The organism is Frateuria sp. GZRe14, from assembly GCF_051900395.1.
Taxonomy (GTDB): domain Bacteria; phylum Pseudomonadota; class Gammaproteobacteria; order Xanthomonadales; family Rhodanobacteraceae; genus Frateuria_A; species Frateuria_A edaphi.
Window position 1 is genome coordinate 111,473 of record NZ_JBHZGJ010000002.1, and the last position, 86,028, is coordinate 197,500.

86 protein-coding genes, 2 tRNA genes, 2 rRNA genes and 1 pseudogene (2 of these 91 only partly in view) are annotated in these 86,028 nt (G+C 66.3%); 32 read left to right on the forward strand and 59 right to left on the reverse strand.

Annotation, left to right across the window (positions count from 1 at the left end):
• The 5 genes from ACFWZ1_RS14700 to ACFWZ1_RS14720 all read left to right on the forward strand — a co-directional run.
• Nucleotides 1-634 carry the 3' portion of a ferredoxin--NADP reductase gene (locus tag ACFWZ1_RS14700; RefSeq protein WP_231321595.1) on the forward strand. The gene continues 143 nt to the left of window position 1, outside the view, so only the last 634 of its 777 coding nucleotides appear in the window; its start codon lies beyond the left edge, outside the window; its stop codon occupies nt 632-634.
• Between the two features lie 169 nt (nt 635-803).
• Nucleotides 804-1,946, forward strand: a complete 1,143-nt coding sequence (locus ACFWZ1_RS14705) for a DUF3182 family protein (RefSeq protein WP_439666988.1) — start codon at nt 804-806, stop codon at nt 1,944-1,946.
• Entirely contained in the window at nt 1,933-2,706 is a 774-nt protein-coding gene (locus ACFWZ1_RS14710) for an alpha/beta hydrolase family protein (RefSeq protein WP_439666989.1), read from the forward strand. The genes ACFWZ1_RS14705 and ACFWZ1_RS14710 overlap by 14 nt, the downstream gene beginning before the upstream one ends.
• Nucleotides 2,707-2,816: 110 nt before the next feature.
• Nucleotides 2,817-3,296, forward strand: a complete 480-nt coding sequence (locus tag ACFWZ1_RS14715; protein ID WP_231321604.1) for a DUF456 domain-containing protein — start codon at nt 2,817-2,819, stop codon at nt 3,294-3,296.
• A gap of 68 nt (nt 3,297-3,364) precedes the next feature.
• Nucleotides 3,365-5,140: a DUF885 domain-containing protein gene (locus tag ACFWZ1_RS14720; protein ID WP_439666990.1), complete on the forward strand. Its 1,776-nt coding sequence runs from the start codon at nt 3,365-3,367 to the stop codon at nt 5,138-5,140.
• A 543-nt stretch (nt 5,141-5,683) separates the two neighbouring features.
• Here ACFWZ1_RS14720 and trhA read toward each other — a convergent pair.
• Together trhA and ACFWZ1_RS14730 are read right to left on the reverse strand one after the other, a co-directional pair.
• Nucleotides 5,684-6,349, reverse strand: coding sequence for a PAQR family membrane homeostasis protein TrhA (trhA, locus tag ACFWZ1_RS14725; RefSeq protein WP_439666991.1), 666 nt, complete (start codon nt 6,347-6,349; stop codon nt 5,684-5,686).
• A gap of 101 nt (nt 6,350-6,450) precedes the next feature.
• A complete protein-coding gene (locus tag ACFWZ1_RS14730; RefSeq protein ID WP_231326054.1) occupies nt 6,451-6,885 on the reverse strand; it encodes a hypothetical protein in 435 nt (144 codons plus the stop codon).
• Between the two features lie 190 nt (nt 6,886-7,075).
• On the opposite strand from ACFWZ1_RS14730, the gene ACFWZ1_RS14735 reads away from it, so the two are divergent.
• From ACFWZ1_RS14735 to ACFWZ1_RS14745, 3 genes are all read left to right on the forward strand, one after another.
• Nucleotides 7,076-7,735: an energy transducer TonB gene (locus ACFWZ1_RS14735; RefSeq protein WP_439666992.1), complete on the forward strand. Its 660-nt coding sequence runs from the start codon at nt 7,076-7,078 to the stop codon at nt 7,733-7,735.
• A gap of 89 nt (nt 7,736-7,824) precedes the next feature.
• Complete coding sequence (locus ACFWZ1_RS14740) at nt 7,825-8,394, forward strand: cysteine dioxygenase (RefSeq protein WP_439666993.1); 570 nt, start codon at nt 7,825-7,827, stop codon at nt 8,392-8,394.
• 23 nt (nt 8,395-8,417) lie between these two features.
• The gene (locus ACFWZ1_RS14745) at nt 8,418-9,821 is read left to right on the forward strand and encodes an FAD/NAD(P)-binding protein (protein ID WP_439666994.1); all 1,404 of its coding nucleotides are present in this window, start codon (nt 8,418-8,420) and stop codon (nt 9,819-9,821) included.
• 68 nt (nt 9,822-9,889) lie between these two features.
• Here ACFWZ1_RS14745 and ACFWZ1_RS14750 read toward each other — a convergent pair whose 3' ends face one another.
• A complete protein-coding gene (locus tag ACFWZ1_RS14750; RefSeq protein ID WP_439666995.1) occupies nt 9,890-10,258 on the reverse strand; it encodes a hypothetical protein in 369 nt (122 codons plus the stop codon).
• Nucleotides 10,259-10,338: 80 nt separating this feature from the next.
• On the opposite strand from ACFWZ1_RS14750, the gene pncA reads away from it, so the two are divergent.
• A complete protein-coding gene (pncA, locus tag ACFWZ1_RS14755; protein ID WP_439666996.1) occupies nt 10,339-10,971 on the forward strand; it encodes a bifunctional nicotinamidase/pyrazinamidase in 633 nt (210 codons plus the stop codon).
• A 30-nt stretch (nt 10,972-11,001) separates the two neighbouring features.
• On the opposite strand, the gene ACFWZ1_RS14760 is transcribed toward pncA, so the two are convergent.
• The gene (locus ACFWZ1_RS14760; RefSeq protein WP_439666997.1) at nt 11,002-11,190 is read right to left on the reverse strand and encodes a CPXCG motif-containing cysteine-rich protein; all 189 of its coding nucleotides are present in this window, start codon (nt 11,188-11,190) and stop codon (nt 11,002-11,004) included.
• Between the two features lie 77 nt (nt 11,191-11,267).
• Between ACFWZ1_RS14760 and ACFWZ1_RS14765 the strand changes: the two genes are divergently transcribed.
• On the forward strand, nt 11,268-11,531 hold the full coding sequence (locus ACFWZ1_RS14765) for a hypothetical protein (protein WP_231321619.1): 264 nt from the start codon (nt 11,268-11,270) through the stop codon (nt 11,529-11,531).
• A gap of 17 nt (nt 11,532-11,548) precedes the next feature.
• On the opposite strand, the gene ACFWZ1_RS14770 is transcribed toward ACFWZ1_RS14765, so the two are convergent.
• The 8 genes from ACFWZ1_RS14770 to ACFWZ1_RS14805 all read right to left on the reverse strand — a co-directional run bounded on the left by ACFWZ1_RS14770 (nt 11,549) and on the right by ACFWZ1_RS14805 (nt 16,718).
• Nucleotides 11,549-12,010 carry a PIN domain-containing protein gene (locus tag ACFWZ1_RS14770; RefSeq protein ID WP_439666998.1) on the reverse strand — a complete coding sequence of 154 codons (462 nt, stop codon included), beginning with the start codon at nt 12,008-12,010 and terminating at the stop codon, nt 11,549-11,551.
• 10 nt (nt 12,011-12,020) lie between these two features.
• Nucleotides 12,021-12,752 (reverse strand): HAD family hydrolase, encoded by a 732-nt coding sequence (locus ACFWZ1_RS14775; RefSeq protein WP_439666999.1) that lies wholly within the window; start codon nt 12,750-12,752, stop codon nt 12,021-12,023.
• An 83-nt stretch (nt 12,753-12,835) separates the two neighbouring features.
• Nucleotides 12,836-12,991 (reverse strand): DUF3309 family protein, encoded by a 156-nt coding sequence (locus tag ACFWZ1_RS14780; protein ID WP_275045640.1) that lies wholly within the window; start codon nt 12,989-12,991, stop codon nt 12,836-12,838.
• Nucleotides 12,992-13,323: 332 nt separating this feature from the next.
• Nucleotides 13,324-13,698, reverse strand: coding sequence for a YciI family protein (locus ACFWZ1_RS14785; RefSeq protein ID WP_231321626.1), 375 nt, complete (start codon nt 13,696-13,698; stop codon nt 13,324-13,326).
• Between the two features lie 61 nt (nt 13,699-13,759).
• The gene (locus ACFWZ1_RS14790; RefSeq protein ID WP_231321627.1) at nt 13,760-14,314 is read right to left on the reverse strand and encodes a hypothetical protein; all 555 of its coding nucleotides are present in this window, start codon (nt 14,312-14,314) and stop codon (nt 13,760-13,762) included.
• A gap of 114 nt (nt 14,315-14,428) precedes the next feature.
• Nucleotides 14,429-14,620: a KGG domain-containing protein gene (locus ACFWZ1_RS14795; RefSeq protein ID WP_231321628.1), complete on the reverse strand. Its 192-nt coding sequence runs from the start codon at nt 14,618-14,620 to the stop codon at nt 14,429-14,431.
• A gap of 659 nt (nt 14,621-15,279) precedes the next feature.
• Nucleotides 15,280-15,894, reverse strand: a complete 615-nt coding sequence (locus ACFWZ1_RS14800; protein WP_231321629.1) for an OmpA family protein — start codon at nt 15,892-15,894, stop codon at nt 15,280-15,282.
• 281 nt (nt 15,895-16,175) lie between these two features.
• Nucleotides 16,176-16,718: a hypothetical protein gene (locus ACFWZ1_RS14805; RefSeq protein WP_439667000.1), complete on the reverse strand. Its 543-nt coding sequence runs from the start codon at nt 16,716-16,718 to the stop codon at nt 16,176-16,178.
• Nucleotides 16,719-16,916: 198 nt separating this feature from the next.
• Here ACFWZ1_RS14805 and ACFWZ1_RS14810 point away from each other — a divergent pair, with 198 nt between their 5' ends.
• Entirely contained in the window at nt 16,917-17,126 is a 210-nt protein-coding gene (locus ACFWZ1_RS14810) for a hypothetical protein (RefSeq protein ID WP_231321631.1), read from the forward strand.
• Between the two features lie 28 nt (nt 17,127-17,154).
• Here the strand turns inward: ACFWZ1_RS14810 and ACFWZ1_RS14815 are convergent, their stop codons facing one another.
• The gene (locus ACFWZ1_RS14815; RefSeq protein ID WP_231321632.1) at nt 17,155-17,376 is read right to left on the reverse strand and encodes a hypothetical protein; all 222 of its coding nucleotides are present in this window, start codon (nt 17,374-17,376) and stop codon (nt 17,155-17,157) included.
• 254 nt (nt 17,377-17,630) lie between these two features.
• Here ACFWZ1_RS14815 and ACFWZ1_RS14820 point away from each other — a divergent pair, with 254 nt between their 5' ends.
• Nucleotides 17,631-19,985: a PAS domain S-box protein gene (locus ACFWZ1_RS14820; protein WP_439667001.1), complete on the forward strand. Its 2,355-nt coding sequence runs from the start codon at nt 17,631-17,633 to the stop codon at nt 19,983-19,985.
• Between the two features lie 36 nt (nt 19,986-20,021).
• Here the strand turns inward: ACFWZ1_RS14820 and ACFWZ1_RS14825 are convergent, their stop codons facing one another.
• The 7 genes from ACFWZ1_RS14825 to ACFWZ1_RS14855 all read right to left on the reverse strand — a co-directional run bounded on the left by ACFWZ1_RS14825 (nt 20,022) and on the right by ACFWZ1_RS14855 (nt 22,908).
• Nucleotides 20,022-20,543, reverse strand: coding sequence for a GNAT family N-acetyltransferase (locus ACFWZ1_RS14825; RefSeq protein ID WP_439667002.1), 522 nt, complete (start codon nt 20,541-20,543; stop codon nt 20,022-20,024).
• A complete protein-coding gene (locus ACFWZ1_RS14830) occupies nt 20,540-20,740 on the reverse strand; it encodes a hypothetical protein (protein ID WP_439667003.1) in 201 nt (66 codons plus the stop codon). The genes ACFWZ1_RS14825 and ACFWZ1_RS14830 overlap by 4 nt, the downstream gene beginning before the upstream one ends.
• Nucleotides 20,737-21,150, reverse strand: a complete 414-nt coding sequence (locus tag ACFWZ1_RS14835) for a hypothetical protein (protein ID WP_439667004.1) — start codon at nt 21,148-21,150, stop codon at nt 20,737-20,739. Before ACFWZ1_RS14835 ends, ACFWZ1_RS14830 begins: the two co-directional genes overlap by 4 nt.
• 80 nt (nt 21,151-21,230) lie before the next feature.
• Nucleotides 21,231-21,440, reverse strand: coding sequence for a hypothetical protein (locus ACFWZ1_RS14840; protein ID WP_231321642.1), 210 nt, complete (start codon nt 21,438-21,440; stop codon nt 21,231-21,233).
• A 78-nt stretch (nt 21,441-21,518) separates the two neighbouring features.
• Nucleotides 21,519-21,788 (reverse strand): hypothetical protein, encoded by a 270-nt coding sequence (locus tag ACFWZ1_RS14845; protein WP_439667005.1) that lies wholly within the window; start codon nt 21,786-21,788, stop codon nt 21,519-21,521.
• Between the two features lie 127 nt (nt 21,789-21,915).
• Nucleotides 21,916-22,353, reverse strand: coding sequence for a GNAT family N-acetyltransferase (locus ACFWZ1_RS14850; protein ID WP_231321646.1), 438 nt, complete (start codon nt 22,351-22,353; stop codon nt 21,916-21,918).
• 87 nt (nt 22,354-22,440) lie between these two features.
• The gene (locus ACFWZ1_RS14855; RefSeq protein WP_439667006.1) at nt 22,441-22,908 is read right to left on the reverse strand and encodes a DUF1203 domain-containing protein; all 468 of its coding nucleotides are present in this window, start codon (nt 22,906-22,908) and stop codon (nt 22,441-22,443) included.
• Between the two features lie 163 nt (nt 22,909-23,071).
• On the opposite strand from ACFWZ1_RS14855, the gene ACFWZ1_RS14860 reads away from it, so the two are divergent.
• Nucleotides 23,072-23,260, forward strand: a complete 189-nt coding sequence (locus ACFWZ1_RS14860) for a hypothetical protein (protein ID WP_231321651.1) — start codon at nt 23,072-23,074, stop codon at nt 23,258-23,260.
• Between the two features lie 128 nt (nt 23,261-23,388).
• On the forward strand, nt 23,389-24,264 hold the full coding sequence (gene bla, locus ACFWZ1_RS14865) for a class A beta-lactamase (RefSeq protein WP_439667007.1): 876 nt from the start codon (nt 23,389-23,391) through the stop codon (nt 24,262-24,264).
• A gap of 106 nt (nt 24,265-24,370) precedes the next feature.
• Here the strand turns inward: bla and ACFWZ1_RS14870 are convergent, their stop codons facing one another.
• Both ACFWZ1_RS14870 and ACFWZ1_RS14875 read right to left on the reverse strand, forming a co-directional pair.
• On the reverse strand, nt 24,371-24,784 hold the full coding sequence (locus ACFWZ1_RS14870) for a hypothetical protein (RefSeq protein ID WP_439667008.1): 414 nt from the start codon (nt 24,782-24,784) through the stop codon (nt 24,371-24,373).
• Between the two features lie 21 nt (nt 24,785-24,805).
• Complete coding sequence (locus ACFWZ1_RS14875) at nt 24,806-25,726, reverse strand: M14 family metallopeptidase (RefSeq protein WP_439667009.1); 921 nt, start codon at nt 25,724-25,726, stop codon at nt 24,806-24,808.
• A gap of 268 nt (nt 25,727-25,994) precedes the next feature.
• On the opposite strand from ACFWZ1_RS14875, the pseudogene ACFWZ1_RS14880 reads away from it, so the two are divergent.
• A pseudogene (locus tag ACFWZ1_RS14880) lies at nt 25,995-26,150 on the forward strand (HupB); the annotation flags it as partial.
• 77 nt (nt 26,151-26,227) lie between these two features.
• Here the strand turns inward: ACFWZ1_RS14880 and ACFWZ1_RS14885 are convergent.
• The gene (locus ACFWZ1_RS14885; RefSeq protein WP_439667010.1) at nt 26,228-26,821 is read right to left on the reverse strand and encodes an OmpH family outer membrane protein; all 594 of its coding nucleotides are present in this window, start codon (nt 26,819-26,821) and stop codon (nt 26,228-26,230) included.
• A 334-nt stretch (nt 26,822-27,155) separates the two neighbouring features.
• Between ACFWZ1_RS14885 and ACFWZ1_RS14890 the strand changes: the two genes are divergently transcribed.
• Both ACFWZ1_RS14890 and ACFWZ1_RS14895 read left to right on the forward strand, forming a co-directional pair.
• Entirely contained in the window at nt 27,156-28,022 is an 867-nt protein-coding gene (locus tag ACFWZ1_RS14890) for a class I SAM-dependent methyltransferase (RefSeq protein ID WP_439667011.1), read from the forward strand.
• A gap of 165 nt (nt 28,023-28,187) precedes the next feature.
• Complete coding sequence (locus tag ACFWZ1_RS14895) at nt 28,188-29,084, forward strand: hypothetical protein (protein WP_439667012.1); 897 nt, start codon at nt 28,188-28,190, stop codon at nt 29,082-29,084.
• 79 nt (nt 29,085-29,163) lie between these two features.
• Here ACFWZ1_RS14895 and ACFWZ1_RS14900 read toward each other — a convergent pair whose 3' ends face one another.
• The 4 genes from ACFWZ1_RS14900 to ACFWZ1_RS14915 all read right to left on the reverse strand — a co-directional run bounded on the left by ACFWZ1_RS14900 (nt 29,164) and on the right by ACFWZ1_RS14915 (nt 31,707).
• A complete protein-coding gene (locus ACFWZ1_RS14900) occupies nt 29,164-29,586 on the reverse strand; it encodes a DUF3465 domain-containing protein (protein ID WP_231321661.1) in 423 nt (140 codons plus the stop codon).
• 59 nt (nt 29,587-29,645) lie between these two features.
• Nucleotides 29,646-30,164 (reverse strand): PH domain-containing protein, encoded by a 519-nt coding sequence (locus ACFWZ1_RS14905; protein ID WP_439667013.1) that lies wholly within the window; start codon nt 30,162-30,164, stop codon nt 29,646-29,648.
• A gap of 171 nt (nt 30,165-30,335) precedes the next feature.
• Complete coding sequence (locus tag ACFWZ1_RS14910) at nt 30,336-30,836, reverse strand: hypothetical protein (protein ID WP_439667014.1); 501 nt, start codon at nt 30,834-30,836, stop codon at nt 30,336-30,338.
• Between the two features lie 55 nt (nt 30,837-30,891).
• Nucleotides 30,892-31,707, reverse strand: a complete 816-nt coding sequence (locus tag ACFWZ1_RS14915) for a hypothetical protein (RefSeq protein WP_439667015.1) — start codon at nt 31,705-31,707, stop codon at nt 30,892-30,894.
• 155 nt (nt 31,708-31,862) lie between these two features.
• Here ACFWZ1_RS14915 and ACFWZ1_RS14920 point away from each other — a divergent pair, with 155 nt between their 5' ends.
• Nucleotides 31,863-32,111, forward strand: a complete 249-nt coding sequence (locus tag ACFWZ1_RS14920; RefSeq protein ID WP_231321668.1) for a hypothetical protein — start codon at nt 31,863-31,865, stop codon at nt 32,109-32,111.
• A gap of 88 nt (nt 32,112-32,199) precedes the next feature.
• Here ACFWZ1_RS14920 and ACFWZ1_RS14925 read toward each other — a convergent pair whose 3' ends face one another.
• Together ACFWZ1_RS14925 and ACFWZ1_RS14930 are read right to left on the reverse strand one after the other, a co-directional pair.
• A complete protein-coding gene (locus ACFWZ1_RS14925; RefSeq protein WP_439667016.1) occupies nt 32,200-33,453 on the reverse strand; it encodes an MFS transporter in 1,254 nt (417 codons plus the stop codon).
• A gap of 158 nt (nt 33,454-33,611) precedes the next feature.
• Nucleotides 33,612-34,154: a DinB family protein gene (locus tag ACFWZ1_RS14930; RefSeq protein WP_439667017.1), complete on the reverse strand. Its 543-nt coding sequence runs from the start codon at nt 34,152-34,154 to the stop codon at nt 33,612-33,614.
• Between the two features lie 195 nt (nt 34,155-34,349).
• Between ACFWZ1_RS14930 and ACFWZ1_RS14935 the strand changes: the two genes are divergently transcribed.
• From ACFWZ1_RS14935 to ACFWZ1_RS14945, 3 genes are all read left to right on the forward strand, one after another.
• On the forward strand, nt 34,350-35,711 hold the full coding sequence (locus ACFWZ1_RS14935) for a glycoside hydrolase family 2 (protein WP_439667018.1): 1,362 nt from the start codon (nt 34,350-34,352) through the stop codon (nt 35,709-35,711).
• A 147-nt stretch (nt 35,712-35,858) separates the two neighbouring features.
• Nucleotides 35,859-36,053, forward strand: a complete 195-nt coding sequence (locus ACFWZ1_RS14940; RefSeq protein WP_231321674.1) for a hypothetical protein — start codon at nt 35,859-35,861, stop codon at nt 36,051-36,053.
• A 408-nt stretch (nt 36,054-36,461) separates the two neighbouring features.
• Nucleotides 36,462-37,379: an NADP-dependent oxidoreductase gene (locus ACFWZ1_RS14945; RefSeq protein ID WP_439667019.1), complete on the forward strand. Its 918-nt coding sequence runs from the start codon at nt 36,462-36,464 to the stop codon at nt 37,377-37,379.
• Between the two features lie 70 nt (nt 37,380-37,449).
• Here ACFWZ1_RS14945 and ACFWZ1_RS14950 read toward each other — a convergent pair whose 3' ends face one another.
• Both ACFWZ1_RS14950 and ACFWZ1_RS14955 read right to left on the reverse strand, forming a co-directional pair.
• Nucleotides 37,450-37,665: a CPBP family glutamic-type intramembrane protease gene (locus tag ACFWZ1_RS14950; RefSeq protein WP_439667020.1), complete on the reverse strand. Its 216-nt coding sequence runs from the start codon at nt 37,663-37,665 to the stop codon at nt 37,450-37,452.
• Nucleotides 37,638-38,066 (reverse strand): hypothetical protein, encoded by a 429-nt coding sequence (locus ACFWZ1_RS14955; RefSeq protein WP_439667021.1) that lies wholly within the window; start codon nt 38,064-38,066, stop codon nt 37,638-37,640. The genes ACFWZ1_RS14950 and ACFWZ1_RS14955 overlap by 28 nt, the downstream gene beginning before the upstream one ends.
• A 764-nt stretch (nt 38,067-38,830) precedes the next feature.
• On the opposite strand from ACFWZ1_RS14955, the gene ACFWZ1_RS14960 reads away from it, so the two are divergent.
• Complete coding sequence (locus ACFWZ1_RS14960) at nt 38,831-40,615, forward strand: peptide-N4-asparagine amidase (RefSeq protein WP_439667022.1); 1,785 nt, start codon at nt 38,831-38,833, stop codon at nt 40,613-40,615.
• 81 nt (nt 40,616-40,696) lie between these two features.
• Here ACFWZ1_RS14960 and ACFWZ1_RS14965 read toward each other — a convergent pair whose 3' ends face one another.
• From ACFWZ1_RS14965 to ACFWZ1_RS14980, 4 genes are all read right to left on the reverse strand, one after another.
• A complete protein-coding gene (locus tag ACFWZ1_RS14965) occupies nt 40,697-40,900 on the reverse strand; it encodes a hypothetical protein (RefSeq protein ID WP_439667023.1) in 204 nt (67 codons plus the stop codon).
• Between the two features lie 169 nt (nt 40,901-41,069).
• A complete protein-coding gene (locus ACFWZ1_RS14970) occupies nt 41,070-41,453 on the reverse strand; it encodes a VOC family protein (RefSeq protein ID WP_439667024.1) in 384 nt (127 codons plus the stop codon).
• A gap of 169 nt (nt 41,454-41,622) precedes the next feature.
• Complete coding sequence (locus ACFWZ1_RS14975; protein ID WP_439667025.1) at nt 41,623-42,516, reverse strand: acyltransferase; 894 nt, start codon at nt 42,514-42,516, stop codon at nt 41,623-41,625.
• Between the two features lie 181 nt (nt 42,517-42,697).
• Nucleotides 42,698-43,351 carry a glutathione S-transferase family protein gene (locus ACFWZ1_RS14980; RefSeq protein ID WP_439667026.1) on the reverse strand — a complete coding sequence of 218 codons (654 nt, stop codon included), beginning with the start codon at nt 43,349-43,351 and terminating at the stop codon, nt 42,698-42,700.
• A gap of 111 nt (nt 43,352-43,462) precedes the next feature.
• On the opposite strand from ACFWZ1_RS14980, the gene ACFWZ1_RS14985 reads away from it, so the two are divergent.
• Entirely contained in the window at nt 43,463-44,050 is a 588-nt protein-coding gene (locus tag ACFWZ1_RS14985; protein ID WP_439667027.1) for a TetR/AcrR family transcriptional regulator, read from the forward strand.
• A gap of 615 nt (nt 44,051-44,665) precedes the next feature.
• Here the strand turns inward: ACFWZ1_RS14985 and ACFWZ1_RS14990 are convergent.
• The 8 genes from ACFWZ1_RS14990 to ACFWZ1_RS15025 all read right to left on the reverse strand — a co-directional run bounded on the left by ACFWZ1_RS14990 (nt 44,666) and on the right by ACFWZ1_RS15025 (nt 52,978).
• Nucleotides 44,666-45,319, reverse strand: coding sequence for a hypothetical protein (locus ACFWZ1_RS14990; protein WP_439667028.1), 654 nt, complete (start codon nt 45,317-45,319; stop codon nt 44,666-44,668).
• Between the two features lie 1,039 nt (nt 45,320-46,358).
• Entirely contained in the window at nt 46,359-46,682 is a 324-nt protein-coding gene (locus ACFWZ1_RS14995) for a hypothetical protein (RefSeq protein WP_439667029.1), read from the reverse strand.
• Between the two features lie 107 nt (nt 46,683-46,789).
• Nucleotides 46,790-47,359: a Swt1 family HEPN domain-containing protein gene (locus tag ACFWZ1_RS15000; protein WP_439667030.1), complete on the reverse strand. Its 570-nt coding sequence runs from the start codon at nt 47,357-47,359 to the stop codon at nt 46,790-46,792.
• Entirely contained in the window at nt 47,356-47,997 is a 642-nt protein-coding gene (locus tag ACFWZ1_RS15005; protein ID WP_439667031.1) for a DUF5343 domain-containing protein, read from the reverse strand. The genes ACFWZ1_RS15000 and ACFWZ1_RS15005 overlap by 4 nt, the downstream gene beginning before the upstream one ends.
• A 156-nt stretch (nt 47,998-48,153) precedes the next feature.
• Complete coding sequence (locus tag ACFWZ1_RS15010; RefSeq protein ID WP_439667032.1) at nt 48,154-49,116, reverse strand: hypothetical protein; 963 nt, start codon at nt 49,114-49,116, stop codon at nt 48,154-48,156.
• Nucleotides 49,117-49,206: 90 nt separating this feature from the next.
• Entirely contained in the window at nt 49,207-49,941 is a 735-nt protein-coding gene (locus ACFWZ1_RS15015; RefSeq protein ID WP_439667033.1) for a TSCPD domain-containing protein, read from the reverse strand.
• A 255-nt stretch (nt 49,942-50,196) separates the two neighbouring features.
• A complete protein-coding gene (locus ACFWZ1_RS15020) occupies nt 50,197-50,781 on the reverse strand; it encodes a histone H1-like repetitive region-containing protein (RefSeq protein ID WP_439667034.1) in 585 nt (194 codons plus the stop codon).
• 46 nt (nt 50,782-50,827) lie between these two features.
• Nucleotides 50,828-52,978 (reverse strand): adenosylcobalamin-dependent ribonucleoside-diphosphate reductase, encoded by a 2,151-nt coding sequence (locus tag ACFWZ1_RS15025; protein WP_439667035.1) that lies wholly within the window; start codon nt 52,976-52,978, stop codon nt 50,828-50,830.
• A gap of 376 nt (nt 52,979-53,354) precedes the next feature.
• Here ACFWZ1_RS15025 and ACFWZ1_RS15030 point away from each other — a divergent pair, with 376 nt between their 5' ends.
• From ACFWZ1_RS15030 to ACFWZ1_RS15065, 8 genes are all read left to right on the forward strand, one after another.
• Nucleotides 53,355-54,731 carry a DegQ family serine endoprotease gene (locus ACFWZ1_RS15030; protein ID WP_439667036.1) on the forward strand — a complete coding sequence of 459 codons (1,377 nt, stop codon included), beginning with the start codon at nt 53,355-53,357 and terminating at the stop codon, nt 54,729-54,731.
• A 207-nt stretch (nt 54,732-54,938) separates the two neighbouring features.
• Entirely contained in the window at nt 54,939-56,237 is a 1,299-nt protein-coding gene (locus tag ACFWZ1_RS15035) for a LysM peptidoglycan-binding domain-containing protein (protein WP_439667037.1), read from the forward strand.
• A gap of 14 nt (nt 56,238-56,251) precedes the next feature.
• Nucleotides 56,252-56,977, forward strand: a complete 726-nt coding sequence (locus ACFWZ1_RS15040; RefSeq protein WP_439667038.1) for an HAD family hydrolase — start codon at nt 56,252-56,254, stop codon at nt 56,975-56,977.
• A gap of 200 nt (nt 56,978-57,177) precedes the next feature.
• Nucleotides 57,178-58,572 carry a leucyl aminopeptidase family protein gene (locus ACFWZ1_RS15045; protein ID WP_439667039.1) on the forward strand — a complete coding sequence of 465 codons (1,395 nt, stop codon included), beginning with the start codon at nt 57,178-57,180 and terminating at the stop codon, nt 58,570-58,572.
• 133 nt (nt 58,573-58,705) lie between these two features.
• Complete coding sequence (locus ACFWZ1_RS15050; protein WP_439667040.1) at nt 58,706-60,031, forward strand: aspartyl/asparaginyl beta-hydroxylase domain-containing protein; 1,326 nt, start codon at nt 58,706-58,708, stop codon at nt 60,029-60,031.
• A 240-nt stretch (nt 60,032-60,271) separates the two neighbouring features.
• Complete coding sequence (locus ACFWZ1_RS15055; protein WP_439667041.1) at nt 60,272-63,088, forward strand: TonB-dependent receptor domain-containing protein; 2,817 nt, start codon at nt 60,272-60,274, stop codon at nt 63,086-63,088.
• A gap of 103 nt (nt 63,089-63,191) precedes the next feature.
• Complete coding sequence (locus ACFWZ1_RS15060; protein ID WP_439667042.1) at nt 63,192-65,033, forward strand: sulfotransferase; 1,842 nt, start codon at nt 63,192-63,194, stop codon at nt 65,031-65,033.
• 84 nt (nt 65,034-65,117) lie between these two features.
• Complete coding sequence (locus ACFWZ1_RS15065; protein ID WP_439667043.1) at nt 65,118-66,872, forward strand: M1 family metallopeptidase; 1,755 nt, start codon at nt 65,118-65,120, stop codon at nt 66,870-66,872.
• Between the two features lie 305 nt (nt 66,873-67,177).
• On the opposite strand, the gene ACFWZ1_RS15070 is transcribed toward ACFWZ1_RS15065, so the two are convergent.
• From ACFWZ1_RS15070 to ACFWZ1_RS15125, 12 genes are all read right to left on the reverse strand, one after another.
• On the reverse strand, nt 67,178-69,415 hold the full coding sequence (locus ACFWZ1_RS15070; RefSeq protein ID WP_231321703.1) for a carboxy terminal-processing peptidase: 2,238 nt from the start codon (nt 69,413-69,415) through the stop codon (nt 67,178-67,180).
• Between the two features lie 7 nt (nt 69,416-69,422).
• Complete coding sequence (gene lipA / locus ACFWZ1_RS15075; protein WP_231321704.1) at nt 69,423-70,415, reverse strand: lipoyl synthase; 993 nt, start codon at nt 70,413-70,415, stop codon at nt 69,423-69,425.
• Between the two features lie 10 nt (nt 70,416-70,425).
• Nucleotides 70,426-71,103 carry a lipoyl(octanoyl) transferase LipB gene (lipB, locus tag ACFWZ1_RS15080; RefSeq protein WP_425600797.1) on the reverse strand — a complete coding sequence of 226 codons (678 nt, stop codon included), beginning with the start codon at nt 71,101-71,103 and terminating at the stop codon, nt 70,426-70,428.
• Between the two features lie 190 nt (nt 71,104-71,293).
• The gene (locus ACFWZ1_RS15085) at nt 71,294-71,584 is read right to left on the reverse strand and encodes a YbeD family protein (RefSeq protein WP_439667044.1); all 291 of its coding nucleotides are present in this window, start codon (nt 71,582-71,584) and stop codon (nt 71,294-71,296) included.
• The gene (locus tag ACFWZ1_RS15090) at nt 71,584-72,840 is read right to left on the reverse strand and encodes a D-alanyl-D-alanine carboxypeptidase family protein (protein ID WP_231321706.1); all 1,257 of its coding nucleotides are present in this window, start codon (nt 72,838-72,840) and stop codon (nt 71,584-71,586) included. The genes ACFWZ1_RS15085 and ACFWZ1_RS15090 overlap by 1 nt, the downstream gene beginning before the upstream one ends.
• 62 nt (nt 72,841-72,902) lie before the next feature.
• Complete coding sequence (locus tag ACFWZ1_RS15095) at nt 72,903-73,814, reverse strand: septal ring lytic transglycosylase RlpA family protein (protein WP_439667045.1); 912 nt, start codon at nt 73,812-73,814, stop codon at nt 72,903-72,905.
• Nucleotides 73,811-74,815 carry a lytic murein transglycosylase B gene (mltB, locus tag ACFWZ1_RS15100; RefSeq protein WP_439667046.1) on the reverse strand — a complete coding sequence of 335 codons (1,005 nt, stop codon included), beginning with the start codon at nt 74,813-74,815 and terminating at the stop codon, nt 73,811-73,813. The genes ACFWZ1_RS15095 and mltB overlap by 4 nt, the downstream gene beginning before the upstream one ends.
• 91 nt (nt 74,816-74,906) lie before the next feature.
• A complete protein-coding gene (rodA, locus tag ACFWZ1_RS15105) occupies nt 74,907-76,022 on the reverse strand; it encodes a rod shape-determining protein RodA (protein ID WP_231321712.1) in 1,116 nt (371 codons plus the stop codon).
• Nucleotides 76,019-77,965, reverse strand: coding sequence for a penicillin-binding protein 2 (gene mrdA / locus ACFWZ1_RS15110; protein ID WP_439667047.1), 1,947 nt, complete (start codon nt 77,963-77,965; stop codon nt 76,019-76,021). The genes rodA and mrdA overlap by 4 nt, the downstream gene beginning before the upstream one ends.
• A 1-nt stretch (nt 77,966) precedes the next feature.
• Nucleotides 77,967-78,452 (reverse strand): rod shape-determining protein MreD, encoded by a 486-nt coding sequence (mreD, locus tag ACFWZ1_RS15115; protein ID WP_231321716.1) that lies wholly within the window; start codon nt 78,450-78,452, stop codon nt 77,967-77,969.
• Entirely contained in the window at nt 78,449-79,390 is a 942-nt protein-coding gene (gene mreC, locus ACFWZ1_RS15120) for a rod shape-determining protein MreC (RefSeq protein ID WP_231321717.1), read from the reverse strand. The genes mreD and mreC overlap by 4 nt, the downstream gene beginning before the upstream one ends.
• A 209-nt stretch (nt 79,391-79,599) precedes the next feature.
• On the reverse strand, nt 79,600-80,646 hold the full coding sequence (locus ACFWZ1_RS15125) for a rod shape-determining protein (protein ID WP_091340706.1): 1,047 nt from the start codon (nt 80,644-80,646) through the stop codon (nt 79,600-79,602).
• Nucleotides 80,647-80,889: 243 nt separating this feature from the next.
• Here ACFWZ1_RS15125 and ACFWZ1_RS15130 point away from each other — a divergent pair, with 243 nt between their 5' ends.
• Nucleotides 80,890-81,822, forward strand: coding sequence for a carbohydrate kinase family protein (locus ACFWZ1_RS15130; protein ID WP_231321718.1), 933 nt, complete (start codon nt 80,890-80,892; stop codon nt 81,820-81,822).
• A 776-nt stretch (nt 81,823-82,598) separates the two neighbouring features.
• Here ACFWZ1_RS15130 and rrf read toward each other — a convergent pair.
• The 4 genes from rrf to ACFWZ1_RS15150 form a co-directional block, all read right to left on the reverse strand.
• Nucleotides 82,599-82,712 (reverse strand): 5S ribosomal RNA (gene rrf, locus ACFWZ1_RS15135).
• 114 nt (nt 82,713-82,826) lie between these two features.
• Nucleotides 82,827-85,705: ribosomal RNA gene (locus ACFWZ1_RS15140) — 23S ribosomal RNA — on the reverse strand.
• Between the two features lie 225 nt (nt 85,706-85,930).
• Nucleotides 85,931-86,006, reverse strand: a tRNA-Ala gene (locus ACFWZ1_RS15145).
• Nucleotides 86,007-86,020: 14 nt separating this feature from the next.
• Nucleotides 86,021-86,028 (reverse strand) — tRNA-Ile (locus ACFWZ1_RS15150); it runs 69 nt beyond the window's last position.

Genomic DNA, 86,028 nt, shown 5'->3' on the forward strand with positions numbered 1-86,028 from the left:
GCTGATGCGCGCCTACTCCATCGCCAGCGCGAGCTGGGAGGAGCACCTGGAGTTCTTCTCGATCAAGGTGCCCAACGGACCGCTGACCTCGCGCCTGCAGCACTTGAAGCCCGGCGACCCGCTGGTGGTCAGCCGCAAGTCCACCGGAACGCTGGTGCTCGATGACCTCAAGCCCGGCCGGAACCTGTACCTGCTCGGCACCGGCACGGGGCTGGCGCCGTTCATGAGCATCATCCGGGACCCGGCCACCTACGAGCGCTACGAGAAGATCGTGCTGGCCCATGGCGTGCGCCACATCAGCGACCTGGCCTATGCCGACTACCTGGAGCGCGAGCTGCCGCAGCACGAATACCTGGGCGAGCTGGCGCGCGAGAAGCTGATCTATTACCCCACCGTCACCCGCGAGCCGTTCCGCAACCGCGGACGCATCACCGACGCCATCGTCGACGGCGTGATGAGCCAGGCGACGGGCCTGCCGCCGCTCAGCCCGGACACCGACCGCGTGATGCTGTGCGGCAGCCCGGCGATGCTCGATGACCTGTGCGCGCTGCTGGACGGGCGCGGCTTCCAGGCGTCGCCGCGCACACGGGAGCCGGGCGATTACGTGATCGAGCGGGCGTTCGTCGAAAAGTAGGCCCTGCAAGGCCGTCCCATCCCCGCTTCGGGCACCGGGTGCCGCCCGACCGCGAGGTGCAGGCGAGCGGACGGAGCCAACTCGCCGGCAGCTTCAACAGGCTATCCACACCGGCACCACTAGCCTCCTGACGATTCGGCGCGATCCGCGCCGTCGTGCGGAGACTCCGGTGGCATCCATCACCCCGCCCCCCATGCAGGCAGGCCAGGCTCGCGGCAGCGTGGTCCTGGGCGTCGGGCGCGATGCCGCGCATTCCAGTCACGAGGCCGCCGCGCACGCGGCCATCGCACAGCAGTTGGCCGATCTGCTCGGATATGACTTCGCCGGCGCGTACGTCCCGGGCCAGCGCTATCCCGGTCCACTGTATTTCGTGCCGGGCGACGTGCTGACCGCGCTGGATGCGGCCGAAGCCTGCGGCATCCGCAGCGCCGCCGACCTGTTCGGCGGCGTGGTGCCCGACCGGGTCGTCGCCTCCAAGGCCATTACCCATCCGCTCGTCGATGCGCCCACGCGCGTACCGGAAGGCTGGTCGAGCGCCTTTGCCGAGCGCGTCCGCTCGGTGGTCCTGCCGGGCTACAGCGCCTACACGCCGGCCGACGCGCGCCGCGCGGGACGCGCGCTGTTGCACCTGGGCCCCGTGCGCATCAAGCCCGCGCATGGCAACGCCGGTCGCGGACAGCGCGTGGTCAGCGACATCAGCGAACTGGATGCGGTCGTGGCCGACTTCGATGAGGAGGCGCTGGCCCTCGATGGCATGGTGCTGGAGGCCGACCTTGTCGACCTGACCACCTGGAGCGTGGGCCAGGTGCGCGTGGACCATCACACCATCGCCTACTACGGCACGCAGTGGCTGACCCACGACAACGCGGGCGAGGTGGCCTACGGCGGCTCCAGCCTGCGCGTGCACCGTGGCGGCTTCGACGCGCTGCTGCGCGAATCGCTGCCACCGCCCGTGCGCGCGGCAGCCGCCCAGGCGCAGCTTTACGACGAGGCCGCGCGGCAATGTTTTCCGCGGATGTTCGCCTCGCGCCGCAACTACGACGTTGTGCAGGGCAAGGATCATCGCGGCCAGCCGCACGCCGGCGTGCTCGAATCGTCCTGGCGCATCGGCGGCGCCAGCGGCGCGGAGGCCGCCGCGCTGCTGCGCTTCCACGACGAACCCGGCCGCCGCTGGCTCGGCGTGCGCTCGGAGGAACGCTACGGCACCGATGCCACGCCGCCACCCGGTGCCAGCGTGCTGTTCCACGGCGCCGATCCGGTCGTCGGCCCACTGCTCAAGTTCACGCTGGTGGAGGACGATGACGACGCGTAGCGAAAACACCGACATCGCCGTCGACGGCGCGCGCATCGCCGGCACCGTGCTTGCCCCCGGCTCGACCATCCCCGGCGTGCTGTTCGTGCATGGCTGGGGCGGCTGCCAGGAACGCGACCTGGGCCGCGCGCAGCAGATCGCCGCACTGGGCTGCATCTGCCTGACCTTCGACATGCGCGGCCACGTGCGCACCGAGGCCCTGCGCCAGACCGTCACCCGCGAACAGAACCTCGCCGACGTGGTGGCCGCTTACGATCATCTGCGCCTGCAGCCACACGTCGACCCGGATTCGATCCTGGTGGTCGGCGCCAGCTACGGCGGTTATCTCGCGTCGATCCTCACGTCGCTGCGTCCGGTGAAATGGCTCGCGCTGCGCGTGCCGGCGCTTTACGAGGACCAGGACTGGGACGAACCCAAACGCTCGCTGCCGCGCAAGGAGCTGCACGCCTACCGTAGCCGCGTGCTGGAACCGGACGACAACCGCGCGCTGCGCGCCTGCAGCGATTTCCGCGGCGACGTGCTGATCGTCGAATCGGGCCACGACCACCTGGTGCCGCATCCGGCGATCGTGAGCTACCGCAACGCCTTCCGCCATTCCCACTCGGTCACCTACCGGATCATCGACGAGGCCGACCACGCGCTTTCCAGCCCCGACTGCCAGCGCGCCTACTCCTCGATGCTGCTCGGCTGGACCACCGAGATGGTCTTCGGCGCCCGCGCCGGCGGTGCCCCCGGCCTGGCCCCGCCACGGCCCTCGTAGGATGGGCTCGGGCTAAGTCGCATCGAAGCCGGTGGCCAACCTGCGACCCGGCGCTTGTCCACGCGGGCGAACGCCTGCACATTGGGTGCGATCACCCGGGGAACCTGCCGATGGAAATCGCGCTGTACCTGCTCGCCGCGTTGCTTATCGTCGGCGGCCTCGCCGGCACGGTGCTGCCGATCCTGCCGGGCATCCCGATGATCTTCGGCGGCATCTGGCTGGTCGCCGCGGTCGATGGCTACCGGCACCTGGGCCTGGCCTGGCTGCTGGTGATCGGCGCGCTCGGCGCGCTCGGCGTACTGGTGGACTTCGTCGCCGGGGCGATGGGCGCCAAGCGCGTGGGCGCCAGCCCGCGCGCACTGTGGGGCGCCACGATCGGCACCGTGGTGGGCATGTTCCTGGGCATTCCCGGGCTGATCCTGGGTCCCTTCGTGGGCGCGCTGCTGGGTGAACTCTCCGCCGGCACCAGCGTGCTGCGCTCGGCCCACGTCGGCGCCGGCACGTGGATCGGGCTGCTCGCCGGCACCCTGGTCAAGCTGGTGATCTCGTTCCTGATGGTTGGCCTTTTCGGCCTCGCCATGCTGATCTAGACCTCCGGCACAGGCATAGTCCAAACGCGCCCGCGTACGCTGCGCCGGCCATCCAAGGAGGAACACCCATGCGCAAGACCCTCGCCCTCGCCCTGGTTGCCACGCTGGCCACCGCCGGATCGCTGCACGCGCAGACCGCGCCCGCCTCGTGGGTCGAACGCAGCAACGCCGACGCCAAGGTGCTGCTGGACGCCATCGCACGCTTCAGCCCCGAATTCGCCACTCAGGTGGGCGTGCCCGGCTACGACACCAAGGTCGCCGATCTGAAGCCCGGCATCGACGAGCGCTCGCGCGCCGCACTGGTCGAGGCCAAGGGCAAGCTGGAAAAGATGCTCGCCACGGAAAAGGACTCCAACGTGCGCGAGGACCTCAAGATCATGATCGAGGCGACCGCGCAGCAGATCGAAGGCATCGACCTCAACCACAAATACCTACTGCCCTATACCGACATCGGCTCGCTGATCTTCAGCGGCGAATTCGTGCTGCTGAAGGACGACGTCGACGCCAAGCGCCGCCCGTCCGCGCTCCAGCGCCTGGAGTGCTACGTCGGCAAGGCACCCGGTTGTACGCCGGTCACCCAGGAAGCGAAGGCGTTGATGGCGGCGCGCCTCGGCGACAAGGCGCTGCTGGGCCCGTACAAGGGCGAAGTGGAGCAGAAGCTCGCCAACACGCCGCGCTACGTCGAGGGCATCCGCAAGCTGTTCGCCAAGTACAAGCTCGACACGCCCGAAGGCAAGGCCGCGCTGGACACGCTCGATGCGCAGTTGAAGGACTACGACGCCTGGGTGCGCAGCACCGTGCTGCCGCGCGCGCGCACCGACTTCCGCCTGCCCGAACCGCTGTACGCCTACAACCTCAAACAGGTCGGCATCGACATCCCGCCCGAGCAGCTGATGAAGCAGGCCGAGCTCGAATTCATGGAACTGCGCGGCATGATGCAGGCGATGGCGCCGGTGGTGGCCAAGGCCGAAGGCATCGACGCGACCGACTACCGCGACGTGCTCAAGGCGCTGAAGAAGCAGCAGCTCACCCGCGACCAGGTCGAGCCCTGGTACCACCAGGTGCTCGGCCACATCGAGGACACCATCCGCGACAAGAACATCGTCACGCTGCCCAAGCGTGCGATGCAGATGCGCGTGGCGTCCGAAGCCGAGGCGGCGCAGACGCCCGCGCCGCACATGGACCCTCCGCCGTTCCTCAACAACCACGGCGAGCGCGGCACCTTCGTGCTGACCATGGGCAACCCCGGCAACGGCAAGGACAACAGCCAGGCCTACGACGACTTCACCTTCAAGGCCGCCGCCTGGACCCTGACCGCGCACGAAGGCCGCCCCGGCCACGAACTGCAGTTCGCGGCCATGGTCGAGCGCGGCGTCTCGCTGGCGCGCAGCCTGTTCGCCTTCAACAGCGTCAACGTGGAAGGCTGGGCGCTCTATGCCGAATCGGAAATGCTTTCGTATGAGCCGCCGGCCGGGCAGTTCGCCGCGCTGCAGGCCCGCCTGATGCGCGCCGCCCGCGCCTACCTCGATCCGATGCTCAACCTGGGCCTGATCACCCGCGAGCGCGCGCACGACGTACTGACCCACGACGTCGGCCTGTCCGAAGCGATGGCACGCCAGGAACTGGATCGCTACACCTTCAACAGCCCCGGCCAGGCCACCGCCTACTTCTACGGCTACCTGCGGCTGCAGCAGCTGCGGCTTGAAACCGAGCTGGCGCTGGGCGACAAGTTCGACCGCAAGGCCTTCAACGACTTCGTGATCGGCCAGGGCCTGTTGCCGCCGGCGCAGCTGGCCGAGGCGGTGAAGACCCAGTTCGTTCCGCAGCAGAAGCAGATGAAGTAACTGCACGCCTGATCGCCCACCCTTGCATCGCGGAGGTGGGCGATCAGGACACCGGCAGAAGCAAGCTCCGAAAGCTCTGCTCGCAGAATTAGGGCGAGGCAGAATTAGGGCGAGTCCGTTCCCACGCCCGAACCCTCTCCCCGGAGGAGAGAGGGAGCAGCGTGCGAAGCACCGCCCGACCGAAAGGCACACGCAGCCCAGTGTGTGCCGCGACGCACACCACTCGCGCTCCTCTCCCCTCAGGTCCCGAGCGCCCGCGGTACAGCGGCGGCAGCTCCTCCAAGAGCGTGAGACTGACCAAGCAAAGCGAAGCGCCACCTAGCTCTTATCCCTCACCGGGCTCGGCAGGCCATTTCTTTTGGCTCCTTTCTTTGGGCCAGCAAAGAAAAGTGACTCGAGCGCCGGCAGGCGATCAAAAGCCCGCCGCAGGCGAGCCAAGTCGCGGGGAACCCCGCAGGACATCAAGCAAGGCTGCGCTCACGCGAACAGTCCCGCGAGGCCCGGCCCTCACCCGGAAGGGGAGAGTGAGCTGAAACCTGGCGCTCAGTCAGAAATGACATAGAGCAGCACGGCCAGATAATGCAGCACGCTGCCAGCCAGCACGAAGCCGTGCCACACCGCGTGGTGGAATGGCACCCGCTTGCACAGATAGAACGGCACACCCAGCGTGTAGGTCGCCCCGCCCGCGATCAGCAGGATCAGCCCACCCGGCGCCAGATGCGTGCGCAACGGCTCGAACGCCACCAGCGCCACCCAACCCATTGCCACATAGATCGACACCGCCAGCCAGCGAGTCCGGATCCGCCGCAACAGCCCCAGCTCCAGCGCACTGCCGGCCAACGCCAGGGCCCAGATCGTGCCGAACAATCCCCAGCCCCACGCCCCCGGCAACACGATCAGCGTAAAGGGCGTATAGGTACCGGCGATCAGCAGGAAGATCGCGATGTGATCCAGCGTGCGCAGTACCCGCCGCGGCAATTCGCCGGGAATCGCGTGGTACAGGGTCGAGGCGGTGTACAGCAGGATCAGCGTGCTGCCGAACACCGCGCTGGCAACCACCGCCCTTGCGTCGCCACGCAGCGCGGCGAACGCCACCAGTGTCGCCAGTCCGCCGATGCTGAGCAGGATGCCGATGCCATGGATCAGCGTGCTGGCCAGTTCATCGCCGAAACGGTAGCGCGGCGTGCTGGCGACGGAAGGCGCGGGCATGGCAGGGCTCCAGGATGGAAAGGCCAGGCGACCACCCTACCATACCCACGCGTACTGTTTCTTGCGACGGACGTCTGGACGTCCCTTTCGTCGAGCCGGGTCTACTGCTCGATGATGAACGCCCCGAACGCCACGCCAAGGTTCCAGCCCTCGCCCTTGCCGCTCAGCGCCAGGCCCACGTTGCCCTTGGTCAGCGCCTGCGCGCCGGCCGACTTGACCGCGCCGGCGTGCGCCTCGGCGTTGGCGTAGTGGCCGAGCACCTCGTGGATGTCGTAGACGCCGGTGAACTTGCCGATGCCGTTGTCGATATGGGTCTTGCCGAAGGTGAGCCCGCCGCCCTTGGCGCTCAGCTTCACGTGCATGGTCTGGCCGTTGCTGCAGCGGATCGTGCCGCTGCCCTTGGCGGTCTTGTAGAAGACCGACCAGCCCGACAGCGAAAAGGTCATCTTGCAGGAGATCTCGCCCGCGTGCGCCGGAGCCGGCGCCAGCGCCAGTCCGCCCACCAGCAGCGCCAGCGCGCCCAGTTGTTTCCACATGGTCATGATTGCCTCCCGTTCGGCCCCCGCGGCCGCGCCGGGCGATTGTGCGGCAAGACCACGGCGCCGGGAATGCTTGCGCCCGGGCGATCGGCGGGCCTAGGCTGGAACCGCGCCGGCACGATTCCCTCTGCCCCGGTCCCTCTACACGAGGCAGCGTGCCTGCGCCACAAGCACAGGAGGATCGCCCATGTCGTCCGCAGTCCTGGCTTCATCCCGCACCCACGCCCATCCCGACCTGGTCCGCATCACCGCGCTGAGCGCGGCGATGGCCATCAACCTTACCGTGTTCATCGCCGCCACCCGGCCGTTACCGCCGCTGGCCCTGCCCCGCCTGGACGCGCCGGCGCTGAGCGCGCGCTTCGTCCCGCCCAAGCCAAAGCCGGTCGAAACGCCGCCGCTGCCGGCCGTGACGCCGGTGACGCGGCACGCGCCGGTGCACATCACTGCGCCCGTCGCCACCACGCTGCACATCAGCGACGAAGGGACCGTGGCGGCGCCACCGATCCGCATCCCCACGATCGCGCCACCGGCGATCAACGCGACGCCGGCCACCGTGCCGGGCGAGCCGGTCGAGGCCAGCCTCGCCTACCGCAGCGCGCCACTGGTCTTCCCGCCGCAGGCGATCCACCAGCACATGCACGGCACCGTGCTGCTGCGCGTGCTGGTGGACGAAGAGGGCAAGCCAGTCGATGTGATCGTGGAGCAGAGCAGCGGCTACAGGTTGCTCGATCGCAGTGCGCGTGAGCAGGTGCTCGCGGGTTGGCGCTTCCAGCCCGCCAGCGTGGACGGCCATGCGGTGCGCGCCTGGGCGCGGGTGCCGGTGAGTTTCGAGCTGCGCAAGCTGTAAAAAGCCGCCCAGCTTCGCGCACCCAGATGTTACGACTGCTTAACGGCGCCCATGATCCACTGGGCGCCGTTCTTCGTACGGTCCCATGCATGGCAAACCACAGGCAAAGTTTGAAGGCGCTGCGTCATATCGCGCTGACGCACTGCCGAGGGGAGCACCCCGACCTGGCCGCCCTCGCCCGCGAGCTAGGCAGCGCGGTCCGCGTCCACGCCGACGGCCTGGATGAACTCGCCGCCCGTGCCCGCATCACCGGCGCACCACGCATCCGGCCGCTGCGCACCGGCACCCAGCACGTCCAGTTGCTGCTGATCGCGTGGCCGGCAAACCATGTCTCCGCGCTGCACGATCATGGTGCGCGCTGGGGGCTGGAAATTCCCCTGCACGGGGCGCTGGAAATCGAAGCCTGGCGTCGCCAGAACGACGGCGGCGATCCGCTGGCACACGGGCGCCATTGGCTCGGCCCGGGCGACGCGTTGTGGTTCGACGCCGACCAGTCGCGCCTGCACCGCTGCCGCAACCTTTCCGGTCGCGAGGCCGCGCTGAGCCTTCACCTGTTCGGCGGCGCTCCCGGCGCCGGCCTGGCCTATGCCCCGCCCCCCTCCACCCGGCAGCGGATGCCTCCCACGCGGCCGGCCATCGCCGGCTCGCTGCCGGGCTGACCGCCGGCCACCGGAGAGTCGCCATGTTCCGACGGGTCGCCATCATCGGCGGCGGTGCTTCGGCCGTCGCGCTGCTTAGCGAGCTGGTCGACCGGGCCAGTGGGCCGCTGCACCTGGACTGGTACACCGGCGGCGCGACGCATCCCGGGCGCGGCATCGCCTACGGGACGGCCTCGACGCGCCACTTGCTCAATGTGCGTGCGGCCACGATGGGGATGTTCTCGCGCCGGCCGCGCGGCTTCCTGGATTTCGCCCAGCGCCTCGATCCGCAGGTGGCCGGTACCGATTTCCTGCCACGGCGCCTGTATGGCGACTACCTCGAAGACGAGGTGGCACACGTGCTTGCGCAGTCGCGCAGCCGCGGCGTGGATGTGCGCGTGGTGCCGTTCGCGGCCGATGCGCTGGTGCCCGAGATCGACGGCGTCACGGTGATCCAGGGCGAGCGCGCCAGTCGCGCGGACGCGGCGGTGCTGGCCATCGGCGCATTGCCGGTGCGACCGCTCGAGGGCGTCGACGCCGCACTGGTGGCCGAGGGCCGCTACGTCATCGATCCCTGGGCGTTGCTGGCACAGGCCGGGTCCGATCCGGCGCCACGCGAAGTCGCACTGGTCGGTCTCGGGCTGACCGCCGTGGACGTACTGCTGGAACTGGCCGATCGCTGGCCCCATGCGCACTTCACCGCCATCTCCCGCCACGGACGCCTGCCCGCCGCGCACCTGCCCGTATCGACGGTGCCGGACGACGATGGCGGCGCGCTGCTCGATGCCATGCACGAGGCGCCCGAGGTCCGTCGCTGGCTTCGCCTGTTGCGCGAGGCGATCGCCGCCAGCGACGACTGGCGCGTGGTGATCGACGGCCTGCGTCCCTCCACGCCCGGATTGTGGGACGCGCTGCCGATGCCGGAACGCGCACGGTTCCTCCGCCATGCCCGCTGGGCCTGGGAACGCGCGCGCCACCGCATGCCGCCGCAGGTCGAGCGGCAGGTACTGGCGCTCGAACGCGAAGGGCGGCTGCGACGGGTGAGCGGTCGCGTTACCGGCGCCGAGGCGTTCGAGGGGCGCGTGGAACTGCATGCATGGCACGCCGGTGCGCGCACGCCGGTACTCGCAGACATCGCGATCCAGACCGTGGGCCTGGACACCGACCTGCGCAACACGGTCCACCCGCTGATCCGGCAGATGGTCACCAACGGCCACGTCACTCCCGATCCGCTGGGCCTCGGTTGCCAGGCGACGCCGGATGGTCGCCTGTGCCGCGAAGGGACACCGTGGCCGCGCCTGTTCGGCATCGGCAGCCTGTTGCGCAGTGCACGCTGGGAATCGATCGCGATGCCTGAAATCCGGCTGCAGGCGCGGATGCTGGCCTCGCAGATGCTGGAGCCGGACGCTGCGCCGGCACGTCGGCGGCTCGCTTCGCAGCCTGGTTGAAGGCATCGGGCGGGCTTCAGCCCACCCTGTCCCGTCGCGACAGGCGGTGGGCTCACGTCCACCCTACGTCACTTGCGTCGCGTCACCCATTCGCTGGCCATCCAGGCGAGCCCGACGCCGATCGCCACGCCGGCCAGTTCGCACAGCACGCGCGTGCCCAGGCCATCCGGATCGTGCACCTCGGCCAGCTTCACGCGCAGCAGCTGCACGGACTGCAGGCGCGCGTAGTTGAAATAGAAGAGGTCGGCCAGGTCGCCGCTTGCGGCGAGCGCGACGCCGAGCACATAGGCCCATGCCATCTGCGCGCCATGGCTCCAGGCCTGGCGCGTGCGCCAGCGGAACAGCAGGAAAAGCAGTGCGCCGGCCACCGCCGCGATCAGGCCCGCCTGCAGGCCGCCGGTCCAGCCATAGCCCATCCAGGATTGGTCGTAGTGCATCGCCGTCCGCCGTTGGTGAAGCGGCATTATGCAGGGTGCTTTCGCGCCGCCGCATGGGGGCGACCCACTACACTGCCCCGATGACGCAACCGCCTTGCCCGCACGACACTGCACTGATCCTCGTCGACGTCCAGCCGGACTTCATGCCCGGCGGCCCGCTGGCCTGCCACGAGGGCGACGCGATCATGCCGGGCGTCGATGCCCTGCTTCGCGCCCGCCGCTACCGCCATGTCGTCGCCACGCAGGATTGGCACCCGCGCGAGCATGTTTCCTTTGCCGCCAACCATCCGGGTCGGGCGCCGTTCGCGCAGATCACGTTGCACGGCCAGCCGCAGACGCTGTGGCCGACGCACTGTGTGGCGGGCACGGCCGGCGCCGCGCTGCACCCGGCGATCGACTGGACGCCACTGGATCTCGTCGTGCGCAAGGGCACCGACGCCGGGGTCGACTCCTACAGCGCCTTCCGCGAGAACCATGGCCCCGGCGGCGCGCGCCCGCCGACGGGACTGGCCGGCTGGCTGCGCGAGCGCGGCGTGACCGAGGTGCACGTGTGCGGACTGGCGCGCGACGTGTGCGTGCTGTGGACGGTGCAGGATGCGCTGGCGCTGGGCTTTCGCGCCCACATGCTGTGGGAGCTGACGCGGCCGGTGACGCCCGCCAGCGACGAGGACACCCGCGCCGCGCTGGCCGGGCTCCTCTTGCCTGAGGGTTGAAGGTTCGACCGCGTGCCTGCGGTGACCGGATCAGGCCTCGTTCTCGCCCGATACCGTCGCGCGGGGTTCGCCCTCGTCGTCCGCGCTGACGTGCACGCTGATTGGCCGGCAGCACACTTGGCAGTCCTCGATGTAGTGCTGGTCGCCGGCCGAGGCGTCGAGCACGAGTTCGATCGGCTCGCCGCAGTACGGGCACTGGACGGTCTGGGATGTCAGCATGCTCCTCTCCTCGCTCGATGCGCGCCGAAGGCTGGCGGGCCGCGGGATATACTGCCGCTCCGCTTCCAGTGACCGCCATGGCAGAACGCCACTTCGACCGCTATTTAGTCCGCTCCGGCGCCAGCGCCGAAGGCTCGCGCTACACCGCCTGGCTGGCCGTGTCGCCCACGGACAAGCACGGCTTTCCGGTGTACTACGCCATCTGCGAAAACCGCAGTTTCCGTGAACAGGCCAAGGCCGAGCAGGCGGCGGCCGATGCGCTGGCCGCCATGCTGGCACTGGAAGAAGACGGCACGCCGGTGTTCCCCGAAAACTACACGGGTTTCGCGGACAGCCCCTGAACAGGCGCGTCCGCGCGCTATACGGCGGACGCTGGGGCCTCCGGATACGACGCCCGCCACGCCTGCGGCGTCACGATGGCAAAGCCATGCTCGCGCAGGCAGCGGCGGTTCCATGCCAGCAGCGCACGATCACGGCTGAGCAGCCAGCGCGCGCCGGCGCATGCCGCCAGCTCGAGGAATTTCTGGTCGTCCGGGTCGGCGCAACGCGGCAACCGCACCGTGGCCATCCGGGCTTCGGGCAGCCGCCGCACCAGCGCGTCGAAGGCGGCGATCGCATGAGCCCGTACGGCCTCCTCCAGCGCCAACTGCGGATAGCCCAGCACCATCCGCCATTCGTCTTCGCAGGCCGCCACGGTCACCGCTTCGATGGCACCGCCTTGCAGCGCCGCGGCCAGGCCCGCGCAACGCGGATCGGCGAACACGAACAGGTCCAGGCAGACGTTGGTGTCCAGCACCACGCGCGGCGGCGAGCCAGCCATCGCGGCCGACTCAGGAGGCCGTCAGCGAGGCGGCCGCGCGCTCGGCGAGCCGCGCCACCGCGGCGGGAATGCCGGCGGTGTCCTCCACCGTGACGAAGCGCTCTTCCTCGCCGCTCAGGCCCGTCTCCAGTTCGTGCGCCCAGGTCACGTGGTAGGGCATGTGCACGCCCCAGCCGCCCAGTGCCAGCACCGGCTCGATGTCCGAGCGCAGCGAATTGCCGACCATCGCGAACTGCGCCGGCGCCAGGTCGAATTCGCCCAGCACGCGACGGTAGGTGCGCTCGTTCTTTTCCGAAACGATCTCGATGCGCCGGAACAGGTCCGACAAGCCTGATTCGGCGACCTTCTTTTCCTGGTGGAACAGGTCGCCCTTGGTGATCAGCACGATCGCGTGCCGCGCGGCCACCGCTTCGACCGCCTCGCGGATGCCGGGCAGCAGTTCCACCGGATGCTCGAGCACCGCCTTGCCCAGCTGCACGATGCGGTGGATGTCGCGCGCCTCGATGCGCGCCCCGGTGAGGGCGATGGCGGTTTCCACCATCGAGAGCGTCATGCCCTTGGCGCCGTAGCCGAACAGCTTGAGGTTGCCCCGCTCGGTGGCCAGCATGCTCACCTGCACCTGGCTGTCGGTGACGTCGATGTAGCGGGCGAGGATGGCCTGGAATTCGGCGCCGGCTGCCTGGTAGTAGCCCTCGCTGTGCCAGAGGGTGTCGTCGCCGTCGAATCCGATCAGTTCCAGCATGGGTGTGCGCCGTGGTGGGAGCTGCCCATTCTCCCACGCACGGCACGCACGTGGCCGCCCCGGATGGCGGCCACCTCAGGACGTCAGTGGAAGACGCCCAGCAGCCAAAGCACGATCACGATCACGATGATCAGGCCCAGGCCACCGCTGGGGCCGTAGCCCCAGGAGCGCGAGTAACCCCAGGTCGGCAGGCCGAGCAGCGCGAGGATCACCAGGATGACCAGGATGGTAACCAGCATTGAATTACTCCTTGCCGTTGAGAGTGCTTGCATCGTGCGCGCCACACCCGTCTAGGGGGTGTGAGGCGGCCGAGCGGAAAACGTGCAGGCGCCAGGCAGGCACACTGCCGCTCCGGCAAAGGTTCGGGAAGGGTGAAGCACGCGCCAACGGCGGATGATCCGGCTCGGGCAAACCGCGTCCGAATCCCTGAGACAGCGACCGCCTATCGTGCCTCGGCCGTCGCGGTCCCTCCGCCGCCGGCGTCCGATCTGCTTGGCAGTGGCTCGGTTCTTCAGGCCGCGCCCAGTGCAGGGCGCGGCCTTTTTTTAGGTGGCCATTTCAGGCGATCGTTTCATGCGCCCACGCGCTCGCGCACCGCGTCCATGTCGCGCACCGGGCGTACCTCGATCGCGCCGATGCGCGCCCACGGGAAGGCCTGTGCGATACGCATCGCGTCATCCAGGTCCTCGGCCTCGATCAGGTTGAAGCCGGCCAGGTATTCCTTGGTTTCGGCGAACGGCCCGTCGAACACGGTGGTGCGTTGCTGGCGCACGCGGAACGAGCGGGCGCTCGAGGGCGGCTCCAACTGCTGCGAATCGAGCACGCAGCCATCGGCGCGCAATTCGTCGGCATGCGCCAGGCAGCCGCGCATGAGCGAATCGAACTCGCCCTCGGGCAAGGCCTGCAGCAGGGCGTCGTCGACGTACACCATCATCAGGAACTTCATGGACGTTTTCCGGCGAGGTGGGGGCGGCCGATTATGGCCGGCCCCGGCATCCGATGCAGCCTCAGTGCAGGCGCGCCACCACCTGCTTGCCCAGCGCCAGCACCGCGGGGTGCAACGATGCGGGGTCGCGCTCGTCCACGCGCAGGTTGATTTGCCCCTGATAGGCGCCCACGCGCAGCTTGAGCCCGGCGGCACCTTCGGCGTCGGAAAGGAAGGCCTCGTCGCCAAGCCCCGGCACCGGGGTGACAGCCATGCCGCGATCGGTGAAGTCCTGGCGATGCGCGGCCAGTGCCTGTTTCGCCTGGTCAGGCGATGCCATGCGGGTGAAATCGATCAGCAGCTTGGTGCGGTAGTCGCCCGGCTTCGGCTGGTGCAGGTACGAACACATGCCGCCGGCGCCGGGCGTCTGCTCGGTGACGGTGTCGGCGCCATTGGCCTGCAGGATGCCTGCCACGTCGGCCACCGGCATCAAGCTGCACAGGTCCAGCGGCTGGTCGGCTGCTGCGGGGGCAGCGGCGGTTGGCGCGCCGGCGGACGTGTCGGCTGCCTGGTCGTGCGACGAACAACCGGCCAGCAGCAGGCCGCCCAGCACCAGCGCCACGTGGAATCGCTTCATCGGATGTCCTCCCAGATGCCGCACATCGCGGCGGGCCGATCATAGACGGGCAAACGCCGGACAAGCGAAGGGCGGCCCGATGGCCGCCCTTCGCATTTACATGGACTGATGGGGTCAGTCGTTCTTGTGGCTCTGCTGGCCCGCCTTGACGTGTTGTTCGTGCGAGCCGCCGCTGCTCTGCTGGCCAGCGCGCACGTGCTCCTCGTGCGTGGCGTGATCGCCGCCACCGGCCCTGCCACCCTTGCTGGCAATGGAACGCTGCTTTTCTTCGTCCATCGATGCGAAACCGCGCTTGTCATCACTCATGCGTTTCTCCTGTCGTCTGGAAGGAAAGTCCGCTCATCCGGCGGACCCTTTCCACCCTAGCGATCGGGCCATAAAGAAGCCCTTAGCCTCGGGTCAACGGGCTCCTCGACAGCCTTCCGTTCACGCTGGTCGCCCGGCGCATGTACAAACACCGCATCCTTCTGTCTCGCCGGCAACCACCCACGCCAGCGCCCGTATGCGGGCCACTTCCCAAGCCAGAGCAGACTCCCTCGATGCCGCGATCCGTCCGCGACCCGGATAGATCGGTGTATGAATGGACGTCTATACGTCCGTTATAAGGACCGTAGCCGCCGAATGGCGATCGCCTGTCCGAATGACACCATGACACGTCCCGTTCCGCCGCGCGGTTCGCGGGAACATGGCCGGCGGAACTGCTGAAAATCCATCGCTCACGGCGAGGGCCCGGCCGTACCTGTACGCGATGGGGTAGATCGAGCGGATCGCGATGCCTGGCCTCGCCAGCCTCGGAATTCATGCGTCCACGGCAGGAGCTTCCTGAGTCGGACTCGCAACAGCCGGCGTCGAAGGCGCTGCCCCCCCCCGGCACCCGCCGAATGAGCGAATGGCGGGCCGGAGCCCACCATTCGCTGGAAAGACACGTGTGACCCGACGCTCGGCCCGAGCGCCGGTCCGGCTGATCAGCCGGTCGTGCCGGAGGACATCGACTGGTCGCCGCTCGACTGCCCGGCAAAATCCACCACCAGCGTCACGCGACGGTTGGAGGCGCCTTCCTCGCGCGTCTTGCCGCGCTCGACCTGGCGATCGCTCGCCTCGCCGTAGCTGACCGCACGCAGGTGATCGGCGGACAGCCCGTTCTGCGCCAGGTAGTCGCGCACCGCTTGGGCCCGACGCTCGCCGAGGCGACGGTTGTAGCTGGACGAGCCGGCCGGGTCGGCGAAACCCTCCACCGTGATCACGGCATCGGGATAGTGCTGGCTGACGACCTTGGCGAAGTCGTCCAGCAGCGGCTTGTCCTCGTCACGCAGGGTGGCATCGTTGAAGGCGAAGTGCGCCGCGGTATCCAGTCTCACGCGGCCGGCCATCTGCGAGATCTGTGCGTCGTACTTGGCGAAGCGCTGCTGCATTTCCTGGGTCAGCGAATCGAGCTGCTGCTGCTGCTTCTGATCGTTGGCGCGCAGTTCGGCGATCGCGGCATCGTAATCGGCCTTCTTCACGTAGTTCGTGCAACCGCCGAGCGCGATCGCGGTGACGACCAGCGATCCCGCGGCCCACCGGAATGTCGAATTGACCATGTGCGCCTTCTCCTTCGTGAGCGAGCCCTTGGCGGGTGCCTGCCCTTCGGACAGCCACCCACCGTGTCGGCCCAGAAGCTCGGACCGTAGCACTGCCGGTCGCGCGCTACCTTGACGTTGCCTGACTCGGACGGCCAGGCGTACGCCACTGCTTGTAGGCGGATGTGTTTCGTTCATTGTCGTGCAAGACATGCATGCGCCTCGACGACATGAACGTCGGTCCGGCTGGCGCGAAACCTCATACCCCCCTTCCCTCGAAGGGGAGGAGAAAAGTGCCGGGCTCAGATCTGCGGGTCGCGTTGCGCGTCGTTGCCACTCTGGCCGCCCTGGATCACGCCCTCGTCGGCTTCCTGCCCAGGCATGCGGGGCGGTGCCATGCGCGCCGGGCCGCCCGGTGAGCCGGCGGTGCCGCCGCGGTTGGGCGAATCCGCGCCGGTGGTCCGTTCGGCCGGATCACGCGGTGCGCCGTGCACACGGGTGTCCTGCTGCGCGCCCAGGTCGGCGGCAGCCCCGGGGTTGCGCGAAGCCGGCACGCCGGTGCTGTCGCTGGAGACATGCCCGCCGTCGTCGCCGCTGAAGCCCTGCTCGACGCTGCCCTTGCGCGCCGGACCGCCCTCGTCCAGCGACAGGCCCGGCGGATCCACGCGCGGCAGGCCGCCGGGCAGCCCGGCGGCGGCATCGAAGTCCTCGCGCGCCGCCTGGGCGACCTTGTGGCTGATGCCCCCCTGGCTCTGCGTGTTCGAACCGGCGGTCTTGCCCCCGGCCCCGGCATCCATCGGGCCGCCCATCGGTTCGCGGCCGCGATCGTCGCGTTGGTTGCTCATAGCTTTTTCCCTTGGCTGTGCGTACCGGAAAGTCTGGTCCGACGGCCGTAAGCGCAGCGTCGAAGCGCGCCAGCGGGCTCATCGCCACGGCCGTAGCCTTCGCATTACAGGCATCTAACAAGGTTCGGTGCACATTCAGCATTCCAGGCAGCGATCAAAGCGCCGCCAAGGCCCGGTTCGACGGTTCAGGATGCGCATATGAGCACGCATGCACAGCTTCCCCATCCATCCCTGTGGCCCACCAACCGGTGGCGCCAGCTGGCGCTGCGTATCGGCCGCCAGCTGGGCCTGATCGCCGATCAGGCACCCGCGCTCCCGCCCACCCGTCGGCAGCAACTGCTCGCGGCGCAGGACCGCCGACGCGCCGAGCAGCGCCGTGCGGCCCAATTGGCACGCGGCCACCGCTGATCCCGGACGGAACCGCCCTCGTCAACTCTCAGGGTCCGCAAACCCAGTAATAAAAGTCCTGCGCGATGACCTTCTCGCCGGCCTCCTGCGCGTACCCGTAACGTGCGTGTTCACCGCGCGCCACGATCTGCCGGGCAAAGGCATCGGCCAGGCGCCGGGTCGGATCGCGGCCGAGCAGGAACGCACGGAAACCGTCGTAACGGGCCCGCTCGGTCCTCGCGTCGGACTGGATGATGTGATCGGCATCCACCGGGGCTGACTCCTTGCCGGAAAGACATGCCGGCGCACGTACCACCGCTCGCCTGGCACCGCCAGCCTACGTTCGTCCGGGTGAAGCTGCCGCGCGCGATCGGTCGTCGGCGCCTGCATCGAACTGACGCGCGCCACCACCGCCGACGGAACCTACACGTTCCTTTGCCCCGCGCAGTCAGACGCTGGGGTCGCTTGCGCATTCCCGTGTCCGCGCGAGCGACGCCCGACACGCCCTGGGACCGCCTCCGAGCCATGTCCCCTCACCGCGATGCCACCGACGAGCACGGCCGCCCCCAACGGGAGGCCCGCCTCGAACAGGAGAACGCGCGCTTGCGTGCGGCGCTCGAGCGTGCCGGCGTGGATGTCGACGCAGCGCTGGGCGAGGCCGATGTCGCGCGCCAAGCGACCCGGCAGGCGCATGACGACGCAGCCACCGCCGCCCAGGATCACCAACGAGCGATGGAACGGGGCCGTGAAAGGCTGGCCGATGCGGAGGCCCTCAATGCCGACCTGCGCCGAAGCAATGCCGCGCTGGCGGCCAGCCAGGCCGCCCTGAGCCGGAGCCGGGAACGGTTCCACGGCCTGTTCGCCATGAATACGCTCGGGGTGATGATCTGGGGAGCGGACCTGACCCTTGCCGAAGTGAACGACGGTTTCCTGGCGATGACCGGATTCACCCGCGAGGAAGCGATCGGCCTGTCCTGGCAGGCGCTGACGCCGCAGGAGTTCCACGCGGTCTCGCTCCGCGCCATCGAGCAGCTTAAGGCCACCGGGGAATGCACTCCCTACGAGAAGCAGTACCTGCGCAAGGACGGTTCGCGGTGGTGGGGCCGTTTTGCCGCGCGCAGGGTCGGCGAGGTGACGCTGGGCGTGGTGCTGGATGTCAGCGACCGTCGCGACGCACAGGAGGCCCTGCGCGAGAGCGAGGAGCAGCTGCGCCTGATCGTGGAGAGCGCCCGCGATTACGCCATCCTCGCGACGGATCCGGAAGGCATCATCACGCGCTGGCTACCCGGCGCGACCGCCGTGTTCGGCTGGTCCGCCGAGGAAGTCATCGGACGGTCCGCAACCTTCATCTTCACTCCCGAGGATCGCGCCTCGGGCCGCCCCGTCAGGGAAATGGCGACCGCGCGCGAACACGGTGTGGCGCCGGACGTGCGCTGGCATCTGCGGCGCGACGGCTCGCGGGTGTTCATCGAGGGCCACATGATGGCGCTGCGCGGGCCGGGCGGCGAACTGCGCGGCTACCTGAAGATCGGCCAGGACATCACCGAACGCTGGATGGCCGAGGAACAGCTGCGCGAGAGCGAGAGCGCGCTGCGCCACCTCAACGAAACCCTGGAAGCCCAGGTCGACGCGCGCACCGCCGAACTGCGTCAGGCCGTGGAAGCACTGCATGCCGAGGCGGTCGACCGCATGCAGATCGAAGAGGCGCTGCGCCAGGCGCAGAAGATGGAAGCGGTCGGCCAGCTCACCGGTGGCCTGGCGCACGATTTCAACAACCTGCTGACCGGCATCGTCGGCAGCCTCGATCTGCTGCACCGGCGCACGGCGCAGGGACGCTACAACGACCTGGACCGCTACATCGCCGCCGCCCGCGGCGCCGCGGACCGCGCGTCGGCGCTGACCCACCGCCTGCTGGCGTTCTCCCGGCGCCAGACGCTCGATCCGCGCCCGACCGACCTCAACGCCCTCGTGCACGGCATGGTCGAGTTGCTCCGGCGCACCATCGGTCCGCACATCAGCTTGGAGGTCGAACGCGCGGAGGACCTGTGGACCACGCTGTGCGATCCCAACCAGCTGGAAAACGCGCTGCTCAACCTGTGCATCAACGCCCGCGATGCCATGCCCGGCGGCGGGCGCCTGGTCATCGATACCGGCAACACGCGCCTAGACGCCGCGGCCGCCAAGGGGCTGGACATGGTGCCGGGCGCGTACGTCGCGCTGCGCGTGACCGATAGCGGAACAGGCATGCCGCCGGAGGTGATCGCGCGCGCCTTCGACCCGTTCTACACCACCAAGCCGCAGGGCCAGGGCACCGGACTGGGGCTGTCTATGGTGTACGGCTTCGCGCGCCAGAGCGGCGGCCAGGTGCGCATCGAGTCCACGCCCGGGCGCGGCAGCGTGGTGACGATCTACCTGCCCCGCCACAAGGGCCAGCCCGCGACCGACGCCGGCATCACCGACCTGGCGAGCACGCCCCAGGCCTGCGCCAACGAGGCCGTACTGGTGGTCGACGATGAGCCGACGGTTCGCATGCTGGTGGGCGAGGTGCTGCGCGAGCTCGGCTACACCGCGATCGAAGCGGGCGACGCGGCCTCGGCGTTGCGGGTGTTGCAGTCGCAGGCGCGCGTGGACCTGCTGGTCACGGATATCGGTCTGCCCGGCGGTATCGGCGGGCGGCAGCTGGCCGACACGGCAAGGGCGTCGCGCCCCACGTTGCGCGTGCTGTTCATCACCGGCTATGCCGAACACACCGCGCTCGGCTCCCTGCAGCCCGGCATGCAGGTGATGGTCAAGCCGTTCGCCATGGATGCGCTGGCCGCGCGCATCCGCGACATGCTCGGTGGCGCGCCGCCCCAGGGCGCTCCTCCCACGGCGCGCTGAAGCCTCTCGCGACGATGGGCCGCAGGGGGACGGGCGTCACCGCAACACGAGGCTGAAGCCAAACACCGGCAACTCGCCCTGCATGAAATCCAGTTCCGGCGCTCGCTCGAAGCCCAGCCGCTCGTACATGCCCCAGGCGACCTGCATGGCGCGGGTGGTATGCAACACCACGCGTGCATGGCCGCGCTCGCGTGCGCGCTGGATGCAGGCCTCGGTCAGCGCCCGCCCCACGCCCAGGCCGCGCGCCGCCGGCGCCACGCCCAGCAGGCGGATGCCCGAGGCGTCGGGGAGCGTGCCGGCGCTGCCGCCCGAGCCGTAGTGCGCCATGTCGCCGAAATAGACCACGCCGCCGAGCAGCCGGTCGTCGGCGTCCAGCGCCACCAGCAACTGCGCCCGTGGCTTGCGGGTGAACTCGCCGATGTTCGCCAGCAGGGCGTAGTAGCGCGGCTGTTCGTCGGGACCGGGAAAACCCTCAAGCCGCGCGTACACGTCCACCAGCAGGCGCCCCAGCGCATCGAATTCCCCGGGGCGCGCCTCGCGGATGCGCACGCCGGTCATTGGTCGCTCGAACGCACCCGCGCGAGACCCGCCGGCGTCAATTCCAGTACCGGTGCGCCTTCGCAAACGTGCTCGGGCCGGCGCACCAGCCCGGCCAGCGTGAGCCGCGCCACGGCCGATTCCGGCACGGTGGCGCCCTGCCCTTCGGCCACGCGGGCGAGGTGGGCCAGGTCCTCCAGGTCGAGCTTGTCGGTCATCGTCGGCGTCCTTCGGTCGCGTTCCCGGGCCTGCGCGCAAACGGCCACCAACCCGTGCCCCAGCGGGCATAGCGATCGGCCGCCCGCTCGAACCGATTGTGCACGCTGACGCCCCCGCACAGCAGGTACAGCGGCAGGAACAGCGGGCCCAGCACCATGTACTGGTACACGTGCGCGCGCTCGTGGTCGGCCAGCGACACGCGCGGTTCGACCGCGTGCCCGGCGCGATGCGCGTAGGTCGGGCAGGCCACGTCCAGGCTGTCGCCCGTGTGCAGGATGACGTTGCCCAGGGTCAGCGCGCCGCCGGACGTCCACGGCATCCGCACGAACACCAGCGCGAGTTCGCGTGGGCGCCATCGCACGCGCGCGCCCGCCATCAGGCCGATACCGCCGGCAAGCAGTCCGAGCAACGTGTTGGGCGAGGCCCACAGGCCGCCCAGCGCAAGGCCGAGGACGCCGGCCAGGCGCGGTTGATGGCGTGCGTGCGCCCTCAGCAGGACCCCACCAGTTCGTGCGCGAACGAACTGGCCGCCGCCATCGCCTGGTCCTCGTCGCGGAAGTGTTCGCCGGGCACCACGCGCATGGTGCCGTCCGGGAGACGCACGGTGACGCTCAGCAGGCCGTCGGCCTGCTCGTTGAGGATCGCCACGAAATGCTTGCCGCTGTCCTCGAAGGTGCGCTCATGGTGGGTGTGCTGCATGGAAAGCTCCTCGTGGTGGAATGGTTCCATCTTGCGGGCGGCCATCGCCAACGCAAGCAGGCACGGCCGCAGCCGCAACTAGACCTGCAACGGGCCGGGCGGGAAAGGAAGCGGGATCAACGCGGTATCGCCCTGCTTGCGCTTGGCCGCCGCGATGCCTGCCTGGCAACCGGCTTCGGCCGCCTCGAACAGGTCCGCGTACGGGGCGCCGTTCCGCACGGTGTCGGTACGGATCAACGGCAGGCCGGGCTGGGCCCGCAACAGGGCGAACTGGCCGACAAAGCCCGGCCCGTCGGCGGGCACGATCCACGAACCCACCACCACGATGTTCCCGACGAGGTATGCCATGCATCCGCTCCTCCGCCTCGGCGTGCCCATGGTGGGCTCGCGCCACATCACGCCAGCATGAAAATCATGCGGACAAGGCGGTGAAGTGTGACCTCCTGCTCACGGCAGGCGCCGATCGCGCAGGCGTTCAGGCAGGCGACGGCAACAGGGAGGTGCGGAACTGGAAGCACTCGATGCCCAGTCCCTCGCGGAAGTAGAACCGGTGCGCCTGCTCACGCACCACCCGGGAGATCAGTTGCAACTCGCTGCAACCTTGTGCGCGCCCGGTTTCCTTGAGCCAGTCCAGCAGCCGCGCGCCGTAGCCGCGCGAACGCACGCGCGCGTCGGTGACGAAGTCGTCCACGTACAGCAGGCGGCCGCAGTAGAGCATGTGCATGATGCGGTATCCGGCCACCGCGCGGACCTCTCCCTCGTCCACCAGACAGGCCAGGCGGAATCCGTCGGACTGCATCAGCTCGCGTATCCGCCGAACATACGCGGCGCGTTCGAGCGATGGCCTGAGCTGCACCATCACGTCGAAGGTACTGGCGATCCCGGCATCGGTTTCGACCTGTTCGATGATCACGGACGTCTCCGGAAGATGTGCGCGGCCAATGTAGCGATTTCCATGGCAGGCGGTTACCCGGCTCATCCGTCGGCGCCGTCAGCGCCCTCAGGCGCGGTCGATGCGCGCCGCGTAGCAGCCCCGCATGGCGTAGTGCGCGTGCAGGTAGTCCACGCCCGGCCGGGCGAACAGGCGCCCGATCGCCGCGTCCATGTCGGAGCCGTCGACCAGTTCGGCCTCGACCATCATGTGGCTGGCGTCGAACGCGCGCAGCGAGATCGTGCGGATGCGGATGACGTCCGGGATGTGGTCGACGGCGTCGTAGGCGGCGTCGGCACCCTCGCGCACGAAGATGGCATGGCTGGCGCGGAACGGCGTGTCGGCAGGTTGGTGGGTGTAGTTCAGCAGCAACGCCGTCTCGCCGGGCTCGAGGTCGCGCAGCTCGATGCGGTCGGGGAAGCCGGGCGCGTGGTCGACCACGTAACGGCGTGCGCCGGCGGCGGCCAGCGCCGCTTCGTCCAGGCCGAACAGGTGGCGGAAGGGTTCGGGCGAAAGCCCGCGGATACGGAAGGCCATGACGAACTCCAACGGAGTGGGATCGCGCAAGGCTAGGTCGTGCGCTGCCACCGGGCACTCCGGTTCTTGCGCAGGCCGCCCGCCGCCGCAGCTCGACGCCGCGCTCACGCGCACTTTCGCGCGTGGGCCGAGAATGGCTGCAAATCATCGATGGGAGCAGCGCATGAACACGTCCAATCCCGGCAAGGGCGACGAGGCGGACCGCAAGCAGCGTGCCGGCGCCGATCCCGGCAAGGCGATCCCCAAACGCCCGGCGGACACGACCGCCAGCGGCGATGCCACGAACGACACCGGCGAGGACAACCAGCGCCAGAAGGGCGAGCGGCCCGCGGACGATTACGTGCGCCGCTGAGCCCGACGCATCGTTGCCGGGCGACGAGACCCCGGCGCCCGATGCCCGCCAATTGCCCGCGCCCCAGCCGCTGGCAGGCTCAAGGATCCCCCAGGATCGCGTCTTCGTTCCTGCCGAAGGCGACCCACATGAAACGCCGCGACTTCATCAAGGGGAGCCTGCTGGGCGCCCTGCTCCCGGCCGCACTGGCCCAGGCGCGGCCGGACGCAGCCGCCGCGCCCGACGCGGCCGCCCGCCTCGCCGCGCTGCAAAGGAGCCACGGTGGGCGCCTGGGCGTGGCCATCCTCGACACGGGCAGCGGCCGGCGCGCGGACTGCCGCGGCGACGAGCGGTTCCTGATGTGCAGCACTTTCAAGGTGCTGGCCGTGGCTGCGCTCCTCGCGCGGGTCGACCGCGGCGATGAGCGGCTGGACCGGCGCATCGTGTTCGGTCCGAACGTATTGCTCGACTATGCGCCGGTCACCCGGCTGCATACCGGCGCTCCGGGCATGACGGTCGAGGCGCTGTGCGCGGCGACGCTCACCCTCAGCGACAACACGGCCGCCAACCTGCTGCTCGACGCGCTCGGCGGGCCGCAGGCGGTCACCGCCTTCGTGCGCGGACTGGGCGACACCGTGACCCGGCTGGACCGCACCGAGCCGGAACTCAACGTCACCCGTCCCGGCGACCTGCGCGACACCAGCACGCCGCGCGCGATGCTCGACACCCTGCGGCACCTCCTGCTGGGCGAGGCGCTGGGCGCCGCGTCCCGGGCGCGGCTGCTCGGCTGGATGCGCGGCTGCCTGACCGGCACCGACAAAGTGCGTGCCGGCCTGCCCGCCGGCTGGAGCGCGGGCGACAAGACCGGCAGCGGCGCGCAGGGCGAAACCAACGACATCGCCATCCTGTTTCCGCCGGATCGCCCGCCGCTGCTGGTCACCGCCTATTACGCCGCGCCCGCCATCGACGCGCGCCAGCGCGGTGCGGTGCTTGCCGAGGTGGGACGGATCGCCGCCGCGCTCTAGCGGGCGATGCTCTCCCGCACGTGGTCGCTTCGACTCCGGCGCTTTGCGCCTACGCTCGTCGCGAACGGATGGGAGATGCAACCTGGAGTTGGCGCGCGCTGGCGCGTCAGCGTCCGATGTATGCTGTGCGGCGAAAGCGCAACGCGGACCAGTCCTGATCGATGGCGACCTGGCGCACGCTGTCGAAGCCCAGGGAGCGGATGACGTCCCATCCGCTGTCGCGATTGAACTCGCACTGGTAACGCCGGGATGCCGCTTTCGGATAGGCGAACCACAGCACGGCATCGCCCTCGGCCTTGGCCGCCAGCACCCGCGACATCGCGTCCAGCTCGCGCTGTGTCGTCACGAAGGCCAGCGCGAACGCCACGCTTGCCGTGCCGGCCGGGTCGCGCAGCACGCTGACGCCTTCGAGCGCCTGCAACTCCGGCTCGAAACTGGCCGGCGCGTCGACGACCAGGATCGCGGCCTGGCCTTTCAGGTTGAGCTTGGCGAAGACGGGCGGCACGGTCGGATCTTTCATCCCCAGCCAGCGCGATCGCGGTTACGCGTGCGCGAGCGCGAATTCGATCGCCGCGCGGACGGCGGCTACCTGCGCCTCATTGCACTGCTCCGCGGTCGCCTTCGGGCTGTCCGGATAGACCTCGGTGGTGGTCTTGTAAGGCGCATCGGTGATGCCGGCGCACAACCCCAGCTGCCTGAGCGGGTAGCGGATGACCCCCGGCGCTACCACGGGCGAACCGATGATCTCGCCGTTCGCGTCGGCCGGCGCAATGTGCGTCACCTTGGCCACGGCCGCGATCACCGCCTGCTGGAACGCCGGCTGCGGGTTCACGCTGTCGTCGACCAGGTAGAAGCCATCGGGGATCTCGCCGGGTTCGAAGGCTTCGCCGTCGCGCGCGGCGAGCGCGGGGCGGAACTCCGACTCGTCCGTATCGGTGGTCTCGTGCAGGTCCACGTGCACCCGGACGCGATCGCGCAGCGGCGCTACCAGGCGCATGAGCGCGGCCGATTCCTGAGCCGGGCTGTCCTCGCGGAAAGAACGGTTCGGGTCGATCGCGTGCGCGTTCCAGCGGTGGATCCGCTCGTAGGCCCACGGGCTGACGCACGGCGCGATGAGCAGGTTGACCTTGCCCTCGTAACTGGCCGCGTGCTGCTCCGCAAAGCGCAACGCACCGTGCACGCCGCTGGTTTCGTAGCCGTGCACGCCGCCGGTCACCAGCACGCAGGGAAGATCGTCGCGCCAGTTGCGGTTGCGGATCGCGAACAACGGGTAGCTGTCGGGCGGATAGTCCAGGCTGCCGTACTGTTCGACGTCCAGCCGCGAACGCAGGCGATCGATCACGGCCAGCACCTCGGTCTCGTAGCTGCGCTGGCGGGCCTGGCGCGACAACCACGCGGCCACTTCCGCCGGTCCCCAGGGAACACCGGGCGTGCCGATCGGGTAGGGGGCCTGGTTCGTCATCGCGTCGCTCGCTCTGCCATCGGGAGGGAAGCGAAACACTCTAACACCGCGTGCGCACTCCACCGACCGCGCCCGGCCCCCGATGGCTTGGCCATTCCAGGCTCCTGCGCTGGCAACGGCAGAGCCCACCGGTGGGCTTCAGCCACGGGCATATGGCGGCTGTGCCGGCGTGCGATGCCGGTCTTTACGTGACCGTGGTTGACTGGCGACCTCGCGTTAACCGCGCAACCGCTAGCGTCGAAGCCCAGCCAGCCACGGGAGCCATGCCATGTCCAAGGGCGACAAGTCCTCCTACACCGACAAGCAGAAGCGCGAAGCGCACCACATCGAGCAGAGCGAAAAGAAGGAAGGCAAGTCCAAGGAGACTGCCGAGCGCATCGCCTGGGCAACGGTGAACAAACAGGACGGCGGCGGCAAGAAGTCCTGACCGCCGCGTAGAAAATGAACCTACTGCCGCGGGCCCGTCCGGACCGGACGAGCCCTGCGGTCGCAGCCGGGCGCTTACTTGCCGGCGTTGGCGGGCAGCGGCTCCAGGTTGAAGCTGATCGTGGTGATCTTGCGATCCAGGCCCTGCACCACGCCCGGGGTCAGGTCGTTGGTCATGTTGCCGCCCAGCACCGAGTCACGATCCAGCAGCAGTCCGCAGTTGTGGCTCTTGTAGACGTCGGCGACGATCGGTTCGGCCTCCTGGCCGATGCGCTGCATGGCCTTGGAGCGGGTCAGCTGGATGCGCTGGTCGAGTTCGCCTGCCTGGCCACGGAACGTCTGCACGCGCTGCTGCAGCGCCTCGCCCTGCTGCTTGCGGTCCGCATCGCTCAGCGACTGGGCCTTCTGCTGGAAGCTCTTCAGGTCGGTATCGAGCGGCTTGCGCTGATTTTCCAGTTGGGTCCGCGCCTGCTCCGCCAATTGCCCCAGCCGCTGGCTCGCCGCCTGGCCTACCTTGGACTGCGCGAAGACCGCCTCACGCGAGAGCATGCACACCCCCGCGACGGCGTTGCCGCCCAGGTCCGCGGCATGCGCGGAGGATACGGGAAGGGTCGAAAGGCCGGCCACGGCGACCAGCGAGGCGGCAAGGAACGAACGGGAAAGGTTCATGTCGGGCAGTCCGGTGTTTGGGTAATGGTCCGTGGACCCCGCGGGCACACGGCAGTTCCCCAGCATAGCGGAGCCGCGTTCGGCCCCGACATCGGAAAAACCGGTAGCCCGCGGCGGGTGCACCCTGCTGTTCAGCGGGGCGAGCCGGGTGCCCGCCGCGACCAACGGCCGGGGCGCGCGGGGCGAGCAGGTAACCGGTGGAAGCAGTGAGCGTCCCTTGCCTGCCTTCTTCCGGGTAGGCATGCCGTCGCAGCGTTCGCCTCTTGACCTCAAGTTGACTTGAATTGGCACAGTGGGCCACCGCCTCTTGCAGGCCAGCACCGGGACACGACCCATGCACATCGCACCGCAGCAGCCGGAGGGTGGACAGTCGGCACTCTGGAACGGGCCGGCCGGCCGCGCCTGGGTGGCCATGCAGGAGGTTCTCGACCGGATGTTCGAGCCGTTCGCGCAGGTCCTTCTGGAAGCCGCCGCGCGTGAACCGGTGCGACAGGTGCTCGACGTTGGCTGCGGCGCGGGTGGTACGACGCTGGCGCTGGCCGACTCCCTGGGATCACGCGGAGACTGCCTTGGCATCGACGTCTCCGAACCCTTGGTCGCCCTGGCCCGCGCGCGGGTCCGCGACGCCGGGGCGCCAGTCCGTTTCATCTGCGCCGACGCCCAGACCCATGCGTTCGCACCGGAGCGCTTCGATCTGGTCGTCTCGCGCTTTGGCGTCATGTTCTTCGGCGACCCGGTCGGTGCCTTCTCGAACCTGCGCCGCGCGGCGCGCGACGGCGCGGCCCTGCGCTTCGTCGCTTGGCGCAGCCCCTTGGAGAACCCCTTCATGACCGCCGCCGAACGCGCCGTGGCACAGCTGCTTCCGCCATCGGCCGCGCCTGCGCCAAACGCGCCCGGCCAGTTCGCTTTCGCGGACGGCGCGCGGGTGCATGCGATCCTGGCGCAGAGCGGCTGGATCGATGTCGAAATCCGCCGCCTCGATCGCGATTGCACTTTCGCCGAACGGGACCTTCTCCCCTATCTCACGCAGATGGGTCCGCTCGGTCGCGCCCTGCCCGGGCTGGAGGCATCCACGCGGGCGCGCGTCATCGAGGCAGCCCGCGCCGCGGTCGAGCCGTACGTGCACGGGCCCGACGTGCGCTTTACCGCCGCCTGCTGGCAGGTCGACGCACGCGCATCTTCCGTTCGCAAGCACACCTGACGGGTCCTGCTCCATCCGCGCGTCAGGAACCCGGGCCGCGTCAGCGCCACCGTTTGGGTCGAAGCGATGCCGGCCGGTTGCTCCCCGACACCCGGCTTTCTTGCGGATGTCGCAGCCCACTATGCTCGCGTTGCACGGCGCGGGGGCGCCGACAAGGGGATCATCATGGCGACTCGTTCCAAGGGACCGGGAGCCGGCTTTGGCTGGCTGACGCGGGGCATCGATGTGGCACGCCGCCACCCGCGGCCGCTGTTGGGTGGTGCCGGCCTGCTGCTGGTGGCCTGCCTGCTGCCTTCGCTGGCCACGCTGCCGTTCCAGTTTCATGCCATGCAGCCCGGCGCGCAGCCCAACCCGGTCGTGTTCGGCGGCCTGATGTTGTTCTCGATGCTGCTGGGCCTGCTGGTGGTGCCGCTCTATGCCGGATACCTGCAGGTGATCGATGCCGCCGAGCGCGGGCAGCGGCCCCGCGCGCGCGACATCTTCAAACCCTACGCGCAAGGCCAGGCGCCGCGGCTGATCGGCTATGCACTGGTACTGATGGTGGTCTTCGTTGCGCTGTTTGCGCTGGTGCTGCTGGCGGCGGGCGGTGGCCTCGTGGGCTGGTACATGCAGGCGATAGCCGCACAGGCCAATCACCTGCCACCGCCGGGCTTGCCGGCCGGCTTCATGAGCACTTTCGCGCTGCTCATGGTGCTCTGGCTGTTCCTGATGGGTTTCTACGCGATCAGCCTTGGCCAGGTCTCGCTGGGCAACCGCAGCGTGCTCGGCTCGATCGGCGACGGGGTGACGGGCGCGCTCAAGAACGTGCTGCCGCTGCTGGTGTTCGCGTTGAGCCTGACGCTGGTCTGGATCGTGGCGACGATCGCCCTCGTGCTGCTGGTGCTTGTGGTGGGGTTGCTCGCCAAGCTTGTCGGCATGTGGCTGGTGTTCGTCCTGGCCATTCCGCTCTACATCCTGATGGTGCTGGCGATGTACGCGGTCATGTTCGGCGTGATGTATCACCTCTGGCGCGACGTCTGCGGCGACGATGCCGCCGCCGGGCTGGCGCCGGCAGCCATCTGACGAAGCGATCGCGCATGCAGCAGGAAGGCGGCCCTTGGCCGCCTTCTTTTTTTGTGACTCCCGGACGACGCTGCGGCGTTTACTGGAACGTCTGGCCCGCGTGCCTGAGCCATCCCGCCACGTGGCGGCCCGACGGATCGCGATGCGTCCAGTGCACCACGCCGCCCTTGGGATTGGACTGGTACTCGCCGTAGTACTCGACCGTGTCGCCCACTTCCAGGCCGGTCACGCGAGGCGCCAGGTCGATGTTGTGCGCAACCAGCAGGGTCTGGCCCGAAGGCAACCGCAGGATGAAACGCTGGTGCCGGCTACCGTCCTCGTCGTCGGGAAGGATCCGCGTGACGGTGCCGCTCCCGCGCACCTGCGTGTCGTCGGCGACAACGCCCTGCTGGCCCTCGGCCGATGGTGCGACGGTGACCGCCCGGTCCGTTCCGCCGTCGAAACGCTGGTAGCCCGCGACTGCGACCACCACCAGCGCCAGCACGCCCAACAGCTTCCTCATCGATGCCGCCCCTTTCGTTGCTTCCATCGTCCGGGCGATCGCCAGCCCGGGACCCCGCGCTACATCTGTTCCATCGGCAACACGCGCCGGCGGGTGCGCTCGCGCAGCGAACATTCGCGCAACGTGTCGGCCATGGCTTCCAGGCCCGCGATGCCATAGAGATCGACCACGGGCATCTCCGGGTCGGAGGAGTGCAGCTGCACCCTGCAAAGCCCGACAAGGCGCATGCCGAGCGGCTTGATGACGTCGAAATGGTCCACGCGGAACAGCTCCACGTTGTCCTGCGCCTTGGAGAGCAGCCCGCGCTCGACCCGCACCCGCTGGGTGGTGATGGTGAAAGTCAGGCTGAGGCTGCGCACCCAGTAGAACAACAGGGCGATGCCGAGCGTGCAGACCGCCACGACGTACTGCCCGAAGGTGTAGATCACCCTGGGGTGGCCGCTGAACAATGTCTGCTCCTCGCTGGCCTCGTGTGCCGCGACGTAGGCATCCAGATCCGTGCCGCAATAGCGGCATTTGCGCGCCGCCGCCTGGATCAGCTCGGCACACGCCGGGCAGCGCTTCAGTTCTTCGCTCATGAGCCAGTTTCCCGTTGGACCGTCGCGGTCGCCGGGGCGATGTTAGCGCTGATCACGCGTGGAGCGACGCGCCGGAGAAAAGTCCGGCGCGCGTCTGGCCGGTCGGTCCCGCCGGGATCGGAGTCCATGGGATTCCGTCCCGGCGGGATCGTGCTGCCATCGGTTCGCGCGTTATTGCGCCAGGTAGGCGCGCACCCGCGGTTCGTTGAGGAGCTTCATCACGCTCTCGGCAATGCAGCCGTTGAGGTCCTGCGCAAGGAGGCCGCTGGTGTGGGGCACCGTCATCGTCACCACTTCGCCGTTGCCCAGACGCGCCTCGAAGCTCAGGTGGCTGTTCCAGTGGAAGCCCGCGTATTTGCTGAGCAGCGAATTGACCTTCAGCTCGATGGACTTGGCGGAACCGTCGGCGGGAATCGAGGCCTTCGCGATTTCCTTGGTCGTCTGCTGCACCATGACCTCGGTGATCGAGTGCAGGTCCGAGCTCAGCTTGGAACCGCTGTACGAATAGACGATCACCGGCCCGGTCCGCGACTGGGCATTGGTCACGTGGACCTCGCCATGCACGGGCATGGGAGCAATAAGGCCATCGCGCAGCGGGTATTCCGTGGGCGTGAACTTCACGGTGCCGCAGCCGGACAGGAGCAGGACGGCCAAAAGCAACAGGTAACGCATGGTTTTCCCCCAGTTTGATGTGAGCTTGCGGTGCTATGCCCGCTTGGCGTTCTGCCTAGCGGCTGGCGAGGGTCGCGTCTTCCACCGGCAGCGAATACACGGTGCTCCACTGCGGCTGGCCGGTGGCGAAGCCGATCCGGCCGGCGCCCGCGTCGAAGCCGTAGCCGTTGAGCGGGATCTCGGTGCGTGGCGTCACGAACGACGAGCGCAGCACCTTCTTCTGCATGGGATGGAAGGTACCGGCGACGTCGGTGGCGAACGTCGTCGCCGTCCACGCAAAGCCTTCGCGGACATCGGCCGACAGGCGTTCCACCTGCGACGGCTCGAGCCCCTTGGCCAGCTGCTCGGTGGTGTAGACGTCCGGCGCCTCGTACACGTACTTGCGCGACCACGCCCTGCTGCCCTGCTTGCCCTGCACATGCAGCAGCGCGGCAAAGCGCACATGCGTCTCGTCGACCTTCTCCACCAGCAGCATCGGCGAAACCACGGGCGCGCCCGCGCCGCCATCGAAGGGCAGGCCCTGGATGCCGGATGCGGCATCGGCAAACAGGCGATTGGCGTCGACCGGGAGCTTGCCCTGCAACGCGGTCACATCATGCGCGGTCTGCTTCTTGATGGCCGCGACGTTCGCCGCCACGCCCAAGGGACCGAGCAACAGGCCGACCGCTACACCACCACCGCCCTGGTTCTGCATGTAGAGGATCGTGTGGCCGGCATCGAGGAAGCCGTGCATGTGATCCAGTTCCACCGGATAGGGCCCCTTCGCGAACGCGTGTCCCATACCCAATCCCTGTGCCGGCTGGTAGGGCTGCAACGTCACGCAGCCGGCCAGCGTGGCGAGGCAAAGCCCCACCCCCATCTTCTTCAACATCTCCTGCCCCCTGTCAAAATCCGTTTGTCTGCGGCGCTTCCGTTGCGGAAGCACCGTCGTGCATCGTGCCGCCGCCGATCGTTCTACGCAACGCCTTCACGCCGATACGGTGCAACCTGAGCTGCCCTGGTCCTTGCGTCCTTACGCTGCCCGTCATGCTCCAACTCAACCCGCCATTGCCGCTGGACACGCCCAAGGGCGAAGGTCTTGCCCACATCCTGATCGACTACGGTCCCGAGTCCGACCTTTACTGGACGGTATTCATCAACGCCACCGGCGAGATCTGGACGTTCGCCAACCGGGACGTACGCGCCAGCAAGAACATCACGCTGGGCCGCACCCATCCGCAATCGCCCAAAGGGGAACCGCGCGCCACGGTGCCCGTGCGCCCGATCGCGGGATGACTCAAGCGGAACGCGGGATGTTCGCAGTCGCCCGGCCTGCACGGGCGTCGACCGCGTTACCACGGTGCTCCGCCGACCCGCCGCGAACTCACGGGGGTGGCGAACCCGTCGTCGCCTGTTCCGGGCGATCTTCACCGGTATGGAGCTCAAGCGCACTGGCGCCCGTGTTCACCATCGGCACGAAGTTGTCGTCCGGGGTCACTTCGCGCTTGCGGTGGACGAAGCGGTGGAACGCATAAGCGGCCAGCGTTCCATCGAGGATGGCGAACCAGACGAACAGCAGCTTCGGCCCGAGGAGGCTCATGAGCGAACCGGCCAGCAAGGGCCCGAGCGCCGAGCCGATCCCGTTGACCAGCAGCACCGTGCTGGACGCCGTCAGCAGCTCGTCGCGGTGGACGTAATCGACCAGGTGCGCCACGGCGATCGGATACAAGGTGAGGCTCATGCCGCCGAAGGCGAAGATCACGACCATCGCCGCCACGCCCCCGGGGTTGGACAGCAACAGGTTGGTCAGCGCCGCCAGAGCGGCCACCGCGCTGATCAGCGAGAGCGCCAGGCGTCGATCGATGCGATCGGAAAAGCGGCCCAGCGGCCATTGCAGCACCACGCCGCCGGCAATGCCCACGCTCACGTAGGTGCCGATGCCCGCGGGGGCCAAACCACGGGCCGCGGCGTACACCGGCAACAAGCCCCAGAACGCGCCCAGCGCAAGGCCGGACAGCAGCGCGCTGACCAGCGCGGTAGGCGCCAACCGGAACAGGTGCCCGATCCGCACCCGGGGCACCGAGCGGATGTGCGGCTGCGGCTGGCGGCTCGTCACCACCGGCAGGCTGGCCGCGCAGAACAGGATCGCCACCACGCAGAACAGCACGAACCCGTCACCCTGGATGCGCAGGAGCTGCTGCGCGGCGGCGCTCGCGCCCAGGTTCACCATCATGTAGATGGCGAACACCGAGCTGCGGTGCGCCGGATCGGCCGACACGTTCAACCAGCTCTCGATGATCGCGTACAGGCCCACCAGCAGCAGCCCCTGCAGCACGCGAAGCACCACCCACACGCCGTACGCCGGATCGAGCGCCTGCACCAGCACCACCAGCGTCACCAGCGCCGTGCAGAACGCGAAGGTGCGGATGTGACCGATGCGATGGGTAAGCCGCGGCACGGTGTAGGTGCCGACCAGGAATCCGGAGTAATAGGCCGACGTGAGCACGCCGATCATCGCCACCGAAAAGCCGAGCGTCCGTCCCTCCAGCGCGATATGCGAATGAAGCAGGCCGACGCCCATCAGCAGGAATACGGTGCTCAACAGCAGCGGCGTGGAGGTGCGAAGGCTGGTCAGCATGGATGGGCGGCGAGGCGGGCGAAAAGGCATCCTACCGCTCCAGCCTGCCGCGCTCCGTGACGGGCCGCGACGCACGCCGGCCAGCAGTGATCACCGCCACCGCTCGAGGCTGCGGACGCTGCGCGGCATATGCATGGCGCAGCCTCCGGGGATCCAGCTCAGGCCGCGGACCAGTCCGGGATCAGCACCGACAGGTCGGTGACTCCGACATCGACGCCACGCTGGCTGAAGAGCGTGGTCACCTGTCCACGGTGGTGCGTCTGGTGATTGAAGACATGGCGCAGCACCAGCCCGGCTTCCCGCGTGAAGGACTCGCCCGCGCTGTTCACGTAGCGCATCGGCCTTGCATATGTGGTCTCGGTGGCCTCGTGGGTGAACGCGACAAGCACGCCGTCCATCGCCTCGCGGTCCAAGCGCAGCCGCGCAAAGTCGGGAAAGGTGATGCCGCGGACCAGTGCCGGCAAGGGTGCATGCCGGAGCGGCTCCAGCGACACCAGCTCCGGAAAGTTCGCGGCAAAGCGGCCCAACCAGTGCGTGTCGGCCGCCAGGATGTGGTCGAGCGTGGCAAGGATCGAACCGAAGAACGCACCGCGGTCGGCCTGCAGTTCCGCCTCGTCCAGGGACGATGCAGCCGTGTACAGCCGCTCGTTCATCCACTGGTTGTAGCGGGCCATCAGCTGGAAATCGCGTGCAAGTGACATGGGGAACCTGTTCCCGGGCCTGGGGCCCGGAGCAAAGGCATCGACCTTACCCGGGCGCACGGGTTGGCACAAAGCAACTTCGGTCCAGGGCACCGGCACGGACGCGGCTGGCACGGCCTCGGTTGAACACCGGCCAACGTCTACTGCAATCTCGCCCATGTTTGCGTGCTTCCACCACTCCGACGGGATCCCTGGATGACGAGCAACGGATTTTCCCCGGCCCCGCCACGGGTCGATGCCACGCAGCGCAAGCGGGTCATCGCCATTCTCGTGGCGACGCTGGTGACATGGATCGCCGTCATCGCCGACCTGAAAACCGGCGGCCGCCCCGATCCCGGGCCGCTGCGCGCCGCCTCCACCCTGCTCGACGGCCCGTGGCGGTTCCATACCGGCGATGACCTGCGCTGGGCCGCCGCCGACACGGACGACAGCGGCTGGAAGACGATCGACCTGACTGCCCTGCTGGGCAGCCACGACGGCGACGTGGGTCTGCCCGATTACGTGGGCGGGTGGATGGCGCACGGCCATCCCGGCTACCACGGCTATGCCTGGTATCGGCGGGAGGTAACGGTGCCCGCCGACGCGACGGGGTGGGAGATCCTCGGGCCGACCCTGGTCGAGGATGGCTACGAGCTGTACTGGAACGGCCGGCTGCTCGGCGGCTCGGGGCGGCTCGGGCCGGACCCGCGTCTGGTCGGCACGCGGCCGCTGCGGTTCGCCCTTCCTGCCGACGCCGCAGGCAGCCGGGGCGTGCTCGCCATCCGCGCCTACATGCGCCCCGACTCCGGCGCCAGCGCGGACGGCGGCGGCATGCATACGCCGCCCCTACTGGCGCCAAGACCGGTGGCGGATGCGCTGCACCGCGCGCAATGGCGGCGGACCGTCGCCGGTTACATCGTCGATGCGGTCGAGCCGGCCGCCATGCTGGCGGTGATCGGCCTGGCGCTTGCGTACGGGCGCCGCAGTGGCCGCAAGGGTTTCCTCGTCTTTGCCTGCCTTGCACTGGCGCTCACCGCAGTCAGGCGGCTCGACAATGCCATCGTCTCCTGGACCGACCTGCAGGACCTGGACACCTATGCGTGGCTGGCGTCGGTCATGTGGGTACCGACGATCGCCGTCTGGGTGCTGGCCTGGAACCGTTGGTGCCTGCGGCCGTGGCGCAGCATCGATGGCGTGGCGATCGTGCTGGCGGTGGCCGGGATCATCGGCGCGCTCACCCATTCGGCGGGCTGGACGAGCGTGTGCCGACTTGGCTCACTCGCGCTGTTCGTCGTGATCGGCGCGCGCATCGTTCGCACCGGTCCGATGCGCGCCCTCGCGGCCCTCACGCTGGCATCGGTCGTGGCCGCACAATTCGGCGCGGAGCTGCTCGATACGATCGGCGTGCCGGGCATCTGGTTCCCGTTCGGCATCGGCGTGTCGCGGACGCAGTACATCTATGCGATCGCCGTTCCGCTGCTGGCCGTCCTGGTCGCGCGGACCGTGCTTCCCCGCGAAACACGATGCCCGGCCGCGCGGCAGGAAGGGCAAATCGTCACGCCCGGTGCCGGTCCGTGAAACGCGCTCCAGCTCCGTTTCCGTCACTCCCCTGCCGGCATGGAATACACGGGGCAGTCGGATCGGACGCACTGACCCTGTTGTGCTTGCTGCCCTTCGCGGACCGCGCGCACCATGGCGCACCGAACCTGCATGGGGCGATGGCACATGAGCACCCATAGATGCGACCGGTACACCGAGCGCGGGCCCTACATCGCCTGGCTCTGCAAGATCGACGACGGCGAGTACACGATCACCGTGCAGATTGCAGAACGTCCACCGGAGAGCGCCGACGAATTCTTCGCGACCGAGGAGCAGGCCCTTCAGGCGGCCGACGTGCTCGCTCACCGGCTGCAGCAGTAGGCAGGCCTGGCGCGTTACGGCTTCTTCCGCCAGGCGACGACGCGCCTGGCTTTTCAAACCTCGCGAGTCGAACGGACCCGTCAGCTGCCGTCCGGTTTCCAACGCCCAGTGCTGCTTCCATTCGTTCCGGCGATTCCACGGATAGTCCATCGCCGCGATCGAAACGGCTTCGACGTAGGCGACCACTTCCTGGGTCGGCAGCGCCTTGCAGCGGAAGTGCAGGCGGGCGCTGTGCTTGCGGACGTCCAGGTTGTGGCTGTGCCGGCAGTGCTGCGCCAAGCGTTGCCGCAAAGTGGACTTTCCAAAGTGCAGCATCCTGACCCCCGCTTTCGGCACGGGACCATGTTCATCGGCACCGGGCAGGAGGGGCACCCACGCTGTCCCCGCCATTGCGCAGGAGAGAACCCGATGAAAGCCATCATCGTGACCGATCCGGCGGCCGGAAAGGCCGGAATGACACTGTCCGAGCGGCCCGAGCCCACGGCAGCCATCAACGACGTCATCGTTCGCATCCATGCGTCGGGATGGGTCGGAACCGAGCTGGAGTGGCCCTCGACCTGGACCGATCGCCGCGGCCGTGACCGAACGCCGTCGATCCCCGGCCACGAGCTGGCCGGCGTGGTGACCGCGCTCGGCTACGGCACGACAGGGCTATCGGTGGGACAACGGGTGCTTGGTCTGGCGGACTGGTACCGCGACGGAACCCTCACCGACTATGTGGCGATCGAGGCCCGCAACCTTGCGCCGATGCCTGACGATGTCGACTTCACGGCGGCGGCGAGCCTGCCGATCTCGGGACTGACCGCATGGCAAGGATTGTTCCAGCACGGACGCCTTGAGGCGGGCCAGCGCGTTCTCGCGCACGGTGCGGCGGGAGCCGTCGGCACGATGGTGACGCAACTCGCGCGCGAAGCCGGCGCCCACGTCATCGGCAGCGGGCGCGCCGCCGACCGCCAGAAGGCGCTCGACTTCGGCGCGCACGAGTTTGTCGATCTGGACAACGACACGCTGGAAGACATCGGTGCCGTCGATCTGGTGTTCGACGTCATCGGTGGTGACATCGGCAAGCGCTCCGCAGGCCTGGTTCGCGCTGGTGGAACGCTGGTGTCCGCTGTCGGCCCGGTCGAAGTCCCGGCCATTGATGGCAAGGCGATCGACTTCGTCGTCGAGGCCGATCGCGCCCAGTTGGATCAGATCGTCCAGCGAGTGCGCGATGGACGACTGAGGACAAACATCGGCAGCAACGCGACCCTCGACGATGCCATCGCCGCGTTCAATTCGACCAGGCGGAGCAACGGGAAGACGGTCATCCACGTTCTTCCGTGAGGACACGAAAAACAGCAGTCAGAGTCGGCGATGAAAGTGCATCCTGACCCCCTTTTTTGAACAGGCATGCCTAGCTCAGATAACCAAGGCGGAGCAGCGTGAACGCGCTCATGTCGGCGCAGGCGTGGAAGCTGATCACGTACCATAGGTTGGCCGGCCAACGGGAGCGCACCCCGCCGGCGAATAGCGCGAACACCAGCGCGTTGGCCACTCCGAAAGCTCCCAGTTGCGCGTGATAAGCGGCGAACGCCAGCACCGTCAGTGTGAGCGCCAGCCCGGATCGCACCCTCCCGGCCGGCAGCCACCGCTGAGCGACCCGTGCACGAAGCCACGAAAAACCAGTTCTTCATAGAAGCCGCCGATCACCCAGGCCAGGGCCAGAGCGATCAAATAGCCGGAGAAGTGCTCGCGCACGAAGGCGAAGTCGGACAGGTCCGGCCGCTCGCCCAGCAGGAGCGCGAGCATGGGGCCGATCACGCTGACATTGACCGCGGCATAGAGCACGCCAAGACACCCGCCCACGGGCAGCGCGCGCACGCCCAGCCCGCGCCAGCGGAAACCCGTATCGGCCCACCGCAGCCCCTGGCCGTGCAGCATCACCGTGCACAAGCCGAGCCCGAACAACGGATAAAGCACCATCGGCACACCCAGATGCGGCGCGACGAGCACGCCGAGCGTGCCGAGCACAACAAGGCTCGTGCTGAGCGAACGGACGGACGATCTGATTGGGACCTCGCGCATGATCGCCGGCGCTCCGCCTTCTCGCCTCAAGTGAACCTGAACCCGTTCGTCTCAGAACCTCACCCTGTTTGATGAGAGGCCGTAACCGGTCTTTCGTAAGGGGTTCTGACCCCGCTACATCTCAGACTCCGTTACCTCATCGAGGCGGCGATTGCCGCGTATTGTCAGAAGTCACTTTTTCATCGCTGCTGCATTTGAACCAAATACGCCTCTCCATCTTGCAAAAAGCTGGGTTTTGGTCCTCTTCATGGACTATCGCGTATTTCCCGCCACATGCCTCGTACATCTTTTTGTAAGCATCCTCTCGGCGCGCGTCGCGAACGCTTTTGGCGCCGGCGTTGCAATAGCTGATCTCCCCGGTGCTGAGAGTCTCGTTAATTGGCGCATAGAGGCTCGTGGAGGGGCCGTGCATGTTCACATTGCTTGCGGAACAACCAGACATTGCGGCAGATAGACAAATTAGGTAGAGCTTCTTCACATTTTCCCCTTCAGGTACATCAGTAGCTATCGCTGGAATTAACGCGGGGCGCGGTACGGGCGCCCGCCTGGACGAGTTTGCCACGCCAACGGAGTCCTCTTCACTTCTGGACGCTCGAGAAAAGCCTGATCCCGTTTTCCGCATGAGTGCGCTAAGCAGACTCAACTACCGATGCGCGATCGTCACAAATCCCCGCGCACGATCGCGCGCGCAGGGGGATCGGGAGATTCTCATGAAGCACACCAAGATCGCCGGCGGCTTCAGCTTGGCCGCCCTGTTCCTGCCTTTTGCGCCGGTAACCGCTTCTCCGCAGACGACAGATCCGGTGCCTGTCGCAAGCGTGGACCCCGTAGTGCCGGCAGCAGCAGGAATCCCTTGCGTGGCTGTGCTGTTCCGCGACCAGGAGCTGTTCCCCAGCACTACCACCGGTCCCGGCTTGAATTTCGCGTACACGCCGCCATCCGGGTGCAGCGGTCCTTGGGCAAAGGTGATTCTGAAGCTTGATCTGTCGGCCGACCGGCACGTCGATACGGAAGCAGCAACGCTACTTCTGGCTGGCAGACCCGTCTTCCAGGGAGGGATGCCCGACTTTCCAGACAGCGCCAGCTGGCATGCCGAGCGAGATCTTACCGATCTCTCCTCTTTTCTGTCGAAACAGCACACGGGCCAGCTGCGTGCTGTACTTCGTGAAGATACTTGGTCCGGAGGCACCCCTTTAATCGGCACGGCGCGCTTGTTTTTCTATCGCAGTTCTCGCACGACTCCCTCACCGCGCGCCGCTGACGCCATTTACCACATCGTGTCAGATCAATCGGCTGGACTCTTGCTCCCGCACAACATCGTGCGCGCTTATCTGGACGTTTATAACGCTGCGCCTTGGTGGTTTACCTGCGTCCCCAATACAGACGCCGCCAGGTGGCCACTAAGGACCGACGCTTCCCCCGGGGACGATCGCAGCTACTCAATGCAGCCGGTAGCACAAGGCTGCACCGGCACCAGTTTTGACGAAGTCCAAGTGAGCGTGGACGGAACGCCTGCGGGCGTTGCACCGTACTTCCCCATGGTTTCTGCCGATTTCAACCCATTCTTCAAAAATACCGTCAACCTACCAGCACCACCCCTTTTAACCCTTAGCGTAACGCCATATAGAGTTGACCTCACCCCCTTCGCGGCTGTCCTAAATGAGGCGGGTGCGCACACCATCTCTTTGAATGGAGGCATGCCTGTGGATGCGCAGCTCCTCCTCTATCAGGATAAGCGTTCGGTTCGCGTTAGCGGTGCTGTGACTTTGAACACCCTGGCAAGCAACAGCATCGCGCCTGTAGTGACGGATACCTTGACAGCCGCGAACGATGTGGTCCAAGGAGACATTACAACTGCCCTTGATCGCCGTTTCGAAATCAAGGGATACGTAAATACATCGCGCGGCAGGATTCACACGGATCTGACACAGGACAGCCATTTCCGGAACGTCCAAAACATGAGGCTCGATGGCATCATATGGCCCTACGTGCGCTTGTATAGCCAGCACGTCACACTGGAGAGTACGACACGGCAGCGCAGCCGACGGACGGTGAATGGATCGGTCCTCAGCGACGACGAACACGTTACCAACTATCCGTTGACGTGGAACTACGACATGAACGCCAAAGCCGCGCCTGGCGAATTTGGCGATCTAATCATGTATCCCACGGAGGGTCAGGTAAGCGTCGATCAAAGGCGGGCGGAAGACTCGACGCAAATCCGCCCAGGTCTGCGGTACGAGAGCCATCTGGCCGATCAATTCACTGGCGTACACGCGCGCGACCTGGATGCCGGCACCGACGATGCTTGGCAGTCGACTGTGGAGCGCCGTTTTTGGGACAATCAAGGAAGTTGCCGTTATGCCTTCCTGGCCACGTCCGGCGGTCACCTAGTTTCCACCGTGCAAGGATCTGGCTGTCCCAACCAGGTAAACACAGTCCGCTGGTTTGCACACCCAGACGGCTCTCCCGACAGCCTAGGATGGGCGCATTGAGCCTTGCTGCAGACCCCATAACGTCGAGGCCCGAACGCGCCAGAAGGGGACCAAGTAGGGAACGGACGGGGTTATCTCGCTTTAATTCTCTCCGCCCCCTTTATTGCCGGAGAAGTGTGCCGTGAAAAGGTGCTCTGACCCCGCTAGCTCGTTGAAACCCGTATCGGCCCACGGCAGCCCCTGGCCGTGCAGCATCACCGTGCACAAGCCGAGCCCGAACAACGGATAAAGCACCATCGGCACACCCAGGTGCGGCGCGACGAGCACGCCGAGCGTGCCGAGCACAACAAGGCTCGTGCTGAGCGAACGGACGGACGATCTGATTGGGACCTCGCGCATGATCGCCGGCGCTCCGCCTTCTCGCCTCAAGTGGACCTGAACCCGTTCGTCTCAGAGCCCCGCTCCGTTTGATGAAAGGCTCTGACCCCGGTCGTTCCGCCTGAGTCGGACAAGCCTAATCCCACCGATTGGCGTTCTTCGGGTAGCCAGGCCGCTGGACCCGGACCACGCAGAAGCGTTGCCCGGTAGGGGCCTGCATGACTACCCAGCGTTCGAGACGCTGCACCACCATGGCTCCCAGCTTCTCCAGACGGGCGACCGCGGCAGGGATGTCATCTGTCTCGATGTCCAGGTGCACGCGGCTCTCGTGCTCCACGCGCTGGCTCTGGACGATAGGTTCGTCAGGCGGGGTTTCAAGCATGCGGTAGTTGCCGCGTGTGCCGGGATGCGACGGGTCAGTGGGGCGACCGAGCGCAGCCGCCCAGAATGCCGCCGCGTCGTCCACGTCGTCCGTCTTGCAGTCGATCAGCACTGCGCAGAGTCGAGAGTAATGCGCCATGGTTTGATTGCCTCCGTCCCGATAGCTGGCCGTTCCCGCCTGATGGGTGAAACTGACCCCGTTAGTTGCAAATCGAATAAAGGGCTCTGACCCCGTTAGTTACGTCAGTTATATCTACCGATGGATTCAGGCAGGCCTGCTAGGTCGCTTGGACGATCGTGTCAATGAGTCAACCCGACCCCGTTTGCTGCTGGATGTCCGCATCCTTCTGCTCCCACAACGCGTTGATCCATGCCTGGAAGCGCTCGCGGAAGGCCGGGTCGTTCTCGTAGTCGCCGCGCAGGGCGGGCTCGATGGAACGCTGGCGCACCTGCACGCGGATGTCGCGGATGCGGCCGGCGATCAAATCCATCATCGATCCGACGCCACCCGAATAGACGATGGTGACGTCCAGGATGGCGTGCAGGCCCTCGCCCATCGCGTCGAGCACAAAGGCGACGCCGCCGGCGCGGGGGCGCAGCAGATGGCGGTACGGAGATCCTTGCGCCTCGTGCTTGGCGCGGGTGAAGCGCGTCCCCTCGACGAAATTCATCACCGAGACCGGCATGTGGCGGAATTTCTCGCAGGCGCGGCGGGTGGTCTCGCGATCCTTGCCGGCCAGCCCGGGGTGCTTCGCCAATTGCTCGCGCGAGTGGCGCTTCATGAAGGGGAAATCCAGCGCCCACCACGCCGGCCCCAGCAGCGGCACCCAGATCAGCTGGCTCTTGAGGAAGAAGCGCAGGAATGGAATGCGGCGGTTGAAGACCTTCTGCAGCACGGGGATGTCCACCCAGCTCTGGTGGTTGCACAGCACCAGATAGTTGCCGTCCGGGCGCAGCCCTTCCAGCCCCTCGATCTGCCAGCGGGTGTGCGTGAACAGATCGAACAGGGCGCCGTTGACCCCGATCCAACTCTCCGCGATCACCACCAGCGCGCGCGACAGCGCCGCGCGCGCGCCCCGCCACGGCAGCACGAGCTTGACCAACGTCAGCGCGAACAGCACCAGCACATGCGCCACGGTGCTGGCGGCAAGCAACAGCAGGGCAAGCGGGACGCGCAACAGCGCAGGTAGCGAGGCGAGCATGAGCGAGGCCGTCGTGGGGCGCTGTAGCGTAACGCGAGGGCGGCGAGGATCGCTCGACCAAAGTCGGGCGGCCGCGGGGCAGCACCCCGGCGGCGCAACGCGAGCAACAGGAAGCAGGGATCGGCGTCGACTTTGAAAAGTGCCCTCCGATCCCTGATCCGCCAGACCCTGTTTCAGGCGTTCAGGCGTTCGCCAGTGCCGGCATCTGCGACGCGTCCGCCTTCGTCGGCCATGGCTCGGCCCAGGCCGGAATCGCCATCAGCCGATCGAGCCAGCGTGTGATGTTCGGATAGGCGTCGAACGGCATCTCTGCCTGGCGCCAATCGCACGCCATGGACGCCAGCTGGAAGTCGGCAATGGTGAGCCGGCCGCATGCCACGAAATCGCGGGAAGCGAGATGACCCTCCAGCACAGGCGCGACCTTGTGCAAGCCCGGCACCGCGGCGGCCAGTTCCGCCCGGTCCGGCTCGCCGATATGGAAAGACGGCTTGATCACGTGCTCGAAATAGAACGGTCCTACCGCGCGCGACCAGTGGTTGTCGTTCCAGGACAGCCAACGCAGTATCTCGATCTGATCGGCCGGCTGCTGCACGGGCCACATGTCCGAGCCGACCTTGGCGCACAGGTAGGCCATGATCGCCGAGGACTCCCATAGCGTGACCTCGCCGTCGACCATGGTCGGCGCTTTGCCGTTGGGATTGAGGGCCAGGTACGACGGCGCCTTCAGGCCGCCCGCCCCAAGGTCGACCTCGATGCAGTCGGCCTCGATGCCCAGATGCTTCGCCAACGCCAGCACGCGACGTGGCGCCTGGGCCCTGATCCAGTAGATCTTCATGCTGTTGCCTCCGGTGGGTGGTTACCGGTGGCCCAGATTACGCATCCGCACAATATGTTAAAGAACATATTTTGCAGTCGCGCTATACCTCGCTGCCGGAGGTTCCACACCATGTCTTACCGCCCCGAACATGCCGTGCAGACACGCGCACGCGTCATCGAGTCCGCGCGCCGCCTGTTCAATCGCCATGGGTTCGAGCAGGTCACCATCGACCAGATCATGGCCGACGCCGGGCTGACGCGCGGCGCGTTCTACCATCACTTCCGGAGCAAGAGCGAACTGTATGCCGCGGCCGTGGCGAGTTTCGCCACCTGCAATCCATTCGCCATCCGGACAGCCGATGACGCGGACAAGCTGCGCGACCCGCGCGCGCTAGCCCGCATGCTGGTGGAGCTCTACCTGAGCGACGAAACGCTGGCGAATATCGACCTGCACTGCCCCCTCTATGCCCTGCCCTCGGACGTGGCGCGCGCGGGGCTGGAGCCGCAGGAGGCCTATACGAGCCTCATCCGGGGCATGGGACACATCTACCGGACCGCGCTCAGGGGCGTTCGCGACGCGCCCCGGCGCGCCGAGGCGATGGTCGCCCTGTGCGTGGGCGGGATGGTGCTGGCACGCACCACCAACGACCCCGAGCTACGCCGGTCGCTTCGCGCCTCGGCACGGCATCAGGCGCTGGCGTTGTTGAGGGTGGAATAGACGCCCGACCGGGCTTTTGAGCGCGCGGCGCCAGCCAACGATGATCATGCAAAAAAAAGAAGCCAAGTCCACTTATGGGCCCATTAATGAACCTGACCCCTTTTTTATATTAATGAACCTGACCCCTTTTTTATATTGGCTTCGATAAGGGACTCTGAACCAGTTAGCTCCTGGGAAAGTGCACTCTTAAAGTGCACTCTGACCCCTGTTTTTGCTTTTAGCGATAATCTTCAGAGCCTCATTAAGCTGGTAGAGCACCCTGGCATGGCGCCTATTCAGCCTCTGGTGCCGTCCCTCCCACTTCTTAGCCTCCTCAAGCTCTTGGAGCAGGATTGCGGCTTTGGCCTTCGCTTCGTCTAGCGCTCGCACGGTCTTCGTGTATCGACCTAGCAGCGACTGGTATGCCTTAACGGTAACTAAGGTATCCGCCATAGTTTGAACGCCCAAGAATAAAATCGCGAACGCGTTTGTTTGAAAGAAGGCCTCGGCTTAATCCGAAAACTAAACAAACGTGTCAGGTTCATTTATGAAAATACAGAAAATGAACCTGACCCCCTTTTCGAAAAACAGGGAGCAGAGCCGGCTCAAAAAAGTGCCCTCTAACCCCTGTTTCCGCTAGCGGATGGCGACGCACCATTGCCGATGAAGCGCGCCATACCGGTCCAGCAACTGACACTCGGTGCTGCGATCACTCATCCATCTGTGTAGATGTTCGGCTTCGACATCGACCTTGAAAACAAGGTCACCACGCGCGGTCCATTCGATCGACCCGGGCGCGCCGCGCAACTGATGCAACAACTCGGGCGCCACCGACCCGTCTGCGCGGCGGATCACCCGGTAGATCGCGCCGGCGCTTTGCCCCATATGAGCCAAGCCAGTGAACACGACCATGCCGAAGGGCATTGGCACGATTCCCTGCACATTGTGTTTCAGCAGCGGGTGGATGGTCCCTTTGGCATCACGGAAAACAAGCTCGCCGCCCCACTCACCCCGGTCGGAACCGAGCAACTGCCCGCCCCAAGCATCCACTACATGATCCGGCGCGACCTCCTCCGTGACCACATGCAGACCCGATTCGCCCAAACCTGAAACCTTCGCGGGGTAACGGAACATCGAAGACGCCCCTCGCGACGATCGTTCCCCCTGCTTAGAAAGCGGGGGAACGGCCGGCCCGGCGACATGCACGACGACACCGGTGCCCAGCACCCACGCAGTACCGACGCAGAGTGCCGCCAACAGTGCCACTCCAACGAACAGGTAGGTCCTCATGCGCCCTCCCTGGATGCTTTCACCAACAAAAGGGGTCAACAAAAGGGGGCAGGTTCATTTCTGAGGCCCATTAAATGAACCTGCCCCCTTTTTCTGTCCCCTTTTATTGCCTGCTCTTTTTCCGCGCCTTGCATCCCGTTCGCGCCTTGCACATCGCCGCGCCCGATCACGCCGCAGTTGGTCGCGCACCACATAAATTGAAGCAATCGCCAAAACCGCAGCGCCCAACAGATTCTCCTGCCAAGGCCTGGGCCATCGTCCGTAAAGCAATGCTAGCAAACTCACTTGCCCCTCCCAAATCAGCAGGAGCCAGGCTAAGCGAACCTGACCCTATTCTTTCCTTAACTGCGACCACCTTAAATGTAGCCACGGGCGACCGTGAAAGTCCCCTTGAGTTGCCGATGAGATCAGCCCCCGTTTGCCCAAGGCAGGTGGGCGGATTTAATTCCCTCCGTCCCCTTGGTTGTGTCCGTCCCCTTATGGGGCGTCAGCCCTTTGCCACGCGGAGAGGCGCTCACCGTCCCTTTATTGGCCGACATTTTCGTCGCCCAGAAAATGAACCTGACCCCTTTTTTTGCACTTGCCCCCCAAAATCAGCAGGAGCCAGGTTAAGCGAACCTGACCCTATTCTTTCCTTAACTGCGACCACCTTAAATGTAGCCACGGGCGAACGTGAAAGTCCCCCTGAGTTGCCGATGAGATCAGCCGCCGTTTGCCCAAGGCAGGTGGGCGGATTTAATTCCCTCCGTCCCCTTGATTGCGTCCGCCCCTTTATAGGGCGCCAGCCCTCTGCCACGCGGAGGGGCGCTCACCGCCCCTTTATTGGCCGACATTTTCGAGGCCCAGAAAATGAACCTGCCCCCTTTTTCTTCGTTGACCGACGTTTTCGAGGCCCAGAAAATGAACCTGACCCCTTTTTGCAGATGCGTGGCCTGGAGACTTCAACGTCTCGTTGCAGTGACACCGGCGGGTTTTCCGGCGCGAAGAACGCTGACTTCTTCGAGAACAGGAACGGGTCAAAGCGAATAAGGGGGCCCGCTCAGGGGGCGACCTGTCCTCCCGCAGTGGCTTCTGCTTCGGCAAAGGCTTCATCCATCGTCAGCCCAGGTCGGATCACGGTAAAGCCATTGTGGCCGCCATCGATCATGCAATGGTGACGGACCTCGCTCGGATCAAGGCCTAGCTTCAGCGCGATGGCCGAGTACACGTACTGGTGGAACGGCGACTGATTCAACTTCCCCTGCTCGTTGACGTATTGCTCGACTTGCTGAATGAGCCTGTTTATCTCGGCCGCCTTGCGGCGCAGATTCTCTTTACCGCCCCTATAGCGCTCGCGAGGAAAGTGCACCGGGTACGAGAGCAAGCACGCCTCCTGATTCAAAATAAATGGATCAAAAAGAAAAGGGGCAGGTGATTTATGGGAACACAGTAAATGATCCCACCCCCTTTTCCCTATAGACCTCTTTTCCCTTAAGGTGCAACCATACGAAACCAGTCTCGCATCACTTGTTTGATGCGCCCAAGCTCCTCGTCAGGAATCGGGGTCATGTGAGCTACTGCGTTCCGCAGGTGCGTTAGGACACGCGCCTGCTGTATTAAGCTCTTGTCGCGCACCACATCAACAAAACTCGGCTTCCAGCACGCATCAATTACACGCAGTAATTGGGGATAGGTCATCAGCGATGACTTATCTCGAGTGCCTAACGCCATCCACGTCTTTGTGTCCTCCGCAGCCTCCAACGCCTCGACCTCTGCGCGGACGTCCGTAGGGAGCTTTTCCCACCATTGGACGGCCGGGTCTTGCGACAAAACATCGATAATGATGTCTCTCAGGTATCGTTCAAACACGAAGAAAAGCTTGAATGCCTCTGCCGCCTGGAGCGCGCTGTGCACCGTGTCTGGCACCACCTCTGAAAGGTCGAATGACTCCGAGATTAGAAGTGAGTGCGAAGGAACCAGATCGATCCGCCGAGATAGAACCCTGTCAGCGCCCTGACCAAGCATCAAAAAGAGCGCTAGCCTCGAATCGTCTAAGCTCACGACAACGATTTCCGAAGCGCATTGAAGATGTTGAGGTACGTCTCTTCTGTTGCGTTGGACGGTAAATGGACCTGGATGTTGTAGTGGAACTCGGGTCTTAGACCCGCACGAACACGGGATGCGCGCTCGCCCTCCCCCGTATCGTCCGCCACCCCCTGGGGTCTGGCGCCCACTTCCCCGGCATCACGCTCTCCGGAGCGGGCCTCCGGCCCGAAATTAGTGACACCAGCGATCTCGACAAGCGTTCGAAAGGTACCAGCAGTTCTGCGAGTAACTTCCTCGTCAGTCCCGGCCACCTGTGCAATAAGTCCCTTTAGTTCATCACCCGATAACTTATGAGCGTTCTCGTTAGCTGAGAAAAGCGGACCAAACGCTCGGCTAATCCCTTGTGCAAGAGTCGTCCCTGCGCGCTGCGGGTTCTTTAGGAGTGCGTAATCCGCGGTTGGTTTTCCTGAGGGATCAATGAGACCAAGCGCCTTCAGGAGAGGAATAAGGGGACGGTCACCACCACTTTTAAGGCCCAGCGTTTCAGCCAGATATGCTTGGGTGAAAGTATCCGGGACCCTAGCAGAGGCCACTTTTTCAAAAAGTGTCTTTATTTTCCCGTAGTTAGGGACATAAGGAAGCGCTGAAGGCATAGACCGATCTCCTGGGTGACGAAACTGCCGACGCTTATGCATGCTTCCGGGTTAACTCTTGAGCGCGAAAGATGCCGTGGACTGAGACTAAATGAGAGGCATATTTTTTTAATTGCGGCGTACCCCCACCGCCGCTTTCGATAACAGTGCACGCTTTTATTGATCGACCTCATCTCTACCGATCATTATCGACCTTGGCGCGTAAACTTCACAAAAAGTCTCCGCGCCAAATTTTATGGCGAGGGCCGCGGCGCTGGCTGCTAACATAGTGATCGCGATATTCGATGAGTTAAAGCAAGCAACGATAGCGGCAGAGATATATCTCTTGTCGTAGACAACAGAAAGACCATTGCTCCACGCCTGATAGATCTCGCTATCCTTGGAGCAAAGAGCTCTCCAAGCGACCCTCTTTAGAGCAGCGGAAGTTTTCCTGCCAAGCTCTTCGTTTTTATCTTCCCTTATAGGAGGTGGAAGAAATTTGCGCTCGGGAGCCGGCAATCGAAGCACATAACTCTGGTGTATCTCTTCTAGATAAGCACGAGCCCGCATAGGTACTGCCTTACCCAGCTCTTCGTAGATCTTGTCCTCGCTCGCTTCACGAACCAAGGTTACGGCTTTATTGTCTACGACGTCCAAGTCTAACGGACGCGCACATTCGTTTCTTAACCCCGCCAAGATTGCCTCGTCTTGAAAGCGTGCCAGGAGCCTTGCGTGGAATTGGCGGCGCCTCCGCTCCGATCTTATATTTCTAACATTGTCCACGGCCTCAGCGAGGAACGGGCGAGCAAGCTCCAAGTTGCCTTCTCGTAAATGGCATATCGCTAATAGAGCTGCAGCTTCTAGATGCACTCTGGTTTTATTGGAGGTTTTATCAAAGACTCCCTTAAAACCCTTCTTTGCAAAATCTACTTCACCCGCCTCTAGTGCGGCTTCGAATAACCAATTTTTTGCTTGCAACAACCGTGTTTCATGACCCGTGGCGCGTAATAGCTTTTGTATTTCTAGCGTCACTTCCTTGGCTTTAGTTACATTCGCCTGAGCCACGCAAGCCCTCAGGCTCGGCTCCAACACAGCCAACCGCTGCTTCTGTACCTGGCTGAGGTTTGCAGAATCCTTCATGTCCGTTCCTAAAAAACAAAAGGGCAGCATCTCTGCCGCCCTGATTGCTCATTTATTCAACGAAGCCGAGATAGTGAATTTCCTGATTTCTCACCCGCACTTCGAATACCCACAATTCAAACAAGTCTGGCACCCATCCATCAGTACCAGCGCCTGCGTATTGCACTTGGCGCATAAGGTCGCTCCCGGCGGAAACCCGCTGGCATTGCTCTCGGTGTTGGAAGCCACCTCAGCCGCCTTCTTCCCCGCCGAAGCCGCCTCGTAAGCAGCCCGCTTCTCGGCAATCAGCTTCTTCTGCGCCTCATCCATCTCCGGATCATGGATGAGCCCGATGTTCTTCATGTGCTGCTCGATCACCGCGCCGATCTCGGCCACGATGCTCGGCATGTAGACGCCGCCGGCCTTGAAGTACCCACCACGCGGATCGAACACCGCCTTCAGCTCCTCGACGATGAACGTCACGTCGCCGCCCTTGCGGAACACGGCGGAGAGGATGCGGGTGAGCGCCACGATCCACTGAAAGTGGTCCATGTTCTTCGAGTTGATGAAGATCTCGAAGGGGCGGCGCTGTTCGTGCGGGGTGCCCTGGTTGAGCACGATGTCATTGATGGTCACGTACAGCGCGTGCTCGAACAGCGGCGACTTGATCTTGAAGGTGGAGCCGACGAGCGACTCGGGGCGCTCGACGCTCTCGTGCATCTGGATGATTTCGGCCTGGCGCGGCTCGGCGGCCTTCTTCTCGGGCGCGGCGGCGATCGGGGCGGCCTTGTCTTCGGGCTTGACGACCTGGTAGCCCTTGATCTTCTTTTCGATCTTGATCGTCATGGGTGTTTTCTCTTTCTCTGGCGGGCCGTCGACGGGCGGCCGGTGGTTGGACGATGCGTTTAAGCTCGCAGAAGGGGGAATCCATCTGGGGCGGCCCTTCTAAGGGCAGGAGCAAATGGATTTCCGCTTGTGCGGGAAGGCAGCACGCGCGGTGGTGGCTTTGGGTTCTCGCTCCCTGGCGGGAGGGCGGTGCGCGCGGCGCAGGTGGTGCGGAAGACTCCGGCCCGGGCGAACCCGGGCCGGGGTCGGTACGGCTTACTTGCGGCGGGCAGCCTTCTTCGGCGCCGCCTTCTTGCTGGCAGTGGACCGCTTGACCGTCGACTTGGCGACGGCCTTCTTGCTGGCGGACTTCTTCCCTGCCGCCTTCTTGGGAGCGGCCTTCTTCATGGCCGTCTTCTTGCTGCTGACCTTCTTGGCCGGCGACTTCCTGGCGACCGCTTTCTTCGAAGCGCCCTTCTTGGCAGCGGCCTTCTTCGGGGCTGCCTTCTTGGCAGCAGCCTTCTTCGGCGCGGCCTTCTTGGCGGCAGCCTTCTTCGGAGCCGTCTTCTTGGCGGCGGCCTTCTTCGGTGCAGCCTTCTTGGCGGCAGCCTTCTTCGGAGCCGCCTTCTTGGCCGCGGCCTTCTTCGGCGCAGCGTTCTTGGCAGCCGCCTTCTTCGGAGCCGCCTTCTTGGCCGCAGCCTTCTTCGGAGCCGCCTTCTTGGCCGACGACTTCTTCGGCGCAGCCTTCTTCGCCGGTGCCGGCGTCTGCGGAGCCGGGGCGCCCATCGGCGCAGCGGCCGGCGTGTCGCCCGTGGACGGCATGGAACTGTTCTGCGCTTGGTTCTCGGTATCGATGGACATCTGGTCTTCCCCTCCGACTTAGGTTTTTGTGTGAGACCTGCGTTGGCTAGAACTTGCCGTAATAGCCTTCCTTCAGGGCATCGAACAGGTTGGCGGCGGTGTGCATTTCGCCGTCATATTCCACCTGCTCATTTCCCTTCAGTTCGATAACGCTACCGTCTTCCAATTCAAAGCGGTAGAGGGTGTTCGCAAGGTCCGTCTCCTTGACCAGCACGCCCTGGAAGGCGGCGGGGTTGAAGCGGAAGGTGGTGCACCCCTTCAGGCCCTGCTTGTAGGCGTAGAAGTAGATGTCCTTGAAGTCTTCGTAGGGGTAGTCGGTGGGGACGTTGGCGGTCTTGGAAATGGACGAGTCGATCCACTTCTGCGAGGCGGCCTGGATGTCCACGTGTTCCTTCGGGCTGATGTCGTCGGCAGCCACGAAGTACTCTGGCAGCTTGTTGGCCGCCTCGTCGGTGAACGGCAGCGCGTTCGCGTTGATGAGGGCGCGGTAGGCGAGCAGCTCGTAGCTGTAGACCTCGACCTTTTCCTTGGACTTCTTGCCCTCGCGGATCACGTTGCGCGAGTAGTGGTGGGCGAAGCTCGGCTCGATGCCGTTGGAGGCGTTGTTGGCCAGCGACAGCGAGATGGTGCCGGTCGGCGCGATCGAGCTGTGGTGGGTGAAGCGCGCGCCGGTCTCGGCCAGTTGCTCGACCAGGTTCGGCGCGACGGTGGCGATGCGCTGCATGTAGCGGCTGTACTTGGCGTGCAGCACGCGGCCAGGGATGGTGTCGCCGATCTTGTAGCCGTCCTTCACCATTTCCGGGCGCTTGCGCAGCATGTCGCCGGTGACGGTGTAGTCCTTCGCGAGCACCGGGGCCGGGCCTTTTTCCTTGGCCAGGTCCAGCGCGACTTCCCAGCCGGCCACGGCCATCTCGCGGGAGACGTCCTCGGTGAAGCCGACCGCCGCTTCGGAGCCGTAGCGCATCTTGAGCATGGTCAGGGTCGAGCCCAGGCCGAGGAAGCCCATGCCGTGGCGGCGCTTGCTCATGATCTCGTTGCGCTGCTGCTCCAGCGGCAGGCCGTTGATCTCCACCACGTTGTCGAGCATGCGGGTGAACACCTTGACCACTTCGCGGTATTCGTCCCAGTCGAAGCGGGCCTTCGGGCCGAACGGGTCGCGCACGAAGGTGGTCAGGTTGATCGAGCCGAGCAGGCAGGAGCCGTACGGCGGCAGCGGCTGCTCGCCGCAGGGGTTGGTGGCGCGGATGTGCTCGCACCACCAGTTGTTGTTCATCTCGTTGACCTTGTCGATCAGGATGAACCCGGGCTCGGCGTAGTCGTACGTCGAGACCATGATCATGTCCCACAGGTGCCGAGCGCGGATGGTGCCGTAGATCTTGCAGGCGACCAGGCCGTCCTCGCGGTCGACGTAGTTCTCGTGGGTGGGCCACTCGCGCCAGACGACCTTGGTCGGGTCGGCAAGGTCGATCTCGTCCTGCTCCTTGACGTGCACCGGGAACACCAGCGGCCAGTCCTGGTCGTGCTCGACCGCCTGCATGAAGCCGTCGGTGATCAGCAGGGAAAGGTTGAACTGGCGCAGCCGGCCGTCCTCGCGCTTGGCGCGGATGAATTCCTTGGCATCGGGATGGGAGATGTCGAACGTACCCATCTGCGCGCCGCGGCGGCCGCCCGCCGACGACACGGTGAAACACATCTTGTCGTAGATATCCATGAACGACAGCGGGCCGGAGGTGTAGGCGCCGGCGCCGGAGACATACGCGCCGCGCGGGCGCAGCGTGGAGAACTCGTAGCCGATGCCGCAGCCGGCCTTCAGCGTCAGGCCCGCCTCGTGGACCTTCTCCAGGATGTCGTCCATCGAGTCGCGGATGGTGCCCGACACGGTGCAGTTGATCGTGGAGGTCGCCGGCTTGTGCTCAAGGGCACCGGCGTTGGAGGTGATGCGGCCGGCCGGGATCGCACCGCGGCGCAGCGCCCACAGGAAGCGCTCGAACCAGTGCGCGCGCAGTTCGTCGGTCGCTTCCACGTCGGACAGGGCGCGCGCGACGCGCTGCCAGGTCTCGTCGATGGTTCCGTCCACCGGCTCGCCCGCCTTGGTGCGCAGGCGGTACTTCTTGTCCCAGATGTCGTAGGAGGCCGGCTGCAGCGGGATGGCCGTGGCATCACGGTTGGCGGCGAGTGGTGCACGCATCGTGCTCATCGGATTGTCTGACTCCCGGCCTTGCGACCCATCTGTTGTTTTGACCAACGCCGCCGCGGCGCCGCCGGTTCCCAAAGCGGCCTGGCGAGGCGGAGCGGGCGCGTTTTCCTTGAATATCCGGCCTTGCGGCGTCCTCCCCCGAGGTTGCCGCATCGACACAGCACTTGGGTGGGAGCCCGAACGACTCACACAAGATGTTGTGGTGCGACCGGGCATGAACGGTATCTCTGGCCTGCGTAGGCGTCAACAGAAATTTCTGTCAGGCACGGCCTGCATTGGCTGGCGCCCGATCCGCCGCGCGTCGTCGTCACCGTGGAACCCGGAGGCCCGGTTTACAGTCGCAGGTTGGGTCCGTTTTCAAGTCAAGGAGAACCGCATGACCGCCCGTCGCCCCTCGCCCGCGAGCGCCCTCATCCTGTGCAGCGCGCTGCTGCTTGGCTGGCCCCTCGCCAGCCGCGCCGCGCTGCCTGCGAGCGTCGCAGGCCAGCCGATGCCCTCGCTGGCGCCGATGCTTCAGAAGGTGACGCCGGCGGTGGTGAACATCTCCACCAGGACGCGGGTGGCGGTGCGCGATCCGTACTTCGACGATCCGATCTTCCGCCAGTTCTTCGGCCTGCCCTCCTCGCCGCGCGAGCGGGTGGAGCAGAGCCTGGGTTCGGGTGTGATCGTGGATGCCGCCAAGGGCTATGTCCTGACCAACAACCACGTGGTCGGGGGCGCGGACGACATCACCGTGACGCTGCAGGATGGGCGCACCTTCAAGGGCAAGCTGATCGGCACCGATCCGGATACCGACGTGGCGGTGGTGCAGATTCCGGCCAAGGGACTGAAGGCGCTGCCGGTGGCGGACTCGTCGAACCTGCGCGTGGGCGATTTCGTGGTGGCGGTGGGCGATCCGTTCGGGCTGGGGCAGACGGTCACCTCGGGCATCGTCTCGGCGCTGGGCCGCTCGGGGCTCGGTGGCGCGGGCTACCAGAACTTCATCCAGACCGATGCCTCGATCAACCCCGGCAATTCGGGCGGCGCGCTGGTCAATTTGAACGGCGAGCTGGTCGGGATCAACACGATGATCCTGTCACCGTCGGGCGGTAACGTGGGCATCGGTTTCGCCATCCCCAGCGACCTCACCACGCAGGTGATGCGGCAGTTGATCGCGCACGGCAAGGTGGTGCGCGGGAGCCTGGGCGTGCAGACGCAGGACATCACCCCGCGCATCGCCAAGTTGCTGAACCTGTCGACCGACCAGGGCGTGGTGGTGACCCGCGTCGCGCCCGACTCGGCCGCGTCGCATGCGGGACTCGCGCCGGGCGACGTGCTGCAGGCGATCGACGGCAAGCCGCTGCACGACAGCGACGAACTGCACAACGCCGAAGGCCTGTTGCCGCTGGGCAGCCAGGTCACGCTTAAGCTCACGCGCAACGGCGAGGCCCGCCAGGTGCAGGCCACGCTGACGCCGGAGAAGCTCGCCACCGTCGACGGCGCCACGCTCGATCAGCGGCTGGCCGGGGTGCGTTTCAGCGAGCTGTCGATGGCGCAGCGCGGCCAGGGCGTCGCCGGCGTGGCGGTCACGTCGGTGCAGGGCGGCAGCCGTGCCGACCGCCTCGGATTGGACGAGGGCGACATCGTGATCGGCGTGAACAACCGGCGTGTCACGAGCCTGCGCGAACTGAGCGGGTTGGTGGCGATGCAGCCGCGGCAGCTGGTGCTGGTGGTGGAGAACGATGAGGGCGTGCGATACGTGCCCATGGATTGAGGGCAGCGCCGATCGAGCTCCCTCTCTCCGGCGGGGAGAGAGAGCTGAGCGTTCGCGCCCCTACTCCGCCTTTGCTTAACGCCAACCTGTGACCGTGCTTGATGTTTGGCGACCGGACCGATGAAATACCGGACTCCCATCACTGCGCGCGTGCCATCTACACGGCACGCTCACGCCACTCATCGAAGCCGTAGGTCGTCCGAAGTCATGCCCGTCCGTTCCGTTCGCCTGTCCGTCGCCGCCCTGCTGGGCGCCTGCCTCACCACGGTCGCACTCGCCGCCGGGCCCACCCTGACCCTGCGCGGCGACGTGGCCACCACGCGAGGGCTGGTGCAGGACCTGGCCTCCGCCTGGAGCCGGAGCGGTCACGGCAAGGTCGACGTGCAGCCGTTCAATACCGCCTCGGGCCTGGATGCGCTGCGCAGCGGCAGCGCCGACATCGCCGGCAGCGCGCGCGACGGCAACGGCAGCGCGCAGGAGTCCGGGCTGGTGTTCACGCCGGTGGCGTGGGACGGGCTGGTGATGATCACCCACCCGAGCAACCCGGTCAGCAACCTCAGCCTCAAGCAGTTGCACGATATCTATTACGGCAAGATCACCAACTGGAGCGACGTCGGTGGCCGCAGCGCACCGATGAACGTGTACGCGGTGGCGAGCCCCGGCGACGGCGTCGAGTTCAGCCTGCGCAAGCTGCTGTTCGGCCGCGGCAACCAGCCGGTCGCGGCGCCGCGCCTGTACGTCAACACGGCCAAGCTCGAGGAAGCGGTGGCGCTCGATCCGAAGGCGATCGGCGTGACCACGCTTTCGCGCGTGGCCGGCAACGGCAAGGTGAAGATGATCCGCATCGACGGCACCGCGCCCAGCGCCGCCACCGTCGCCAGCGGCCGCTACGAGCTCTACTCGCCGCTCTACCTGGTGACCAACCCGTCCAGCCCGCACGCGGCCGAGGCCAAGGCCTTCGTCGACTTCGCTACCTCCAGCCAGGCCACCGCCGCCCTGCGCGGGCACAACACCGTGCCTTACGCCGCCGGCAGCGCGCTGGCCGCGGCCGATGCCTCGCGCCGCGCGCAGATCCTCGCCGCGGTGGGCGCGCATGCCGTGGTGCAGCCGACGCCGAGCGCCGCGCCGCCGGTCGCCGCGCCGGGCGCCACGTACGCTTCGCGCGCCGCCATCGCGCCGACCTCCGAGCGCACCGCCGAGGCCAAGCGCGCGCTGGAGGAACGCCGCGCCAAGGCCGCCGAAAAGGCCAGCCTGAAGGGCGTGCACGGCGAGGCGACCACCGTCGATGCCGCCGCCGCGCGCGGCCCCGCCTTCGCCAAGGTCTCCGCCAGCGCCACGGTCAAGTCCACCGTCGCCAAGCCGCGCACCTACAAGGTCACCAAGGGCGACACGCTGTCCTCGATCGCCCGCTCGCACTCGGTCGACGTATCCGACCTGCGCGCCTGGAACCACCTGAAGGGCAACGAGCTGAAGGCCGGCCAGGTGTTGCGCCTCGGCGAGCGCTGAGCGCGGGTGCGCGCATGCGCATCCTCGCGCTGACGCTGGACCTGGACGACACCCTGTGGCCGGTGCTGCCGGCCCTGGAGTGCGCCGACCGCGAGCTTGACGCCTACCTGCGCACGCACCATCCGGAAGTCGCCACCCGCTGGCCGATTCCCGCGATGCGCCGGCTGCGCGCGCAGGTCGCCGCCGAGCGGCTGGACCTGGCGCACGACTTCACCACGCAGCGCCACCTGACCATGCAGCGCGCCTTCGAAGCCTGCGGGTTGGCCCAGGCGCCGATCGAGGCGTTGTGGGAGGTCTACTACGCCGCACGCAACCGCGTGGAGCTCTATACGGACGCCCTGCCGGCGCTCGAGCGGATCACCGCGAGCTGGCCGGTGGCGAGCCTGACCAACGGCAACGCGGACCTGGAACGGATCGGCATCCACGCGCATTTCCATTGCCAGGTCTGCGCGCGCGACACCGGCGTGGGCAAGCCGGACGTGCGGATTTTCCGGGTGGCGGCCGAGCGGCTCGGCGTGGCGCCGGAGCACATCCTGCACGTAGGCGACGACGCCGACCTGGATATGCGCGGCGCGCGCGAGGCGGGCCTGCGCACGGCGTGGATCAACCGCGAGCGGCTGCCGTGGCCGGACGGGCTGGGCGAACCACCGGACCTGGACCTGCCCGACATGGGTGCGCTGGCGGATTGGCTGGAGCGCAGCCAGGGGCTGGCAGGCGGCTCCGGTTCGCAAACCTTGTAGGAGCAGCGAAGGCGGCACACGCATCGGTTCCGCCCCTTGTAGCACCCGTGCGCGACCGGGGAGATGGCGGTTGCGCACAAGTGCGCTCCTACAGGGATCTGCTTCGCCCGCGTTATCGGGCGCGTAGCTGGTGGCGGTTTGGCATCTCCCACGCATCGGCGCATCATGGTCGACTCGCCGCAGCCATGAGGCACGAAGCCATGCCGGAGCGCTCCACGTCCGCCCTGACCGAACGCAAGGCCGGCAAGGCCCAGGGCGTCGCCATCGAGACCATCGACAGCGCGCGCTACAAGAACACCTTGAAGCGCCTGGACGCCACTCAGCGCCGCTGGCTGGAACAGACCGGCTTCGAACCCAGGCCAGGACGCTTCGCCCTGTTGCCCGATGCCAGCGGCAAGCTCGCCCGCGTGCTGGTGGCGGTCGATCCGTCCGAGCCGCTGGCCGCACTGGCCGGACTGCCGTATGCGCTGCCGGCCGGCACCTATCATCTGGCCGAGGCCGGCGCGCTTGCCGACACGCACCACGCAGCGCTGGGCTGGGCGCTGGGCGCCTACCGTTTCGAGCGCTATCGCAAGGGCGGGCGCGTGCCGGCCACGTTGGCCGTGCCCGCCGCGGAGCTTGCCACGCTGGCGCCACTCATCGAAGCCACCGCGCGCGTGCGCGACCTGGTCAACACGCCGACCGAGGACATGGGCCCGGAGCAACTGGCCGATGCCGTGAAGCAGGTGGCCAAGGCGCACAAGGCCAAGATCCGCGATTGGGTCGGCGATGAACTGCTCAAGGCCAACTTCCCCACCATCCACGCCGTCGGGCGCGCCAGCCATCGCGCGCCGCGGCTGGTCGAGTTGAGTTGGGGCAAGGCGTCCGATCCGAAGCTGGTGATCGTCGGCAAGGGCGTGTGCTTCGATACCGGCGGGCTGGACATCAAGCCGTCCGATGGCATGCGCAACATGAAGAAGGACATGGGTGGCGCGGCGCACGCGATCGCCCTGGCCGGGCTGGTGATGCAGGCGCAGCTGCCAGTGCGGCTGACGCTGCTGGTGCCCGCGGTGGAGAACGCCATCGCCGGCAATGCGATGCGCCCGGGCGAAGTCATCACCACCCGCGCCGGCCACACGGTGGAAGTGGACAACACCGATGCCGAGGGTCGCCTCATCCTGTGCGACGCGATCGCCTATGGCGCGGAGCAGCAGCCGGACCTGATGCTGGACTTCGCCACCCTGACCGGTGCCGCGCGCGTCGCGCTGGGCCCGGACCTGCCGGTGCTGTTCGCCAACCAGGACGCGGCGGCCGATGCCTTGCTCGAGGCCGGTCGTGCGGTGGACGATCCGCTGTGGCGGCTGCCGCTGTGGCGGCCGTACCGCAAGATGCTCGAGTCGTCGGTGGCGGACTTCGCCAACTCGGGAGCCTCGCGGCATGCCGGCGCCATCACCGCGGCGCTGTACCTGGAGCGGTTCGTGCCCGATGGTCTGCCGTGGCTGCACCTGGACACCTACGCCTGGAACGATGCCGACCGGCCCGGCCGCCCGCGCGGCGGCGAGGCGATGGGTCTGCGCGCCATGTTCGCGTTCCTGCAGCACCGCTACGCGCACTGATCTCCCGGCCGGTGCACCAGTAGGGTGGGTTTGGGCCCACCGTGCCGCACGACCGGGAAAGGCAGGCTGAAGCCCACCCTGCGACCGCATGACCGGTCGCATGATCCGGTACGCTGCGCGCATGAACGCATCGATGGACGCTCCCGATGCTGCGGCTGTCGCGGCCTGCCGCGAAGAGGCACGCGCAGCACTGCAGCGCGGCGACTTCGCCCGTGCCGAGCAGGCGTTTTCGCGTCTGCTCGAACTCCGCCGCGACGACGTCGAGACGCTGCAATTCCTGGCCTCTTGCCAGCTCGGCCGTGGCGACGCGGCACGCGCGATCGAATGGTTGCGCACAGCACACGATGCCCAACCCCGGGACGCCGCAATCCTGCATCAACTGGGTGCGGCACAGGTCGTGGCCGGGGATCTGCGCGGCGCGGAAAAAAGCCTGCGCGAAGGCCTCGCGCTGGCGCCCGGCATGTTCGTCGCGCGCCTGCGTCTGGGCGTGGTGTACGAGCAACAGGGGCGCCGGCACGAGGCCGTGACCGCTTACCAGGGCGCGATCAACGCCGCGCAGGCGCAGGGGCGCTGGCTCAGCGACGAGACCACCGCGCCGGGCGTGCGCGAGGCGGTGAAACACGCCGCGCAGTACGTCGCCGCGGGCCGTCGCGAACTGTTCGACGCGGTCATCGAACCATTGCGGCAGCGCTACGGGCGGACGGAACTGAGCCGCGTCGACCAGTGCCTGGCCATCTATCTGCACGAGCGGCCCGCGCTTCTGCCCGATCCGCGGCAGCGTCCCTTGTTCCTGTATTTCCCTGGCGTGCCCAGCCAGCCGTTCTATCCGCGCGAGCGCTTCCCGGAGCACGCGCGACTGGAAGCGGCGGTCGATGTGATACGCGAGGAACTGCGCGCCGTGCTGTCGGATGCGGACGATCCGCTCGTGCCGTTCCTGGGCGCGCCCTCGGCCGAGGCGATCGCGGCGCAATTGCTCGGTTCGACCGGCGCGCAAGAGGCATCCTGGGATGCGTTCTTCTTCTATCGGCACGGCGTGCGCCATGACGGAAATTGCGCGCGCTGCCCGCGTACCAGCGGCCTGCTCGATGCCATGCCGCTGGTCCGAGTTCGCGACCACGCGCCGGAAACCCTCTACTCGGTGTTGCGCCCGGGCACGCACATCCTGCCGCACCGCGGTGTCACCAACACGCGCCTGGTCACCCACCTTCCGCTCATCGTGCCGACCGACTGCGCGCTGCGCGTCGGTGGTCAAACCCACGTGTGGGAGGAAGGCCGCTGCGTCACCTTCGACGACACCTTCGAGCACGAAGCGTGGAACCGCAGTGGCCAGACCCGCGTGGTGCTGATCGTGGACAGCTGGAATCCCGACCTCAGCGAGGTGGAGAGGATGGCGGTGAGCGAGCTGGTCGCGGCCATCGGCGACTTCAACCGGTCCACGGCGGAACCTGATCCGCCATGAGTCACACGGCCGTCCAGACGGCTGGAAGATAGTGGCCATGACAGCCGCCTTGCACACCCATGACTGAGGGCATGGGCACTTGCTTGTTAAACAGTTGTTGCTGTCATACTCGGTGCGCTCGAAATGAGCGGGGGAAGCAGGGATTTACTTCACCGGGGAGTGCACATGAAATACGACTTGAATCACTTGTCATTGGCAGTGCGTCTGGCGTTGAGTGCGGGTGTTTTTTCGGTAGCGGGAGTGGCTCAAGCGCAAGTGTCGACACCGGACAGTCCGCAGTCGACCGAACAGACGTCGCAAGACCAGGCCACGCCGCCCTCCAAGAAGGAAGCGAAAACGCTGGAGTCGGTCCAGGTGACCGGCTCGCTGATCCGGCGCGTAGACGCCGAGACAGCCAGCCCGGTGATCACGCTTGACCGCGCAACGATCAGCAACTCGGGCAAGCCCGTGCTGGGCGACGTGCTGCAACAGATGCCGAGCATTTCCGGCAATGCCACCAATCCGGCCAACAACAGCAACGGCGGCGGCGTGGCCAGCCCCTTGCTGGAAGCCGGCGATGGCGCGTCGCGCGTCTCGCTTCGCGGCCTGGGCAACAACCGCACGCTGGTGCTGGTCAACGGCCAGCGCATGGCCAACCCGGACATCAACCTGATTCCGCCGGAGATGATCGAGCGGGTCGACGTGCTGGCCGAAGGCGCCTCGACGGTGTACGGCTCCGACGCCATCGGCGGCGTCGTCAACTTCATCCTTCGCAAGGACTTCAAGGGCGCCCAGTTCAGCCTCAACGACGGCATCTCCAGCCATGGCGATTCGCGGCGCCACGGCTTCAACCTGACCGGAGGCATGACCGGCGAGCGCTACAGCATTGCCGCCGGCCTCGACTACAACAAGTACGACGCGACGCTCGGCGCCGAGCGCAAGTTCTCCAAGCAGCAGTTGTACCTCTCCAGTGGTTCGGTGGTGGCGGCCGGCTCCAGTTCGATCCCGACCGGCCGCATCCAGGTGCCTGCCTCGGTCGCTGCCCAGTACGGCTGCGCGGTCGATCCGACGACCGGCACCGCCCAGGTGACGCTGGCCTCGGGCGACGGGTCGAGCCAGGCGGACTATCGCTGCCGGCTTTCCTCCGACACCTACAACTACGCCGCGCTCAACTACATCCAGACCGCGCAGAAGCGCACCAACGGCTTCGTGCTGGCGAACTTCAACGTCACCGACAACGTGACCGCGTTCGTCGACGCGTTCTACAACCACACCGTGTCCAGCGGCCAGGACGCGCCCTCGCCGGTCGGCACGGGCGACGGCCTGATCATTTCCGCGGACAACCCGATCAATCCGTTCGGCATCACGTTCAGCCAGAACGCGATCGCCGGCGATCCGAACAGCGGCTACAACTTCCAGACCCGCCTGACCGGTGCCGGCACGCGCGTGCACAGCTACACCACCAATACCGGGCAGATCAACGCGGGGCTGCGCGGCAATTTCGGCCAGACCAGCAGCTGGATCTGGGATGCCTCGATCAACTACAGCCATACCAAACGCGACCAGCGCGACACCAACGAGGTCGACATTCCCTCGTTGCAGGCCGCCGTGGATGCCGGCGCGAACATCTTCGACCAGGCGAATGCCGGCGATGTGCTGAGTGCCGGCGTGAAGACGCCGATCTACGTCTTCACCCAGTCCACCAAGCAGGCCCAGGTCGACGCCAGCGGCGAGCTGTGGGACCTGCCCGCCGGCCCGGTGCAGCTGTCCGTCGGCGCCCTGTACCGCAAGCAGTTCATGAACTACACCGTGAGCGACTTCGCGGTGCTCGATCCGGTGACCACCACCTGCCAGATCCTGCAGGAAGCCTGCGGCTCGCCCGGCCGCGGCAGCTACAACGTCAAGGAGCTGTTCGCCGAGACGCTCATCCCGCTGGTCTCGGACGTGGCATGGGCCAAGTCGCTGTATCTGGACCTGGGCGTGCGCAGCTCCAACTACAGCACCACCGGCACCACCACCAACGGCAAGATCGCGATCGAGTGGCGCCCGACCGACGACCTGCTGGTACGCGGCACGGTCTCGCAGGTGTTCCGCGCGCCCAACCTCAACGAGCTGTACGACGGCCGCACGCTGGTCCAGCCGGTGCTCAACGACCCCTGCGTCGGGCTCTCCGCGGCTGAGCTCGCGCAGCACCAGGCGGCCTGCCAGTTCGTTCCGGTGAACTGGGCAGGCAACGATCCGGCACAGGTCAACACGTTCTATTCCGGTGCCGCCACGGTGGGCGCGTCGCTGAAGCCCGAGAAGGGCAAGTCGATCGATTTCGGCCTGGTCTACGATCCGGACTGGGCGCCGGGTGTCTCGACCAGCCTCGACTTCTGGCACATCTACCTGTCCGACACGCTGACGGCGATCCAGGCCGATACCGTCGTCAACTCCTGCTACAACAACAGCGCCAGCCCGTACTGCTCGTTCATCACGCGCCAGGACAACACCAGCCGGCAGCCGGGCCAGGTGTTCCTGATCAACACGCCGGTGGTCAACCTGGGCACCCTCAGCACGTCCGGCATCGACTACACGCTGCGCTACAAGATCCCGCACTTCAATGTGGGCAGCATGGATCCAGGCAACTTCCGGGCCGGCCTCAACACCAGCTACACCTCGACCTACAACGTCAACGCCACGCCGGACGAAGCGGACTCGGAGACGATCAACTACGCCGGCACCTACACGCCGCAGTTCGGCAACATCTCGCGCTGGCGCGGGACGGTCACGCTCAACTGGGACAAGGGCAACTGGAGTGCCCAGTGGCAGTCCCGCTACATCAACAGCCTGACCGCGCTCAATGCCGACGCCGCCATCCACGGCGTGGACATCCCGGTGGCCTCGGTGGTCTACCACTCCATCCAGCTGGGCTATTCGGTGCCCTCGATCCACACCCGCTTCGACGTCGGCGTGGACAACCTGATGGACAAGCAGCCGCCGCGGCTTTACCAGAACGGTTCGAACTACAACGTGGACACCGCGACCTACGATGTACTCGGCCGCTACTACTGGGCTCGTGCGACAGTGAAGTTCTGACGCTCGACGCCAGCGAAGCTTGCTGACGGCACCCGGAGGGGTCGCGGATAACTCCGCGGCCCCTCTTGCATAATGCGGATCGGCCGACCGCGATCGAGGACGCATGCCCCACTCCGCCACCGACCTGGCCGATGCCTACAACGCCGGCGACATGGAGCGCGTGATCGCGCTCGCCAGCGCGGCGGGCGACCGGGCCGACGAGGGCATCCAGCTGCTGCTCGGACTGGCGCAACAGGCGACCGGCCGCTACGGCGAGGCTGCCACCACGTTTCGCCAACTCGCGCAGCAACGCCCGGACGTGTCGGCCTATTGGAACAACCTGGGCGTCGCCAGCCGGCTGAGCGGCGACCTGGCCGCCGCCGAGCAGTCGCTATCGAAGGCCAGATTGCTGGCGCCGGACGATGCCGACGTGCTCTACAACCTGGGCCTGCTCTACATCCAGCAGCGACGCTGGCTGTTGGCACGGGAGACGCTGCTCGACGTGGTGGGACGCGCGCCGGACTTCATCGACGCGCGCCTGCAGGCCGCGTTCGCCTGTTACGTGTGCGGCGACAATACCTGGCAGGAGGCGATGTTGGCCGGCGCCATCGACTGGCCGGCGCAACCGGCCGAGCAGGCGTTGATCCTTTCCTCGATGTTGTCGGCGCAGGGCGAGCTCCAGACCGCGCTGCGCGCGCTGGCGCAGGCGCAATTGCCCGACGGACCCGCGGGCGAACTGTTGCGGCTGCGCATCGCGGCGCAGCGCGTGTTGCTGCATGAGCGCAACAACCAGATCGACGAAGCGAAACGGCAACTCCAGCAGCTGCCGTTCGGCGCACTCGACGCCTTGCCGATGGACGCGCACCAGGTGCGTGCGGACGTGTGGCGCGCGCACGCCGCGCTGGCGATGCGCGCCGGCGCCTACGCCGAGGCGGCGACGCTGTACCGGAAGGCGCTGGCGCTTGCCGACGACGACGAAACCCGCGCCAGCGCCGGCTTCGCCCTCGCCGCTGCGTGCGATCGGCTGGGCCAGCACGCCGACGCGTGGCAGGCCTTGCGGGCCGCGCACGAAGCGCAAGTGGAGATCGCGCGCACCGTGCTGCCGGAACTGCTGGCGCCCGACAGCCAGCCCCTGCAGATGGCCGACGTCGATCGCGCCGTCCACGCCCGCTGGAGGCCATTGCACGCGCCGAACAGCCGGCAGAGCCCGGTCTTCGTCGTGGGCTTTCCTCGTTCGGGCACGACCTTGCTGGAGCAGATGCTCGATGCCCACCCGGATTTCCGGTCGATGGACGAGCGGGCCTTCATCCATGAGCTGACGCAACGCATGGAGCAGGTCGGCCAGCGCTACCCGGCCGACCTGGCGAACCTGACCGGGACCGAAGCCGACCAGCTGCGCGCGGCCTACTTCCGGATGGTCGGGCGCGTGTTGCCGGACCTGGGGCGGCATCGGCTGGTGGACAAGAATCCGCTCAACATGCTGTGCCTGCCGATGATCATGCGGCTGTTTCCCGAGGCCCGCATCATCCTGTGCCTTCGTCATCCCTGCGATGTGCTGCTGAGCTGCAGCATGCAGCCGTTCCGCTCACCGGCGTTCATGGTGCTGTGTTCGTCGCTGCAGCGCCTGGCGCGCGGTTACGTGCAGGCTTTCGAGCAGTGGTATCGGCAGGTGGAGGTGTTCGGGCCCCGGGTGCTCGAGTGGCGCTATGAATCGGTCGTCGGCGACCTGGACGACCACCTCGCGCGGCTGGGGACGTTTCTCGACGTCGCCGATGCCTCGCCGATGGCGCGCTTCGCCGATCACGCAAAAAACAAGCGCTTCATCAGCACGCCCAGCTATGCGCAGGTGACCCAGGGCGTCCACCCGGGGTCGGTCAACCGCTGGCGCGGCTACCGCGACCGGTTCGAACCCGTCCTGCCGCTGCTGCGGCCGCTGATCGAGCGCCTCGGCTACTCCTGCCGATAACCGGACGCCGGCGTGACTTCTGGCCTAGTCGCGGCAACCGCGCACGCGGCATGCTGGCTGATCGAACCCCAAGGAGTCGTCCCCATGCACCCACGCCTGTCCCTGCTGGCGCTTGGCGTTGCGCTCGGCCTGTCCGCCGGCGCGCACGCGTCCGAGCCGGTCGCCGTCGAGCAGCCCAAGCTCACCGCCCAGACGCTCGATTCCGGCGGCACCATGCCGGCCGAGCAGGCCCGCCTGCATTTCGACCACGCGGAACTGCATTTCACCATCGATCCGGCCAAGCGCCACCTCGATGGCGAGGCCATGTTGCGCTTTACCGCGCGCGAGCCGACCGACGTCCTGCTGCTGGACCTGGACAGGAACCTGCCGATCCGCAGCATCGCCGTCGACGGCAAGCCGCTCGCCGGGAGCGCCTGGAGCAATCCGGACGGCCGCCTGCGCATCCAGTTGCCCCAAGCCCTGGCCAAGGGCGGCAGCGTAAGCACCACCATCGCCTACGGCGGTCAGCCGCACGTGGCCAAGCGCGCGCCGTGGGATGGCGGGTTCGTGTGGAGCCATACGCAGGACGGCCAGCCGTGGGTCGCCAGCGCGGTCGAAGGCGAGGGCTGCGACCTGTTCTGGCCGTGCATCGATCAGCCCACCGGCGAGCCGGACCTGGTGGACACCTGGGTGACCGTGCCCAAGGCGCTGGCCGCGCCGGGCAACGGCGTGCTGGTGGACATCAAGGACAACGGCGCCACGCGCACCTGGCACTGGCGGATCAAGCAGCCCGACACGTACGCGATCACGATCAACGTGGGACCGTTCGAAGAGCTCAAGGGCGACTACAAGAGCCGCTACGGCAACACCATCCCGATGGAACTGTGGTATCTGCGCGGGCACGAGGCCGGTGCCAGGGCGTTGTTCGCCGAGTTCCCGCGCATGCTCGACTTCTTCGAGCAGGAAATCGGCCCCTATCCCTTCGGCGACGAGAAGATGGGTGTGGTCGAAACGCCCCACCTGGGCATGGAACACCAGACCATCAACGCCTACGGCAACGGCTATCCGAAGAGCGAGTACGGCTACGACTGGCTGCTGCAGCACGAGTTCGCGCACGAGTGGTTCGGCAACCAGGTGACCAACCGCAACTGGGACGACATGTGGCTGCACGAGGGTTTCGGCACCTACATGCAGCCGCTCTACGGGCAGTACCTCAACGGCGACATGCCGTACTTCGCGATGCTTCACGACGAGCGGATGAAGCTGTCGAACAAGGTGCCGATCGTGTCCGGCCAGCCGAAGACCGAAGAGCAGGTCTACGACGGCAAGACCGGGCCGGGCCTGGACATCTATTACAAGGGCTCGCTGGTGATGCATACGCTGCGCGGGCTGATCGGCGACGACGCGTTCTTCGAGAGCGTGCGCCGGCTGGTCTACGGAAGGCCGGATCCGAAGCCGGGCAACTTCAAGCCGCGCTATGCCACGACGAAGGATTACCTCGGCATCGTCGACCAGGTGACCGGCAAGAACCTCAAATGGTTTTTCGACGTGTACCTGTATGACGCGGCACTGCCGAAGCTCGAGACGACCCGGCATGGCGACAACCTGCAGTTCCGCTGGGTGACCGGCCACGGCGAGCCGTTCCCGATGCCACTGGAAGTGCAGGTGGGCGATACCGTGCGCACGTTGGCGATGGCCGACGGCACAGGCGAACTGCGCGTGCCGGAAGGGAGCTTGATGATCGTCGACCCGCGTTCGAAGGTGCTGCGCGAGATGCCCCACGTGGAGGCGTTCCAGGCGTGGGAGAAGGCGCAGGCAGCGGAGAAGAAGGCTCGGGAGAAGACGGGGAAGAAGGACTGAGGCCGCGTTGTCGGTGGACAGTCGGGTAGCCCTTCGACTTCACTGCGCTACGCCCAGGGTGAAAGGCTTTTGGTGGTGCGCAGCTTCCGATTCCGTTCCTTCCGGGAATGGATGACGGCGAGGACGGGATGGTTCGGTCCGAGCGAAAAGGACGGCGGAACTCGTACTCGCGCTTTCGCTCGAATCCTCTCCGTGTGCCGACAGGCGGGTGAGGGTTCGGGCGAGGCCGAAGATACCCAGCCTCGCGGAATGGATTCCCGAACGACAAAAAAAAGCCCGGCCAGGCCGGGCTTTTTTTCGTCACTTCAGCGTGGCTCTGTCGCCGGTTTCTCCGGCGCCATCACTGCCGCGGTGGAGAACTTGCCGCCGTAGGGCAACACTTCCGCGGCCAGCTTGGGGTTGCCCTTGATCAGGCCGATCGCGTCGAACAGGATGTGCGCGGTTTCCTGCAGCTCCGGATCCTTGGCGTTCTTGGCTTCCTTCTCCTGCTTGAGCTCGGCCTTGAGGCTGCGCTCGTTGGCGTTGAGGCCATCGTCCAGCGGCGATTCCTCGCCGGCCAGGCTGCCGTCGGTACCATCGATCGCCTTGTGCCGCGCGCGGAAGTCGGCCTGGATCGCGTCCTGACGCTTGCGCTCGGCCTGGCGCTCGGCGAGGTTCAGCGACACCGTGGTCTGGTCGCGCATCTTCTTGTATTGCGCCAGCTCGTCCAGCATCAGCTGCCAGGCCGGCGACTTGACCACGCGCGCATCGTGCTTGGACTTCAGCTGCGGCAGGTAGGCGGAGAGATCCGCGACCTGGCTGTACGGCGCTTTCTGGATCTGCGTCCACGGCAGCGCGTTGTCGTAGGTGGACTCGCCGAAGTCCTTCTCGTCGCCGTTCTTCGGGAACAGGATGTCGGGCGTGACGCCCTTGAGCTGCGTCGAGCCGCCGTTGATGCGGAAGAACTCGGCGATGGTCATCTTCAGTTCGCCGTACTGCGGCTTCTCGCTGTCGCCCTGGGCGAAGCGGTCCAGGTCCACCAGGTTCTGCACGGTGCCCTTGCCGAAGGTCGGCTCGCCGACGATCAGGCCGCGGCCGTAGTCCTGGATCGCGGCGGAGAAGATCTCCGAGGCCGAGGCCGAGCCGCGGTTGACCAGCACCGCCATCGGACCACTCCAGGTCAGGCCCGATTCGTCGTCGCCCTGCACTTCGACCTGGCCGCGCGCATCGCGCACCTGCACGACGGGGCCCTGGTCGATGAACAGGCCGGTCAGCTCGTTGGCCTCGGCCAGCGAGCCGCCGCCGTTGTTGCGAAGGTCGACCACCACGCCCTGTACGCCAGCGGCCTTGAGCTCGCCGAGCAGCTTGGCGACGTCGCGGGTGGCGCTCTTGTAGTCCTTGTCGCCTTCGCGGCGCGCGCCGAAGTCGGAGTAGAAGGTGGGCAGGTCGATCACGCCGATCTTGCGGGTGGCGTCGCCATCCTTGACCTCGATGATCTTCTTCTTGGCCGCCTGTTCCTCGATGCTGACCTTCTTGCGCACCATCGTGACCAGCTCGTGCTTGCCGTCGGGGCCGGCATCGGCGGGCAGGATCTCCAGCCGCACGGTGGTGTCCTTCTTGCCGCGGATCTTGTCGACCACGTCGTCCAGGCGCCAACCGATCACATCGACCATCGGGCCGTCGGTGCCCTGTCCGATCGCCACGATGCGATCACCCACTTCGATCTTGCCGGACTTGTCCGCCGGGCCACCGGGGACGACCTCGCGGATCTGCGTGTATTCGTCGCGCGCCTGCAGCACCGCGCCGATGCCTTCGAGCGACAGCTTCATGGCGATATCGAAGTTTTCCGCCGCGCGCGGGCCGAGGTAATCGGTGTGCGGATCGGTGGTCTCGGCGTAGGCGTTCATGAAGGTCTGGAACGCATCCTCGCCGTCAAGCTGCTTCACGCGGTCGATGTAGCCGGCGTAGCGCTTGTCCAGCGTCTTGCGGATGTCGTCGTCGCTCTTGCCGGCAAGCTTCAGGCGCAGCCAGTCGTTCTTGGTGCGCTTGCGCCACAGGTCGTCCAGCGCGGTCTGGTCGGCCGGCCACGTGGCGTGCTCGCGATCGTAGGTGTAGTTCTCTTCCTTGGTCAGGTCGAAACCCTGCTTGAGGAGGCCGCGCGCGAAGTTCATGCGATCGACGGCGCGCCGGACGTACAGGTTGAACACGCTGAACGGGCCGGAGAGATCCTTGTTCCAGATGGCGTCGTCGAACTTGGTCTTCAGCGGTTCGAAGCGGGCCATGTCGGCCTGGGTGAAGAACACCTTCTCGCCGTCGAGCATGTCGAAGTAGGCCTTGTAGATCTTGGCCGACATGACGTCGTCGAGCGGCTTGGCGTCGTAGTGGAATCGCGTGAGGAAGCGCGCGGACAACTGCGCGGCGTCGGCCTGGGTGTCGGTGGACTTCAACGGCAGCGTGGAAGCCTTGTGGCCTTCCTCGCCCTGCACGGCGGGCGCCTGCGCTTGGGCGTGGGCGGCCGGCAGGACCAGGGCAAGCAGCAGGGCGAGCGTGGGGCGCAGGGTCATGGGAATCTCAGGCGAGTTCGGTGACGCCGGCTGCATGGGCCTGCAGGTCGGCATGGTAGGAGGAACGCACCAGTGGGCCGGAAGCGACATGATGGAAGCCCATCGCTTCGCCCGCCTCGCGCAGCGCGTCGAATTCGTCGGGAGTCCAGTAGCGCACGACCGGGTGATGGTGCGGCGTGGGCTGCAGGTACTGGCCGATGGTGATCATGTCCACGTCATGGGCGCGTAGATCGCGCAGCGTCTCGATGACCTGCTCGAAGGTCTCGCCCAGGCCCAGCATGATGCCGGACTTGGTCGGCACGTCCGGGTGCTGCGCCTTGAAGCGCTTGAGCAGGTCCAGCGACCACTGGTAGTCGGCGCCCGGGCGCACTTCGCGGTACAGGTGCGGAACGGTTTCGAGGTTGTGGTTGAACACGTCCGGCGGGAAGTCCTTGAGTACTTCCAGCGCCCGCTCCATGCGGCCCTTGCCGCGGAAGTCGGGGGTCAGGATCTCGATCTTGATGTTGGGGCTGGCGTGGCGCGTGGCGCGGATGCAGGAAGCGAAATGCTCGGCACCGCCGTCGCGCAGGTCGTCACGGTCGACCGAGGTGATCACCACGTACTTCAGGCGCATGTCGGCGATCGTCTGCGCCAGGCGCGCCGGCTCCAGCGGATCGGGCGGCTGCGGGCGGCCGTGGGCGACATCGCAGAACGAGCAGCGGCGCGTGCACACCTCGCCAAGGATCATGAACGTGGCGGTGCCCTTGGAGAAGCACTCGTGGATGTTGGGGCACGAGGCCTCCTCGCACACCGTCACCAGCGCGTTCTCGCGCAGGCGCGCCTTCAGTTCCTGCACGGCATTGCCTTGTGGCAGCCGCACGCGGATCCACGAAGGCTTGCGCAAGGTCGGCACGCTCGCGTCGAACGCGGCGCGGTTGCGGGCGATCTTGTCGTTGCCCAGCTGCTTTTCGGGCGCGTCGACCACGCTGATCGGGATGACCCTGGAGGAAATTTCGCTCATCTGCGACTGCCTAGACCGCGGCGCGCGCGGGGAGTTCGGGGAGGACGGGGGCGGCCGGCACCGCGTGGAAGCCGAACTGGCGGCAGAATTGCCCCACCAGCACGTCTTCGACCTGCGCCAACTGCGACGGGCCGCCCAAGTCTAGCACTTGCGTGACGGCCAAACCCTTGTAGCCACAAGGGTTGATCCGTCCGAACGGCTCCAGGTCCATGGCCACGTTGAAGGCCAGACCGTGGAAGCTGCACCCCCGCCGTACGCGCAGGCCCAGGGCAGCCACCTTGGCGCCAGACACATAGACGCCCGGGGCGCCTTCCACCCGCGCGGCCTCGATCGACCAGTGCGCCAGCGTATCGATCAGCGCCTGTTCGATGCGGTTGACCAGCTCGCGCACGCCCACACCGGTGCGGCGCAGGTCGATCAGCGGGTAGCCGACGATCTGGCCGGGTCCGTGGTAGGTCACCTGGCCGCCACGGTCGACGGGGATCAACGGGATGTCGCCCGGCGCCAGCACGTGCTCCATCTTTCCGGCCTGGCCCAGGGTGAACACCGGGTCGTGCTCGAGCAGCCACAGTTCGTCGGGCGTGTCCGGTCCGCGCGCGTCGGTGAAGGCGCTCATCGCCTTCCAGGTGCGCTCGTAGGGCTGGCGGCCGAGGCGGCGGATGAGGAGCGGGCGGGAGTCGGGGGGCATGGGCGCTACCGGGGAAATGGGGAGCAGATGAGGCGGACCGGGCGAAATGCAAGCCGGCGCTTTTGAAGCCGCCTCCCTCTGGAGAGAGGGTATGAGTCAGGGCCGGGGCTCGCGGGAAAACCTTTCACGGCGCTTTAGGCAAAGCCGGCCCTCATCCCAGCCCTCTCCCGGAGGGAGAGGGCGCAGGAGCCTATAGCGTGTAGCGGATGGCCGGATCGGCGCGCAGCGCCGTGTGCGCACCGTCGTACTGCTCGCGGGTATCGCAGCGGAAGCTCACGGTCACCGAGATGAACTTCCCCTCGCGCGAGGGGCGCTGGCTGACCGTCTCGTGCAGTACGTGCAGGCCCTCGCCCTCGAGGATCCGCGGCACGCGCCTGGGCAGGTCCGCGCTGGCGTCGCCCAGCGCGGTGATCTCGAACTCACCGGGGAACCGGAAGCCCTTGCCTTCCTTCTTCGCCTGGCTGAAATCGATTTCGTGCATTACTTTTTGTCCGCAGCGGGGGCCGTGGCCGCAGCGTCGTCCTTCTTGTCGCCGTGGAACCACAGCAGGATGGAATCCCACAGGCGCTTGAAGAAGCCGCCCTGCGGGGCGTCGTCGAGCGCCACCAGCGGTGCCGACTGCAACGGCTTGCCGTCCAGCGTGACGCGCAGGGTACCCACCTGCTGGCCCTTCTTGAACGGGGCGACCAGGGTCGCGGGGATGTCCATGATGGCCTTGAGCTGGTCGTACTGGCCGCGCTTGACGGTCACATCCATCGGCTGACTGATGCCCAGCGGCAGCGTGCCTGCCTCGCCCTTCCAAAGCTTGGGCGTGGCCAGCGGCTTGTTGGCGTCGTACAACTTGTGGGTTTCGTAGAAGCGGAAACCGTAGTTGAGCAGCGCCATGGCCGAATCGGCGCGCGCCTTCTCCGAGCTCGCACCCATGACGATGGCGATCATGCGCGAATCGCCCTGCTTGGCCGAGGCGGCCAGGCAGTAACCGGCCGCGGCAGTGTGGCCGGTCTTGATGCCGTCCACGCTGGGATCGCGCCATAGCAGGGTGTTGCGGTTGCCCTGCTTGATGCCGTTCCACACGAACTGCTTGACCGCCGAAATCGCGTAGTCCTCCGGGAAATCGTGGATCAGCGCGCGCGACAGGAGCGCGATGTCCCGCGCCGTGGTGTAGTGGTTCTCGATCGGATAGCCCGAGGCGTTCTCGAAGTGCGAACCGGTCATGCCCAACTGCTTGGCGTAGGCATTCATCAGGTTGGCGAAGGCTTCCTCGGAACCGGCGGTGTGCTCGGCCAGCGCGATCGCCGCATCGTTGCCCGACTGGATGATCATGCCGTACAGCAGGTCCTTGAGCGGAACCTGGCTGTTGAGCTTGAGGAAGCTGGTCGAACCATCGGTGCCTGCGCCACCGCCGCGCCAGGCGTGCTCGCTGATGGTGACCGGATCGGTCATCTTGATCTTGCCGTTGGCAAGCTCAGCCGAGACCACGTAGTCGGTCATGATCTTGGTGATCGAGGCCGGTTCGACGCGCTCGTCCGGATTCTTGCTGGCCAGTACCTGCCCGGTGGCGTAATCCATCAACACCCAGGCCTTGCCGTCCACGTCCGGCGGCGGCGGCACCGGTGCCTCCGGCACGGTCGGGCGCGGCACCGGCGAAGGCTTCGGCGGCGTCTGCTGCGCGAAGGCGGCGCCGGCGATCAGCGCGGCGGCGGCAAAGGTGGTCAGGGTACGGCGGAAAAAGCTCATCGTCGGTATCGATCCCGTTTCTGTGGCCGGCGCCCCGCGCGCCAGCGCGAAAAATGCATCGCTCAGTCTACCGCGACCTGCGGTCGGGGGAGGCCGAGCTCTTCGATCTGGTCGGTCACGCGGTCGGCCTGGTCGACGTCGTCCAGCGGTCCCACGCGCACGCGGCGGATGTTGTGTCCGTTGACCTCCACATCGGTCACCTGCACCGGCGCCAGCCGGGCCGAGCGCAGCCGTGTGGCCACGCGGTCCGCGTTCGCCAGGTCGGAGAATGCGCCCACCTGCAGCCAGATGGCCGGGTGGGCGCTACCCGATGGGACCGCCGCTTGCGCGGTCAGTTCCTCGGCCGTCCCATCGTCGTCCCGATGAGCCGGGTCGATCGCGCGCACTTCGACCAGGCCGGTGCCCTTGGGCCAGATGCCGATCTTGACGGCGGCCGCGTAGGACAGGTCGATCAGCCGGTTCTCGTGGAACGGCCCGCGATCGTTGATGCGCACGATGACGCTCTTGCCGTTTTCCAGATTGGTCACGCGCGCGTAGCTGGGCAGCGGCAGCGTCTTGTGCGCAGCGCTGAAGGCGTACATGTCGTAGTTCTCCAGGCTGGAAGTCTTGTAGCCGTGGAACTTGGCGCCGTAGAACGAGGCGATGCCGCGCTCGTCGTAGCCACGCGCATCGGAGAGCACGCGATAGGTCTTGCCGAGCACGGTGTAGGGCGACTTGTTGCCATAGAGCGAGCGCGGCTCGATCCTGGGCACCGGCTCGGGAATCCGGCTGACGTCGATCGCCGGCGGCACGCTGTCGTCGTTGTCGCGATAGCGGCTGGACTGCGGGCGGCTGATGTCGTCGCGGAAGCCGCCATGGCGGCCTTCCGCGCGCGGACCCGCTACCTTGCCGCCATGCGAGGGCCGCGGATGCGAACCGCCGCACCCGGCCAGCGCCAACGCGACTATCGCCAGGACGCCAGCGCGCCAGCTCACGGCACGGCATCCGCCGAGCGCACGCCCGCGGCAATGCCCTCAGCCAGCTGGTGCACGGCCAGGGCATACAGCGGGCTCTTGTTGTAGCGGGTGATCACATAGAAGTTCTGGAAGGTGAACCAGTATTCGGGGCCGTTGCCGCCTTCGAGCGCCTGCAGGCTGGTCATCCGGCCCGGATCGAACGACTCCAGCGGCGCGTAGCCCCAGGCCTCCAGTTGCTCCAGTGGCCAGCGCGGCTGCGGGTCGGGGACGTCCAGCGTCCTCGGCGCCGTGTCCGGCTGCGCCCGCGCGGCGACCGGGCCGCCGCGCTCCCAGCCGTGGCCGGCGAAATAGTTGGCGACGCTGGCCAGGATGTCCGGCAACGAACCCTGCATGTCGATGTGGCCGTCGTGGTCGCCGTCCACGCCGAAGTCGCGGATGCTGGAGGGCATGAACTGGCCCCAGCCCTGCGCGCCGGCGTAGGAGCCGGTGAGCGTGTCCAACGGACCGGCCAGGTGGTTGGCCGGCAGCTCCAGCAGCACCTTCAGCTGCTCGCGGAAGAACTTCGCGCGCGGCGGGTAATACAGGCCCAGCGTGACCAGCGCATCGAGCACCTTGTACTTGCCGGTGTTGCGGCCGTAGAAGGTTTCCACGCCCAGGATGGCCACCAGGTACTCGGGCGCCACGCCGTACTGCCCGGCGATGCGCTCGATCAATTCGCGATGGTCGCGGTAGAAGGCCACGCCCTCGTCGATCCGCTTGGGCGTGATGAAGATCGGCCGGTAGTCCTTCCACGGCTTCGCTTCGGCCGGGCGGTTCATCGCGTCGATGATCGACTGCTGCATCTGCGCGCCACTGAGCAGCGCATTGAGTGTGGCCGGGTCCTTGCCGGTGTCGCGCGCTACCTCGCGCACCAGTTCGGCCTGGCCGGGATGGACCGTTTTCTCGGCGTGCACCGGCGCGACGGCCAGCAGGAGGGCGGCGAGCACGCCGGGCAGGCGGCACGAGCGAAGAAGAGACATGGGGAACACCGCGCGGATCGACATCGCACCCAAGCCTATCACGCGTGCACGGCCGATCCGGGGCCGAACCGGGGCGACAGGGTGACGCCGCTCAGTCATGCATCTTGCGGTTGGCGTGGATCGACATCAGCACGCCGAAACCGCTCAACAGGCTGACCGCCGAGGTGCCGCCGTAGCTGACGAACGGCAGCGGCACGCCGACCACTGGCAGCATGCCGGCGATCATGCCGCCGTTGACGAAGACGTAGACGAAGAAGCTCATCGCGATCGCGCCGGCGAGCAGGCGTGAATAGGTGTCGCGCGCCTCCATCGCGATCCACAGGCAGCGGCCGATGATGAAGGCGTACAGCGCCAGCAGGCAGACCACGCCGACCAGGCCGAATTCCTCGGAGAACACGGCGAAGATGAAGTCGGTGGTGTGCTCGGGCAGGAAGTCCAGCCGCGACTGCGTGCCATGCGTCCAGCCCTTCCCGAAGACGCCCCCCGAACCCACCGCGATCTGCGACTGGATGATGTGCCAGCCATTGCCCAGCGGATCGGCCTCGGGATTGAGCAGGGTCAGCACGCGATCGCGCTGGTACTGATGCATGAAATGCCAGCCCACCGGCACCATGCCGGCGGCGATGCCCAGCAGCAGGCCGATGCGCCACCAGGCGACGCCGGAGAGGAACAGCGCGAACGCCCCGGCGGCGGCCACCAATAGCGCTGTTCCCAGGTCGGGCTGCTTGGCGATCAGCCCACCAGGGATGGCGATCAGCAGGCCGACCACGGCCATGTCCTTCCAGCTCGGCGGCAGTTGGCGCGGGTGCAGGTACCAGGCGGCCATCATCGGCATGGTCAGCTTGAGCAGCTCGGACGGCTGGAAGCGCATGAAGCCCAGGTCCAGCCAGCGGTCGGCGCCACGGCCCTCGCCCAGCAGCGCCACCACCACCAGCAACGCGGTGCTGCCGGCGTAGAGCCAGGGTGTCCAGCTGCGCAGCACCGTGGGCGGGATGCGTGAGATCAGCAGCAGCAGCGCCGCGCCGAGCACGAACCGCGCCGCCTGGCCGCCGACCAGGCCCAGGTCGCCGCCGCCGGCGCTGTACAGGGTGACCAGGCCGACCGTGGCCAGCGCCAGCAATCCCATGGCCAACGGCAAATCGATCCGCGGCCGGGTCAGGATGCGGCGCAGGAAACGGCGCATGCGCGCGTAGAGCATTCCGATCATGGCGTGGTCCCGCCCTCGGCCGGCACCGGCATGTCTTCAGGCTGGTCGGGCGCCGGGGGTGCCGGGGCGGCCGCCGGCGGCTGAGATTTGACCGGTGCGCCACCCTGCGTGGCAAGCCAGGACTCCATCACCGTACGCACGATCGGGCCCGCTGCTTCGGCACCCCACGCACCGGCCTCGAGCATGGCGACCACCGAGATCTTCGGGTCGTCCGCCGGCGCGAAGGCCTCGAACCAGGCGCGATGGCGCGCGGCAAGGTAGGCGGTGTTCTTGTTGGTGTCGTAGGCCGAGGACGTGCGCGAGAAGCGCTCGGCCGTGCCGCTCTTGCCCGCGACCACCAGCGGAAAGCCGATGAACTGCTTGGCGCCGGTGCCGCTGGTCACCACCGCTTCCATGCCTTGCTTGATCACGTCCAGGTGGGCCGGATCGGTCACCAGCGAGGGGCCGGTCGGCGGGTTGGGCAACGGCTGTCTGGGGGCATCGACGCCATCCTGGGTCGCCATCACCAGCCTGGGCGCACGCGGGATGCCCTTCCCGGCCAGGATCGACACCGCATGCGCCAGCTGCAATGGCGTCACCGCCCAGTAGCCCTGGCCGATGCCGGCGATGATCGTTTCTCCCGGATACCAGGGCTGGCGCGAATGCGCCATTTTCCAATCGCGCGAAGGCAAGACGCCGTTCTCCTCGCCGTCGAGGTCGATGCCGGTCTTTCGGCCGAAGCCGAAGCGCCCCATCCAGTCGCTCAGGCGGTCGATGCCCAGGTCCAGCGCAAGTTTGTAAAAGTAGGTGTTGGTCGATTTCTCGATCGCCTTGACCATGTCGACCACGCCATCGCCACCGCGCTTGTCGTCGCGGTAGCAGCGCGAGGCCCCGGGCAGGCAGAACTCGCCCGTGGACAGCACCGTATCCTCCGGCCTGCGGACGCCGTAGGCCAGACCGCCGAGGGCCAGGAACGGCTTCACCGTGGAGCCGGGCGGATACACGCCACGCAGCGCGCGGTTGTACAGCGGCTTGTCCGGCGCGGTGGTCAATGCCTTGTAGTCGGCACTGCTGATGCCGTTGACGAACAGGTTCGGATCGAAGCTCGGCACGCTGACCATGGCCAGGACCTGGCCGTTGCGCGGATCGATCGCCACGGCGGAGCCCGCTCGACCGTCGAACGCGGCCATGGTCGCCTTCTGGATGCGCACGTCGATCGAGAGATAGAGGTTCTTGCCGGGGACCGGCGCATGGGTTTCGAGCACGCGCTGGGTGCGGCCGTCGGCGTTGACCTCGACCAGTTCATAGCCCGGCGTTCCGTGCAGCACATCCTCGTACGAGCGCTCGATCCCGCTGCGGCCGACGTGGCTGGTGCCCTGGTAGCGGTCCGGGTCCAGGCGCTTGAGATCGTCCGCATCGATGCGGCCGACGTAGCCGATCACGTGCGCGAACAACTCGCCGTAGGGATAGTGGCGGGTCAGGTAGGGCACCACGTCCACGCCCGGGAAGCGCCAGCGGTTGATCGCGAAGCGGGCGATGTCGTCCTCGGACAGGTGCATCTTCAAGGGGACGTTCTCGAAGCGACGGCTCTGCTTCAGGCGCTTCCTGAAGTCGGCGACGTCGTCCGGGTCCAGCGGCACCACCGCGCCGATCTGCGCGAGCATGGCACTCATGTCCGGCACCTGCTCGGGTACCACCTCGAGCCGGAATGCCGGCACGTTGTCGGCCAGCAGCACGCCGTTGCGGTCGTAGATCAGCCCACGTGCCGGCGGGATCACCTTCGGCTTGACGCGGTTGTTCTCCGAGCGGGTCACGAACTCGTCGTGGCGCATCACCTGCAGGTAGAAGAAGCGCCCGGACAAGGCCATCAGGCCCAGCACGATCAGGGCGAATCCGACCAGCGAGCGCCGCTGGAAAAGCGCCGCCTCGCCGCGGGGATCCTTCAGTGCGCGCCGCCTCTTCATTTCATTGCAGGCGCAGGCGCATGCGCAGGTCATCCAGCAACAGGAACACGAATGGCCAGAGCGCCGCGCCGACGAACGGCGAGATCCACCAACTCGCTGGCGGCAGCGCGTCGCCGGCGAACACCCGCACGATCGTCAACAGGATGCGATCGTTCAGCAGCAGCGCGAGCACCGCCAGGGTCTGCTGCCACATCGGAAAGAAGCGCAGTCGTGAGCGGAAACGCAACGCGATGAAGACCAGCGCGGTCAGGCGCAACGCCTGTTCACCCAGCAGCACGCCATCGAGCAGGTCGGCCGCCAGACCCATCGTGAAAGCCAGGCCGAGCGTCACCCGCTCTCCCGATTCCAACGACCAGTACAAGAGCACCAGCGCCGGCCAGTACGGCTTGAACGGCTCGAGCACGTCCGGCAGTGGCACCAGCATCGACAGCAGAGCGATCACCAGCGTGCCGATGAACCACCCGAGGGCCAGGCGCTGCCGGTTCATGGCTGCCCCTTCGCCGGCGGTGCGGCCTTGGTGGCCTCGCCGGTGCCCGCGGGTGCGAGGTCAGCCGGAGGTCCCGCCGGCCGGACGGGCTCGGGCGGCCCGACCGGTTCGGCCTGGTCGTGCAGCAGCAGCACGTCTTCGCTGCGGCTGATGTCCGCACTGGGTTGCGCCTGTGCTTCCAGGAACATGCCGGTGGCCGCGGGCGCCACGCGGGTGACCGCGCCGACCGGGAAGCCCGGCGGGAAGCGCCCGCCCAGGCCGGAGGTCAGCAGCCGGTCGCCCTCGTGCACATCGGCCGCCATCGGGATGGTCGGCAGCACCAGCCGGTCGCCATCGCGCGAGCCATAGGCGATGGTGCGCAAGCCGGTGCGCTCGACGGTCACCGGCAACGCATTGTTCGGGTCGGTGATAAGCATCACCACCGAGGTCGTCGGCAGCGTCTGGATGACCTGCCCCATCACGCCGCGCGCATCGATGACCGGCTGCCCTGGCTTGACGCCATCGCGGGCGCCCACGTTCAGCAGCAGGCGATGGCGGTAGGCGCCCAGGTCGACGCCGACCACGCGGGCCAACTGGACGTTGAGCTCAAGGCTGCGCTGGGTATCGAGCAGCTCCTTCAGATGCTGGTTCTGCTGCGCCACCGCCGCCATGCGGTTGAGCTTGGCGTTGGCCAGCAGCAGGTCCTCGCGCAGGCGCTGATTCTGGTTGGTCAGCCGCTGGCGGTCGGCGAAGGCCACCGAGAGCGTGCGCATCCCTTCCACCGGCAGGCCGGCGAGGCGATACAGCGGCTCGACCGCCACGGCGGCGCCGTAGCGGATGCGCCACATCCAGCCATTGCGATGGTCGAGCACCATCAGCACCATCGCCAGCGCGAGGTAGCCGATCAGCCGCAAGGTGCCGGTGGACCCGGCGAACAGGGGCGAGGATTCCTGGCCCATCAAGAGAATCCGAAAAGGAAGGAGCGACGCAGACGGTCGCCATCAAGCGTGGCAGAAGGCACCGGCATGGCACAACGGATTTGCCACCCTCCATCGCGGAGGGGGCCGGGGACGGGCGACCGGATCGGTCTCAGTCCCATGTCGTCGAACACACCTCGCGTTTCCCCCGTACAGGCCGCGACCGCCGCGTGCAGCGGCCCGGCCATGCCTCACTCCGGCGCGAAGAAATCGCTGCCGTGCTGGTCGATCAGTTCCAGCGCCTTGCCGCCGCCACGCGCCACGCAGGTGAGCGGATCATCGGCAACCTGCACGTGCAGGCCGGTTTCCTCGGAGATAAGGCGATCCAGGTCCCGCAGCAGCGCGCCGCCACCGGTCAACACGATGCCACGCTCGGCCACGTCCGAGCACAGCTCCGGCGGGGTCTGCTCCAGCGCCGACTTGACCGCCGCCACGATGCCCGACAGCGGCTCGTGCAGCGCCTCGAGCACTTCGTTGGAGTTGATCGTGAACATGCGCGGCACGCCCTCGGCCAGATTGCGACCGGAGATCTCGATCTCCTTGACGTTGCTCTGGGGGAAGGCGCAGCCGATCTCCAGCTTGATCCGCTCGGCGGTGGACTCGCCGATCAGCGTGCCGTGGTTGCGGCGCACGTAGTTGATGATCGCCTCGTCGAACCGGTCGCCGCCCACGCGCACGGACTGCGAGTAGACGATGCCGTTGAGCGAGATCACTGCCACTTCGGAGGTGCCGCCGCCGATGTCCAGCACCATCGCGCCGCGCGCCTCGTGCACCGGGATGCCGGCGCCGATCGCCGCGGCCATCGGCTCCTCGATCAGGAATACGTCGCGGGCGCCGGCGCCCTCGGCCGATTCCTTGATGGCGCGACGTTCAACCTGGGTCGAGCCGCACGGTACGCACACCAGCACGCGCGGGCTGGGACGCAGCATGCGCGACTTGTGCACCTGCTTGATGAAGTGCTGCAGCATCGCCTCGGTCATGGTGAAGTCGGCGATGACGCCGTCCTTCATCGGGCGCACCGTGGCGATATTGCCCGGCGTGCGGCCGAGCATGCGCTTGGCGTCGCCACCCACGGCGGCCACCGTGCGCGGGCCGCCCGGACCGCGATCCTGGCGGATCGCCACCACCGACGGCTCGTTCAGGATGATGCCCTGCCCACGCACGTAGATCAGCGTGTTGGCGGTGCCGAGGTCGATGGAAATGTCGTTGGAAAAGATGCCGCGAAACTTCTTGAACATGAGGCCTGGCGCGCCGGCTGGAAAAGGAAAAAGTAAGCGCGTCAGTCTAGTGAGCGGGTTCTACCCACGCAAGCGCGAAGAAGTTAAGAAAGCCTTGTAGAACGCGATGATGCGCGCATTTCCTGAGCCTCGCCGCCGCTTCCACCGACAAGCGACTGTCGCCTTGGGCGAAGCGTCGCGCTACGATTGCAGGGTTTGCCGGACGACGTCCCGTCCGCGCCGCTCACTGGGGTTTGATCGAACATGTCAGCCGTCATCTGCGGTTCGCTGGCCTACGACACCATCATGGTGTTCCCGGACCAGTTCAAGAACCACATCCTGCCGGACAAGGTCCACATTCTGAACGTCTCCTTCCTCGTGCCGCAGATGCGTCGCGAGTTCGGCGGCTGCGCAGGCAATATCGCTTACAACCTCAAGCTCCTGGGAGGCGACCCGTTGCCGATGGCGACGGTCGGCCAGGACTTCGGGCCCTACCGCGAGCACATGATCCGTTGCGGCATTCGCCTCAATGGCGTGCGCGTGTTCGAGGACCAGTTCACTCCGCAGTGTTTCATCACCACGGACCTGGACAACAACCAGATCACCGCCTTCCATCCCGGCGCCATGTCCAGTTCGCACCACAACCACGTGGGCGACGTGGCCGATGCGCAGTTCGGCATCGTCGCGCCGGACGGAAGGGAAGCGATGCTGCAGCACACCGAGGACTTCGCGGCGCACGGCGTGCCTTTCATCTTCGACCCGGGCCAGGCGATGCCGTTGTTCACCGGAGAAGAGTTCCGCTCGATGATCGGCAAGGCCAACTACGTCATCGTCAACGACTACGAATCGCAGCTGCTGCAGCAACGCACGGGCTGGAGCGCAGAAGAGATCGCCAGCCGCACCCAGGCGTACATCGTGACCTTGGGACCGCGCGGATCGTTGATCCACACTGGCGGAGAGGTCATCGAGATCCCGGCGGCCCGGGAACGACAGGTGATCGATCCGACCGGCTGCGGCGATGCGTACCGGGCAGGCCTGATCTTCGGCATCATGCGCGGCTACGACTGGCCCACCATCGGCCGCATGGCGTCTCTGATGGGCGCGCTCAAGGTCGAGCATCCGGGCACGCAGAACCAGCGCTTCACCTACGACGAGTTCGCCGAAGCGTTCCGCGAGCAATTCGACTACGCGCTTTGAGTCTTATCCGGCGCGCGGCACCATCCCCGCGCCGTAGGCCACCACGCCCAGCAAATCCATCCACGGCACCGCAACCACGCGGGGCAGCCAGCGCTGCTCCCAAGCGTGACGGAGCGGTCAGGTCATAGGTCGCTCGCCCTAATCTCAACTCGCTTACGAGCCTTTCCTGCGCCCGATCCGTGGGGTCCTCGACGCGCCTTTGCGACTGCGCTCCGCTGGCGCCTGTTGGAAACGGCGAAGACGCGACAACAACGTCCACCCGCAGGCATGGCGCGAGCAGTCGCCCCGCGGTCCTGCAGGAGCGCACCTGTGCGCCCTATTGATGGAGGGGGGAAAACGCATTGGATGCGCGGAACGTCCGTGTAGGGACCCGGTCGCGGTGTGCCGTCCATCGACGCGCCGGCCAAGCGGTGCGCCTCCTGTTCCGACCTTCGATGTTGGCGGTGGGATTGCCCGCCGGCTGACGGCCGCGACCACGCCCGCCGGTCAAATGCTGGTGCGCGACGACGGCCAGTGAGGGATGGTGGCCGGTAGTGGTAGCCGGGTGCATGGCGGTCGCGCCCAAGGGCGCTCCTACAGGGGTAACGGTCCCGACATCGGTGGGCCGGATGCCTTGGCAACGATCGGCGGTGGCGTCCGACGCGCGCCGGTCGCGCATGCGGTCGGGACCGTTGCAGGACCGTGCGAACCATTCGCAGGTGCGCCTGAAGCGCCGCAGGAAACGCAGGCAAAGAAAAACCCCCACCGTTGCCGGTGAGGGTGTTTCAGGATAAAGCCCCTGGCGGTGACCTACTCTTGCATGGACAAGCCACACTACCATCGGCGCGGCTGCGTTTCACTTCCGAGTTCGGGATGGGATCGGGTGGGACCACAGCGCTATGGCCGCCAGGGAAGGGGTTGAAGCAGCGCTATCAAGCGCCGGCTTCAAAAGGGGTAAACGAGTGACAAGCGAGTTGGTGAATCGAGATGTATCGGCAAAGACATTCGAAGCGTCTTGGGGTTATATGGTCAAGCCGCACGGCGCATTAGTACGCGTAAGCTCAATGCATTGCTGCACTTCCACATCGCGCCTATCAACCACCTAGTCTTGATGGTGCCTTAAGGAGAGTCAAGCTCTCGGGAGATCTCATCTTGGGGCGTGCTTCCCGCTTAGATGCTTTCAGCGGTTATCACTTCCGTTCGTAGCTACCGGGCAATGCCTCTGGCGAGACAACCCGAACACCAGCGGAACGTCCACTCCGGTCCTCTCGTACTAGGAGCAGCCCCCCTCAAATCTCCAACGCCCACGACAGATAGGGACCGAACTGTCTCACGACGTTCTGAACCCAGCTCGCGTACCACTTTAAATGGCGAACAGCCATACCCTTGGGACCGGCTACAGCCCCAGGATGTGATGAGCCGACATCGAGGTGCCAAACACCGCCGTCGATATGAACTCTTGGGCGGTATCAGCCTGTTATCCCCGGAGTACCTTTTATCCGTTGAGCGATGGCCCTTCCATACAGAACCACCGGATCACTAAGACCTACTTTCGTACCTGCTTGATCCGTCGATCTTGCAGTCAAGCACGCTTATGCCTTTGCACACAGTGCGCGATGTCCGACCGCGCTGAGCGTACCTTCGTGCTCCTCCGTTACGCTTTGGGAGGAGACCGCCCCAGTCAAACTACCCACCATACACGGTCCCTGACCCGGATTACGGGCCTAGGTTAGAACGTCAAGCACTTCAGGGTGGTATTTCAAGGATGGCTCCACGCAAACTGGCGTCTGCGCTTCAAAGCCTCCCACCTATCCTACACAGAAGAACTCAACGTTCAGTGTAAAGCTATAGTAAAGGTTCACGGGGTCTTTCCGTCTTGCCGCGGGAACGCTGCATCTTCACAGCGATTTCAATTTCACTGAGTCTCGGGTGGAGACAGCGCCGCTGTCGTTACGCCATTCGTGCAGGTCGGAACTTACCCGACAAGGAATTTCGCTACCTTAGGACCGTTATAGTTACGGCCGCCGTTTACTGGGGCTTCGATCAAGAGCTTCGCCTTGCGGCTGACCCCATCAATTAACCTTCCAGCACCGGGCAGGCGTCACACCCTATACGTCCACTTTCGTGTTTGCAGAGTGCTGTGTTTTTGATAAACAGTCGCAGCGGCCAGGTTACTGCGACCCATCAGAGCTCAGTCACGCACGTGACCACCCCGATGGGCGCACCTTCTCCCGAAGTTACGGTGCCATTTTGCCTAGTTCCTTCACCCGAGTTCTCTCAAGCGCCTTGGGATTCTCACCCTGCCTACCAGTGTCGGTTTACGGTACGGTTTTTCTTAAGCTGAAGCTTAGTGGCTTTTCCTGGAAGCGTGGTCTCAGTCACTTCGCCCAATAGGGCTCGTCTCGGTGCTCGGCATAGAGAATCCCGGATTTGCCTAAGATTCATGCCTACCGCCTTTCCCCCGGACAACCAACGCCGGGTAGACCTAACCTTCTCCGTCCCCACATCGCACTTAAGAAAAGTGCAGGAATATTAACCTGCTTCCCATCGACTACGCATTTCTGCCTCGCCTTAGGGGCCGACTCACCCTGCGCCGATGAACGTTGCGCGAGGAAACCTTGGGCTTTCGGCGTGGGGGCTTTTCACCCCCATTATCGTTACTCATGTCAGCATTCGCACTTCCGATACCTCCAGCAGACCTCTCGATCCACCTTCGCAGGCGTACGGAACGCTCCTCTACCGCGCACACAAAGTGTGCACCCCGAGCTTCGGTGTCTAGCTTAGCCCCGTTAAATCTTCCGCGCAGACCGACTCGACCAGTGAGCTATTACGCTTTCTTTAAAGGGTGGCTGCTTCTAAGCCAACCTCCTGGCTGTCTATGCCTTTCCACATCGTTTTCCACTTAGCTAGAACTTGGGGACCTTAGCTGCGGGTCTGGGTTGTTTCCCTTTTCACGACGGACGTTAGCACCCGCCGTGTGTCTCCCGGATAGTCTGTCCTGGTATTCGGAGTTTGCCATGGTTTGCTAAGTCGCGATGACCCGCTAGCCATAACAGTGCTCTACCCCCAGGAAGATTCGTCCGAGGCGCTACCTAAATAGCTTTCGAGGAGAACCAGCTATCTCCGAGTTTGTTTAGCCTTTCACTCCTATCCTCAGCTCATCCCCATCTATTGCAACAGATGTGGGTTCGGTCCTCCAGTGCGTGTTACCGCACCTTCAACCTGGCCAAGGATAGATCACTCGGTTTCGGGTCTACTGCCAGAGACTATGCGCCCTATTCAGACTCGGTTTCCCTTCGCCTCCCCTAGACGGTTAAGCTTGCCACTGACAGTAAGTCGCTGACCCATTATACAAAAGGTACGCAGTCACCCTTGCGGGCTTCCACTGCTTGTACGTATACGGTTTCAGGGTCTATTTCACTCCCCTCTCCGGGGTTCTTTTCGCCTTTCCCTCACGGTACTAGTTCGCTATCGGTCAGTCAGGAGTATTTAGCCTTGGAGGATGGTCCCCCCATGTTCAGACAGGGTTTCTCGTGCCCCGCCCTACTCAATTTCACGCACGGTGCCCTTTCGCGTACCGGGCTATCACCGTCTATGGCAGACCTTTCCAGGTCCTTCCACTAAAACACTGTGCGCTTTTGGGCTGCTCCGCGTTCGCTCGTCGCTACTTACGGAATCTCGGTTGATTTCTTTTCCTCCGGGTACTTAGATATTTCAGTTCCCCGGGTTCGCTCCGTACACCTATGTATTCAGTGCACGGTACCGCCTAAGCGGTGGGTTTCCCCATTCGGACATTGCCGGATCAAAGCTTGTTGCCAGCTCCCCGACACTTTTCGCAGGCTGCCACGTCCTTCATCGCCTCTGACTGCCAAGGCATCCACCGTATACGCTTGGTCGCTTGACCATATAACCCCAAGTCGCCTCGGGGCCGATCCCTTGTGGGGATCGATGCCAAACAACGCATTCGTTGCCTTAACTTGTTTCGACACATCTCGGTTCGGTTTCGAACCAAAACGCTTGTCACTCGTTTACGTTTTCAAAGAACACCACGCCGGCCTCAGCGCCGGTTGGCTTCAAATCAATCTTTGTGTGCGCTGCTACACATCCAAAAAGCGGTCGTGCCAGGTACTGGTGGAGCCAGTCGGGATCGAACCGACGACCCCCTGCTTGCAAAGCAGGTGCTCTCCCAGCTGAGCTATGGCCCCGTAAAACCATGTGGTGGTGGGT

What these genes read in the sequence shown, in the direction of transcription:
- ACFWZ1_RS14920 (WP_231321668.1), top strand. Translation starts at nt 31,863, where the DNA reads ATGCTCCAACTCAACCCGCCATTGCCGCTGGACACGCCCAAGGGCGAA.
- ACFWZ1_RS14870 (WP_439667008.1), bottom strand. Translation starts at nt 24,784, where the DNA reads ATGAAAGATCCGACCGTGCCGCCCGTCTTCGCCAAGCTCAACCTGAAA.
- ACFWZ1_RS15125 (WP_091340706.1), bottom strand. Translation starts at nt 80,646, where the DNA reads ATGTTCAAGAAGTTTCGCGGCATCTTTTCCAACGACATTTCCATCGAC.
- ACFWZ1_RS15085 (WP_439667044.1), bottom strand. Translation starts at nt 71,584, where the DNA reads ATGCACGAAATCGATTTCAGCCAGGCGAAGAAGGAAGGCAAGGGCTTC.
- ACFWZ1_RS14855 (WP_439667006.1), bottom strand. Translation starts at nt 22,908, where the DNA reads ATGGCCTTCCGTATCCGCGGGCTTTCGCCCGAACCCTTCCGCCACCTG.
- ACFWZ1_RS14875 (WP_439667009.1), bottom strand. Translation starts at nt 25,726, where the DNA reads ATGACGAACCAGGCCCCCTACCCGATCGGCACGCCCGGTGTTCCCTGG.
- ACFWZ1_RS14785 (WP_231321626.1), bottom strand. Translation starts at nt 13,698, where the DNA reads ATGAAGTTCCTGATGATGGTGTACGTCGACGACGCCCTGCTGCAGGCC.
- ACFWZ1_RS15015 (WP_439667033.1), bottom strand. Translation starts at nt 49,941, where the DNA reads ATGACGATCAAGATCGAAAAGAAGATCAAGGGCTACCAGGTCGTCAAG.
- ACFWZ1_RS15030 (WP_439667036.1), top strand. Translation starts at nt 53,355, where the DNA reads ATGACCGCCCGTCGCCCCTCGCCCGCGAGCGCCCTCATCCTGTGCAGC.
- ACFWZ1_RS14765 (WP_231321619.1), top strand. Translation starts at nt 11,268, where the DNA reads ATGGCAGAACGCCACTTCGACCGCTATTTAGTCCGCTCCGGCGCCAGC.
- ACFWZ1_RS14930 (WP_439667017.1), bottom strand. Translation starts at nt 34,154, where the DNA reads ATGTCACTTGCACGCGATTTCCAGCTGATGGCCCGCTACAACCAGTGG.
- ACFWZ1_RS15060 (WP_439667042.1), top strand. Translation starts at nt 63,192, where the DNA reads ATGCCCCACTCCGCCACCGACCTGGCCGATGCCTACAACGCCGGCGAC.
- ACFWZ1_RS14730 (WP_231326054.1), bottom strand. Translation starts at nt 6,885, where the DNA reads ATGTGGAAACAACTGGGCGCGCTGGCGCTGCTGGTGGGCGGACTGGCG.
- ACFWZ1_RS15020 (WP_439667034.1), bottom strand. Translation starts at nt 50,781, where the DNA reads ATGTCCATCGATACCGAGAACCAAGCGCAGAACAGTTCCATGCCGTCC.
- ACFWZ1_RS14890 (WP_439667011.1), top strand. Translation starts at nt 27,156, where the DNA reads ATGCACATCGCACCGCAGCAGCCGGAGGGTGGACAGTCGGCACTCTGG.
- ACFWZ1_RS14710 (WP_439666989.1), top strand. Translation starts at nt 1,933, where the DNA reads ATGACGACGCGTAGCGAAAACACCGACATCGCCGTCGACGGCGCGCGC.
- ACFWZ1_RS14960 (WP_439667022.1), top strand. Translation starts at nt 38,831, where the DNA reads ATGAAGCACACCAAGATCGCCGGCGGCTTCAGCTTGGCCGCCCTGTTC.
- ACFWZ1_RS14780 (WP_275045640.1), bottom strand. Translation starts at nt 12,991, where the DNA reads ATGCTGGTTACCATCCTGGTCATCCTGGTGATCCTCGCGCTGCTCGGC.
- ACFWZ1_RS14845 (WP_439667005.1), bottom strand. Translation starts at nt 21,788, where the DNA reads ATGGCATACCTCGTCGGGAACATCGTGGTGGTGGGTTCGTGGATCGTG.
- ACFWZ1_RS15130 (WP_231321718.1), top strand. Translation starts at nt 80,890, where the DNA reads ATGTCAGCCGTCATCTGCGGTTCGCTGGCCTACGACACCATCATGGTG.
- ACFWZ1_RS14925 (WP_439667016.1), bottom strand. Translation starts at nt 33,453, where the DNA reads ATGCTGACCAGCCTTCGCACCTCCACGCCGCTGCTGTTGAGCACCGTA.
- ACFWZ1_RS14935 (WP_439667018.1), top strand. Translation starts at nt 34,350, where the DNA reads ATGACGAGCAACGGATTTTCCCCGGCCCCGCCACGGGTCGATGCCACG.
- ACFWZ1_RS15035 (WP_439667037.1), top strand. Translation starts at nt 54,939, where the DNA reads ATGCCCGTCCGTTCCGTTCGCCTGTCCGTCGCCGCCCTGCTGGGCGCC.
- ACFWZ1_RS14795 (WP_231321628.1), bottom strand. Translation starts at nt 14,620, where the DNA reads ATGAGTGATGACAAGCGCGGTTTCGCATCGATGGACGAAGAAAAGCAG.
- ACFWZ1_RS15050 (WP_439667040.1), top strand. Translation starts at nt 58,706, where the DNA reads ATGGACGCTCCCGATGCTGCGGCTGTCGCGGCCTGCCGCGAAGAGGCA.
- ACFWZ1_RS14720 (WP_439666990.1), top strand. Translation starts at nt 3,365, where the DNA reads ATGCGCAAGACCCTCGCCCTCGCCCTGGTTGCCACGCTGGCCACCGCC.
- ACFWZ1_RS14840 (WP_231321642.1), bottom strand. Translation starts at nt 21,440, where the DNA reads ATGCAGCACACCCACCATGAGCGCACCTTCGAGGACAGCGGCAAGCAT.
- mltB (WP_439667046.1), bottom strand. Translation starts at nt 74,815, where the DNA reads ATGTCTCTTCTTCGCTCGTGCCGCCTGCCCGGCGTGCTCGCCGCCCTC.
- ACFWZ1_RS14970 (WP_439667024.1), bottom strand. Translation starts at nt 41,453, where the DNA reads ATGGCGCATTACTCTCGACTCTGCGCAGTGCTGATCGACTGCAAGACG.
- ACFWZ1_RS14980 (WP_439667026.1), bottom strand. Translation starts at nt 43,351, where the DNA reads ATGAAGATCTACTGGATCAGGGCCCAGGCGCCACGTCGCGTGCTGGCG.
- ACFWZ1_RS14775 (WP_439666999.1), bottom strand. Translation starts at nt 12,752, where the DNA reads ATGCTGGAACTGATCGGATTCGACGGCGACGACACCCTCTGGCACAGC.
- lipA (WP_231321704.1), bottom strand. Translation starts at nt 70,415, where the DNA reads ATGAGCGAAATTTCCTCCAGGGTCATCCCGATCAGCGTGGTCGACGCG.
- ACFWZ1_RS14900 (WP_231321661.1), bottom strand. Translation starts at nt 29,586, where the DNA reads ATGAGGAAGCTGTTGGGCGTGCTGGCGCTGGTGGTGGTCGCAGTCGCG.
- ACFWZ1_RS14750 (WP_439666995.1), bottom strand. Translation starts at nt 10,258, where the DNA reads ATGCACTACGACCAATCCTGGATGGGCTATGGCTGGACCGGCGGCCTG.
- ACFWZ1_RS14800 (WP_231321629.1), bottom strand. Translation starts at nt 15,894, where the DNA reads ATGGTCAATTCGACATTCCGGTGGGCCGCGGGATCGCTGGTCGTCACC.
- ACFWZ1_RS14770 (WP_439666998.1), bottom strand. Translation starts at nt 12,010, where the DNA reads ATGGCTGGCTCGCCGCCGCGCGTGGTGCTGGACACCAACGTCTGCCTG.
- ACFWZ1_RS14990 (WP_439667028.1), bottom strand. Translation starts at nt 45,319, where the DNA reads ATGAGGACCTACCTGTTCGTTGGAGTGGCACTGTTGGCGGCACTCTGC.
- pncA (WP_439666996.1), top strand. Translation starts at nt 10,339, where the DNA reads ATGACGCAACCGCCTTGCCCGCACGACACTGCACTGATCCTCGTCGAC.
- ACFWZ1_RS14940 (WP_231321674.1), top strand. Translation starts at nt 35,859, where the DNA reads ATGAGCACCCATAGATGCGACCGGTACACCGAGCGCGGGCCCTACATC.
- ACFWZ1_RS14740 (WP_439666993.1), top strand. Translation starts at nt 7,825, where the DNA reads ATGGCAAACCACAGGCAAAGTTTGAAGGCGCTGCGTCATATCGCGCTG.
- ACFWZ1_RS15025 (WP_439667035.1), bottom strand. Translation starts at nt 52,978, where the DNA reads ATGAGCACGATGCGTGCACCACTCGCCGCCAACCGTGATGCCACGGCC.
- ACFWZ1_RS14985 (WP_439667027.1), top strand. Translation starts at nt 43,463, where the DNA reads ATGTCTTACCGCCCCGAACATGCCGTGCAGACACGCGCACGCGTCATC.
- trhA (WP_439666991.1), bottom strand. Translation starts at nt 6,349, where the DNA reads ATGCCCGCGCCTTCCGTCGCCAGCACGCCGCGCTACCGTTTCGGCGAT.
- ACFWZ1_RS14805 (WP_439667000.1), bottom strand. Translation starts at nt 16,718, where the DNA reads ATGAGCAACCAACGCGACGATCGCGGCCGCGAACCGATGGGCGGCCCG.
- ACFWZ1_RS15065 (WP_439667043.1), top strand. Translation starts at nt 65,118, where the DNA reads ATGCACCCACGCCTGTCCCTGCTGGCGCTTGGCGTTGCGCTCGGCCTG.
- ACFWZ1_RS15010 (WP_439667032.1), bottom strand. Translation starts at nt 49,116, where the DNA reads ATGAAGGATTCTGCAAACCTCAGCCAGGTACAGAAGCAGCGGTTGGCT.
- ACFWZ1_RS14825 (WP_439667002.1), bottom strand. Translation starts at nt 20,543, where the DNA reads ATGACCGGCGTGCGCATCCGCGAGGCGCGCCCCGGGGAATTCGATGCG.
- ACFWZ1_RS14830 (WP_439667003.1), bottom strand. Translation starts at nt 20,740, where the DNA reads ATGACCGACAAGCTCGACCTGGAGGACCTGGCCCACCTCGCCCGCGTG.
- ACFWZ1_RS15070 (WP_231321703.1), bottom strand. Translation starts at nt 69,415, where the DNA reads ATGACCCTGCGCCCCACGCTCGCCCTGCTGCTTGCCCTGGTCCTGCCG.
- rodA (WP_231321712.1), bottom strand. Translation starts at nt 76,022, where the DNA reads ATGATCGGAATGCTCTACGCGCGCATGCGCCGTTTCCTGCGCCGCATC.
- ACFWZ1_RS14945 (WP_439667019.1), top strand. Translation starts at nt 36,462, where the DNA reads ATGAAAGCCATCATCGTGACCGATCCGGCGGCCGGAAAGGCCGGAATG.
- ACFWZ1_RS14975 (WP_439667025.1), bottom strand. Translation starts at nt 42,516, where the DNA reads ATGCTCGCCTCGCTACCTGCGCTGTTGCGCGTCCCGCTTGCCCTGCTG.
- ACFWZ1_RS14905 (WP_439667013.1), bottom strand. Translation starts at nt 30,164, where the DNA reads ATGAGCGAAGAACTGAAGCGCTGCCCGGCGTGTGCCGAGCTGATCCAG.
- ACFWZ1_RS14860 (WP_231321651.1), top strand. Translation starts at nt 23,072, where the DNA reads ATGAACACGTCCAATCCCGGCAAGGGCGACGAGGCGGACCGCAAGCAG.
- ACFWZ1_RS15005 (WP_439667031.1), bottom strand. Translation starts at nt 47,997, where the DNA reads ATGCCTTCAGCGCTTCCTTATGTCCCTAACTACGGGAAAATAAAGACA.
- ACFWZ1_RS14735 (WP_439666992.1), top strand. Translation starts at nt 7,076, where the DNA reads ATGTCGTCCGCAGTCCTGGCTTCATCCCGCACCCACGCCCATCCCGAC.
- ACFWZ1_RS15045 (WP_439667039.1), top strand. Translation starts at nt 57,178, where the DNA reads ATGCCGGAGCGCTCCACGTCCGCCCTGACCGAACGCAAGGCCGGCAAG.
- mreC (WP_231321717.1), bottom strand. Translation starts at nt 79,390, where the DNA reads ATGGGCCAGGAATCCTCGCCCCTGTTCGCCGGGTCCACCGGCACCTTG.
- ACFWZ1_RS14715 (WP_231321604.1), top strand. Translation starts at nt 2,817, where the DNA reads ATGGAAATCGCGCTGTACCTGCTCGCCGCGTTGCTTATCGTCGGCGGC.
- ACFWZ1_RS14745 (WP_439666994.1), top strand. Translation starts at nt 8,418, where the DNA reads ATGTTCCGACGGGTCGCCATCATCGGCGGCGGTGCTTCGGCCGTCGCG.
- ACFWZ1_RS14910 (WP_439667014.1), bottom strand. Translation starts at nt 30,836, where the DNA reads ATGCGTTACCTGTTGCTTTTGGCCGTCCTGCTCCTGTCCGGCTGCGGC.
- ACFWZ1_RS14885 (WP_439667010.1), bottom strand. Translation starts at nt 26,821, where the DNA reads ATGAACCTTTCCCGTTCGTTCCTTGCCGCCTCGCTGGTCGCCGTGGCC.
- mrdA (WP_439667047.1), bottom strand. Translation starts at nt 77,965, where the DNA reads ATGAAGAGGCGGCGCGCACTGAAGGATCCCCGCGGCGAGGCGGCGCTT.
- lipB (WP_425600797.1), bottom strand. Translation starts at nt 71,103, where the DNA reads ATGCCCCCCGACTCCCGCCCGCTCCTCATCCGCCGCCTCGGCCGCCAG.
- ACFWZ1_RS14760 (WP_439666997.1), bottom strand. Translation starts at nt 11,190, where the DNA reads ATGCTGACATCCCAGACCGTCCAGTGCCCGTACTGCGGCGAGCCGATC.
- ACFWZ1_RS14810 (WP_231321631.1), top strand. Translation starts at nt 16,917, where the DNA reads ATGAGCACGCATGCACAGCTTCCCCATCCATCCCTGTGGCCCACCAAC.
- mreD (WP_231321716.1), bottom strand. Translation starts at nt 78,452, where the DNA reads ATGAACCGGCAGCGCCTGGCCCTCGGGTGGTTCATCGGCACGCTGGTG.
- bla (WP_439667007.1), top strand. Translation starts at nt 23,389, where the DNA reads ATGAAACGCCGCGACTTCATCAAGGGGAGCCTGCTGGGCGCCCTGCTC.
- ACFWZ1_RS15090 (WP_231321706.1), bottom strand. Translation starts at nt 72,840, where the DNA reads ATGAGCTTTTTCCGCCGTACCCTGACCACCTTTGCCGCCGCCGCGCTG.
- ACFWZ1_RS14820 (WP_439667001.1), top strand. Translation starts at nt 17,631, where the DNA reads ATGTCCCCTCACCGCGATGCCACCGACGAGCACGGCCGCCCCCAACGG.
- ACFWZ1_RS14895 (WP_439667012.1), top strand. Translation starts at nt 28,188, where the DNA reads ATGGCGACTCGTTCCAAGGGACCGGGAGCCGGCTTTGGCTGGCTGACG.
- ACFWZ1_RS14790 (WP_231321627.1), bottom strand. Translation starts at nt 14,314, where the DNA reads ATGAAGCGATTCCACGTGGCGCTGGTGCTGGGCGGCCTGCTGCTGGCC.
- ACFWZ1_RS14915 (WP_439667015.1), bottom strand. Translation starts at nt 31,707, where the DNA reads ATGTTGAAGAAGATGGGGGTGGGGCTTTGCCTCGCCACGCTGGCCGGC.
- ACFWZ1_RS15040 (WP_439667038.1), top strand. Translation starts at nt 56,252, where the DNA reads ATGCGCATCCTCGCGCTGACGCTGGACCTGGACGACACCCTGTGGCCG.